94 protein-coding genes, 1 tRNA gene and 1 CRISPR repeat array (2 of these 96 running past the window's edge) are annotated in these 115,343 nt (G+C 39.4%); of the genes, 43 read left to right on the plus strand and 52 right to left on the minus strand.

The window, feature by feature from the left end; genetic code table 11:
• Positions 1-641 carry the 3' portion of a hypothetical protein gene (locus tag WG954_RS19995; protein ID WP_340438756.1) on the plus strand. The gene continues 460 nt to the left of window position 1, outside the view, so only the last 641 of its 1,101 coding nucleotides appear in the window; the start codon falls outside the window, past its left edge; the stop codon is at positions 639-641.
• Between the two features lies 1 nt (position 642).
• On the opposite strand, the gene proC is transcribed toward WG954_RS19995, so the two are convergent.
• Entirely contained in the window at positions 643-1,437 is a 795-nt protein-coding gene (gene proC, locus WG954_RS20000; protein WP_340438758.1) for a pyrroline-5-carboxylate reductase, read from the minus strand.
• A gap of 113 nt (positions 1,438-1,550) precedes the next feature.
• Positions 1,551-3,785: a phosphoribosylformylglycinamidine synthase subunit PurL gene (gene purL / locus WG954_RS20005; protein WP_340438759.1), complete on the minus strand. Its 2,235-nt coding sequence runs from the start codon at positions 3,783-3,785 to the stop codon at positions 1,551-1,553.
• Between the two features lie 85 nt (positions 3,786-3,870).
• Here purL and WG954_RS20010 point away from each other — a divergent pair, with 85 nt between their 5' ends.
• The 3 genes from WG954_RS20010 (at position 3,871) to WG954_RS20020 (ending at position 8,630) form a co-directional block, all read left to right on the plus strand.
• Positions 3,871-5,121 carry a hypothetical protein gene (locus WG954_RS20010; protein ID WP_340438761.1) on the plus strand — a complete coding sequence of 417 codons (1,251 nt, stop codon included), beginning with the start codon at positions 3,871-3,873 and terminating at the stop codon, positions 5,119-5,121.
• A gap of 147 nt (positions 5,122-5,268) precedes the next feature.
• Entirely contained in the window at positions 5,269-6,282 is a 1,014-nt protein-coding gene (locus WG954_RS20015) for a glutamine synthetase beta-grasp domain-containing protein (protein WP_340438762.1), read from the plus strand.
• A gap of 158 nt (positions 6,283-6,440) precedes the next feature.
• Positions 6,441-8,630, plus strand: a complete 2,190-nt coding sequence (locus tag WG954_RS20020; RefSeq protein ID WP_340438764.1) for a glutamine synthetase III family protein — start codon at positions 6,441-6,443, stop codon at positions 8,628-8,630.
• Positions 8,631-8,742: 112 nt separating this feature from the next.
• Here the strand turns inward: WG954_RS20020 and accC are convergent, their stop codons facing one another.
• The 3 genes from accC to efp all read right to left on the minus strand — a co-directional run bounded on the left by accC (position 8,743) and on the right by efp (position 11,427).
• Positions 8,743-10,080 (minus strand): acetyl-CoA carboxylase biotin carboxylase subunit, encoded by a 1,338-nt coding sequence (gene accC, locus WG954_RS20025; RefSeq protein WP_340438766.1) that lies wholly within the window; start codon positions 10,078-10,080, stop codon positions 8,743-8,745.
• A gap of 107 nt (positions 10,081-10,187) precedes the next feature.
• On the minus strand, positions 10,188-10,679 hold the full coding sequence (gene accB / locus WG954_RS20030) for an acetyl-CoA carboxylase biotin carboxyl carrier protein (RefSeq protein WP_340438767.1): 492 nt from the start codon (positions 10,677-10,679) through the stop codon (positions 10,188-10,190).
• A 181-nt stretch (positions 10,680-10,860) separates the two neighbouring features.
• Entirely contained in the window at positions 10,861-11,427 is a 567-nt protein-coding gene (gene efp, locus WG954_RS20035; RefSeq protein WP_182801548.1) for an elongation factor P, read from the minus strand.
• Positions 11,428-11,565: 138 nt separating this feature from the next.
• Here efp and WG954_RS20040 point away from each other — a divergent pair, with 138 nt between their 5' ends.
• A complete protein-coding gene (locus WG954_RS20040) occupies positions 11,566-12,063 on the plus strand; it encodes a TlpA family protein disulfide reductase (RefSeq protein WP_340438769.1) in 498 nt (165 codons plus the stop codon).
• Between the two features lie 69 nt (positions 12,064-12,132).
• Here WG954_RS20040 and WG954_RS20045 read toward each other — a convergent pair whose 3' ends face one another.
• From WG954_RS20045 to WG954_RS20055, 3 genes are all read right to left on the minus strand, one after another.
• Positions 12,133-14,148 (minus strand): M56 family metallopeptidase, encoded by a 2,016-nt coding sequence (locus WG954_RS20045; protein ID WP_340438771.1) that lies wholly within the window; start codon positions 14,146-14,148, stop codon positions 12,133-12,135.
• Between the two features lie 68 nt (positions 14,149-14,216).
• A complete protein-coding gene (locus WG954_RS20050; protein WP_340438773.1) occupies positions 14,217-14,576 on the minus strand; it encodes a BlaI/MecI/CopY family transcriptional regulator in 360 nt (119 codons plus the stop codon).
• Between the two features lie 188 nt (positions 14,577-14,764).
• Positions 14,765-15,280, minus strand: coding sequence for an SRPBCC family protein (locus WG954_RS20055; protein WP_340438775.1), 516 nt, complete (start codon positions 15,278-15,280; stop codon positions 14,765-14,767).
• A 116-nt stretch (positions 15,281-15,396) separates the two neighbouring features.
• On the opposite strand from WG954_RS20055, the gene mdh reads away from it, so the two are divergent.
• Complete coding sequence (gene mdh / locus WG954_RS20060; protein ID WP_340438777.1) at positions 15,397-16,326, plus strand: malate dehydrogenase; 930 nt, start codon at positions 15,397-15,399, stop codon at positions 16,324-16,326.
• Positions 16,327-16,571: 245 nt separating this feature from the next.
• Positions 16,572-17,147 (plus strand): hypothetical protein, encoded by a 576-nt coding sequence (locus WG954_RS20065; RefSeq protein WP_340438779.1) that lies wholly within the window; start codon positions 16,572-16,574, stop codon positions 17,145-17,147.
• Between the two features lie 10 nt (positions 17,148-17,157).
• Here the strand turns inward: WG954_RS20065 and WG954_RS20070 are convergent, their stop codons facing one another.
• The 6 genes from WG954_RS20070 to WG954_RS20095 form a co-directional block, all read right to left on the minus strand.
• Positions 17,158-17,787, minus strand: coding sequence for a response regulator (locus WG954_RS20070; RefSeq protein ID WP_340438780.1), 630 nt, complete (start codon positions 17,785-17,787; stop codon positions 17,158-17,160).
• A 45-nt stretch (positions 17,788-17,832) separates the two neighbouring features.
• Entirely contained in the window at positions 17,833-20,883 is a 3,051-nt protein-coding gene (locus tag WG954_RS20075; RefSeq protein WP_340438781.1) for a ligand-binding sensor domain-containing protein, read from the minus strand.
• A 50-nt stretch (positions 20,884-20,933) separates the two neighbouring features.
• A complete protein-coding gene (locus WG954_RS20080; RefSeq protein WP_340438783.1) occupies positions 20,934-21,929 on the minus strand; it encodes a glycosyltransferase family 9 protein in 996 nt (331 codons plus the stop codon).
• 76 nt (positions 21,930-22,005) lie between these two features.
• Complete coding sequence (locus WG954_RS20085) at positions 22,006-23,265, minus strand: MFS transporter (RefSeq protein WP_340438785.1); 1,260 nt, start codon at positions 23,263-23,265, stop codon at positions 22,006-22,008.
• Positions 23,266-23,277: 12 nt separating this feature from the next.
• The gene (locus tag WG954_RS20090) at positions 23,278-24,252 is read right to left on the minus strand and encodes a DedA family protein (RefSeq protein ID WP_340438786.1); all 975 of its coding nucleotides are present in this window, start codon (positions 24,250-24,252) and stop codon (positions 23,278-23,280) included.
• A gap of 44 nt (positions 24,253-24,296) precedes the next feature.
• Positions 24,297-25,586, minus strand: coding sequence for a dicarboxylate/amino acid:cation symporter (locus tag WG954_RS20095; RefSeq protein ID WP_340438789.1), 1,290 nt, complete (start codon positions 25,584-25,586; stop codon positions 24,297-24,299).
• A gap of 150 nt (positions 25,587-25,736) precedes the next feature.
• Between WG954_RS20095 and WG954_RS20100 the strand changes: the two genes are divergently transcribed.
• Together WG954_RS20100 and WG954_RS20105 are read left to right on the plus strand one after the other, a co-directional pair.
• A complete protein-coding gene (locus WG954_RS20100) occupies positions 25,737-27,356 on the plus strand; it encodes an amino acid permease (protein ID WP_340438790.1) in 1,620 nt (539 codons plus the stop codon).
• Positions 27,357-27,450: 94 nt separating this feature from the next.
• Entirely contained in the window at positions 27,451-28,173 is a 723-nt protein-coding gene (locus WG954_RS20105) for a YebC/PmpR family DNA-binding transcriptional regulator (RefSeq protein ID WP_340438791.1), read from the plus strand.
• Between the two features lie 34 nt (positions 28,174-28,207).
• Here WG954_RS20105 and WG954_RS20110 read toward each other — a convergent pair whose 3' ends face one another.
• The 6 genes from WG954_RS20110 to WG954_RS20135 all read right to left on the minus strand — a co-directional run bounded on the left by WG954_RS20110 (position 28,208) and on the right by WG954_RS20135 (position 36,379).
• Positions 28,208-28,714 carry a pyridoxamine 5'-phosphate oxidase family protein gene (locus WG954_RS20110; protein ID WP_340438793.1) on the minus strand — a complete coding sequence of 169 codons (507 nt, stop codon included), beginning with the start codon at positions 28,712-28,714 and terminating at the stop codon, positions 28,208-28,210.
• Positions 28,715-28,936: 222 nt separating this feature from the next.
• Positions 28,937-30,202 carry a hypothetical protein gene (locus WG954_RS20115; protein WP_340438794.1) on the minus strand — a complete coding sequence of 422 codons (1,266 nt, stop codon included), beginning with the start codon at positions 30,200-30,202 and terminating at the stop codon, positions 28,937-28,939.
• A gap of 34 nt (positions 30,203-30,236) precedes the next feature.
• A complete protein-coding gene (locus tag WG954_RS20120; RefSeq protein WP_340438796.1) occupies positions 30,237-32,105 on the minus strand; it encodes an RICIN domain-containing protein in 1,869 nt (622 codons plus the stop codon).
• Between the two features lie 13 nt (positions 32,106-32,118).
• Entirely contained in the window at positions 32,119-33,393 is a 1,275-nt protein-coding gene (locus tag WG954_RS20125) for an OmpA family protein (protein WP_340438797.1), read from the minus strand.
• Positions 33,394-33,465: 72 nt separating this feature from the next.
• Positions 33,466-34,110, minus strand: coding sequence for a response regulator (locus WG954_RS20130; protein WP_340438798.1), 645 nt, complete (start codon positions 34,108-34,110; stop codon positions 33,466-33,468).
• A 49-nt stretch (positions 34,111-34,159) separates the two neighbouring features.
• Entirely contained in the window at positions 34,160-36,379 is a 2,220-nt protein-coding gene (locus tag WG954_RS20135) for a tetratricopeptide repeat-containing sensor histidine kinase (protein ID WP_340438799.1), read from the minus strand.
• Between the two features lie 88 nt (positions 36,380-36,467).
• On the opposite strand from WG954_RS20135, the gene WG954_RS20140 reads away from it, so the two are divergent.
• Positions 36,468-36,875 carry a thiol-disulfide oxidoreductase DCC family protein gene (locus WG954_RS20140; RefSeq protein ID WP_340438801.1) on the plus strand — a complete coding sequence of 136 codons (408 nt, stop codon included), beginning with the start codon at positions 36,468-36,470 and terminating at the stop codon, positions 36,873-36,875.
• 132 nt (positions 36,876-37,007) lie between these two features.
• On the opposite strand, the gene WG954_RS20145 is transcribed toward WG954_RS20140, so the two are convergent.
• From WG954_RS20145 to WG954_RS20155, 3 genes are read right to left on the minus strand one after another with little or no spacing between them, the layout of a single operon-like run.
• A complete protein-coding gene (locus tag WG954_RS20145) occupies positions 37,008-40,127 on the minus strand; it encodes an HYR domain-containing protein (RefSeq protein ID WP_340438802.1) in 3,120 nt (1,039 codons plus the stop codon).
• 37 nt (positions 40,128-40,164) lie between these two features.
• Positions 40,165-43,482 carry a T9SS type A sorting domain-containing protein gene (locus WG954_RS20150; RefSeq protein WP_340438803.1) on the minus strand — a complete coding sequence of 1,106 codons (3,318 nt, stop codon included), beginning with the start codon at positions 43,480-43,482 and terminating at the stop codon, positions 40,165-40,167.
• Positions 43,483-43,515: 33 nt separating this feature from the next.
• Complete coding sequence (locus WG954_RS20155) at positions 43,516-43,944, minus strand: hypothetical protein (RefSeq protein ID WP_340438804.1); 429 nt, start codon at positions 43,942-43,944, stop codon at positions 43,516-43,518.
• A gap of 250 nt (positions 43,945-44,194) precedes the next feature.
• On the opposite strand from WG954_RS20155, the gene WG954_RS20160 reads away from it, so the two are divergent.
• Entirely contained in the window at positions 44,195-47,299 is a 3,105-nt protein-coding gene (locus WG954_RS20160; protein WP_340438805.1) for a sensor histidine kinase, read from the plus strand.
• On the plus strand, positions 47,290-48,054 hold the full coding sequence (locus WG954_RS20165) for a LytR/AlgR family response regulator transcription factor (protein WP_340438806.1): 765 nt from the start codon (positions 47,290-47,292) through the stop codon (positions 48,052-48,054). The genes WG954_RS20160 and WG954_RS20165 overlap by 10 nt, the downstream gene beginning before the upstream one ends.
• Here the strand turns inward: WG954_RS20165 and WG954_RS20170 are convergent.
• The 4 genes from WG954_RS20170 to WG954_RS20185 all read right to left on the minus strand — a co-directional run bounded on the left by WG954_RS20170 (position 48,051) and on the right by WG954_RS20185 (position 52,424).
• Positions 48,051-48,851 (minus strand): PhzF family protein, encoded by an 801-nt coding sequence (locus WG954_RS20170; RefSeq protein WP_340438807.1) that lies wholly within the window; start codon positions 48,849-48,851, stop codon positions 48,051-48,053. The two genes, WG954_RS20165 and WG954_RS20170, sit on opposite strands and share 4 nt — an antisense overlap.
• 81 nt (positions 48,852-48,932) lie before the next feature.
• Positions 48,933-49,535, minus strand: a complete 603-nt coding sequence (locus WG954_RS20175; protein ID WP_340438808.1) for a trimeric intracellular cation channel family protein — start codon at positions 49,533-49,535, stop codon at positions 48,933-48,935.
• A gap of 68 nt (positions 49,536-49,603) precedes the next feature.
• The gene (locus tag WG954_RS20180) at positions 49,604-49,969 is read right to left on the minus strand and encodes a four helix bundle protein (protein ID WP_340438810.1); all 366 of its coding nucleotides are present in this window, start codon (positions 49,967-49,969) and stop codon (positions 49,604-49,606) included.
• Positions 49,970-50,045: 76 nt separating this feature from the next.
• On the minus strand, positions 50,046-52,424 hold the full coding sequence (locus tag WG954_RS20185) for an alpha-ketoacid dehydrogenase subunit alpha/beta (protein ID WP_340438811.1): 2,379 nt from the start codon (positions 52,422-52,424) through the stop codon (positions 50,046-50,048).
• A gap of 319 nt (positions 52,425-52,743) precedes the next feature.
• Between WG954_RS20185 and WG954_RS20190 the strand changes: the two genes are divergently transcribed.
• From WG954_RS20190 to WG954_RS20200, 3 genes are all read left to right on the plus strand, one after another.
• Positions 52,744-53,220: a DUF1573 domain-containing protein gene (locus tag WG954_RS20190; RefSeq protein WP_340438812.1), complete on the plus strand. Its 477-nt coding sequence runs from the start codon at positions 52,744-52,746 to the stop codon at positions 53,218-53,220.
• Positions 53,221-53,238: 18 nt separating this feature from the next.
• Positions 53,239-53,619 carry a DUF1573 domain-containing protein gene (locus tag WG954_RS20195; protein ID WP_340438814.1) on the plus strand — a complete coding sequence of 127 codons (381 nt, stop codon included), beginning with the start codon at positions 53,239-53,241 and terminating at the stop codon, positions 53,617-53,619.
• A gap of 97 nt (positions 53,620-53,716) precedes the next feature.
• Positions 53,717-54,913 carry a pyridoxal phosphate-dependent aminotransferase gene (locus WG954_RS20200; protein ID WP_340438815.1) on the plus strand — a complete coding sequence of 399 codons (1,197 nt, stop codon included), beginning with the start codon at positions 53,717-53,719 and terminating at the stop codon, positions 54,911-54,913.
• A gap of 110 nt (positions 54,914-55,023) precedes the next feature.
• On the opposite strand, the gene WG954_RS20205 is transcribed toward WG954_RS20200, so the two are convergent.
• Positions 55,024-55,097: transfer RNA gene (locus WG954_RS20205), tRNA-Met, on the minus strand.
• 307 nt (positions 55,098-55,404) lie between these two features.
• Here WG954_RS20205 and WG954_RS20210 point away from each other — a divergent pair.
• A complete protein-coding gene (locus tag WG954_RS20210) occupies positions 55,405-55,698 on the plus strand; it encodes a hypothetical protein (protein ID WP_340438817.1) in 294 nt (97 codons plus the stop codon).
• A 101-nt stretch (positions 55,699-55,799) separates the two neighbouring features.
• Here the strand turns inward: WG954_RS20210 and WG954_RS20215 are convergent, their stop codons facing one another.
• From WG954_RS20215 to WG954_RS20225, 3 genes are all read right to left on the minus strand, one after another.
• Positions 55,800-56,126, minus strand: coding sequence for a hypothetical protein (locus tag WG954_RS20215; RefSeq protein WP_340438819.1), 327 nt, complete (start codon positions 56,124-56,126; stop codon positions 55,800-55,802).
• An 84-nt stretch (positions 56,127-56,210) separates the two neighbouring features.
• A complete protein-coding gene (locus tag WG954_RS20220; RefSeq protein WP_340438821.1) occupies positions 56,211-57,035 on the minus strand; it encodes a HEPN domain-containing protein in 825 nt (274 codons plus the stop codon).
• Between the two features lie 211 nt (positions 57,036-57,246).
• Positions 57,247-58,542 (minus strand): hypothetical protein, encoded by a 1,296-nt coding sequence (locus WG954_RS20225; protein ID WP_340438823.1) that lies wholly within the window; start codon positions 58,540-58,542, stop codon positions 57,247-57,249.
• 477 nt (positions 58,543-59,019) lie between these two features.
• Here WG954_RS20225 and WG954_RS20230 point away from each other — a divergent pair, with 477 nt between their 5' ends.
• The 4 genes from WG954_RS20230 to cas2 all read left to right on the plus strand — a co-directional run bounded on the left by WG954_RS20230 (position 59,020) and on the right by cas2 (position 64,912).
• Positions 59,020-59,397 carry a helix-turn-helix domain-containing protein gene (locus WG954_RS20230; protein ID WP_340438824.1) on the plus strand — a complete coding sequence of 126 codons (378 nt, stop codon included), beginning with the start codon at positions 59,020-59,022 and terminating at the stop codon, positions 59,395-59,397.
• A 291-nt stretch (positions 59,398-59,688) separates the two neighbouring features.
• The gene (gene cas9, locus WG954_RS20235; RefSeq protein WP_340438825.1) at positions 59,689-63,504 is read left to right on the plus strand and encodes a type II CRISPR RNA-guided endonuclease Cas9; all 3,816 of its coding nucleotides are present in this window, start codon (positions 59,689-59,691) and stop codon (positions 63,502-63,504) included.
• 65 nt (positions 63,505-63,569) lie between these two features.
• Entirely contained in the window at positions 63,570-64,463 is an 894-nt protein-coding gene (cas1, locus tag WG954_RS20240) for a type II CRISPR-associated endonuclease Cas1 (RefSeq protein ID WP_340438827.1), read from the plus strand.
• A 113-nt stretch (positions 64,464-64,576) separates the two neighbouring features.
• The gene (gene cas2 / locus WG954_RS20245; RefSeq protein ID WP_340438828.1) at positions 64,577-64,912 is read left to right on the plus strand and encodes a CRISPR-associated endonuclease Cas2; all 336 of its coding nucleotides are present in this window, start codon (positions 64,577-64,579) and stop codon (positions 64,910-64,912) included.
• Between the two features lie 94 nt (positions 64,913-65,006).
• Positions 65,007-67,280: a CRISPR direct-repeat array (repeat unit 47 nt; unit sequence GTTGTTAAAGAACTAAGCTACTTAATAATTTGAAAGCAAATCACAAC).
• A 404-nt stretch (positions 67,281-67,684) separates the two neighbouring features.
• On the opposite strand, the gene WG954_RS20250 is transcribed toward cas2, so the two are convergent.
• The 5 genes from WG954_RS20250 to WG954_RS20270 form a co-directional block, all read right to left on the minus strand.
• Entirely contained in the window at positions 67,685-68,737 is a 1,053-nt protein-coding gene (locus WG954_RS20250) for a glycoside hydrolase family 43 protein (protein ID WP_340438829.1), read from the minus strand.
• A 47-nt stretch (positions 68,738-68,784) separates the two neighbouring features.
• Positions 68,785-69,846 (minus strand): glycoside hydrolase family 43 protein, encoded by a 1,062-nt coding sequence (locus WG954_RS20255; RefSeq protein ID WP_340438830.1) that lies wholly within the window; start codon positions 69,844-69,846, stop codon positions 68,785-68,787.
• A 103-nt stretch (positions 69,847-69,949) separates the two neighbouring features.
• Complete coding sequence (locus tag WG954_RS20260) at positions 69,950-71,074, minus strand: glycoside hydrolase 5 family protein (protein WP_340438831.1); 1,125 nt, start codon at positions 71,072-71,074, stop codon at positions 69,950-69,952.
• Positions 71,075-71,165: 91 nt separating this feature from the next.
• Positions 71,166-72,722, minus strand: coding sequence for a RagB/SusD family nutrient uptake outer membrane protein (locus WG954_RS20265; protein WP_340438832.1), 1,557 nt, complete (start codon positions 72,720-72,722; stop codon positions 71,166-71,168).
• Between the two features lie 27 nt (positions 72,723-72,749).
• Positions 72,750-75,821 (minus strand): SusC/RagA family TonB-linked outer membrane protein, encoded by a 3,072-nt coding sequence (locus tag WG954_RS20270; protein ID WP_340438834.1) that lies wholly within the window; start codon positions 75,819-75,821, stop codon positions 72,750-72,752.
• Between the two features lie 356 nt (positions 75,822-76,177).
• Here WG954_RS20270 and WG954_RS20275 point away from each other — a divergent pair, with 356 nt between their 5' ends.
• Positions 76,178-79,342 (plus strand): sensor histidine kinase, encoded by a 3,165-nt coding sequence (locus tag WG954_RS20275; RefSeq protein WP_340438836.1) that lies wholly within the window; start codon positions 76,178-76,180, stop codon positions 79,340-79,342.
• Positions 79,343-79,398: 56 nt separating this feature from the next.
• Positions 79,399-80,166: a response regulator transcription factor gene (locus WG954_RS20280; RefSeq protein ID WP_340438838.1), complete on the plus strand. Its 768-nt coding sequence runs from the start codon at positions 79,399-79,401 to the stop codon at positions 80,164-80,166.
• Between the two features lie 45 nt (positions 80,167-80,211).
• On the opposite strand, the gene WG954_RS20285 is transcribed toward WG954_RS20280, so the two are convergent.
• A complete protein-coding gene (locus WG954_RS20285; protein WP_340438840.1) occupies positions 80,212-80,982 on the minus strand; it encodes an oxygenase MpaB family protein in 771 nt (256 codons plus the stop codon).
• A gap of 192 nt (positions 80,983-81,174) precedes the next feature.
• Between WG954_RS20285 and WG954_RS20290 the strand changes: the two genes are divergently transcribed.
• Together WG954_RS20290 and WG954_RS20295 are read left to right on the plus strand one after the other, a co-directional pair.
• Entirely contained in the window at positions 81,175-81,468 is a 294-nt protein-coding gene (locus WG954_RS20290; protein ID WP_340438841.1) for a hypothetical protein, read from the plus strand.
• A gap of 10 nt (positions 81,469-81,478) precedes the next feature.
• Positions 81,479-81,760, plus strand: coding sequence for a hypothetical protein (locus tag WG954_RS20295; RefSeq protein ID WP_340438842.1), 282 nt, complete (start codon positions 81,479-81,481; stop codon positions 81,758-81,760).
• 33 nt (positions 81,761-81,793) lie between these two features.
• Here WG954_RS20295 and WG954_RS20300 read toward each other — a convergent pair whose 3' ends face one another.
• Complete coding sequence (locus WG954_RS20300; protein ID WP_340438843.1) at positions 81,794-82,546, minus strand: sulfite exporter TauE/SafE family protein; 753 nt, start codon at positions 82,544-82,546, stop codon at positions 81,794-81,796.
• A gap of 164 nt (positions 82,547-82,710) precedes the next feature.
• On the opposite strand from WG954_RS20300, the gene WG954_RS20305 reads away from it, so the two are divergent.
• The gene (locus WG954_RS20305; RefSeq protein ID WP_340438845.1) at positions 82,711-84,183 is read left to right on the plus strand and encodes a PhoX family protein; all 1,473 of its coding nucleotides are present in this window, start codon (positions 82,711-82,713) and stop codon (positions 84,181-84,183) included.
• A gap of 75 nt (positions 84,184-84,258) precedes the next feature.
• Positions 84,259-86,067: a cytochrome-c peroxidase gene (locus WG954_RS20310; protein WP_340438846.1), complete on the plus strand. Its 1,809-nt coding sequence runs from the start codon at positions 84,259-84,261 to the stop codon at positions 86,065-86,067.
• A 25-nt stretch (positions 86,068-86,092) separates the two neighbouring features.
• Here the strand turns inward: WG954_RS20310 and WG954_RS20315 are convergent, their stop codons facing one another.
• Positions 86,093-86,263: a tripartite tricarboxylate transporter TctB family protein gene (locus WG954_RS20315; RefSeq protein ID WP_340438847.1), complete on the minus strand. Its 171-nt coding sequence runs from the start codon at positions 86,261-86,263 to the stop codon at positions 86,093-86,095.
• A 435-nt stretch (positions 86,264-86,698) separates the two neighbouring features.
• Between WG954_RS20315 and WG954_RS20320 the strand changes: the two genes are divergently transcribed.
• The 12 genes from WG954_RS20320 (at position 86,699) to WG954_RS20375 (ending at position 98,684) form a co-directional block, all read left to right on the plus strand.
• Positions 86,699-87,400 carry a hypothetical protein gene (locus tag WG954_RS20320; protein WP_340438849.1) on the plus strand — a complete coding sequence of 234 codons (702 nt, stop codon included), beginning with the start codon at positions 86,699-86,701 and terminating at the stop codon, positions 87,398-87,400.
• Between the two features lie 5 nt (positions 87,401-87,405).
• Complete coding sequence (locus WG954_RS20325; RefSeq protein ID WP_340438850.1) at positions 87,406-88,248, plus strand: MlaE family ABC transporter permease; 843 nt, start codon at positions 87,406-87,408, stop codon at positions 88,246-88,248.
• Complete coding sequence (locus WG954_RS20330; RefSeq protein ID WP_340438851.1) at positions 88,245-89,030, plus strand: ABC transporter ATP-binding protein; 786 nt, start codon at positions 88,245-88,247, stop codon at positions 89,028-89,030. The genes WG954_RS20325 and WG954_RS20330 overlap by 4 nt, the downstream gene beginning before the upstream one ends.
• Before the next feature lie 18 nt (positions 89,031-89,048).
• Complete coding sequence (locus WG954_RS20335; RefSeq protein WP_340438852.1) at positions 89,049-89,789, plus strand: MlaD family protein; 741 nt, start codon at positions 89,049-89,051, stop codon at positions 89,787-89,789.
• 226 nt (positions 89,790-90,015) lie between these two features.
• A complete protein-coding gene (locus WG954_RS20340) occupies positions 90,016-90,459 on the plus strand; it encodes a hypothetical protein (RefSeq protein ID WP_340438853.1) in 444 nt (147 codons plus the stop codon).
• A 166-nt stretch (positions 90,460-90,625) separates the two neighbouring features.
• Positions 90,626-92,083: an OmpA family protein gene (locus WG954_RS20345; RefSeq protein ID WP_340438855.1), complete on the plus strand. Its 1,458-nt coding sequence runs from the start codon at positions 90,626-90,628 to the stop codon at positions 92,081-92,083.
• Positions 92,084-92,387: 304 nt separating this feature from the next.
• Entirely contained in the window at positions 92,388-94,739 is a 2,352-nt protein-coding gene (locus tag WG954_RS20350; protein WP_340438856.1) for a glycosyltransferase, read from the plus strand.
• 85 nt (positions 94,740-94,824) lie between these two features.
• The gene (locus WG954_RS20355; protein ID WP_340438857.1) at positions 94,825-95,106 is read left to right on the plus strand and encodes a YtxH domain-containing protein; all 282 of its coding nucleotides are present in this window, start codon (positions 94,825-94,827) and stop codon (positions 95,104-95,106) included.
• Between the two features lie 58 nt (positions 95,107-95,164).
• Positions 95,165-95,533 (plus strand): hypothetical protein, encoded by a 369-nt coding sequence (locus WG954_RS20360; protein ID WP_340438858.1) that lies wholly within the window; start codon positions 95,165-95,167, stop codon positions 95,531-95,533.
• On the plus strand, positions 95,530-95,964 hold the full coding sequence (locus WG954_RS20365) for a hypothetical protein (RefSeq protein WP_340438859.1): 435 nt from the start codon (positions 95,530-95,532) through the stop codon (positions 95,962-95,964). The genes WG954_RS20360 and WG954_RS20365 overlap by 4 nt, the downstream gene beginning before the upstream one ends.
• Positions 95,948-97,027, plus strand: coding sequence for an AI-2E family transporter (locus tag WG954_RS20370; RefSeq protein ID WP_340438860.1), 1,080 nt, complete (start codon positions 95,948-95,950; stop codon positions 97,025-97,027). The genes WG954_RS20365 and WG954_RS20370 overlap by 17 nt, the downstream gene beginning before the upstream one ends.
• 199 nt (positions 97,028-97,226) lie before the next feature.
• Positions 97,227-98,684 (plus strand): T9SS type A sorting domain-containing protein, encoded by a 1,458-nt coding sequence (locus tag WG954_RS20375; protein ID WP_340438861.1) that lies wholly within the window; start codon positions 97,227-97,229, stop codon positions 98,682-98,684.
• Positions 98,685-98,794: 110 nt separating this feature from the next.
• Here WG954_RS20375 and WG954_RS20380 read toward each other — a convergent pair whose 3' ends face one another.
• From WG954_RS20380 to WG954_RS20400, 5 genes are all read right to left on the minus strand, one after another.
• Positions 98,795-99,355: a helix-turn-helix domain-containing protein gene (locus WG954_RS20380; protein WP_340438862.1), complete on the minus strand. Its 561-nt coding sequence runs from the start codon at positions 99,353-99,355 to the stop codon at positions 98,795-98,797.
• A gap of 287 nt (positions 99,356-99,642) precedes the next feature.
• On the minus strand, positions 99,643-101,475 hold the full coding sequence (locus WG954_RS20385) for a sensor histidine kinase (protein ID WP_340438863.1): 1,833 nt from the start codon (positions 101,473-101,475) through the stop codon (positions 99,643-99,645).
• Positions 101,476-101,537: 62 nt separating this feature from the next.
• A complete protein-coding gene (locus WG954_RS20390) occupies positions 101,538-101,903 on the minus strand; it encodes a cupin domain-containing protein (protein WP_340438864.1) in 366 nt (121 codons plus the stop codon).
• Positions 101,904-102,227: 324 nt separating this feature from the next.
• A complete protein-coding gene (locus WG954_RS20395) occupies positions 102,228-102,548 on the minus strand; it encodes a hypothetical protein (RefSeq protein WP_340438865.1) in 321 nt (106 codons plus the stop codon).
• A gap of 164 nt (positions 102,549-102,712) precedes the next feature.
• A complete protein-coding gene (locus WG954_RS20400; protein ID WP_340438866.1) occupies positions 102,713-103,273 on the minus strand; it encodes a helix-turn-helix domain-containing protein in 561 nt (186 codons plus the stop codon).
• Positions 103,274-103,519: 246 nt separating this feature from the next.
• Between WG954_RS20400 and WG954_RS20405 the strand changes: the two genes are divergently transcribed.
• The gene (locus WG954_RS20405; RefSeq protein WP_340438867.1) at positions 103,520-103,705 is read left to right on the plus strand and encodes a Thivi_2564 family membrane protein; all 186 of its coding nucleotides are present in this window, start codon (positions 103,520-103,522) and stop codon (positions 103,703-103,705) included.
• 303 nt (positions 103,706-104,008) lie between these two features.
• Here the strand turns inward: WG954_RS20405 and WG954_RS20410 are convergent, their stop codons facing one another.
• The 7 genes from WG954_RS20410 to WG954_RS20440 all read right to left on the minus strand — a co-directional run bounded on the left by WG954_RS20410 (position 104,009) and on the right by WG954_RS20440 (position 110,419).
• A complete protein-coding gene (locus tag WG954_RS20410) occupies positions 104,009-104,596 on the minus strand; it encodes a porin family protein (RefSeq protein ID WP_340438869.1) in 588 nt (195 codons plus the stop codon).
• A gap of 225 nt (positions 104,597-104,821) precedes the next feature.
• Positions 104,822-106,888, minus strand: coding sequence for an alpha-ketoacid dehydrogenase subunit alpha/beta (locus WG954_RS20415; protein WP_340438870.1), 2,067 nt, complete (start codon positions 106,886-106,888; stop codon positions 104,822-104,824).
• A gap of 87 nt (positions 106,889-106,975) precedes the next feature.
• Positions 106,976-107,587 (minus strand): fumarylacetoacetate hydrolase family protein, encoded by a 612-nt coding sequence (locus tag WG954_RS20420; protein ID WP_340438872.1) that lies wholly within the window; start codon positions 107,585-107,587, stop codon positions 106,976-106,978.
• 122 nt (positions 107,588-107,709) lie between these two features.
• Positions 107,710-108,285 carry an aminoacyl-tRNA hydrolase gene (gene pth / locus WG954_RS20425; RefSeq protein ID WP_340438873.1) on the minus strand — a complete coding sequence of 192 codons (576 nt, stop codon included), beginning with the start codon at positions 108,283-108,285 and terminating at the stop codon, positions 107,710-107,712.
• Between the two features lie 163 nt (positions 108,286-108,448).
• The gene (locus tag WG954_RS20430; RefSeq protein ID WP_340438874.1) at positions 108,449-109,027 is read right to left on the minus strand and encodes a 50S ribosomal protein L25; all 579 of its coding nucleotides are present in this window, start codon (positions 109,025-109,027) and stop codon (positions 108,449-108,451) included.
• A 35-nt stretch (positions 109,028-109,062) separates the two neighbouring features.
• Entirely contained in the window at positions 109,063-110,013 is a 951-nt protein-coding gene (locus WG954_RS20435; protein WP_340438875.1) for a ribose-phosphate pyrophosphokinase, read from the minus strand.
• Positions 110,014-110,209: 196 nt separating this feature from the next.
• Complete coding sequence (locus tag WG954_RS20440) at positions 110,210-110,419, minus strand: hypothetical protein (RefSeq protein ID WP_340438876.1); 210 nt, start codon at positions 110,417-110,419, stop codon at positions 110,210-110,212.
• 57 nt (positions 110,420-110,476) lie between these two features.
• Between WG954_RS20440 and radC the strand changes: the two genes are divergently transcribed.
• Positions 110,477-111,166 carry a RadC family protein gene (radC, locus tag WG954_RS20445; RefSeq protein WP_340438877.1) on the plus strand — a complete coding sequence of 230 codons (690 nt, stop codon included), beginning with the start codon at positions 110,477-110,479 and terminating at the stop codon, positions 111,164-111,166.
• Between the two features lie 63 nt (positions 111,167-111,229).
• Here radC and WG954_RS20450 read toward each other — a convergent pair whose 3' ends face one another.
• Positions 111,230-111,658, minus strand: a complete 429-nt coding sequence (locus WG954_RS20450; RefSeq protein WP_340438878.1) for a single-stranded DNA-binding protein — start codon at positions 111,656-111,658, stop codon at positions 111,230-111,232.
• 217 nt (positions 111,659-111,875) lie between these two features.
• On the opposite strand from WG954_RS20450, the gene mnmA reads away from it, so the two are divergent.
• From mnmA to WG954_RS20465, 3 genes are all read left to right on the plus strand, one after another.
• Positions 111,876-112,991, plus strand: a complete 1,116-nt coding sequence (gene mnmA, locus WG954_RS20455) for a tRNA 2-thiouridine(34) synthase MnmA (protein ID WP_340438879.1) — start codon at positions 111,876-111,878, stop codon at positions 112,989-112,991.
• 124 nt (positions 112,992-113,115) lie between these two features.
• Positions 113,116-113,928, plus strand: a complete 813-nt coding sequence (locus WG954_RS20460; protein WP_340438880.1) for a hypothetical protein — start codon at positions 113,116-113,118, stop codon at positions 113,926-113,928.
• Between the two features lie 19 nt (positions 113,929-113,947).
• Positions 113,948-115,343, plus strand: the 5' portion of a protein-coding gene (locus tag WG954_RS20465) for a S8 family serine peptidase (RefSeq protein WP_340438881.1). 596 nt of this gene lie beyond the right edge of the window; only the first 1,396 of its 1,992 coding nucleotides appear in the window; the start codon lies at positions 113,948-113,950; its stop codon lies beyond the right edge, outside the window.

Raw genomic sequence — 115,343 nt, forward strand, 5'->3', positions numbered from 1 at the left:
AACAAGGTGAGCAACTTACTCCATTGTTGAGATACGATACAACGATTCTTCATCACAATCCTAACCTGGCACTGATAGATGAGGAGTTACTTCAAACTACTTTGACTTCAGCTATTGATAAGCTTTCGAAAACTAACTACCGACAAAAAATGGAAACCGGAAGAACCTATTCTTGGTTACAGGTAGATAGTTTCTCCACAACAACAAGTCGTATTGAAATTTTGCATACAGCGTCTTTTAAAAAAGGCGTATATCTAACTTACGATGATTTCAAAAACAACAGGCCATCCATAGGGGATTTTGAAATAAAAAAAACTGAATTTGCTCACACGTTGTTTGTCAAAGATGAACAAGGAAATCAATACCCTACTCGCAAAATTTGGGGATTTTCAGACGGTGAAAATCTTTTCATTAAAAGCGCAGACATTTTTTTCAAGCTGGAAAACTTCAATAATAATTTTTACTGCTGGGCTTCGAAAAATGTAAGTATGGTTACAACAGTCTCATTCGGAGATCTCATTGCGTTAGGCTTCATATCCGCTGCCACAGGTGCTACTGGAGGTAAAGCGGGAAGAAAAACAAAGGCTGCTCTTTTCTTAAAGCTTTACCAACTTGATCTTGAAACCGGGCATTTATACTAAGCTATTTCCCAATACTCTCGTAACTCGTTTTTATACCTTTTATAAGTGATGAACTAAACCCGCTGTGTTCCATTTCATTAAGTCCGGCAATGGTACAGCCACGTGGCGTAGTTACTTTATCGATCTCTGCTTCTGGATGCGATCCTTTTTGTATCAATAATTCAGCAGCTCCATTTACAGTTTGTGCAGCAATAAGTGTCGCTGTTTTTGCATCGAATCCAATTTCAATACCGCCTTGTATGCTTGCACGGATATAACGCAACGCATATGCAATTCCACAGGCACCAAGTACTGTTGCGGCATCCATCAGTTTTTCATCGATGAGTGCAACACGACCAAGTTGAGAAAAAAGATCATGCACATAATCAAGTTGTTCCTGCACAGTATTTATTGAACTGATACAGGTCATGCTTTCCTGGATTGAAATAGCGGTATTCGGCATTGCACGAATAACAGGCATATTTGTTCCCACCCACTCCTGCATATCTTTTATGCCAACGCCGGTAATTACACTTACCAACACATGTCTTGTCGAGTTCAGTTCTTCCTTCATCTCCAGCAACACATCTTTTATCTGGAAAGGTTTTACTGCCAGTATAACGAGGTCGGCATAACGTGCAGCTTCTTTGTTATCGCTGGAAACCAACACGCCCTTACTTTCAATATCGTTCAGGGTTTTAATATTCCGCTTGGTAATAATAATATGGCTGGGCAAACAAAATCCACTTTTTATCAGTCCTTCTGCAATGGCAACACCTAGGTTTCCTCCACCAATAATGGCAATCTTTTTATTCATGACTCAATTTTTTTGCTAATAAAATGCCGCAGCGATTTTCACTGCGGCATGCTTTCGTTACAATACTAAAATTAAGATTAATTATTTCAACGTAACAATTTTCATTTAAATGATCACAATGCAGTTAACGCATGTTCGCTTTCATGACCAGCTAAAAGATTTTCAATTGCTGTGTCATACTTTTCTTTCCAGCTTAACACGGTTCCCCACTCCATTCCATCAACTTCAACACTTCCGTTGGTAACAACACCAAGCTCAGCGTAGGGATGATTATTCAATACTTTTTTGAAAGCTGCTACTTGCTCTTCTTTCACAGTTACCACTACACGGCTTTGTGATTCACCAAACCAGAATGCATCTTTACGGATATTACTGTCTGATGCAACCACATCAAACCCAAGATTATTATTGAATGACGATTCCAGTAAGGTTGTAAATAAGCCACCTTCACTTACATCATGTGCCGAGACAATTATTTTTTGTTTGATGAGCGATGCAATTGTTTGTTGTAACACGAACTCTTCTTCCAGATCAAAATGAGGTGCCGGGCTGAATTCAACTGAATGAAGTTTGTGCAAGTATTCACTTGAGCCAAGATCATCTGTTGATTTTCCTATAAGAAAGATCACGTCGCCTTCTGTTTTAAAATCAAGCGTCATCTTATCATTGATGTTCTCTAATAATCCCACCATACCAATTGTTGGTGTTGGATAAACTGCACCATCCGGGCTTTGATTATAGAAACTTACATTACCACCAGTAACAGGCGTATCAAACTTTTTACATGCTTCACCCATTCCTTTAATGGCATGCACAAATTGATAATACACTTGCGGATCGTAAGGATTACCAAAGTTGAGACAGTTAGTGATGCCCAATGGCAAACCACCACTGCAAACAATATTTCGTGCAGCTTCGCTTACTGCGATCATTGCACCTTTATAAGGATCTGCAAAAACATATTTACTGTTGCAATCAGTTGTTACAGCTAAACCTTTGGTTGTTCCTTTTACATGAACAACGGCGGCATCGGTTGGTGCATTAGTGCTTGAGTTGCCTGTACCCACCATACTATCGTACTGATGATAAACAGTACGCTTGCTGGCAATGTTTGGGATTTGAATGATCTGTTCAGCAACAGCTTTCAGATCATCCGGCACTTCGATACTTTTAGCATCAAAGGCTTTAATTTTTTCGAAATAAGCAGGTTCTGCATATTCTCTTGTGTATTGTGGTGCACCTCCGCCCAATACTAACTCATAAGCAGGTAGCTCTGCTTCCAGCTCACCATGCATATAAAATTTCAACAATCCATCGGTTGTTACTTCACCAATTTCAGAGCAAGGCAAGTCCCACTTTTCAAATACATCTAATACGGCCTGTTCTTTTCCTTTTTCTACCACCATCAACATACGCTCCTGGCTTTCGCTCAGCAACAGTTCCCATGTCTTCATATTTTGTTGACGAGTTGGAACTTTATCTAAATCAATGCGCATGCCTACTTCACCTTTTGCACTCATTTCAGCAGTTGAACAAATAATACCGGCTGCACCCATATCCTGCATACCAACAACTGCACCTGTTTGTATTACTTCCAAACAAGCTTCCAACAATTTCTTTTCCTGAAATGGATCACCAACCTGCACTGCTGGTAATTCTTCGGCACTTTCTGCTGTAATATCAGCACTTGCAAAACTTGCACCGCCAATACCATCTTTACCTGTTGCGCTACCTACAAAGAAAACCGGGTTGCCTTCGCCAAGTGCTGTTGCCGAAACAGTTTCACCAGCTTTTACAATACCCACACTCATGGCGTTCACGAGTGGGTTAGTATGATAACAATCTTCAAAATAAATTTCACCACCAACTGTTGGCACACCAAAACAGTTACCGTAATGACCGATACCGTGTACAATACCACCTAACAAGTGCTGGGTTTTTGCTTCTTTCAGATTACCGAAACGCAGTGAGTTAAGTGCGGCAATTGGTCTTGCGCCCATGGTAAATATATCACGGTGAATACCACCAACACCCGTTGCAGCACCTTGAAATGGTTCAATGGCTGACGGGTGATTGTGACTCTCGATTTTAAATACAACACCAAGGTTATCGCCAATATCCATCAGCCCGGCATTCTCTTCGCCAGCCTTAACTAACATACGTCCGCCTTCACGGGGTAATGTTTTCAACCATTTAATAGAGTTCTTATAACTGCAATGCTCACTCCACATACCACTGAAGGCGCAGAGTTCATTGAAGTTGGGCGTACGGCCGAGTTTCTTTTTAATTAATTCGAATTCTTCTTCGGTTAAACGAAGCTGCTGTGCGGTTTTTGCTGTTATTTCCATGATGTGTAAGAAAGCGCAAAAGTACAAATGCAGGGTCAACAGTTTGACTGTATGAAAAGAAATATTTTAATTTGCTCCCAATTACATGACATATTTACTGTTTGCTGTATACCTCGTTCTGTTCAGCTGGCTAATAACCAGGGTAAAATTTATTCAACATTCGGGGTTAACTAACTACTGGCTTATTGGATTATTTGTACTGAAAGTTGCTGCAGGCGTAGCTTATGGTTGGTATTATACCACTATACCTAATTACGAACTGTCAGCAGACACATGGAAATTCTTTTTTGATTCGAAAAGCGATACTGCCCTCCTCTTCCAAGACCCCGTTCGGTATTTCACAGGCATTTTTGATAATCCATACAACAGAGACTATCGTCACATTTTCTCCAGTGTAGACTCTTATTGGAATGATCTGAAGCATACATATATGGTAAAGATCGTTTCGCTGTTTAATGTATTCAGCGGATCGAGATATTATGTGAATGTTATCTTCTATTCATTCATCACTTTCTTTGGACCAATTGCATTTATACGTGTAATGAATGATGTGTTCCCCGATCGTAAACTACTCATCACCTGCGGCACATTTCTTTTCCCCTCCTTTTTATTCTGGTCATCCGGTATTCATAAAGATGGGCTCATCTTCACTTACATGTCATTAATCGTGTTTGTTGTTTATTTCGGGATAAAGAAAAACAAATTGGGCGTCAAAGAACTGTTGTTCGTTGGTTTATTGTTAATGCTGATATTTCCTGTTCGAAACCATGTTGTACTTGCCGCCCTACCCGGTTTATTTGCGTGGTGGTTGGCTGAGAAATTTTTCAAACGAAAATGGATCGCTTTTGTAGGCGTAACTGTAATTGGCACTGCAGCCTTTTTTTCAGCAAAGTATATTCATCCCAAACTTGATCTGCCAATATCCATTGTTCTACGCAATAAAGACTTCATTAGGCTAGGAGGAAATTCATTTTTACCCCAAAGAAAACTTGAACCAACTTTTACCGGCTTTGTGCAAAATGCACCACAAGCGTTAAACCATACATTGGTACGACCATACGTTACAGAATTTTTATCGCCGCTTTATCTTGCTAGTGCATTGGAAATATTATGTATCTGGATATTAGTGTCTGTCTGGTTTTTCCGGTTCACCGATAATCCTTACAAGCATTCTGTTGTTCAGTTTCTTTTTCTAGTATCGATGGTCTTGTTACTGCTAACCGGCTATATCGTTCCGCAGTTGGGCGCCATTGTTCGTTACCGTGCTATTTTCTTTCCGTTTATTCTTGTTCCTATTATCGCCACCATTGAATGGAGGCAAAACAAATTACAATAAAATACATGTGATGTTTTTCCACACTAACTAACGTTATAATTGGGGAAATAGCGTAAATTTTTTAGATTAAAAACAATTTCAATCGTAAATTAGCAGCGCAAATAGCAATATTTATTGTTTTTCTAAACTTATTCAAAGCGGTAACACATGTCATTGTCAAAACTTGAGTACATCTGGCTCGATGGTTACAAACCAACTCAAAGCCTTCGCAGCAAAACAAAAATTGAAAAAGACTTCAGTGGTAAATTGGAAGATTGTCCAATGTGGAGTTTCGATGGTTCTTCTACTGAACAAGCCTTGGGCGGTTCATCTGATTGCTTGTTAAAACCTGTATATATTATACCAGATCCTCAGCGCAAAAATGGCTTCCTCGTGATGTGCGAAGTATTGAATGCTGATGGTACTGCACACGTATCGAATGGTCGTGCATTAATTGAAGATGATGATAATGATTTCTGGTTTGGTTTTGAACAGGAATATTTCCTTTGGAATCCTGAAACAAACAAACCCCTTGGTTTTCCTTCTGGTGGCTACCCTGCTCCCCAAGGTCCTTACTATTGCTCAGTTGGTGCTAACAATGCATACGGTCGTGATATCATTGAAGAACATTTAGATGCTTGCTTAGAAGCAGGTTTGAATGTTGAAGGTATCAATGCTGAAGTAGCAGCAGGTCAGTGGGAATTTCAAATTTTCGCTAAAGGTGCAAAAGAAGCAGGTGATCAAATCTGGCTTGGCCGTTACCTTCTCGAAAGAATTGGTGAAAAATATGGTGTTTCTATCAACTGGCATTGTAAACCTCTTGGTGAATTGGATTGGAACGGTAGCGGTATGCACGCCAACTTCTCCAATACATTATTACGTACTGCAGGCAGCAAAGAAATCTTCGACAAAGTTTGTGAAGCGTTCCGTCCTGTAGTAAAAGAACATATTGATGTTTACGGTGCTGATAACCATTTACGTTTAACAGGTAAGCACGAAACTGCAAGCATTCATGATTTCAGTTATGGTGTTTCCGATCGTGGTGCTTCTATCCGTATTCCTGTTGTAGTTCCTAAGTGGGGCTGGAAAGGTTATCTCGAAGATCGCCGTCCAAACTCTGCTGCAGATCCTTACAAAGTAGCTGCTCGCATTATCAAAACAGTAAAATCTGTAAAAGCATAATTACTGAATGGAATTTTCAAAATCCCCCTTTGTAAAAAAGGGGGATTTTTTTTCTCCATTACTTCCCGTTAAAATACCTGAAATTCGCAACGCAAACTGATTGTATTATTTTCAACCGATTGTTGCCATTGTGCTGATCAAATTATTAAATACACTTTATGTCATTACGTTACCAGGCCATTAAAAATTTATCGACACAGGAGAACATTGAAGTCGGCTCTCCTGCAAAGATCACTGCCATTTTTTGTCAGAATGTTTTTACGATTAAAACAGCACGTGAGTATTTGAGCGATGAAGCATACAAAAGTCTTGTATCATCCATCAAAGGAAATAAAAAGATCGACCGCACCAATGCCAACCAGATCGCAGCTGGTATTCGCCAATGGGCTGAAAGCAAAGGAGTTACACATTACACGCATTGGTTTCAACCACTAACAGGATCAACAGCAGAAAAACATGATTCGTTCTTTACATTAAAAGGTGATGGTACTGCTATTGAGGAATTTGATGGAGGTGCACTTATTCAGCAAGAGCCTGATGCATCATCATTCCCAAGTGGTGGTATCCGTGCAACATTTGAAGCACGTGGTTATACAGCATGGGATCCCTCCTCGCCTGCATTCATTATGGAGATCGGCAATGGTAAAACATTATGCATCCCAACACTCTTTGTTTCCTACACAGGTGAGTTACTTGATTATAAAGGACCGGTATTAAAAGCGTTGGAAGCAGTAAACAAAGCAGCAGTTGACGTTTGCTACTATTTCGATAAAAACATAACCAAGGTTACCCCAACTCTGGGTTGGGAACAGGAATATTTTGTGGTGGATGAAGCATTGTACAATGCACGCCCTGATCTGTTGCTGAGTGGACGTACAGTATTTGGTCATCAATCAGCAAAAGGTCAGCAGCTGGAAGATCATTACTTTGGCTCTATACCAGAACGCATTTATGCATTCATGCGTGATTTCGAAAATGAATCATACAAACTTGGTATTCCTTTACGCACACGTCATAATGAAGTTGCACCTGCACAATTTGAGTGTGCACCAATATTTGAAGAAGTAGCAGTTGCAATTGATCATAATTCATTATTGATGGATGTGATGGATCGTGTTGCTCGCCGTCATAAACTTCGTGTGTTGTTACATGAAAAACCGTTTGCCGGTATTAACGGAAGTGGTAAGCACAACAACTGGAGCATGGCGACTGACACTGGTGTAAACTTATTGGCGCCTGGTAAAACACCAAAAACCAATTTGATGTTCCTCACCTTCTTTATAAATGTAGTTCGGGCTGTAGATCAGTATGCTGATATTTTACGTGCTTCTATTGCAGGTGCAGGTAACGATCATCGTTTAGGTGCAAACGAAGCACCCCCTGCTATCATTTCCGTTTTTGTAGGTAAATACTTAACGGAAGTATTAGATGCAGTTGAGAAACGTGTTACTACAAAATTTGATGAACAGGATGAAGCTATTCTTAAACTTGATCTGCATAAAAGTATTCCTGAGTTGATGCTGGATAATACAGATCGTAACCGTACATCTCCTTTTGCCTTTACCGGTAATAAGTTTGAGTTCCGTGCTGTTGGTTCAAGTGCCAACTGTTCAAATGCAATGACGGTGCTCAATGCAATTATGGCGCAAACATTAACTGAGTTCAAAGAAGAAGTTGATACGCTTATTGACAAAGGTGAGAAAAAAGAAATTGCCATCATGCATGTATTGCAACGCTATGTGAGTGAAAGCAAGAAAGTATTGTTTGAAGGTGATGGCTATAGCGAAGCATGGGCAAAAGAAGCTGAGAAGCGTGGACTACCAAATGTAAAAACAACGCCATACGCATTGGATGCGATGATAACCAAGAAAGCAAAAGAGTTGTTTGAAAATACCGGCGTTTACACACATGCAGAACTGGAAGCACGTCATGAAATTGAATTGGAAAAATACATTAAGCAAGTGCAGATCGAAGGACGTGTTATGGGTGAGCTTTGTACCAGCCATGTATTACCAGCTGCTGTGAAATACCAGAATGTATTGATCACAAACATCAAAGGTTTAAAGGATATTGGTATCAACAAAGAGTCTTATGCAAATCAATTGCAGATACTTGAAAAAATCTCGTTACATATCAACAAATGCAGCGACCTGGTTGAGCAAATGATCGAAGCACGTAAAAAAGCAAACGTAATTGAAGACACAAGAGCAAAAGCCATTGCTTATTGTGATGATGTGAAAGGCAAGTTCTTTGATGAGATACGTTACCACGTAGATAAACTTGAACTGCTGGTAGATGATGCCAGTTGGTACTTGCCGAAATACAGAGAGTTGTTGTTCCTGCGTTAAGCTACTTACTATGTCAATTATACAAAGGCCTGCAGATTGTTGCAGGTCTTTTTTTAATTCATAAACAAATTCAACCCAAAAGAAAAGTCCCACTTCTCAGCGGGACTTTTCTTCATTTCATTTTGAAACTTTCCAAAAACTTCGTTGTGAAATTTCCTTTCCGGAAATTTTCATCGAGCATTAATTGCTGATGGAATGGAATGGTTGTTTTTACCCCTTCAATCACATACTCGCTTAATGCACGGCTCATGGTATTGATGGCTTCCTCACGAGTACGGGCAACCGCAATAATTTTTGCGATCATTGAATCGTAGTAAGGAGGAATCACATAACCAGCATACACATGCGAGTCGATACGGATACCATGTCCACCGGGTTGGTGTAATGTGGTGATCTTACCAGGTGAAGGACGAAAATCGTTGTATGGATCTTCGGCATTAATGCGGCACTCAATAGCATGCATCTGCGGTTCATAATTTTCACCGCTGATCTTTTCGCCCTGTGCGATCAATATCTGTTCTTTGATAAGATCAAAGTTTGTTACTTCTTCTGTTACACAATGCTCTACCTGGATACGTGTGTTCATTTCCATGAAATAGAAATTGCGATGCTTATCAACCAGGAACTCGATTGTACCCACACTTTCGTAACCAATAGCTGCTGCCGCTTTACAAGCTGCATCACCCATTGCTTTACGTAACTCAGGCGTCATAAACGGTGAAGGTGATTCTTCCACCAGCTTCTGATGACGACGTTGAATAGAACAGTCACGTTCACTTAAATGACAAACAGTTCCGTAGCGATCACCGGCAACCTGTATTTCAATATGCCGTGGTTCTTCTACAAATTTTTCCATGTAGATACCATCGTTCTTAAACGAAGCGCCGGCTTCCTGTTTTGCTGTATCGTAGTTGCGTTCTAATTCTTCTTCATTCCAAACAACACGCATTCCTTTACCACCACCGCCTGCTGTTGCTTTTAAAATAACGGGATAACCAACCTGTTTTGCAATTTCTTTTGCTTGTGCAGCACTTTCTAATAAACCACCACCACCGGGAACAACAGGCACACCTGCTTTGATCATGGTTTCTTTTGCTGTGATCTTATCACCCATTGAACGGATCTGATCTGGAGTTGGACCAATGAACTTAATTCCATTCTGTCCGCATATCTCAGCAAACTTTGCATTCTCTGCTAAAAAACCATAACCCGGGTGAATAGCATCTGCATTGGTAATCTCTGCTGCAGCAATAATGTTTGGTACGTTGAGGTAAGATTCCGCACCTGCAGGTTTACCAATACAAACTGCTTCATCAGCAAATTTTACATGTAAGCTTTCACGATCGGCCGTTGAATAAACAGCAACCGTTTTAATGCCCATTTCACGACAAGTGCGAATGATACGCAATGCAATCTCACCACGATTGGCAATTAATATCTTTTTAAACATGGAGACAATTTGAAGATTTGAAAATTGAATAATTTAAAAATGAACGGCAACCTGAAAATTGAAGATGCATTTGCATTTTCAATTTTTCAAATTAACTCATTTTCAAATCAGCTCGGATCTACCAGGAACAAAGGCTGATCGTATTCCACAGGCGATTGATCTTCTACCAGTATCTTCACGATCTTGCCCTTCACTTCACTTTCAATTTCATTGAAAAGTTTCATGGCTTCAATAATACACACCACTTTACCCGGTGTCACTTCCGATCCTACTTCTACAAATAAAGGTTTATCGGGTGAGGGTTTGCGGTAGAATGTACCGATCATCGGGCTCTTAATGGTGATGTACTTGCTGGTATCGTCAGCTTTAGTTGCAGCTGGTGGAGCTGCGGAACCAGCAGCGGGTAATGCAGCAGGTGCAGGAGCCGGAGCAAATGCTTGCTGAGGGGCTTGTTGAAACTGACCTGAAATAAGTGTTTGCTGAATGATTTCTTCTTTTTGTTTTATTGTAACCTTAAAGTCTTTTTCTTCGATGGTGAGTTCACTGAGGTTGGATTTGTTGACCAGTTTAATCAATTCCTGAATTTGCTTAAAATCCATGATCGTGAGGTTTAAAATGTTAAATAATAACGGGCGGCTAAGATAAGGGAATTAGATTCGAAATTTCCCAGTTTCATTAAAATTTGAGGTAAAATGAGTGATTTTCGGGCAAAAATGGCCAAAAATCAAACAAAAACGGGCAGTTTTAAAACTGCCCGTTTCGAATATGGTAATTAAAATCTTACTCCTTCACTCTCTCCACATAATCACCTGTTTTGGTGTTAATCCGGATCAACTCGCCTTCGTTTACAAAAAGCGGAACCATTACAGTAGCACCTGTTTCAATGGTTGCAGCTTTTAATGTACGGGTGGCGGTGTCACCTTTCATACCAGGTTCGCTATAAGTTACAAGCATCACAATTTTATCGGGCAATTCCACCGTCATCGGCAATTCGGTTTCGGTATTGAGAAGTACTGAAACTTCAGCTCCATCTTTTAAGAACTGGGGCGCATCGATCAAGGCTTCCTGAACAACGATCTGCTCAAACGTTTCATTGTTCATGAAGTTATAGCCTGTGTCATCTTTATAAAGGAACTGGAAATCTTTACGTTCAACACGCACGGGATAAATGGTTTCACCACTGTTCCAGGTTATTTCTACAGAGCGTGCATTGTCTACGCCTTTCAGCTTTGCCCACACTTTGGCTGCAGCACGGGCAGTCTTGTTTTCGCCAAATTCCACAATCTTGTATAAGCTGCCGTCAACTTTAATAATCATACCACGGCTGATGTCGGAAGTAGTTGCCATAAAAACGCTTTGAATAGTAATTTAAGGCTGCAAATATAAGGCAACTGCCTTCAAATTACCGATAGGTTTTTCAGCACGGCGGCAACTCCTGAAACTGTCAAAGAATATGGTTAACAACCCTTGCAGTATCTTGCATACATGAAGAACTTCTTTTTACTGCTGATCGGCTTTTTTATGGTTGGTTGTATGTATGCAGCAAACGATACTATTCCGGCGCATCTGAAAAATCTGAAACTTCCCGATTTCAAATTGCTGTTGCCTGATAGTGCTACTAATTTTTACACGGAGCAGTTGAATTCTAAAAAGACAACCATTCTCATCAGTTTCAGCCCCGAGTGCGACCATTGTAAGCAACAAACAAAAGAGATCATAGAAAACATCAAAGAGTTTAAAGATGTGCAGATCGTAATGGCCACTACTCTGCCGTTTGAAATGATGAAGGCTTTTCATGCAGAATATAAGATCGGTTCATTTAAGAATATTATCATGGGTCGGGATGTGTTGTATTTTTTCCCGAAGTATTTCCTGAATCATTACCTGCCGCTGGTTGCCATCTATAATAAAAAAGGAGAATTACTGCATTATGCCGATGGAGGTTTGCTCACATCTGAACTCATCCGTTTGGTGAAAGAATAAAAAAGCGAATCACTTTTGAAAATGATTCGCCTCTTTGATAATAAGGTTGAATGATTGCGGGTTAACGTATCAGCATTTTTCTTTTTCTTTCTGACCAGGTAATGCCAAAAAGTTAAACGTTGTTGTTTTAGTTTTTGTTTTGATGATGATCACTCCATTCTTGCCTTTTGTTCCATAAAGCTTTTCTGCACTTTCTCCTTTTAATACATTGATGCTTTCAATATTTTCAGGATCCATCTTTCCAACTTCTTCATACTTTGTTTCTTTCCCATCAACAATGTAAAGAATGTCTTCAGCATTTGTACCATTTCCAAATCCAATACCAATGTTTGGTTTTTTAGTTGTGGTAGTTGTAGAACCAGTTGCATAACCAACAACCCGTTCTTCTTTTAGTGTAGCAGTAGGAGAAGTTAATTTTACTGTTCCTGTAACTGGTTTGCCCTCAACAGTTGTAGCTGTTTTTGTTCCATAACCCACAACTGTTACTTCTTTTAAAGGTGATGTAGGTGAGGTCGCACTTAGTTTACCCGGAACACTTACTGTAGCCGGACTCCCAGCTGTTGTTGCAACTGAAACTTTTACCGGAACATCTGGTGCCGGTGGTGGAGGGGGTGGAATTTTGCCATACTTCTTTTCGTAAACAGCTTCATTCTTGTCCCAATCGGTAAGTTTTAATGCTTCAACAATGTTCTTCTTTTTATCTTTTACAATAACAATACACTCGCCCATGTTGTCGGCAATCGTAACGTAATATCCTTTATCATTAATCGTTACAAATTCATGTGTTGGCGTTGTAGGAGCTACTACAATTTCAACAGGTACATCAGGCACTGTAGTTGTTACGTTATATTTTTTTTGTACTGCTTCACGTTGTTCTTTAATATCAAGATCGTACGTTTCAACTGTTCCATCTTTCAAACGGATCTGAATGGTCTTTTTCCCATTATCCTTTTTTACATCAACTGACTCAATATCGTTTGATTTAATTACAACCGGAGGTGCAGGTGGAGCTGGCGCAAGTTTATCAAGCTTACCATATTTCTTCTCAAAGGCAGCTTTTTCTTTTTCATCGTTCAGGTTATAGGTTTCAGTAGTACCATTCTTCAAAGTAATGGTGATCGTTTTCTGTCCATTGTTTTTATTTACGTTGACGTTTTCAATGTCGTTTGCAGGAACAGTATCGTTCAGCAAAACATTTTGTTGTGCATAATCGTTACGTTCGTCTTTTTGCCTTACTTCTCTGAAGGCAAGCAACAGCACTGCAACAAGCGGCAGCACAAATAAGAAACGGATGATCTGCACCCGAGCAGATTTGATTTGATTCATCATGATGATTCGGTTTTTAAGTGATGAGAAATTAAAATTCGGCGCAATACTGTAATTGGTGTTACCAACAACTTTCAACAACAGGTATTGGTATTGTTTTTTATCAACCCCATCCTGCAATACTTTTTCGTCGGCAATAAATTCAAGGTTCTGGCGAATAGATTTACGAATGAACCATGCTGCAGGATGAAACCACAACAGCATACATAATAATTCTGCCAGCAGAATATCAATACTGTGTTTCTGTTTGATGTGAACAAACTCGTGACGGATGATCTCCTGTAATTCAGTTTCGGTATGCAACTTGCGATTGATATAAATTCCATTGTTAAATGAGAAGGGAACGATTTGCGCATTCACATCAAACAATTTTACATCGCCTTCATTGAGTAATGTTGCATTTGTTTTAATACGATGCAAACTGAATAGCTGAATCAGTATCCTGATACCCATGATCAACATACCTGTTACAAGTATGGCTATTGAAACAGTCCATTGGTTCCATTCAAAACCCGGGCTGCTGAGTTGAAGATTATAGACAGGTACAAGTTGTACAAACTGTGCTTCATCCAATTCATGCCTGAAAAGGAAATCAGTAATATTCATGAAAGGTATAACGAAGCATAGCAGGCTATAACCAACAAGGTACCAGCGGTTCCAGTTATAAAATGTCAGGCGTCGTAATACCAATTGGTAAAACAGGTACACAACCGCAAGTGCGATGGATACTTTCAGCAGATATTCAATAAGAAAAGGCATCTTGATTTGAAAATTTGAAAATTTGAAAATTGAACATCAGCAACTAATCACTGATCATTCATTACTCATCACTTCTTCCCTTCAATCATCTCCACAATTTCTTTCAACTCTTTTGGCGATAGTTTTTTTTGCTCCACAAAAAAGTTCACCAGTTCTTTGTAAGAGTTTTCGAAGTACTCCTTTACAAATCCATTCATAAATTTCTTTTTATACTCTTCTTCTGTAATAGCCGGTTTATATAAATAGGCATTACCAACCAGCCTGCTGGTAAGGTATCCTTTCTTCTCAAGATTTTTAATAGTAGACGCAAGCGTAGTATAAGGAATATCAATATCCAGGTTATCGAGAAAGGATTTCACATTTCCTTCGCCATTGCGCCAAACCGCCTGCATGGCTTCCTCTTCCTGCTGTGTGAGTTTTTCGAGCATATCTACGAATTTTTCGTAAAGCTACGGTTTTTTCGTAGACCTCCAAATTTATTTTCAACTGTTTTGTTAACTGATTGACAAAACAAGGCCGGCCAAATAATTGACCGGCCTTGCTTAAATTCTCACCGTATCCAAACTTTCACAACAACTGATCAATATCAGTAATGGCAAGGTTGGAAACAGCCTTCTTATTTTTCACACATTTCTTTCAGGTTACGTAACCCGTCTTCAAATTGTGCATTGAGTTGTTTAGTGATTGACGGACCCATCAACCGTGCAACAGGAAAAGGAAATGCACCGCTGTTGCGCCATACAACTTTTGTTCCTCCATCTACTTCGGTAAAATCCCATGCATCAATTGCCTGCGATTTAAATGGTTTTAAAAATACCAGATCGAAATTGATGGCTTTGCTTGGTACGGTTGAACGAACAGTTAAACTACCCTCGCCCACTTTTTTCCCGTTCCAGTAATACTTATGTCCCACGTGCATGGGCTCACCGGTAATGGTTGTTTGCGCATCGGGGTCAGTTTTTGCCCAAGGATTCCAATCACGGTAATGATGAAGATCAGCAATTTTGTTATACACTTCTGCCGTTGGCCTGCTAATGACCGTTGATTTTTCAACAAGGTATTTACCGGGCAATACAGCTGCAACCAGTAAAACAAGAGCAATGATGCCCAGGATAACATAGACAATGATCATATTGGGTTGTTTTTGGTTTTATTAAAGATAGTAATTCCTGTTTTGACATTTCGCCGTTCCTCCAATACCTTTGCCGCATTAAAAATTTTTCATTCTTAATTTAAATTGATTGATCCATGAAAGTTACTGTTGTAGGTGCTGGTGCCGTGGGTGCAACCTGTGCTGATAATATTGCCCGTAAAGAATTGTGCTCTGAACTTGTGTTGCTTGATATCAAAGAAGGCGTTGCTGAAGGTAAGGCCCAGGATATGATGCAAACTGCTACCCTGCTTGGTTTTGATACCAAGATCGTGGGCAGCACGAACGATTACAGCAAAACCGCAAACAGTGACGTAGTAGTGATCACTTCAGGTTTACCACGTAAGCCCGGCATGACACGTGAAGAATTGATTGGTGTAAATGCAGGCATTGTAAAATCTGTTTGCGAAAACATTTTGAAATTTTCTCCCAATGCCATCATCATCATCATCAGTAACCCAATGGATACGATGACATACCTGGCATTAACTTCAACCGGTTTACCAAAGAACCGCATCATTGGTATGGGTGGCACGCTCGACAGCAGCCGCTTTAAATATCAACTGAGCCAACATTTGGGTTGCTCTCCTTCTGATTTGAATGCAGTAGTTGTTGGTGGACATGGCGACACAACCATGATACCTTTGATGCGCATGGCAACCTGGAACAGCGTGCCCGTAACAAAATTCTTAAGTGCAGAACAACAAGAGAAGATCATTAAAGACACAATGGTTGGTGGTGCTACACTTACAGCATTGATCGGTACATCTGCATGGTATGCACCGGGTGCTGCAGGAGCTGCATTGGTTGAAAGCATTCTGCGTGATGAAAAGAAACTCTTTACCTGCTGTGTTGCTTTGGAAGGTGAATATGGACAGAAAGATATTTGCTTAGGCGTTCCTGTTACAATTGGCCGTAACGGTTGGGAAAAAATTCTCGACTTTGAATTGAATGCTGATGAGCAAGCTCTCTTTAATAAAAGTGCAGATGCAGTAAGAAATATGAATGATGTTTTGAAAACATTATAATTAATAAAAATATCTTAACGTAAAGCCGTCCCGAAAGACTGTAAGTATTACAGAATTTCGGGACTTTTTTATATAATCTACAGAAAACACTGTATTTGCATATACCAATGCTTTTAACTTCACTTTTTAATAGGTATATTTATACGCACTAACCATCCTGTGAAAATCACTCCTTTTTCCAATCTCTCCTGTTATTAACCTACACGCTAACAATTTGCACTATTGGCGCAACTTAAATTTTGGTTATGAGAACTCCACATGCTTTTTGGTTAACTCTGATTTTGATTTTGCTGCATACAGCAACGGTTCTTGCACAACAACCGCCCCAATTACATAATCCAAAAATTGATCTTAACATAAGCCCGGGGCACAACCCCTCTATTAATCCGCAAACTAATCACGGTATTAATCCCAAGATGAACAGCAACATAAATCCAATTTTAAATAATGAGATTAATCCGGTAGAAAATAAAACGATCAACCCAAAAGTAAACCCATCCATTAACCCCTTAAAGAATCAACTGCTCAGCCCGTTAATGTATAAACATCTATACCCAACAAGCGGTTCGTGGAAAGGACTGTATATCTATAATGAAAAAGATAACTTGATCGGATACATTACAAGGCCATCACGAGATGTGTTAATTTGTTTTGATGTAAAAGGAGTATGGACATGTTACTACGTACTTACTCCGCAAGGAACCTATAACCATTTTGATATGGATGGTAATTGGACGGGAGACTATATCTGCTCCGATTCAAATGCAGGATTCAATGTGTTTAACAAAGAAGGCGAATGGACGGGAAAACATATTAAATAAGCAACTACAACTATACAAGACGTTCCTTAATTGCTTTGCTCACAGCTTCTGTAGCAGAGTGTACCTGAAGCTTCTCATAAATTTTTTTGATATAAGATCTGATCGTTTCAAATGCATAACCTGTTTCATCAGCAATCATTTTATAACTGTTGCCTTTGCATAAGAGCGAAAGGATCACTTTTTCCTTCTCGTTGAAATTATAAATATTCGCTGCAGGTGATTGTTGCATTGAGTTCACCACCATTTTGGCAATAGACGGACTCATGGGTGCACCACCATCTAACACTTCTTTGATGGAAGGAATTAATTTCTCCGAAACATTTTTCTTTAACAGGTAACCTGAAGCACCTGCACATATCGCATCAAAGACATGAGTACTGTCGTCAAAAACGGTAAGCATAATGATTTGTACTTCTTTGTTGAAGGAACGGATGACTTTTACTGCTTCAATACCTGTCCGGCCAGGCATATCAATATCCATTAAAATAACATCGGGAATACTTTCCTTCACCTGCTGTTCAGCCTGCATGCAATTATCATGAGCAGAAATCACTACAAACTCATCTGTAAGTTGAAGCAATTCCTCGAGCCCTTTGCGTAAACCGTTGTTGTCCTCAAATATGATGATTTTTTTTACCATCTGTTTCACAAGTTAATAAAGTAAGAATGATTCCTTAACCCCAATTCAGGTGATGGGTAAGAACAGTTCAATAGTTGTACCATCACCTCTTGCTGTTTTTATCTTTAGCTCTCCGCCCAGTTCTTTCGCACGAGATTGCATATTGTGCAATCCATTCCCCGAAATCTTTTTTATATCTGCAAACCCGTTACCATTGTCCTTTACTGACAAATGCAGTTTGTGATCGGGCTTTATTGACAATACAATCAACAGTCTTTTACAGTTGCTGTATTTCACTGCATTGTTCACTGCTTCTTTAAATATTAGAAAAATATTCTTACGGTAAGTAACATCAAGTTTACGGCTCATTATATTTTCATCGGCATCAAAAGCCAGTTCAATACCTCTTGCTTCACACAACTCAGCAGCATACTCTTTCATGCGAACCAGCATACTTTCAAGCGAATCGTTTGTGGGATTGATCGCCCAAACAATATCACTCATACTTTCCATTGTTTGTTGTGCCGAATCTTTAATGCGTGTGAGATACCCTTCTATACTTTTTTGATCATCCCCTTTATTAAGTGCCACCTTACTCAGCACATTAATTGTTGTGAGAGCAGAACCAATATCATCGTGCAGATCTCTTGAAATACGATGTCTTAATCGCTCAACCTCCAGTTTTTTATTTAACTGGTAACGATATATGCCATAAACAATAGCTGTAACTGCCAATAAACATAATAACCTGAACCACCATGTTTGCCAAAAGAACGGATCAACAGTGAATGAGAATACAGCTTCCTGCAACGACGTTGCACCCGCATGACTTTTCGCTCTTAGCCGGAAACGATAATTTTTCGGGGGAAGATTTTGATAACTTAACGAGTTAATGTTAACAGCCTCTTCCCATTCGTTATTATAACCTTCTAACATGTACTCATACTTGTTCAACGACGGCAAAGAAAACTGTAGTGCGGAAAAATTAAATACTATTTGCCTCACAGGTGAAGCGAATGACACTTGACTATTGTCCCTGAAAATGCTATCAGTATATAACTTGTCATTCACTTTTAGTGACGATAAGACCAAAGGAAATTTTGGTTGAGCTGGCTTAGCTCCATTTTTTAGAAATAGTAAGCCGCCGCCAACTCCCACCAGTAATTCTTTCCTTTGCTGATCATAAGCCGTATAATGAGGAATGATCTCATCCGACGAGAAGGAAGAAAAACTAAACATCTCCTCTCGTGAAAAAGGAGGCAGCACTTTCATGGAATAAGTATTGATAGCGCTGATATGTTTGCCCGACATCACCCACAACAATGAATCGCCATAACTAAGTGCATAAATATTATTACTCACCAAGCCATCTTTCATGCTGAGGCGTGTAAAGAATTCGTTTACCGGCTGGCCTTTATTTGAGTAGTACAATCCTCCAGAATGTGTTGCAACCCATATTCTGCCTGAAGCATCCTGTGCAAAATCATGCACAAGGTTAAGATCAGTATAATCAGGCGCATCACTTGTTTCGCTGTATAATGTAACCTTAGTTGTGAGCAGATCATATTTATAAATACCGTGGCTGAATGTACCTATCCAAACACAATGATTTATTGTATCAGAAAAAAGAGCAGTACTTGCAACAATACCTTTGAAGCGAATCGAGTCATTACCGGGTATGATGTACTTCTTCAGCGATGCATCATAATAATAAAGTTTGCCATGAAAACTTGAGAACCAGTAATTCCCTTTTTCATCCTGCACCATATCCCGGAAACTTATTCCTGCTCCTGCTGATGGTGTCGGAAAAATTTCAAACTTGTTTGTTTGTTCGTTTAGCGCATACACTGCATTTTTTGTGAGCAACCATATCTTTCCTGTACGGTCGGCGCAAACATTGTAACACCTGTCGAGTCGTTCCCCTTTATCGTCAACGGTAATTTTTTGAATAGCTCCTGTTTTACGGGTAATAATAAACACCGCAGTACTATCCGAGCTCGCAACAAAATAGCGGTCATTTTTTTTATCATGATACACCCCGCCCATTGGATTATTGCTTACCTGGTATGTAACATTAATCAACGGAAGAAAAGAAGACTGTTGATTCTTGCGATCGAATTTTACAATGCCGTTGTTTGATGCGATCCAACTGATGCCGGTTGAATCATGATAGATGGTTTGCACCGATCCTTCTGCAAGTGACGAAGATAATTGGGCAATATGTTTTTGCAAAAAAGCATTCGTTGTTTTCGTATCGATAAACAACATTCCATTTTCTGTACCAAGCCAGATGTAGTGATCAGCAGGTGTGGAAAAAAATCTCGAAGGATAAGGAAGCTCGCTTGGTTGCAATTGTTTGTATTCATTCAATCGTTCGTCATAACAGAAAAGTTTTTCCTGGGCAGCTGTTAAATATACTTTCCTGTTTTGCTGATCATAAACAAGATCTATAAAATCGCCATAATAACCTGTGCCAACCAATGTATACTTTCCGCTCTGTTTATTAAAACTGAATAACCCCAATGTTGTGCCAAGCCAAAATTCATTCTCATTCTTCGCAACAATTTTTATTACTGAAGCATAGCGGTTGTAATATTGCGGCAGCAAGGTATTCACTGCAACTCGCCAGGGATAGTGACGTAGCTTTTGTGTTTTGTTATTGTATACAGATAAGCCACGCCCATCAGGTGCCATCCAAACTTCATTGCTCTGATCAACATAACAACTCCACACATTTGGATTGAGAAGAAATGTTGATGAGTCTGTTCCTCTCGCATAAAACGTGAACCACTGTTTTGTAACAGGATCGTAACGGTTCAATCCATTTGCAGTGGCCACCCATATCTTTCCATTATTATCTTCAGCAAGATCATTGATCACTTCATTTGATAATTCATTTACACGTGGATAAAAAACAGTGAAGTTGTAACCATTGTAACGGTTAAGTCCGTTACGTGTGCCCACCCATAAATAACCTGTTTTATCCTTTAAAAAACAGGTAACCCTGTTATCGGACAAGCCATCTTTTTCAGTAAGTGTTTCGTAAAACGGCTGTTGCTGTGCACGTAAGGTAAGCACAGGAAAGAAACAGAGAGAAAGCAACAGGTATTTACCCATTTGCTAAAAATACAAATCTCTGCGGGAGTATGGTAGTAGTTGGCGTATGATCAACGTAATTCCTTAGCCCATGCCTGTGCTGTTGCTGCAATGGCTTCCACATCCTGCAACATCATGCATTTGAAATGTTTTTTGGGACATTTATCTCTGCCAATTTTTGAACAGGGGCGGCAACTAAGTTTTTCTACTTCAAACTTTGTAGTAAGTACAGGCGCATTACCATAATAAGGAGCAACACCCAACAACGGCATGGTGTTTCCCCAAACAGCAATAACAGGTTTCTTTAATGCAGCAGCAATATGCATCAATCCTGTATCATGCGAGATTACAAGCTTGGCTTTCCGCACAAGATCAGCACTTTCATTAATAGAAAATTTGCCGCTGGCATTGTAAATCTTGATCGGATCAATAGCAGCAATAGCATCCCCTGCTGTTTTATCATCAGGTCCGCCCAGTAGTACAATGGGATGATGTAAGGAAGCACAGAGCTTCTGCAATTTTTCAACCGGCAATCGTTTCGTAAAATGAGCCGCACCAATAACGATGGCTACATAACCAAGCGAATGTGAATGTGGCAGATCGCCTTGTTTTATTTCTTCATCCTTCGGAATAAAATAATCCATTCCCTTGCCATCGTTCTTTACGCCAAATGATTTGACAGTTTCAAAATTCCGATCAACAATATGCACGTCGGGCATCAGGTTGATCTTGAAATTTGTAAGCAGGAACTTTTGAATGTTCAGTTTATTGAAGGAGAATGCTTTTACTTTCAGTGTACGTTTAATTCGCAGTGTACGCAGGTTATGATGAAGGTCGATGATGTAATCATACTTTTCTTCCTTCAGTTCATGCATTAACAGATCCCAATCGTTGTTGAGATAATAGAATTTATCCACGTACGGATTGCCCGCAATTACTTTGTGAAAACTGAATTTGGTGAGGTAATGCACTTCTGCATCGGGCACCTGTTGTTTTAAACAACGTACAACGGGTGTTGTAAATACAATATCACCAATGGAGCTGAAACGGATGACCAGGAATTTCATATTGTAAAGTTCATAGTTAATGGATAATGGTTCATGGATGCCTTTAACTATTAACTATCAACCATGAACTATCAGCTTAAGGTAGCATTTCTTCGCCTTCAATATAATTAAGATCCTTGTGAAATGTCTCCTGTGTAAAATAAGCTGCCACTAAAGTGATCGCCATCACAATTACACCAGTAGTGATTCCACTTTTTGTTAAACCCCATCCCCAGTTTTTCTGAAACAGATTGAGGAACATCAGATTGATCAGTGGCAGTGCACCACGCACCATATTCGGAATAGTTGTAGCAGCTGTTGCACGCAGATTTGTACCAAACTGCTCTGCACCCATTGTTACAAAAATTGCCCAGAAGCCTGTGCTGAAACCAAGCCATGCACAAATGGAATACATTGCTACGTCACTGTTATTGAGTGGAGAAAAGAATAACACTAAACCAATAATGGTGAAGCCATAAAATAGGTACAATGCTTTCTTCCTGCTTTTGAAATACTGACTTACAAGACCAATTAATATATCGCCTGTTGCAATTGCAGCATAGGCAAACATAATTGCACGACCACTATCTATTTTTGAGGCGCCATAAAATTCGTTGGCAAAACGGTTACTGAGATTTACAAGCACACCGATCACATACCATGTTGGCAAGCCAATTAAAATGGCAAGCATGTATTTTCTGAACCGGGAAGCATTATTAAAGAACATCAACACATTACCACGGCTTACATTGGTTTGCTTTAGTTCCTTGAACATACCACTTTCGGCAACACTTACACGAAGCAACAACAAACCGATACCTAAGCCTCCGCCTATTTTATAGCATAACCGCCAATCTTGTGTGTATTGAAATGTGAAGTAGGCAAACACGGCTCCAAACAAACCAATGCCTGCAACTAACGATGTGCCGACACCACGTTTATTCTTTGGAAGTAATTCGCTAACCAATGTTATCCCTGCACCAAGTTCGCCAGCTAAACCAAGACCTGCAACAAAACGGGCATATGCATATTGATCTACTGTTTGCACAAAACCAGTTACAAAATTTGCAATGGAGTATAAAAGAATAGAACCGAAGAGTACACTCAGCCGTCCTTTCTTATCACCTAAGGTGCCCCATAAAATTCCACCAATGAGTAAACCAACCATTTGCCAGTTGATGATCCTGGTACTGGCAGCGATCATAGCAGCAGTATCAGTTTTATCAATGCCAATACCAACAATACTTGGTTCACGCACAATTGTGAACAACAACAGATCATAAATATCAACGAAGTAACCCAAGGCTGCTACAACTACAGCAAGGGAAAAAATTGAATGCTCTTTTTGGTTGGTCATAAGCAAGAAATATCAATCGTTTTTTGGCTTCGGCTTCTCCGCTTTTTTACCGAAGAAAAACTTCCAGAATACAGGAGCCGTTGTTACAGCAATGATGATGATCACGATCAACTCAAGTTTATCTTTCAGTTCAATGCCAAATTGATTTTTCACCCATATCTGCAAAAAGTGTCCGGCAAAGATCATACTCACCACCCATGCTACACATCCTATTACGTTATAAAAAACAAACTTCTTGCGATCCATACCTACAATACCTGCTACAATGGGTGCAAAGGTGCGGATGAACGGAAGAAACCTTGCAAACACAATAGCACCACCGCCATGCTTGTCATAAAAATCATGCGCTTCATGCAGGTAACGTTGTTTAAAGAGAAAATTATCTTTCCAGTTATACATGGCAGGACCAACCTTGCGACCTGTCCAGTAACCAACAAGATTTCCTAATATACCAGCTGTGGAAATAAGAGCGCAGAGTACCAATAGCTCAAACCATTCGTTCTGCACACCTCCAAGCCCAACAACTTTTAAAAATTCACGTGCAAGATTGCTGCTGTAAATACCTGCAACGAATAATAAACTGTCGCCCGGTAAAAAGAACCCGAACAACAAACCTGTTTCAGCAAAAATGATGAAAAGCAATAACCACAACCCACCATATTTAATATAGAACATTGGGTTAAGAATATCTTTCCAGGTGAAATTTTTGTACAATTCAATTGTCATCCCCTCTTTCAAATCAGCAACCGCAAATTTCTTTGCTTCATATTCCTTACCAGCAAACGTAACAGAGTCCGTTGCATTAATGGTAAGCGTAATGGTCCCGTCTTTTGTGGTTGCATATTCTACACCATCAACCGTAAATTTATCGGCTGGTGCTTCATATTGATTGAACACACGCACATTCACTTGATTCTGTGCAGAGAGCTTTGTAGTTGCAAGTGTTGCAATAAATAACATCAATACCTTGATCAAACTTTTGTTCATTTTCGATTTATCCTTTTTATAGTTGTCCTGTTCGTTTATTAAGATCAGGCAGTGTGTGAATGATCGTGATGGCCGTGATCATGATGATGCCCATGTCCATCGTGTAACTCCCCTTCCCATTTGCTTACAACAGATGTAGCCAATGCATTACCAACAACATTGGTTGCACTGCGGAACATATCGCAGAAGTGATCGATGGGAAGAATAAGTGCTACGCCTTCGGGCGGAATATTAAACATGGCGCATGTTGCCAACACCACCACCAACGATGCACGTGGGACACCGGCAATGCCTTTACTGGTAAGCATTAACACAAGTAACATCACAAGCTGTGTACCGAGGTCGAGATGTATACCATACGCCTGTGCTATAGCCAAACTTGCAAACGTCATATACATCATACTGCCATCGAGGTTAAATGAATAACCAAGCGGCAATACAAATGCAACAATTTTATCCTTGCAACCAAAACGCTCCAGTTCTTCTGTGAGTTTTGGAAATACTGCTTCACTGCTGGTTGTACTAAACGCAATAAGTAATGGCCCGCCAATACGTCGCAATAACGTTTTCATGCGGTGTGGACCAAGAATTAAAAATCCAACTCCTATTAAAATAAGCCACAGAATTGCAATCCCTAACAAGAAGTATAAAAAGTAAATAAGATAAAACTGGAAAATGCCCAATCCTTTTGCAGCTACAACAGCTGCCAATGCACCGAATACACCTATAGGCGCAAAATTCATGACATAATTCACCATCTTTAAAATGATGTGTGATGCAACATCAAGCGCTTTTATCAATGGTTTTGTATAATCACCAATAGCTGCAGCTGCCACACCAAAGAAAATTGAGAAAACAACGATCTGTAAAATCTCATTTGATGCCATCGCTTCAAACAAACTCCTGGGAATAATATGCTCAACAAAATTCTGTATTGAAAAGGTTGATGTTTTTGTCATCAGGTCTTTTACACCTTCAGTATCGGCCTGGCTGAGATCGATATATGCACCCGGCTTAAATACATTCACCAATAACATCCCCAATAATAAAGAAGCGAGTGATGCAGTAATAAACCAAAGCAAGGCTTTGCCACCTACTCTGCCAACCGCTTTCAGATCTCCGAGTTTAGCAATACCTACCACCAATGTAGCAAACACAAGTGGTGCAATGATCATTTGCACAAGACGGATAAAAATACTGCTGAGCAGTTTGATGTTCTTTGAAAAACTTTGTATTGTTTCGGTCGAAGCACTTACATGAACAATATATCCAACCAGGATACCCAAGGCCATTGCCACAAGGATATATATAGTTAAACGATTTCCCTTACCCATGCTTTATAATTATGTGCCGCAATATACGGCTTTCGGGTTGCACAGAAGCGCCGCTAAACCGTTAATAAATCTTTTGATGGTTATTTACAATAAATCTCTATTTTTCCAGCTTATTACTGTTAGTACATTAAAATCTATAACCAATCAAGTATGAGTTTATTTGCAAAGAAACCATTAGATCAAATGCTTGCCCAAGCCGAAGGAAAAGGCTTGAAACGTACCCTGGGAGCAGGTAATTTGGTGGCGCTGGGTATTGGTGCCATCATTGGAGCAGGGCTGTTTGTTCGTACAGCTGCAGCTGCAGGACAGGCTGCCGGTCCGGCCGTTACACTTTCATTTGTTGTGGCAGCAATAGGTTGTGCGTTTGCCGGTTTATGTTATGCTGAATTTGCTGCAATGATTCCCATTGCAGGTAGTGCATATGCATACAGTTACACTACCATGGGCGAATTAATTGCCTGGATTATTGGTTGGGCATTGATCATGGAATATGCTCTTGGTGCTGCAACTGTATCCATAGCCTGGAGTGAATACCTGAATAATTTATTGGGAGGATCGATACCGTATGAATGGTGCCACTCCCCTTTTGAAGCTTTACATAAAGTGACAGGCGATGCGGTCAATCAAATTGTTGCTGTTATGCCGGATGCGGCGAAATCAGTTAAAGATGGTGTGCTTGTTTTGAGTGAGCGGCAATTTGAAGCTCTACCAGCCAACCTTGCTCAAACAGTAGAAGTAACGAAAGGTATTATGAATGCCCCTGCATTGATCATCCTTTTATTACTCACGCTTTTATTAATAAAAGGATCGCAGGAATCGGCTTTTGTAAATATGATCATTGTATTTGTAAAGGTGGCGATCGTTTTATTATTCATTGGATTTGGCTGGCAGTTCATTAAGCCTGAAAATCATACCCCTTATATGATCCCTGAAGGAACGTTAGGTCACGAAGGCTTCTTCAAATGGGGATGGGGCGGTGTATTAGGTGGTGCTGCTATTGTGTTCTTTGCATTTATTGGTTTTGATGCTGTAAGTACTGCCGCACAAGAAGCTAAAAATCCGAAAAGAGACATGCCGATTGGTATCCTTGGATCGCTGGTTGTGTGTACCATCTTATACATTTTATTTGGACACGTACTTACCGGTGTTGCTAATTACACCGAGTTTAATACAGCCGGTAAAGAAGCATCGGTTGCCTATGCTATTCAAACCTATATGAAAGGATATGAGTGGCTTGGAACCAGTGTTACAGTTGCAATTCTTGCAGGTTTCTCTTCTGTTATCCTGGTAATGTTGATGGGCCAAAGCCGTATCTTCTATACTATGAGTAATGATGGATTGATACCAAAAGCATTTGGCGAATTGCATCCAAAATACAGAACACCATATAAGGCTAACTGGATCTTATTCATTTTTGTAGGCCTATTTGCTGCCTTCGTTCCGGGTAGTGTAGCCGGTGACTTAACAAGCTTCGGAACTCTGTTTGCATTTGTGCTTGTAAGTATTGGTGTTTGGATATTAAGGGTAAAATCACCGAACATTGAACGTCCGTTTAAAGCTCCTCTTGTACCAGTTGTTTCTACATTAGGCGCTCTTATCTGTACAGGTATGATCGTAGCGCTTGATGCACAAACACTGAAAGTGGCATTTGGCTGGATGGCTGTTGGTTTAGTTGTGTACTTTTTGTACAGCCGCCACCACAGTAAACTCAAAAACTTTAGTGAGATACTACCACACGCTTCTGATTTTGAGCGTAACAAAAAAGATTAATCAATTTTTTATTTTGTAAAAACGCCCCGCTAATAAGCGGGGCGTTTTTTGTTTACATGCATTACACTAAATTTGCGCCCTAATCAATAAACAAATGGGACGGATTTTTGAAGTTAGAAAGAGTACCATGTTTGCCCGTTGGGACCGCATGGCCAAACAGTTTACCCGTATTGGTAAAGAAATTGTGATTGCCGTGAAAGCAGGTGGCCCCGACCCCGGAACAAATGCTGCCCTCCGTCGTTGCTTTCAAAATGCCCGTAGTGTGGGTATGCCGAAGGACCGTGTGGAAGCTGCTATTAAAAGAGCGCAAGGCAAAGAACTCATTAACTACGATGAAATTTTGTATGAAGGTTATGCACCGCATGGTGTAGCCATTCTTGTTGAAACAGCAACCGACAACCATGTGCGTACAGTAGCGAATGTAAAAAGTCATTTCAATAAAGGCGGTGGCACATTGGGTAACAGCGGATCAGTATCGTTCCAGTTTAAGAAGATGGGTGTGTTTAAATTAAAACCTGAAGGTTTGAATGCAGAAGATATGGAACTGGAGCTGATCGATTTTGGTTTGGAAGAATTGGGGGAAGGCACCGGTGAAAATGGTGAAGATGTATTGGTAGTTCGTTGTGCATTTGCCGATTTTGGTAACATGCAAAAAGCATTGGAAGATAAAGGCATTACACCATTAAGTGCAGAACTTGAATGGATCCCGACTACTACTGTTCCTGTTACTGATGAACAGGCTGAAGATATCAGTAAATTAATTGAACGCCTTGAGCAGGATGATGATGTGCAGAAGGTGTTTCATAATATGGGATAAACTAAAAGGCTCCGGAATTCCGGAGCCTTTTAGTTTAAGATTTTATTTTGCCTTCTATACTTCCGTCCATTTCTTTACCGGTAACAGCACCTACTACCATTTTGAATAAGGAAACTATTTTACCATCTTTTGTATCCCAATAATAACCATCTTCCGGAATCACTTTAAGAATTGTAAGGTTAGGATCATCAGGATCTTTAAACCAAATTTTGGCAGGAGCTGACCATAATTCTTTCGCCATTGCAGCATCCTGTATTATTTCGGCGGTACCGTAAAGACTGAGGTATTCCATGCTGCCTTTATTAGAGTAAAATAGCTGTACCCTGCTGTCTTTGTCAATGTCATGATTCTTGTCGCTATCCTTATGACTAAAAAACCAGATGGTTCCATCATCATCCACTTTTTGTCTCGACATTGGTCTCGCCTTTAATGGCAAACTGGTAAGATCTGTTGTTAATAATCCAATATCTGCATCATCTACCATTTGCTTAATTTTTTTACTTGCTTCAACCTGTTGAAGATCTTTTATCTCACTTCCCATAAAATAAATTTTGTTGAGTAATCTTAATATCTCAAAGGTTCAAACGCTATGCCGAAAAACGTTCAAATAATTAAGAAAAATCTGGGAAAACATTACACATTATTACATTAGTGAAGTTCATTCCGAAGATGAATAGTGCAAGTATTGACCAAAATGGTGAAAAGATTTGATGAATGTTTATTTCTTGCGGGATTATTGATGAAACTACTTTCATTAATATTATTAATCACAACCCACAACTGCCCGCATCATTGCTTTTGCTTTTTCGCTGTATTGCCTACCTGGTTCGTTCCGGTATTGTGTATTGATCCGTTGAAATGTTTGCTGTGTGCTTCTTTGCGTAACAAGTTGCCTGTTTAAACAGCTAATTTTTTCCTGTTGCTTTTGCCTGCTGCTTGCCGGGGTTTGCTCACCCATCTCATTTAATCTTTGCTCTGCCCTACATAGCTTCAGTTCGGTTTCATAGATCAACGTTTGTATTGCATCATCATAATTCATAAGATCCGCCTGCGCCTTTTGCGTACGAATGTTTTGCATGCTGTTGCCAATTCTTGCTTCCTGCATGTTTTCTTCTTGCCTGTTCAATGATTGCTTCTGGTAATTGAGCAAAACTGTTTTCTTACTCTGGCAAGCCGGAGATTGTTCGGGCTTTCCTTCTTCTCTTGTAATTTTCTCCCGCTGACGTTGAATGCTTTGCCGCATTTTCTGCACCTGCTCATCTTCAAATACTTTAAAACGGGAAGGATCAAAACATACATTTACTTCCTCAAGCGAAAGTATTTTTGAATCGATACCTGCACTTGTCATTTGCATAATGATGAACAAGCCTTTATCGGAATACTGGTAGCCAACCGCCATACTACCCAGAAACTTTTTAGGCTGCATCAACACTTCATCCGGTAATTGTTTGCCAAAGAGATACCACTCCGTTGGTTTTCCATCAACCTTATACAATTGTGCTTTTATTTTACCATCGCAATAATCTCTTCGTTCTGCTTTTTTGCGCAAAGGTGCATTGCCGCCTGTACTTACAAACTCATATTGGTACGTTGCACTGTTTGATGTTTGTACCCAATGTTCAATTGTATTTTTCTTTTTGTTGTTGCGATAATTGTAAACATTTCCTTTTAGTCCGATGACACTGAAAACAAAGTTTGGATCATCCTGTTTAATATCGCAAGCTGCATCGGTCCCAGGCTTAAGCGGTGTGTATCCTATAATACCTGTTCTTGTATCAAGATAAACACAGGTAACCCCGGTGCCTCTTCCTGTTACTGATTTTACTTTCATCAGTTTGTCAAAACAAATTTTTTGACCTGTTGGCGAAATTGTTTCAGGCATAGAACGTCCCTCCAATACATCAGCCCGTACAACCGAACGCAAATAAGCAGCATGCGGACCACTGCCGAATGCTGTATCACGACGTGGAGGTTGTGCATAAACACTTACGAAACACAAAAGCAAAAAGGCAGAAAAGGTCAGTTTCATTTTCATCGGCTTATTCATTACAAGATATAGTTTGTTAACGTGTCCATACCACATGTCTGATCGTTCTTTGATCTCCTTGAAAACGATAAACGTATTGTGAACCTGAAGGAGGATCAGCCCATGCATACCAAACACCGCCATGCCCACTTGAAACAGTAAACCTGTCTAAATTCCAATCATCACTTGAAAGATCGCTTCCAAAACTTACTGTGATCATAAAATTTCTGATGTCTTGCTTTCTTACAGCTCTGTTCAATTCCAAATGAACAGTTTGAGAAGTATGATCGGCCCAACGTGCACCATTGTTTACATTGCTAAACACCTGCGAACTTCCATCGGTATACGCAATGGTGATACTTACATTATCATTACCGCCACGCAAATCATCACCACCTGTTTCAAATGTTGCATACAAATGTCTCACAGATCCTTCTGCTTCTCCTTCAGGAAAATTGGGAATATCTCTTGGTGGTGCATGACCTCCATCGTACCTGTTATTTACAAAATAAGTACGCCATGCATAACCTGTTTCCACTTCAAAAAAACATTGCCCCAATCTGTCGGGTACCAACGTGCGAAGAACATTGCCACTATTGGGATTGTAAACAAAAAACTTTACATCTTCTGCATGACCATTAATATCGGATCCATAACGACCAAGTGCATATCCAATTCCAAGCACCACATGTCTTCCTCCATCAACATTATCTTTTCCACGAACACCACCTGCAAATAATCCTAATGGTTTAAAATTTCCTGCATCAATTGCATCTCTGAATTCTTTCAGTCTTCCGCTTCCTGTATTTTCAATTCCCCAGCGAAATAATTCACCACCTCTTGTGTTGTATGAAACCTCAAGATCTGTCCAGCTGCTGTTTACATCCCAGATAGCATGATTCTGCCGTTGATAAATATAAGATTGCAACGGAGTTCTGTTAGCAGGCATATAAGTTTGCAATGGAATGGGGATATTGTGTCTGAAATAATCCATCGCCGTATAAACCATTCCTCCACATAATCCACCCCAGCGTATAATATCTTCTCCCCTGAATCCATTGGTGAAACGAAATGCGTGTGTTTCGGGAACAAATCTTGTAACACGTCTTCCATCATTCGTCCATTTAAGTAAATGCCATTTTTGTTCGACAGTATTATTTGTCCTGTTGAAAGCAACAACAGCATTTTCTTTATTACGTCTTTCATGAAGATGGAGATAGACGTTGGTTTTATTTTGAATATTATAAAAACCATCCGGTGTATCAAACAACTTCCACAGTTGCTTATCAGTTCCATCAGCAGGCTCCATCACCGGCACAAGATTGTGGGTAAGAAACAACCCGCTTTCTGATTGTATTTTATAATAACCATCACCAGCAGGAATAAATTTCCACCATTGCTGATTGGGTTTATCAAGATAAGAGTTCAAAAAAACAGGTGAATGGCTTGCAGGAAATTCATCACGAATGGTGAGATAACGATAATCCCGTGCCGAACGAATAAGAAATGCACCATTCTGGATGAATATTTCATCGGCAGTTGCGAGCCTTCCGTTGAATGTAGCTGTTGGTTGCTGGGCTACGTAAACAGGTTCATCTTTTTTAGGTGTTTTTGTAAACAGCTCTGATGGATTGGGTTTCACCGGTTTCTTGCTGTCAAAATATTTTCCATCCACATCAAAACCAATCGTCCATTTATCACTGCTGAAAAAAGCACCATACATCATTTTGATCTGTGGTGTATCACTTGCTTTCTTCACTTTAAACGTGAGATGATTGCCCTCTTGCTTTACCATTCCACTTTGCTTCAACGTCTGCAGCATACGGTCTGCTTCAGTAGGTGTTTTTTGCGCATTTGCTGCAACAGTCAGGCAAACAAATAACAGCAAATAACAGATCTGCTTCATAATTGTAATTTGTTTACTGTTTAATAAATTCAACACGCCTGTTCTTTGCTTTTCCTTCAGCTGTTGTATTTGCCGCAACAGGTACAGATGCTCCTTTACCTTCTGTTGAAATACGATCTTCATCAATACCAAAATTATTGATGAGATAACTGCTTACAGCCTCTGCCCTGCGTTTAGATAAAGAAAGATTATCAGCAGGTTTACCATCACCATCTGTATGACCAACGATCTTTATTTTCAACGTTGGATTACTTTTCAATGCTTCACCTATCTGGTTGATAATAACAAATGATTCTTTTTTGATGATGTCTTTATTAACATCAAACAGAATTTCATTGGTTGATGCTTTTCCTTTTTCCAACAGATCTTTTACCAATAAACTTCTTGCATCAACATCGCCTGATGCAATACGAAGGTTGCTCACAAACATTCCAATTTCAGAAGCAGGTATTACGGTTCCATTACAGAGATAAAATGTATTCCGCAGATCAGTTGTTAGTGCAGTTGGCAGATCAATGATCTTTGTTTTATCGAGATACACACGCACTCTTGCTTTGTTTACGGCAATGCTTACATGCAGAATTTTATTTGTGTATGACAGAATGGGAAAATCATTCTTTGTTCCGGTAGGATCTTTAAAGCCGTACTCGATCAGCTTCTCATTCGCATCACTGTAATGCCAGATGGTGGTGTAAAATTTATCACGGTAAAACAGATCTTCTTTCAGAATATTCTTTACCGGTGTAAACCCAAATTGAATGAATGGTGTGTTACGTTCGCCCTGTTTCATTAAAAAAAGATCAAACTCAATGGTACAGTTCTCAGGTAGTGGTTTGTTCAAAACAGGATGCACTACTGAACCATGTGCTATTTCTAACCACTTACCATCTTTCCCATCAATTGTTGATATACGGCCACTGCCGTTTGTATTCCATTTTGCAGGAAAATCACCTTCAGCATCTTTTTCAAAACGATCTTCAAATAATACTCTGCCACCAGGAATAAAATCGGAGAATGATTTGCTTCCTGCAGGACTTGTTGTATCACCTTTTGCTGATGAACTTTTTTTATCGGTGGTTTTCTCATCCTTTTTTGTGGTGCCTTTTTTAATTCCTTCTTCGGTTTTATCAAGACCCTTGTCAATAGCTTCATCCACTTTCCTGTTTACACGGTCATTTACTTTTCGTTTAACACGGTCGCCAAGTGTTTGGCTTGTTGCAGAAGTTGAAGCAAATAAGAGCAGAAACAAGAATGATAAAATAGGTACTGCAGTTGATCCGTTTTTCATTGTTTACAATTTGCAGTAAAGTTGAAAAACAAGTTGTTACCTGTCAATTACCTTTTTGTGTAAGGAGGTTTACTAGTCGATTTTTACGATCTTATGTTGCAGTGCTTTTGCTACAGCTTCGGTGCCGCAGCTTACATGAAGTTTACTGTAGATGTTACGGAGATGTTTCTTTACAGTATCGACAACGATATTGCTTTTTGCAGCGATCATTTTATATGAATTTCCCTGCACCAGCATTTCAAGTATTTCTTTTTCACGATCGCTTAAATTGAATGGGTCGCCTGTTGGAAGATTTTGTTTGCGGAAATGCTGAAAAACTTTTTGCGCAACAAACGGACTCATGGGCGCACCACCCTGCATTACTTCCAACAGCGATTGTATGAGTTGAACAGGAGAAGTATTCTTTAATAAATAGCCATCAGCTCCGGCACAAATGGAATCAAAAATGCGGTTGTCATCATCAAACACCGTATGCATCACAACTTTCACATGAGGGAATTTTTGTTTGATCTGTCGCACTCCTTCAATACCGCTCATGCCCGGCATATCAATATCCATCACCACCAGGTCGGCACCACTATCCGCCACATGCTCAACTGCCTGCATACAATCTGCAAACGAGCCAACCACCGTAAAGTTTACCTCGTCATTTAATAAAATTTCGAGCGACTGTCGCAGGCGGGCATTATCCTCAAATATCAACAAACTATTTGCCATAGTGCAAATTATAAATCAACACGCAAAACAACAACTACTCATTCGGGTACTACCCAATTGGCATATTCAAAGTAACTGACGTCCCTTTGCCGGGATGAGATTCTATTGAAAGCGAAGCTTTTAACAATGCGGCTCTTTGCTGCATATTCCTTAACCCGTTTCCTTCTTTTACTTCATTCATATCAAAACCGGTGCCATCGTCTTTCACCAATACACTCATATTATTAGGTTTGATCTCTACTTCCACTTTCGCATTGGATGCTTTTGAATATTTAACGAGGTTGTTCACCGCTTCTTTAAAGATCAAGTACAGATCACGACGTTGATCCATTTCCAGTTTCACTTCTGATGAATCATCAGGAAAATTCATTTCATAGCTGATGTTCTTCCCATCCATCATATCAGCCGCATAACGTTTCATCCGCACAAAAAGATTATTCAGTTCATCATACCGTGGATTAATGTTCCAGACAATATCGCTAAGGCTTTCGCTTACGTGTTGTATGTCATCTGCTGCTTTGCTTAAATATTCTTTTGCTTTATCCGGATCAGCAGCATTTCTTCTTGCCAGTTCAGTTAAGATGTTGATATTACTGAGCGACGCACCAATATCATCATGCAGGTTTCTTGAAATAGAATTACGCATATCCTGCAAATGCACCTGCTCTTCAAGTTTTTTCTTTATCTGAAACCGATTAAACAATACAACCGCAAGGATTAGTAATAATAATGCTCCAGCAATTAAACCATTACGTAATTGTTTTTGTGCGTGTATCTGTTTTACCTGCAGTTGCTTTTCCTGTTGTGCAAGTTTCAATTGTTGTTGATTGTTTTTTGCTACCAGCAATTGCTTTTCTAACTCTTTATCTTTTTCTTTCAACCGAAGGTCCTGCAGTTCCTGTTGTTGCATGAGCAAACTGATCTCATTCTCCTTTTGTTTTGCCAGAGATAGATTGCCGATGATCTCGGCCTTTTGTTTCTCAATTTCTAACTGACGAATACGTTGCTCGGTTTTCAACCGTTCAATTTCCAGATCCTTTTTTTCTGTTTCATACTTTGTTTCAATGTCAGCTATTTTACTGTTTGTTTCTATCGATACAAGACTATCACGGTAAAGAATATGTTTTTTATAATCGTCCAGTGCTTTTGCATAATCTTTATGATTGTTGAAAAAGGCTGAGCGGAAATAATAGCCATCACGTATGTTAGCACGTGAGTTTACACGTTGTGCAAGGTTAATTGCTTTATTATAAAATGACACAGCACCGGCACTGTCGTTAACCTCTTTTGAACTGGAAAGAATGGCGGCGGAAATATATCTTCGTGACAACATAATATTATCACCAGTCTGTTCAAGAATTGCAATGGCTTTTTTTTCATACTCCAATGCTTCATTATTTTTTCGCTGCCTGTTCATTAATAATACCATGCTGGTGTAAGCATGTGCCAATTTGTTTTTCGAACCGCTTAACCCTGCATACTTTAAACCCAACTCACCATAATGTTGTGCCTGCTGAAAAGAATCAGCAAAGAGATATATCTGTGAAAGATTATTATAGCTTGTTGCCAGCTCTTCGTAATTACCGATTTTTTCACGAATCATTACCGCCCTTTTAGAAGTTCGTATTGCATCCTGTTTTTTCCCCAGTTCATAATATAAACCTGCAATATTATTCAGTGTTAATGCAATGCCATCATCATCATCCAGTCTCTCATACAATGTAAGGGCCTTTGTTTGCCAAAGCATTTGCTTTTCAAAATCACCCATTTCCATATACGCCTGCCCCATGCTGTTGTACACCGAAGCTGTATTGGATGATTGTTCATTTTCATAGCCCGATTTCAATGATTTTTCATACAGCACAACGGCCTCTTCATGTTTTGAAAAATAACTTGCATGCAAACCCATTTGGTGATAAACGGCAGCCAGCAGTGGGCCATCGTTTAATTGCAGTGCAATCTTTAACGACAAGGAATCATAATGAAGCACTTCACGGTTCTCTGATTTTTTAAAAAGCAGTTCTGCATTTTTTAAGACTGCATACGCTTCTCCTCTTTCAAATTTTAATTTCCGGCTTTGCGCTACTGCAGTTGCATTTATTTTCAAAGCAGAATCAATACGGCCAACGGATGCAAGCTCATCGGCCTGTGCAATTACTGCGTAAATAGAAAGTGTATCGTTTGCTTTATTCTTTTGGGCATAAAGTCCCCCGACATGCAAGCATAAAAAAGAAAACAGCAGGTAAAGGTGCAGATTGCGACGGTGCATAAATTGCCTGTTAGAAGCTGTAAGTTAAAACATTGGCATCGCAGTTCATAGTACCGCTTTGGGTACTTTGTTTTCGTAAATTTGCAATATGCAAGAGGCAATCAACAGGCTGGTTTTATTTGATGGTGTTTGTAACTTCTGTAATTTCTGGATAAAGTTTGCCTTGAAAAGAGACAAGCAAGAGAAATTGACCTTTGGTTCGCTGCAAGGAGAAACTGCTCAGCAACTGTTGCCAAAATTCGGTATTGATCCCACAATTATTACGTCTGTCATTTTTATTGAAGATGGCATTGCTTACCGTGAATCGACTGCCGCATTGAAAGTGTGCAGACATTTAGATGGCGGCTGGAAATTATTATATGCGCTCATCATCATTCCCGCATTCATCAGGGATGGTATTTATAAATGGATCGGCAAGAACCGTTATAAATGGTTTGGCAAACAGGAAAGCTGCATGCTGCCGACGCCTGAACAGCGTAAAAGGTTTGTTGATTAAGAAGAAGCCGTATCGAAATTTACGACACGGCCTCTTCTTTTTGATGACGTTCATAGAAGCAACTCTCAAAGAACCTTTGCTACTTTTGAGACAGGTTTTAAAACTCTTTGATGGTTTTACAATGCATAAGTTTTATTTTATTCCAATGATCTTACCTGTTTTTATTGCACCATTAATGCTCACCTTGTAAAATATTGTTCCATTGAATTTTAATCCAGTGTTGGGCACAGTGATTTGTTCATAAGCTTTTACCTGCTGCTCAAGCATATAAATTTTTGCCCCGGTCGTGGTAAAATATTCAATGGTCATTTTTCCTGCCATTGGCGATTGAACTCTTAAGCTGAATGTTCCCTGGTGAGGGTTGGGAAACGCTCCCACTTCAAATCGATCAGTTAACTGATTACTTTCAATTCGAACAATAGGCACTTCATTGCCTGGAGTTGCAGACTGTTTTATACCAGCTCCAATCACAATTACACTATTGGCACCTACAGCCTGTGTTGGCAACGCTGCATCGCTGGCACCTGGCTGATTATCATAAATGATCTTGCCATTGTTCTTGTTATAGATCTTCATTCTTATCTTATCAACGCCTGTTCCATCCAGTTGTCCATCAACAACAGTCATTGTAAATGCAACACCACTTTGGCCACCAATTATTTTACCGGTGCCTTTGAACTGCGCCATTGAATTGTTGATAGCGAGGTATTCAAAATTCAACGCATTGAATTCAAATGAGCCTACTTTAAATTCAAACTGTGTTTCACCTTTTGGATAAGTTGAATTTTTGAAATAGTTCATGGTAAATCCATAACTAGCCTTTCCTGTTGCAGATGGATCTGTTTGCAAAGCACCTGCCGGTGAATTGAAATAACCGCCGCCATAAGTATGACCACCATTTGGATCATAAATCACAACGATGGCTTCAAGATCACCAGCTGTGTTTGTAGATGTAGTTAATCCTGTTTGATCTGTAATATTCATTTGCAGTTTGTACACGCCAGGCGCTGTGAATTTATAACTACCGGTAATTTTTCCATTCTTATTACCCGAAGGTTCTAATACCATTGCCTTTGCACTAATTGCATCATCGATCAGCCATTTCGCCGTATGTTTATTTCCTGGCTTATCCCAGAATTCTCCTTCAAAGTTTACTGTAGAACCAACAATGAATGGTTGACCGCTGTGAGGTTTCTTGATGTCGTGCGGCACTTTTACTTCAATGATCTTTGATGCAATATTTCCTGATGGATCAGTTGCCGTAATTGTTACTGTATATGTTCGTCCGCTTCCGGCAGCTGATCTTTCAGCTCTTAATTTTAAGTTGGAAACATATTGACCGGCTGCGCCCGCAACATTATCCAACACAATATAATCGGGATCAGTATCACCATCGCCCACACCATTGATTGGTTCACTACTTGTAACAGTTACCGTGGTTGTAACAGCACAATTATCTGTAGCTGTATAATTGATCATTACATCACGCATTGTATGATTTGGCGGAGACAGAACATAAGTACTTGCAGTTTCACCAGTGATAACAGGTGGTTGATTATCTACAACTGTTATCGTTTGTGTGCAGGTACTCGAATTACCATCTGAATCCGTTGCAGTCCATACAATACTGGTAACGCCAATGGGAAATACATTTTCCGGAGGGAATGGACTATGCCCAATAGTTATTGTTCCGGCACAATTATCGGTTGCCGTAGCGCTGCCAATCGCTGTACTTGTGAGTACTGCTGAACATTGACCGGATGATGTATTAACGGAAACATTAGATGGACATACGATTGAAGGGGCTTGCTTGTCAGCAACCGTAATTGTAAAGCTGCAAGGTTGCCCGCTTCCTTCGGCCAATGAATACGTAACAGTTGTAACTCCTTTGCTGAAATTTTTATCGCTCACACTCCCAGTGCCTTGCTCTATTATGTTCCCATTGAATTCTATTTTATAATTAACTGTTGTTGGAACATCTGATGGAGTTAATATCGGGTCAATATTATTTACCGTTGCATAGCATTGATTCAGATTTGTATTTTGTTGTTGATTGCCCGGACAACTTAATCGAACAGCGCTTCCATCATATGCTGCCAATACTCCATAAGGGAGACCAAATTGAGAATTTGGTGGTACAATCAAAAGTCTGCCGACTGCATAAATTTTTTTGTTGTGTATGGCTATGCTATAAATTGTAGAAAAGAAATTCAAATCAGTAATAACCGATCCTCCATTTCCAAAACTATTATCATACGAGCCATCCGTATTATATCTGCAAAGAGCAAACCGATCTGGAGCATCCCAGGAAGAACCAGCAACTATAATTCTCCCATCTGGCTGAATGGACAAGGTTTCACCCTCAACCGGCGGGAAAGCTAATACTGTTATAAAAGTATTGTCAATGGTTCCGTCAGTATTAATTCTGTAAGGATTACCATTGGGCAGAATGACAATCTTTCCATTTGCATCAAATGCAAATGCCTTGTGACCAGTATTCATTTGAAAATCAATTCTACCGTCATCTGAAAAACCTGTATTGATACTTCCATTATCATTATAACTGATAAGAAAACCTAAACTTGAAGGCGTACCAGGTATCTGGGAGTTTACTATTACAAATATTTTCCCATCATTCCTTACTCCAATTTCTATTCCTTGCCTGATATAGTCATTATCAAACGGTTCTATAAACACATTACTACCGCCATTGAACGAGCCGTCGGACGTGCCATCGCTATTGAAACGGGCAACTACGAATGTGGTTGTTGAATAACCTGAGAAAGATGCTGATCCTGTAACAACCAGCCTGTTTTGTGCATCTATGGTTATTGCATTTAAAGAAACACTGATAGGCAAAACATCAATTACAGTAACACCTGCAACTCCAAAATCCTGATCAGGACTTCCATCTGAATTATATTGATAGATCGAACCATTATTACCGGCAACCACAATTTTTCCTGTAGCCGTTATAGCAACATCATTGGGAAAATATGAAACATCAAGCCTTCCATTTACACCAAAACCATTGTCCGGTATTCCATTGGTTGTAAATCGAAGAATCCCTTTTTGGTATCCGTCCAAAACAACAATTTTTCCATCTCCAGGTTGCACAGCTACTTTTGAAAAATAGGATGCCGCTGGTTGGGTTGAAATACCAAAAACTGCAAAATTTTTATCAAGGCTTCCGGGCTGAGCAAATGCAAGCATACCTGAAAGCAAACAACTAATGATTAAGATATTTCTCATAAAAACAGTTTATACAGATGAATAATGGTTTGAATTATCAATTAATTTTCACAAGCTTCAGTTCTTTGTGATCTTTTCCTTGTGATATCCGTACGAAATAGATGCCTTGCCTATATGAATTGCCAATATCAATTACTGATCCTGCGTTCAGATTATTTTTTGTTTCAATCAACTTTCCTGTTGCATCATATACCTGCAACATGATCTGTTCATTCCTGTTACTGCTGTTAATGATCAGCTTAAATTGATTGACGCTGGGGTTAGGGAATACACTCACATCAAATCCTGCATTAGCTATTTGAGTTTCAACTGCAACACCAGAGCTTAATCTGCCCGGCTGAACATTTGAATTATTCTGGATAAAAATGATACTGTTTGCTCCAACAGCTTGTGTTGGCGATGCAGCATCACTTGCGCCCGGTTGATTATCGTAATACACATAACCCGTATTTCTGTTATATACTTTCATTCTTATTTTGTCAACCCCGGTTCCATCCAATGCTCCATCTGTCGCAGTCATGATAAATCCAATTCCACTTTGCCCGCCAATAATTTTTCCGGTGCCTTTGAACTGTGCTTTGGCATTTGAAATAGCGAGGTAATCAAAATTCAATGCATTGAATTCAAAGTCACCAACCTTAAAGTCAAACTGTGTTTCGCCTTTCGGGAATGAACCATTTTTATAATTCACTGTAAAGCCATATGTAGCGGCCCCTTCTGCAGATGGATTTTTCACCAATGCTCCGGGAGGAGAAGCAAAAGAACCTCCACCATAGGTATATCCTCCATTTGGATCATACACAACTATTATGGCATCAAGATTTTCATTGGTATTACTATAACTGGTTACTCCATTTTGATCAGTAACATTCATCCGTAATTTGTAAACACCTGCAGCTGTAAATCTATAAGAACCAGCTACTGTTCCGTTATTCATGCCTGATGGTTCAGTTACATTACCGCTAACCGTTTTATCATCAATCAACCATTTTGCTGTATGTGTTTTGCCAGGCACATCCCAGAATTCTCCTGTTAGATTAACTGTTGTACCAATTTTTACCGAAGCACCACTTGCAGGTGTAATGATATTATGTGAAACAATAACATCAGTAGTAGCTGTGCTGGCATTACCTGCAGCGTCTGTACATGTAACAGTGATGGTGTAGATTCGTTTAATACCTTTTTTAGGAATTTCTGCCCTGAGATTAACGGTGTTATTACCTGTGATCTCCCAATCAGGACCAATATTATCACCGGCAAACTCACCAGCTTTTATAGCAACTGCTGTAATTCTGCAAGAACTGCCCGGACAATTATCTGTTGAAGTAGTGCTTACTGTTACACTTTTCATTTTACGATCAGATGGCCATATGGCTTGCGGTGTTGGTACTACAGCAGTTATAGTTGGCGGAATATTATCAACCACAATAACTGTAGCTGTACAAGTAGAAGTATTATTATTATTATCAGTTACAGTTAATGTAACAGTGTTGTTCCCTTTATTGCTGCAATTGAAAGCTGTTTTATCAAGAGCATAGCTTTTGATTCCGCATGCATCAGCAGATCCGTCATCAATCTGTGAAGGAGTGATACTGGCATTTCCGGTTGCATCCAGGTAAATAGTTATGTTCTTACATTTTGCAACAGGTGGCACATTATCTACAACAGTAACAGTTGTTGTGCAGGTAGAAGAATTTCCATGAATATCCGTTACAGTTAATGTTACTGTATTGGTTGATGGATCACTACAACTGAAACTTGTTTTACTTAATGTCATGGATTGTATGCCGCAACCATCAGTAGAACCATTGTCAACCTGGGCTGCGGTGAGTGTGCCATTTCCTGATGCATCAAGCTGCACCGTAATATTTTTGCATTTTGCAACAGGAGGATCCTGATCTGAAACAGTTATATCAAAAGAACAGGTTTGAGTGGTGATATCTGTATAAGTATAAGTAACTTTTGTTGTTCCCTTTTGAAATTGTTTGCCAGCCACACCGCCTGCACCTTGTACAACAGCGCCATTATATTCAAGCTTATGTTGAACATTTGCATACAAGGTACTGGAAGACATAATTGCATTGATACCATTTACTGTTGCATAACACTTTCCTGCATCTACATTGTATGGATTCTGTGGTGAAGGACATGTCATACGAACATCGCTGCCATCATGAGCAATGATCGTTCCGTAGGCAAAAGTGTTAACGATATATCCTGATATATATAATCTCCTGTTGCGGTAGATGGCATCAAGTGGATAGCCATCCAGGTTCAGATCGGTAGTTACATAGCCATTTGTGCCGAATGATTGATCTGAAGTACCGTCAGTTTTAAACCGGCCCACTTTAAAAACTGTATTGCCCCCAATTGCAATAATTTTATTGTCGGGCTGCATAATTAATTTCGTGGGTGAAAAATCGGCTGAAAAACTTAGGTCTGGACTGCCGTCGGCATTGAGACGTTTGATGACAGTGTTATCCAAATAAATGATCTCAGAATTTCCATCAGTGTGTAAAGACCGAACAACAGCATTCGTTTTTATATAAGGAAAACTCGTTTCCATAGATCCATTTTCCCTGAACTTGGAAATGAAAGAACCCTGTTCTTCATTATAAAAGCCATCTTCCCATAAAATAATGTTGTTATTAGCATCGGTTGCAACTTTCTCTCCTGAATAATTATAGCTTGAATTTTCAACCAATACTCTAAATCCAACATTGTTAAAAGTCTCATCAAAGCTTCCATCACTCAACAGCCTGGCAATATATGTACGGTTTCTGTCTGAAGCTGTATTACCTCTTACAAAACCTGTAACAACGATTCTGTTATTTTTGTCAACAGTAATGTCGTTCAGTCTTACAGCAAAATAACCAAAGACCGATAGCTCTGCAAGTATCCCACCACCTGTTCCATCTGCATTAAATATCCAAACTCTATTTAGAGCAACAGGACTGTTACCAAGAACCTGTGCGCTTTCAGTAGCAACAATTTTTCCATCAGTCATTACGGCAAAGGATGTGAAGTATTGATGAACTTCATCGCTCGAGAAGAATCTCCGTTTGCCATTTGTTCCATAAGTAAGATCAGGAGTACCATTGGCATTATATCTACGGAATATACTGAACGTATAGGACTCAGTAGCTCCGTTTTCATAATTACGTACTGCCAACTCATGATCTGTGACAAGGAACTGTCCATTTGCTAAAGACAGTATGTTTTCAAACCTTGACCTGCTTTCAGTAGAAACTGAAATCCCAAAGCTTCCAAATGATTGATCTAAAGCGCCTGGCTGTGCACTTACTGTTAAACAATAAAAAGTAATAGCTGAAGTGAGTAAATGTTTTATTCTCATAATGTAACTTTTGGTCTATATAAAAAATACTCTTTATCGTTTTATTTCGTCTAACATCCACCAGTCGCCTTGTCTTATAAAGCTCCATTTTGCAAGGAACAGCTTGCTGTGATCCATCGTCTCAATTCCGTTGATGGTTTCTTTTACATGATATTTGATCACTGCGCAAAACATATCTGGTTTGTTATTTTTCCCCGGCTGCACATCCACAATGGCTAACTCTTTTACTATAGGAGTTATGATCCTTGATCCGGCTGTTTCCCCTCTTTCTATCTCAGCTTTGATCTTTTCAAAACAGGAAAGCGAGCATTGCCTTTTCAAAGACTCCATATCCCCCCCTGCTTTTGATTTAAACAGCAGGTAAAAAATGATTCGTGCATGTTCAGCCATACTTCCATGATCCCATATCTTATCTTTTTGCACAAGATGGCTAAGTCTTGCACCGGCAATTGATATCTTCAAACTTGTCCAGGATATTTTCATTTGCTTCTGAAAATAGAAATGATATTATAGAAAATGACCGGCAGAGGATTTTCGGCAGCTTTGTTTTCATTTTCGGAAAATTAGCGGAAGAAAGATTTATTCTATTTTATACTGTGAATGGCAGACCTGTGGCTTTGAACGGTTGTTCTCCGGCTATAAAAGGCTGATGAAATCAAAAAGGATAAATGGCAGTATACATTTTTTAAAACAAGGAACTAACTTTAAGGATATGATGCGAAGGCTGATCATTTCATTTCTTTCTGTCATTGTTGTACTCAGCAGTTTTTGCCAATCTTATGACGAAAATGATTTTACCCGTTATACCAAACTCGACGGGCTATCTCATAATAGTGTTACGGGTATTGTGCAGGATTCATCTGGCTATATCTGGATAAGTACAAAAAAGGGACTTAACCGTTTCGATGGTCGGTCTTTCAGTAATTTTTTCAAAATATCTGAGAACCTTCCGTTGCCTGAAAATGATATTCTTTATTTAACAAGACAGCAAAATGAAATAATAGGATCAACAGCTGTAGGCGCATTTTCTTACAATACCATCACACGAAAGATTAGGTCCTTTACTGTTCCAGCCGATTCAAATATCTTCTTCTGGTCGAACCAGGTTTGGCATACATTGAAAGACAAGGCTGGCAATTATGTACTTTCAACAAAAACCGGGCTATATGTTTTTAACGAAGCTGGTAAACTCGTGTCCCGTTACGATCATTTTACTCCGCAGGATGCAGGCCTCAAAGAATTGTGGTTTGGCAACTGGCTTGCGCCACTAAGCGATGGCAGAATATTCCAGGAAAATAACCTGGCTGGATCATTTTATAATTACAAAACAAAAACAATAGAGGCCCATTCTTTTAACAATCATTCCAATCTCCGAAGATTGCTTAATTCTAAAATTGATGAAGAACGGATTTCTTTTTATGGCGGTAATGATCAATTGATAACTCCAGCGCCTGAAAAGGATGCGCTGGAATTCTATAATCTTGTTAATGGGCAGTATGCATCATACTCCATTCCAAAGCATGTTATTCCTGATCTTGATTGGTACAGCAGATTATTTTTTATTAACGACAGTGTAGCAGCTCTTACAAGTAAAGTTGGTGGATTTTATCTGCTTCAATTTTCAACAGCAAACAACTATTGGTATTGCAATAGTGAGAAACTTTTTCCCGGCAAATATTGTACATCTGTTTTTTCTGATAGAAGCAACCGCTTATGGGTAGGCACCAATGATGGGTTATATAAACAAAATATCAGGAACTCATTTTTCACTAATGAAGATTTGTCTCAGCAACTTCCTTCTATCGTAAACACCGGCATACAAAGCATTTTTATTTCACAACATAAAATATATGCAGGTTTAAGAAATGAAGGTGGATTATTGATCTTAAATGATCAAAGCAAAAAGATTGAACAGGTTATTGATCTTTCAAAGTATGGCCCCGGAAGCAACAGTTTGAATTTTATTTTTCATTTTAGTAACGACACATTATGGTTGGGAACTGCAAAAGGCATTCTTTGGTTCAATAAAAAAAATAATTCGCACGGGCAGCTGGATGTACCTGGTCAGCCTGCCTGGTTCTATAACACTAAAACAAGAAGCTTTCTTAAAGATTCGGAAGGGGATATTTGGCTATCGTTTGGGATATTGAACAGTCTGGTATTATTCAAGCGTTCAGAACGCCGCTTTTATGATTACTCCAAGAGCCCATTGTTGAAGATCACATTTTGTTTTAGCATGGAAGAAGATAAAAACAGGAATGTTTGGATTGCAGGTGATGGTCTTTGTCGCTGGAACCGCAAAAAAAAATCAATTGACACGCTGATACCCTATCCAACGGTAATAAAAACAGTAACAAACTACATGCGGTTGCTTGACTGTGACAATGAAAATAATTTATGGCTTGCATCATATGATAATGAGATCATTCAATACAATTGTAATGAGAACAAAATGTATCTGAGGGTTGCTGAAAACAGTATGATCGATGGCCATTCAGTAACCAGCTCCGACATTATTAATGACCATATCTGGCTGGGAATGGCCAACGGTATCTCTGCATTTAATATAAAAGATCATTCAATAAAGCAATTCAATTATTCCGACGGCTTGCCTTCTGCGGTTGTAACATCGCCGAGAAATGGAAGTTTCTATGATGCAGATCGAAATCGCTTCTATTTCGGTGCAGGTCAATATTTAATTTCATTTGTTCCTGATGCACGGGTTTCGGAAAAAGCAATTCCTTTTTTTTCTGTAGAGGTAATGGGAGAAAATCAAACTCAAAGCAACAAAACTGTACTACCGTATTCAAAGAATAATGTTGAGCTTACCTTAAATGCAATCAATTTTACCGATCCCGAAGAAAATCGTTTTGCTTATCGGTTTCTAAGTGAGAAGAATGAGATCTGGAATGAATTAAATACAAAAAATGTTGTTGTACTAGGTAAGTTACCACCTGGCTCTCATCGGATAGAAGTGAAAATGTACTCAGTTAACAACCGCTGGCCTGCGCAAACCCAAACCATTCACTTGCAGATAAAACCACCATTCTGGAGATCACCTTACTTTCTGCTTCCTGCGTTGGCAGCTTTGTTATGGCTGGTTGTTTTCATGTATCGTAAGCGGGTGAAACAAATTAACCGGCAGGCAAATATTGACAAACAACTTACTCAAACTGAAATGAAGGCGCTGCATGCACAAATGAATCCTCATTTTATTTTTAATTGTTTGAACAGTATCCGTGAAATGATATTGAATAATGAAAACGAGCAGGCTTCTCTTTACCTTAGCAAGTTTGCAAGGCTTATACGTATTACATTAAATCATTCATCAAAACAATTCGTGAGCTTAAAGGATACGGTAGATTATTTAGAAAGATATATTGAAATGGAAAGCATCAGAAATAACCAGTTTACTTATAAAATAGATGTAGCAAAAGACCTGAATACCGATGACATCATGGTTCCTCCTATGCTTATTCAGCCTTTTATTGAAAATGCCATCTGGCACGGTTCTGCACAAAAAAAGAATATCACCATAGCAATAAGGTTTAAGCAAGAGGGAAATCATTTGATCTGTATTGTTGAAGATGATGGTATTGGAATTGAAGAATCATTAAAAAGAAAAAGAGACATTACACATGAGCCCTCAATAGGAATTGATAATATTAAGCAACGTATTGAACTTCTCAATGAAAAATACAACCTGCAGTGTACTCTGGAGATTGTGGACAAACTAACTTTATCACAGGCAAACGAAACGGGAACACTTGTTACACTTCATTTGCCTATTAAAACAAATGACAATCTATGGACTTAAAAGCAGTTTTAATAGATGACGAGCCACGTGGCATCAGTTCACTGCAAAAATTACTGCAGATCAATTGTCCTGATGTAACGGTAAGTGGCAGTTTTACTGATGCCAACGAAGCTATTGAACATATCAAAAATCTGAATCCCGATCTTATTTTTCTTGATATTGCCATGCCTGTGAAAAGCGGCTTTGAATTACTAAAGGAATTAAAAGGCGCAAACTTTGAAGTAATTTTTGTTACAGCACATAACCATTTTATGGTTGAAGCTTTTCATTTCAGTGCTATTGACTATTTACTAAAACCAGTTGAAGATAATTTATTGATTGATGCTGTTGAAAGAGCAAAACGGAGAATTGCAGAAAAAACAGGAAACAAAAACATTGAGACATTTCTACATAATCTCACGCAAAAACAATCGCCTCAAAAAATGAGGCTCTGCATACCCTCACTAAAAGGTTTCCAGGTAATTGAGCTTGATGACATTTTGTATGCAGAATCATCAGGCAACTATACCAATCTTTATTTTTTAAACAGCAAAATGGTCTGCACATCAAAACCCATGCATGAATATGAGAAACTGTTGGAGGATGCAGGGTTTGTACGTGTACATAAATCAGTGCTTGTAAACCTGAAGCACATTAAAGAATATGTACGTGGCGAAGGCGGATCAGTTATTCTCTCCAATGGACATGAATTGGAAGTTGCCAGGAGAAAAAAGGATCTGCTGATTGAGAAAATGAAAGAGTATTATAAATTTTAATCCGCTATTTCAAATTCTCCTTTCATATAAAACACACATTCGCCACCCATCATTACACGTTCTGCGCTTTTCTGTTCGCAAATAATATCACCACCACGCTTGCTCAATTGTTTTGCAACCATTTTTTTCTTATCCAGTTTTTCACTCCAGAAAGGAATCAATTGTGAATGTGCGGAACCAGTTACAGGATCTTCATCAATACCTGCAGATGGTGCAAAGAATCGTGAAACAAAATCAACCTTATCTCCTTTAGCAGTAAGAATTACCATTTCGCCGGTCTTCTTCAAAGCAGTAAAATCAGGTTTGGCGTTGATCACTTCTTCTTCTGTTGCCACTTCGATCAGCAGATCACGGTATCTATAAGCACCCAGTATTTCTTTAACGCCCAGAATTTCAGCAATGCCTTCGGGGTAATCATTAATACGTTCAGGCTTCCAGGAAGGAAAATCCATTTCGTAGTTCTTACCATTTTTCTCTACAGTTAGCAACCCGCTCTTTGAACTGAATGTTACAGATGGTTTTGTATAACCAAGCTTTGTGTATAATATAAAGGCGCTTGCCAGTGTAGCGTGACCGCATAAATTAATTTCAAGCTCCGGAGTAAACCAACGGATGTCATAATCTGCTCCGTCTTTTTGTGACGGCACAAAGAATACTGTTTCAGCAAGATTATTTTCCATCGCCAACTTCTGCATCAATTCATCATCGATCCATTTTTGTAATGGAACAACAGCAGCAGGGTTTCCTTTGAACAACGTTGACGTGAATGCGTCAACCTGGTATAAATCCAATTTCATATATTTTTTTTGTGGTATGCAAATTAGCAAAGTATCCCTGACATAAATATGTGATTTTAGAGCAACGGTGTGAAAGGATTCTTAATAAAATCGTGGCAAAGCCAACCTATACCGAACAACAATTATCCGGAATACAACAATGAACACAATTGAAATGACCGTTGCAAACGGACTGAACATATCAACCTTCAACAACAGGAGATAAATTATTCCACCTAAAATAGAAACCGAAGCATAGATCTCTTTCCGAAATACAAGCGGTACATTGTTGAGTAACACATCCCTTATTACACCACCAAACGATCCCGTAATAGTGCCTAACGCAACACAAATGCCCGGACTAAATTGCAATTGCAATCCTTTCTCCACACCAATGAGTGTAAAAAGGCCCAGACCAAATGCATCAAATAAAAATAAGGTGCTTGTAAAACGTTTGAGATAGTTTCCAAAAAACATAGTACCAATAGCTGCAACAATAATTAAAATTGTTGTTGTTCCATTCTGTAACCAGCCCACAGGTGTGTCACCAATCAACACATCACGTAATGTTCCACCACCAATTGCTGTTACAAATGAAAGAATTATGACACCAAACGGATCAAGTTTTTTCTCCATTGCAGAGAAAGCACCTGAAACAGCGAATGCAAACGTACCGAGTATGTCGATGATGGAAAGGAAGGGCATGTGGTGAATAGTTAATTAAAAATAGGCAATTGACAACAGGCAATAAGCAAGAAAAACAAGAGGCCTTCTTAATATTTGTCGGGATTGTTAAGCATGTGATTCAAGAGTTTTCCAACTTGATTACTCAAATCACACAAATTATCATACTTATCTTGAGAAATATATTGACAGGCCAATGCAAATTCAAGCCAGCCCTCCGTTTCTGAATTTTCCATATCTGAATCCGACACCTTGGCAACGAAATGCGCAGGATATATTTTCTTTCGATAGGCTTCTCGTAAACAAATACAAACGCTGCGTGATGAGCGTCTGATCTGATCGGTAAGAGAATATGTTTCCTCTTTTGGAAATGATTTGGTCAGATGAAAAATCTGCATAGCAAGGGAAAAAGCAAGCTTATACACTTTGGTATCCTTCACAGTTTTAGCAGCCATGTCATTGATATTTGGTTACAAACTACTTCAACATTGATCATTGCCAATTGACGATTGCCTTTTGCCTATTCCCAACTTACTCCCTCATCATTTCCTGCAATACCGTCATGATCTCTTCTACATTGGGTTTACTGAAGTAATCACCGTCGCTACCGTAGCCCGGACGATGTGCCTTACCGGTGATGGTACGTGGAGCTACATCAAGATATTTATAACCGCCTTGTTCTTCCATTACTTTATTGAACATATAAGCTGCTGCACCTCCGGGTACATCTTCATCAATGAAAGCGATGCGATTTGTTTTCTTTAATGATTCAAGAATAACATGACTTACATCAAAAGGCAGGAGTGTTTGCACATCAATAATTTCACAACTGATACCAAAACGTTCCAGCTGTTGTGCTGCATCATCAATAATGCGGAGAATGGAACCGTATGATACAATTGTAATATCTGTTCCTTGTCTCACCACTTCCGGTACACCCATCGGCACAGTGAATGACGAAAGATTAGAAGGCATTTTTTCTTTTAATCGATAACCATTCAAACATTCGATCACTAAACCCGGTTCATTACTTTGCAACAATGTATTGTACATACCCGCCGCCTGCACCATGTTGCGTGGCACACATACATACATTCCACGAAGGCTGTTAATGATCATACCCATTGGTGAACCGCTGTGCCAGATGCCTTCCAAACGATGACCTCTTGAACGAACGATCAACGGTGCACTTTGCCTGCCTGCCGTGCGGTATTGTAAGGTTGCCACATCATCAGTGAGTGGTTGCAAGCCATATACTAAATAATCGAGGTATTGAATTTCTGCAATTGGACGAAGACCACGCATTGCCAGACCGATGCCTTGTCCCATGATGGTCAACTCACGAATGCCTGTATCAAAAATGCGGTTCTCGCCATGTTTTGTTTGTAAGCCGGCAAAGCCCTGGTTCACATCACCAATAAAACCAAGATCCTCACCAAACGCAACTGCCTTTGGATTGATGGAAAATAATTGATCGAAATAGCGGTTTAGAATTTCATACCCATTCAATAAGGAAGCATCAGCCGCATATTCTGCTTTTACCTCAGCAACTTTCATGGCACTCGCTGCACCTTCATGATACAAATGCGAACTGAAGAGTATTTCGTTTTCCTTCTGCAACTTTTTATAAAGTTCATTTGCAACAGAAGGAACTCCTGCCATAGAAATTCCTTTATACAAGGCACTCATCACATCACGACGGTTAGGCTCACGAAGTTTTTTCAATTCACTGATCACCATTTCAACTTCTTCTTTGTTGGAAGATAATGCAGCTGCCTGTTGCAATGCAGCAACCACTTCGGTAACCTGTTCTTTGATAGGCAATTCAAATTCCTTCCACGCTTCATTCTTTTCGTTGCGAGCAAATTCCTTTGTCTCACGCTCAATGGCGCTTAGTTGATCTTCATCCGCCAAATTATTTTCAATGATCCACTCTTTGAATTTCTTAATACAATCCCACTCACGCTCCCATTGTAAACGATCAGTTGTTTTGTAACGTTCATGACTACCCGAAGTTGAATGACCTTGTGGTTGTGTTACTTCTTCCACATGAAACAATGCAGGTGTATGTGTTGCACGTATCTTTTCTATACCTGCTTCAAACACTTCGCACATGCCGGCATAATCCCATGCCTTCACTTTATAAATTTCAATACCTGTGGTACCATCTTTTTTCTGAAACCCTTTCAAGGCTTCCGAAATAGAACCTTTGGTTGTCTGGTATTTTTTAGGAACAGAAATGCCATAACCATCATCCCAGATAAACACTGCTAAAGGAATCTGTTGCACCGCAGCTGCATTGATGGTTTCCCAGAAATGTCCCTCGCTTGTTGATGCATCGCCAATAGTAGCAAAGCAAACCTCATTGCCTTTATTTGAAAGTTGTGTGAACTGTTTCAACACATCTGAATGACGGAATAATTTTGATGCTAAGGCCAAACCAACCGAACGTGGCATTTGTGCTGCTGTCGGCGCCATGCCTGAAGTAAGATTTTTTCTGTTCACCAGGTCAACCACATGACCATTTGCATCTACAAATTCAGATGCAAAGTGAGAATTCATCTGGCGACCTGCACTGTGTGGATCATGAGCAGTATCCGGATCAGCATAAAGCTGAGCGAAGAATTCTTTTAACGTTGCCACACCTGTAGCAAACGCAAAGGTTTGGTCACGGTAATAACCACTGTAAAAATCGCCCGGCTGGAAAAACTTGGCCATTGCAAGCTGCGGCACTTCCTTACCATCGCCAAAAATGCCAAACTTGGCCTTGCCTGTAAGCACTTCTTTACGGCCAAGAAGGCTGGCTTCACGACTGAGGCAGGCGATGCGGTAATCCTGTAACACTTCCCGCTGAAAATGCTCAAAAGAGAGCTGCTGGAGTTGCAAGGTTTCGTTAGTGGTTGATTCCATGCGGCAAAAATAAATGATTTGCTCCCACGTTAACACTTGTAAGCCGATTTGGTGAAAACAACCCGTTTACTGTGAAAAACCGTGAGGAAGGTAAAATTCGGCCTCAATCTATGAAAATTCCGGGCCAATTGCCACTAATAAAATTTTGTGAAAGGCAACCATACGGGGTTATGAACTGTCTGTACTAATACTTACTTTTACAACTCTAATAAAAGCATTTATGAAATGAACCCTAAAAATTATCGTGTTAATTATCCAGGACGATGATAATTTTTAAGGCGAATAACATCTGACCAATAAAAAATATAAAAATAAACTGATGAAAAAACATGTTATTACCATTTGTGCCGGTTTACTTTTGGGCTTTGCAGGCATAGCTCAAAACCACGATGGGCACAACCACAGCACTGCTACCCCCCCCGCCACTCCTGCTCCAAAACCAGAAACCATTAAACTTTCTGAAACAACATTTGATTTTGGAAAGATCCCACAAGGGAAACCTGTAACACACTTGTTTACAGTTGAAAATATAGGTAAAGATTCATTGAAGATCGATAACGTACAAGCATCCTGCGGTTGTACCACTCCTGAGTGGAGTAAGGCAGCTGTTGCAGCTGGTGGCAAAACAACCATTAAGGTTGGTTACAATGCTGCTGCTGAAGGTGTGTTCGATAAAACGATCACTATATATTATAATAACGGAGAAGTAAAAGTGATGAACATTAAAGGAACAGTTTGGAAAACCCCTGACCAATCGGCTCCAACAAACCAGGCATTAAATATCTTTAAACAATAAAAATAAAATCAGTATACGATGAAACAGTTCATGATCGCCTTTGTAGCACTATTTGTTTTCACTGCCTTGAATGCACAATCAAAAAAACCAGCTGACCTCGTTAAGTTTACAAGTGAAACTGTTGACCTTGGTAAAGCCAAATTAAACAGTCCGGTTACAGCAACATTTACATTCACCAATAACAGTAAAGAAGATGTGGTGATCGAAACTGTAACTCCAGGTTGCGGTTGCACTAAATCTGATTACACAAAAGAACCCATTAAACCGGGTAAAAGTGGTACTATCACTGCTACGTATAATGCGGCAACGCCAGGCAAATTCTCAAAGCAAGTAAGAGTAAAATTGCTGGGGGTTGATCAGGAGCAGGTTCTTACCATTTTAGGTAATGTTGAACAATAAATAAACCATCTCCATTTATAACGAGCCTCCGGATTTTTCGGAGGCTTTTTTGTTTTCAATACTAATAATTGTAAGTACCAACCCTATCTTTGCCCGCATGTTAGAAATCAGTAAACGTGGCGAACAAATGCCGCCCTCGCCTATCAGGAAATTAGTTCCTTTTGCAGAAGCTGCAAAGAAGAAAGGCATCAAAGTGTTCCATTTAAATATTGGCCAGCCCGATATTGAAACGCCCCCTGCTATTCTTGATGCTGTGCGTAATACCGATATTAAAGTGCTTGAATACAGCCACAGCGCCGGTAACGAAAGCTATCGCCGCAAACTGGTACAGTATTATAAAAAAGTGGGTATTGATGTGAATTACGACCAGATCATGATCACCACAGGCGGTAGCGAAGCCATTATGTTTGGCTTTCTTACCTGTTTAAATCCCGGTGATGAAGTGATCGTACCTGAACCGTTTTATGCAAACTACAATGGATTTGCATGTGCAGCGGGAGTAAATGTTGTACCTATTACTTCAACAATAGAAACAGGTTTTGCATTACCTCCTATAGAAGATTTTGAAAAAGTAATTACAGCAAAAACAAAGGGCATCATCATCTGCAGTCCGAATAATCCAACCGGCTATTTATACAGCAAAGAAGAAATGTATAAGCTGAAAGACCTTTGTTTGAAATATAACCTCTACCTCTTCAGTGATGAAGCTTACCGTGAATTTTGTTATGATGGTGAATATGTAAGTGCCTTACATGTTGAAGGACTTGAACAGCACGTAGTGTTGATGGATACCATCAGTAAACGATACAGTGCTTGCGGAGCAAGACTTGGCGCATTGGTTACAAAGAATAAAGCGGTGTATGATGCTGCTATGAAATTTGCTCAGGCAAGGTTGAGCCCGCCCGGTTTGGCACAGATTATGGGTGAAGCTGCGATCGATCTGCCCGAAACTTATTTTGAAGCGCCAAAAGCTGAATACCTCTCCCGCAGAAATCTATTGGTGAAACGACTGAATGCGATGCCTGGTGTGGTTTGCCCCAACCCCGGCGGTGCGTTCTATGCTATGGCTAAATTGCCCATTGACGATAGTGATAAATTCTGTCAGTGGTTGCTTGAATCATTTTCTTACAATGGCCAAACTTTGATGCTGGCACCTGCAACAGGGTTTTATGGCACACCCGGACTTGGAAAACAGGAAGTGAGGCTGGCCTATGTGCTCAATCTTACGGCATTGGACCAAGCGATGGATTGCTTGGAAGAAGCCTTGAAAGTTTATCCCGGAAGAACGAATTAGAAATCACGTGAGTGATGAATGGTGAGTGGTGAGTAGTCACAAACGCATACAACACCCTTCTATAAAGTTTATAACGAAAAAGTCCTCCAGTTGGAGGACTTTTCTATTAGTACCGGAGAGCAGACTTGAACTGCCGACCTTCGGGTTATGAATCCGATGCTCTAACCAGCTGAGCTACCCCGGCTAATGGGCGGCAAAGATAAAGGTTTCCTGTTTTTGAGCCAACCAATTTCAAAAGCATTTTTTGATTTAGCCTTGTGTTCTTAAAAAGGCTGTATAGATCTGAGAGAGCAGATAACTTTTGAGCGCTTTTAATACGGGGTAAGGTACCTTATGTGTGGAAGTATCCTGCGAGTACCTATAAGCTAATTTTTAAATTGCGGGGATTGGGCCGCTATTCAAAAAGTGGCAAAAATGCTCAAAAGTGGCAAAAAGCGGTAAAAACGGCCATTCGGTTTTTGTGCTTTAAGCAGGTTTTCTATTTTGTGTACATGGCAAAACAAATTGGAGTATTCCGGATAACAGGAACTATTGACCGTATTTGCTTTTACTGCATGGACGGTGTGTATTATGCAAGGGAGAAGAGTTCACTATCCGCTGAACGGGTGAAACATGATCCTGCGTTTGCAGAGACGATGCGGCATGCTAATCAGATGGGGAATGCGTCGAAGATTGCTTCTGCCATTTACCGGCAGATTGTGCCGCAACATGAACGAAGCAGAGACAAATTCAGAGAGGTTGTGAGTATGGTGAAGCGGGAGTTGGCCGCAGATGAACACAAATGAACGCAGATTATTAAAAGTTATGAATTACAAGAATAAATACGAATGAATTATATGCTATTCCTGCAATGATTTTTTTACGTTTAGATGGGAATGCAGAAGCTCTATTTTTTTGCAGTGTTTTTCTTCTTCCCGTTGTGAGGTTTGTTTTTTATGTGTTTTTGCTGCAGGTATAGCTGGTTCACTGCATCAATAAAAAGTAAACTGTGTTCATAAAAGAAAATGCGGTTGTGCCTGTCAATGCCTTTATCCACTTCCTCCATCTGATCACTTGAGAGTATACCAACAGTAAGTAACCATAGTTCATTCTTAATACCCTCGGCAGAATAGAAGCGAATGAAATCGTTGACAATTTTCCAGAGTTGTTTTTTTGTTGGATTTTCAGTGAGCAGTTGTTTGTAATCCCGATGGATTTCAGGAAGTGTACTCATGTAATAATTTTTTTGTAACAATGTTGATTATAACCGGCGGGAAGAACAGGCGGCGGAAAAGTTTCTTTCAGGTTTGACTAAATACTACTCTAATAATTCTACGATACCCTTCACTTTAGGCAGCAGGTAAAGCAAGTCGGCTTCTGTTGCTTTGTAGTCGGCTTTATAGCGTGCATCGATGTATGCTTTTTGCAACAGGCTGAAGAAATATTTTTGTTGTTCGGTTGTACGTGGGAGCCTATCTCTTATTTGATACGATACCAGTTCTGCCAAGCGTAAGAGCCGGTCGATGCTATGTGTATTGGCGTGGTATCCTGTATTTACTTTCACCAATGTAATGAGGGTTTGCTCCGCACATTGGTGCAACATAAATGCAGCCATGCTGTATTGCTTACGTGCTACAAACAATTCTGCACCTACCAAAAATTCCTTCGCCCTGTTTTTACCAGCTATCTGGTTCTTTTCGATTTCTACTTCATCAACAGGTTTAACGACGATTGGAACTGATGCTTCTGTGATGACGCCATTGTTGTGCCACCTAACGGCTTTTTGCCATACCTGCATAGCGAACGTATGGCCTTGCTTTAACCACTCGTGAAAACTATTGGTTGACAACACCCACACCGAACCTGTACCCAAATGGCGGCAGTTGGCTTCAATTTTATCCTGCCAATCCTGTAAAGTTTTGTTTCCGAGATTGCTTATGAGAATGAGTAAAAAGAGGTCGCCAATGTGTTGTGAGGTAGGTGTGCTGTATTGAAAAATGCTTTCGCTTCTCCGACGGTGCCGGGATGCTCCGAGCAGAAAGATCATGTCGGGATTTGCTGATTGCAGAATCGCATTTACCCAATAGGTTTGTTGCAGTTCAATGGATTCTTTGCAGTGATGGTAGATGGTGAAGGCTGACATGGATGCTTTGTTTATTGAAGGTTAAGGGAATGTTGTGCCAGCACAACTATTCGTTCTTTTGTCTTGACACAAAAGAACCAAAAAGTCAAGCCGAAACATATTACCCCCATGTTTCGGCAACCGCCCTGATTAAACGTCATTGCTACTGTAGTTAAATGCAATTGTACGTACACTATCACTTCATGTGTACTAGGTTGACTAATAATTGGCATTACTTTTTTCTTCTTGTTATTTGTGTTTGATTTGATTTTTGCTGTTTGGGTTTTGGATGTTTGTTTTTTGCAATGACTAAAAGGCCTTGTTTGGTGAGTGGCGTGATTACTTCTTTTTGAAAGGATTTGGATTGCTGTTTGAATACTGAAATAAAGGGACCTGCGTCGTGCATTTGGGAAACGAGTTGTGCCATGGCAAGTGTGGGCAATAGATAAAAACAATCTGTATCCGGACAATTGACAAAGAAGGGAAGAATACCCGCTTCTGAACGGAGTTGTTTATTTTGATGTGGGATGTGCATGGACAAGCGCTGATGATCGGGATATTTTTTGACCTCAAACTTTGGATGTACTATTTCCGGTGAAACGGTGATAGGAATGGTTTCACGGAGGCGTGGTTTATCTTTGAGATATTTAAGCCAGTATAAATGCGAGTAATAAACCTGCGACTGAGAGCATAACAGTGGCCAGGATTGCTTCCACAGTTGAAACAGTTTATGATAATGCTCCCAATGCCATACATGGCCATGCCACTCTATTTCTTTTTCCAGTTTCTCCACTTCTTTCAACATCTCTAAACAAAGCCTGTTGAGCAATTTCTGGTTATCGGAAAAGTAATGTTCATTTTTTGCATCAACAGTTTCAGCAAACGAACGAAAACTCTTTGCTTTATGACCAGCCTTTACCGGTTCAGCCAAACAGGGCATCAGAATGGGTGGTGTACGCCTGCTTGAAAAACTCAGAATGAGGTAGCAGACCAACTGATCTTTACCGGAATGAAGCTGTGGTTGTTGCAAAAGATCTTCTGTGACTGCAGGGCTGCTGTTAAGCCCGTATATTTTTTTGTGTGGTGGAAGTGTTACTATTTCCGGCCCAAGTTTATAATCATTAAATGCAAATGCTTTTTTGTTTGCCAGTGCAGTAGCTGCCCAACCACCGGGAGTGAATTGCTTAAAATAGGTATTGCTTTTAAAAATGGCAACATCTCTGAGTGCCCGGTAACTGTGGAGGCATAAGGTTTCGACAGGCTGGTTACAGGAGCAGCTTACGGCAAGCTTATCCGGCTCTACTTCTATTCGTAACAGATACTGCTGATCCTGGAAACTGTTGATAAGGGTTAGTTGTTTGCCCCGAAATGATTTAAACTGCAAATGCGGACTGTACCATGTTGTTTTGCGGAGCAGTTTTGCATCAAGCTGGGCTTCGAGTTCTCCCATTTCGATGCTGTAATCGTTACAGGATAAATGAATGGTAAAGGGTTGCAATGCATTGCGAGTGTTTGGTTGCTGTTGCATATCCAGATGTTTTTTATTGTGTTGCAAGAAGGGCGGGGAATAAACAGGTTTTTCAAAAGAACATGGTGGCTGTCTGGCTTCGAGTAATGGGAGTATTGTGATGACAAAAGAAGGAACTGCAGAAGTGGTAACCTACCAGCGGGGGTTGTGTTTTACAAATGGTGATTTGTATTTTACCTATTGGAAGAGCAGAGCTTTTTGTTGCGTGTTGGCAGGATTGTTAGGTGAGAATCAAAGCTTGCTTTACAAGCGATTTTTCTTGTCACTTTTGCTTGTCCAAAAGTAACCAAAAGACAGCCGAAACATATTACCCCCATGTTTCGGCAGCAGCCCTGATTTAGCTAAGTACTACTGTAATGAAGAACATTTGTACATGCACGAACATCCTATATTCATCACCCTCATTAAATGCTTCCAGCTAACTGTTTCTGTTACCTGTTCTTATAAAAAGAAAAAATAATTAATTACTTTAGCAGAATGACAGAAAAAACAATACACGAAGGAAGAAATGTAAAACGCATCCGTGAGATATTGGGTATTAAGCAGGATGCATTAGCAATGGAATTAGGATTGAGCCAACAGGCGGTGAGTGCATTGGAGCAGAAGGAAGCGTTGGATAAAGAGATGATTGAAAAAATTGCTAAGGTTTTGAAAATACCTGCTGAAGCAATTAAAAGTTTTTCGGATGAGACTGCGATAAATATAATATCAAACACGTTCAATGATAATGCGATTAACATGAACTATCAATGCACTTTTAATCCATTAGAGAAAATGGTTGAGCTTTATGACGCATTGTTAAAAAGTGAGAGAGAAAAAATTGCATTGCTTGAAAAGATGTTAGATAAGAAATAAGAATCAATGGAAATTCCGAAAAGCCTTTGCATTTGTTTGCAAGGGCTTTTTTAATTTCAAAATTTTTGTATCTTGACTTTCCTGACTTACTAACTGCTGACGCTATGAGGAATATGATATTGTCTGCGTTTTTGGATTGCTACGCTTGTTGATTTTTTCAGGAAAATTATTGGGAATAAAAAAAGCGACTTGCGCCGCTTTGAATGTTTTCACAACGGAATAATCCTTATTGTGATTTGCTTCACAGTAAAAATAATGATAAAACTGAACGAACCAAACTAAATATTAATTATGAAAATTATTTACGGATTAGATTTAGGGGTTGCTTCTATTGGATGGGCTGCTATTCGCATTAATGATGATAATAACTACAAAATTTTGGGGATGGGAAGCAGGATAATACCTTATTCCGATAAAGAAGGTGACGAATTTGGCAAGGGCGTTGGAGAAAGCGTAAACCAGCAGCGTACAAAAGACCGAACCGCAAGGAAGGGTCTCGACCGTTACCAATTGCGCAGAACTTTATTAAATCAAGAACTCAAGAACAACAATCTGCTTCCCGACAGGTCCTTATTTGATTTGTCAGCGTTGCAGCTATTTGGATTACGAAGCAAAGCTAGTACTGAAAAAATAAGTTTGCCTGAATTAGGCAGGTTGCTTTTACACCTTAATCAAAGAAGGGGTTATAAACACGGTTCAGAAGATGAGGATGCAGATAAAAAACAAAGAGACTGGGTCGAAACCATCAACAGCAGATATTATCAAATAAAAGGGAAACAAACTATTGGTCAGTTCTTCTTCCAAGAGTTGAAAGATCATCAGCAGAATAACAAGTACTATCGTATAAAAGAGCAAATATTTCCAAGAGATGCTTACATTGAAGAATTCAATACAATATGGAATAGGCAGCAAAAGGAATATCCAACTCAGTTATCTGAAGTACTGAAATTGAAATTAAGAGATCATATTATTTATTATCAACGTCCGCTAAAATCTCAGAAAGGGTTGGTTTCAGTATGCGAATTTGAAGGCTTTCTGACTAAACACAATGATGGCAAAACCGAAAAAGAAATTTTTGTTGGCCCAAAAGTTACACCTAGAAGTTCCCCTTTGTTTCAAATTTCAAAAATTTGGGAGAGCATCAATGCTATCACAATAAAAAGAATAACAGCAGACGGCAAAAAGCATCCAACAGTTGATATATCGCCTTTCAAAGAAAAAATATTCGAGCACTTAAATACAAACAGTATTCTGTCTGAAGCAGAATTGTTTCAGATATTAGGAATCAGCAAAAAAGATGGTTATTATTCGGACAAGAATGTAAGAAAGAAAGGCATCCAAGGCAACCTCACATTGGCAGCCATCTTAAAGGCACTGGATGGTTATGATAAGAAAAACCAAATAATTAGATTTGAATTAAAAATCGAATCCGGGAATCATCTTAATAAAAGTACCGGAGAAATCATTTCCATAGAGCAGGTTTCAGCAACATGCGAAAAGGAACCCTTGTTCCAACTTTGGCATACTTGTTATTCCCTCAAAGAAAAAGAAGAAAAGATAAGGGCTTTGAAAAAGCGATTCTATCTTCCCGATGAGTATGCTAGGGCTTTAGCCGGGATAGATTTCTCAGCAGGAAGTTTCAGTAATAAATCAGCAAAAGCCATTCGGAAAATTTTACCAGGTCTGATGAAAGGGCATGCATATTCTACCGCCATGGAAATAGTTGGGTATAACCATTCTTTTTCTGAAACAGCACAGGAGAGAGCAAATAAAGTGTTGCAGGACAAACTTTTTTTGCTACCAAAGAATGCTTTACGGCAGCCAATCGTGGAAAAAATTCTCAACCAGATGATTAACGTTGTTAACTCGATGATGGAAGAATATCCAAGACCAGATGAAGTAAGAGTTGAGCTGGCCAGGGAATTAAAGCAAAGCAAGGAGGAAAGAAATGACTATTTTAATGCCATTAATCAACGAACAAAACAAAGTGAAAAGATTGCTGAGCGATTGCAAAATGAATATCAAATAAAAGCCACTAGGAAAAATATTGAAAAATGGCGGCTTTGGCACGAAGTAAACGGGAGATGTCTTTACTGCAACACACCAATTACAGTAGAGCAATTTTTAAAAGGAATAGAAAGTGACGTAGAACATGTCATTCCTAAGGCTGTGTTCTTCGATGACTCTTTTGCCAATAAAACCATAGCACATATCCGTTGTAACAGTGCGAAAAGAGATATGACTGCTTTTGATTTTATGAATACAAAAGGAGGTGAAACTCTTAACAACTACCTCCAAACGATTAACGACCTATATAAAAATGATCGAGCGGATAAAGCCAAAACTGACGAAGGCTCTCATTGTCTTACAGGAAAAATCAGCAAAAGTAAATTCGACCGTTTACAATGGCGAAAAGAAGACATTCCACAGGATTTTGTAAACCGTCAGTTGCAGGAATCAAGATACATAGCCCGTAAAGCCAAACAAATATTAAATAAGGTTTGTGTAGAAGTAAATAGCACCAGCGGCAACATCACTGAAACTTTGCGTAGGCTTTGGGGCTGGGGTGAAATTTTACAAAATCTTGCCCTTCCTCGATTCAGGAAACAGGGTCTTACGGAAGAAATAACGATTGGTTTTAATGGGAATAGCATAACCAAAGAAATCATTCCTGGCTGGAGTAAAAGAGATGACCACCGCCATCATGCTATTGATGCATTGGCTGTAGCTTGTACACAGCAAGGATTTATACAAAGGTTGAACACATTAAATGCAGAGCATACCCGAAACGAAATGTATGCGGTAGTGAGTGGCAACAACTACTCCGAGAAATTAACCCTATTAGAAAAATATCTTGTGTCAAAAAGACCATTTACAACCGCACAGGTTCAGGGTATTGTAGAAGAAATTTTAATATCCTATAAAGCGGGGAAAAAAGTAGCTACCCTTGCTAAGCGGAAAATAAAAAAGAATGGAAAGAAAGAAGTGGTGCAGGAAGGTATTATTGTGCCACGTGGTGCCTTAAGCGAGCAAAGCGTTTATGGCAAAATAAAAACGCTTGCCAAAGACTTTAAAAAGAATGAGACTATAAAATATCCGGCAAAATATCTTTTTGAAAATCCACAACTGATCTTCAAAGCCAAAATAAAAATTCTTGTGGAAGAAAGGTTAAGTCAGCACGATGGTGATGTGAAAAAAGCTTTGGCTTCGCTAAAAAAACAACCCATATTTTTAGATAGTGAAAATAAAGTCGAACTAAAATTTGGAACATGTTTTTCAGAAGAAGCTGTTATTAAATATCCCATTACTGCCATTACTGCTAAAGATGTGGATTATATTATAGACGAAAAAGTAAAAGAGTTGGTAAGGGAAAGATTATTACAACATAATAACAAAGAGAAAGAAGCATTCAAGGAAGTTTTATGGTTTGATGAAGAAATGCAAATCCCAATTTTATCCGTTCGCTGTTTTACAGGGTTAAAAGCAGTTGAGCCCGTTAAAAGAGATGAAATGGGAAAAGAAATTGGTTTTGTACTTACAAAGAACAATCATCACATTGCTTTGTATAAAAATGAAGAAGGCGAACTGATTGAACTACCGGTTACATTTTGGCATGCCGTTGAACGAAAATCACTTTTTATTCACCATTTCACAAGAGAAGAAAGGGATCAGGCACAGGAGAATACTATCATTAAAAAACCAGATTTGGTTTGGGATAAAATTGAATCATTGTCAGATAATAAATTTTCAGAATCTTTCTTGCAAAAATTGCCTTTACCCAAATGGCAATTCGTATCTTCTATTCAACGCAATGAAATGTTTGTGATTGGCCTGAAAGAAGAAGAATTGAATGATGCTATTAAAGCAAATGATTATAAACTTATCAATCAAAATTTATTCAGAGTTAACGCCATTGCAAATAAAAATTATCAATTCAGGCTTCACACTGAAACTAAAGTGGATGATAAATACAATGGGGTGAAAAATGAAATGCTTTCCAAAACTATGGGCAAGCTCATTATTATTCAAAGTATTGATGCGTGGAAACAAAGAAACCCCATTAAAGTAAGAGTAAATAATTTAGGGAAGATTGTGAAAGTAGGGTAACGCTTTAAGATATTTGAATAATAAAACGAAATGTCATCCGTTATATCATAGCAAACCCAAATCCTATGATCAAGCGGACCCTTTATTTCGGTAGCCCCGCCTACCTGAAAACCACCAATGAGCAACTGATTATTGAGTTGCCTGATACAGGTGAAATTAAACAGGCACCCATCGAGGATATCGGCATCCTGATCCTCGACCACCAGCAAATTACCATTACACAGGCATTGATGGCCAAGCTTTTGGCTAATAATACAGCTTTGGTTACCTGCGACCAGACCCACCACCCTACCGGCCTGTTACTGAATTTAGACGGCAACAGTTTGCAGAGCCAAAAGCACCAGGCCCAGCTTGAAGCAACCGTGCCCTTAAAGAAACAATTGTGGCAGCAGACTGTGACAGCCAAAATAGCTAACCAAGCTGCCCTATTGCAACTGGAACGAGAGGAAGCTGGGTATTTACGCCAGCTTTCCAAAGATGTGAAGAGCGGAGACTCAGATAACAGCGAAGCCATTGCAGCTGCTTATTACTGGAAACGGGTGTTTCCTGCTTTCCTTGAGTTTCGGCGGGAACGATACGGCCCCGCTCCCAATCAATTACTCAATTATGGATATTCGATTCTAAGAGCATTAGTGGCGAGAAGTTTAGTGGCAAGCGGCATGCTGCCCACCTTTGGTATTCACCATCGTAATCAATACAACAGTTACTGCTTAGCCGATGATATGATGGAACCGTACCGGCCTTATGTTGACAAGGTAGTTTGTGACATCATCCGCATGAACGGGAAGTTTTTGGACATGACACCGAAGATGAAACAGGCTTTGCTTGCAATACCGGCAATGGATGTGGTGATTGACGGACAGAAGAGTCCGCTGATGAATGCGGTGCAGCGCACGACGGCGAGTCTGGCGAAGTGTTTTGAGGGGAAGACGAGGAAGTTGTTATACCCGGAGCTTTAGTTTTTTGTGACCCACCCCCTACCCCTCCAGGGAGGGGACTCCTTCTAAGGAGCAGTTGTAAATTTTTACAATCATTTCGTTTCAATAAGACCAATTGATTCAAATAATAACCAATGTATGAACGCTTTAATGCTTACCGCATCATGTGGGTTCTAGTATTTTTTGACCTGCCTACTGAAACCAAGAAGGAACGGAAAATTTATGCCCGTTTCCGAAAGGATATACTGGCCGACGGGTTCAGTATGTTTCAGTTCAGCATTTACCTGCGGCATTGCCCCAGTAAAGAAAATGCGGACGTACATATAAAACGGGTGAAAAAACTATTGCCTGAGAAGGGGCATGTAGGCATTATGTGTATTACGGACAAACAGTTTGGTATGATGGAAATTTTCAGGGGGCATGAACTGGTGGAGAGCCCTGATACGGTGCAACAACTGGAACTTTTTTAAATGAAACAGGATGAAAAAAACGGGGCGAAACTCCATTTTTTTCATCCTGAAAAGTGGCTTAAATCCTTACCCATAAAGGCTTTCAGCAAAAACGGTTGTTAAAGAACTAAGCTACTTAATAATTTGAAAGCAAATCACAACGAACTGACCAAAGCAGCAAGCAAGGATAAAGTTGTTAAAGAACTAAGCTACTTAATAATTTGAAAGCAAATCACAACGCAACGGGTAAAAGGCTGTAACGTCAACCGGTTGTTAAAGAACTAAGCTACTTAATAATTTGAAAGCAAATCACAACTACCCGTTCATTCACAAATAAAAATAAATAGTTGTTAAAGAACTAAGCTACTTAATAATTTGAAAGCAAATCACAACATTGGTACGAAATTGAAGCAATGGCCAAAGGTTGTTAAAGAACTAAGCTACTTAATAATTTGAAAGCAAATCACAACCGTTAGATACTGATGGCGCTTACAGGCTAGTTGTTAAAGAACTAAGCTACTTAATAATTTGAAAGCAAATCACAACACACAGCAGGCGGCGGAAGCACAGCGGTGAGTTGTTAAAGAACTAAGCTACTTAATAATTTGAAAGCAAATCACAACTTTACCACTTACTACCTATAAACCATTTGCGTTGTTAAAGAACTAAGCTACTTAATAATTTGAAAGCAAATCACAACAGCAGCGTATTAACATATTTAGAAGATATAGTTGTTAAAGAACTAAGCTACTTAATAATTTGAAAGCAAATCACAACAAAGAGCCAACAACACTTTTTTCAAAATGTGTTGTTAAAGAACTAAGCTACTTAATAATTTGAAAGCAAATCACAACTACATCAACAATACGCTAGAATGGGTGGGGTTGTTAAAGAACTAAGCTACTTAATAATTTGAAAGCAAATCACAACAGCATTCCTTCCCTGTTTGATCTTTTGGAGTTGTTAAAGAACTAAGCTACTTAATAATTTGAAAGCAAATCACAACTCTGCACTGGAATGGTTTGATGAATGCGATGTTGTTAAAGAACTAAGCTACTTAATAATTTGAAAGCAAATCACAACATGTGCCCGATATGGGGCTGAGCGATTTTTGTTGTTAAAGAACTAAGCTACTTAATAATTTGAAAGCAAATCACAACAGCAATGGAAAAACAGTTAAAGGATCTGATGTTGTTAAAGAACTAAGCTACTTAATAATTTGAAAGCAAATCACAACAAAGTATCTTGAAAGTGTTAATGCAGTAGCGTTGTTAAAGAACTAAGCTACTTAATAATTTGAAAGCAAATCACAACTGATGGAGAGTGCATTACTCACTCTAAAGCGTTGTTAAAGAACTAAGCTACTTAATAATTTGAAAGCAAATCACAACTGGAAATTACACAGGTATCATATCACAAGGGTTGTTAAAGAACTAAGCTACTTAATAATTTGAAAGCAAATCACAACAAGATCCAGCATGTAGATGGCATGCGTGGCGTTGTTAAAGAACTAAGCTACTTAATAATTTGAAAGCAAATCACAACTGCATGCAGGTACAGAGGTTATTGGTGATCGTTGTTAAAGAACTAAGCTACTTAATAATTTGAAAGCAAATCACAACTTTAATTGCGTTAAGGTTACAGGCTCGCTGGTTGTTAAAGAACTAAGCTACTTAATAATTTGAAAGCAAATCACAACGCTGCATGCCTTTACCTACAGAAATGCGGCGTTGTTAAAGAACTAAGCTACTTAATAATTTGAAAGCAAATCACAACCGACTTCTTATTTCCCGAAACGGATGAACAGTTGTTAAAGAACTAAGCTACTTAATAATTTGAAAGCAAATCACAACTGCATAGGTTGTATCTCCTTCATCTACCGGTTGTTAAAGAACTAAGCTACTTAATAATTTGAAAGCAAATCACAACATTTCGCTGTTGGCAGCAGTAGAGTCGGGGTTGTTAAAGAACTAAGCTACTTAATAATTTGAAAGCAAATCACAACAGTATAGGGCATTGCTGAAACAACAGCAAGGTTGTTAAAGAACTAAGCTACTTAATAATTTGAAAGCAAATCACAACGTTTACATCACTCAAATGAAAATAGCGCCAGTTGTTAAAGAACTAAGCTACTTAATAATTTGAAAGCAAATCACAACAAGCGTTGCCAATCAATGTGTCGTTTGCTTGTTGTTAAAGAACTAAGCTACTTAATAATTTGAAAGCAAATAACAACAGCACTGGCGGTTTATTAAATTATCATGATGTTGTTAAAGAACTAAGCTACTTAATAATTTGAAAGCAAATCACAACCGCATGAGGTTAAGCGGTTCAAGCAAAACGTTGTTAAAGAACTAAGCTACTTAATAATTTGAAAGCAAATCACAACTGAAGCGCCTTGCAATCCTATTTGCATGGAGTTGTTAAAGAACTAAGCTACTTAATAATTTACTTCATTATTTGTTATCGTGAGTTTTTTGATTCAGTGTCCTTCGCTTCGCTACGGTTGAAAGCAAATCACAACATTAGCGAACGACGGACCAACAGAAGTGATATTGTTAAGGAAGTAAGCTACCTAATAATTTAATCCGCATTCGTCTTTAATTTATGACCTTAGTGCCCTTCGCTCCGCTATGGTTGGAAACAAATCATAACATGCATGCTGATGCAAACAGACATCTTATCATTGTTAAAGAAGTAAATGAGTTAAGCCCTGCTTATACATTTGCTGACTGATATGTTTCCGCAAAGCTGCCAACAATGTTTGACAGCATAATATCCACTTCTTTTTCGTTAGTTCTTCTCAGAAGGTATTGCCAGCCTTGTATTTATTGAAACGGGTGTTCCGAAATCAGGTGTTCCGTCTTTGTTCCACGAAAATTTTTGTGTACGGGGACTGCGATAATTGCCACAACCCTGACCGGGTTGATTATTGGCATGATACAAAATCCAGTCTTCAGTACCATCCGGTGATTTGAAAAATGAATTATGCCCGGGTGCATACACTCTGTTTTGAGGGCTTTGCTGAAATACCGGCTGTTCATTTTTTTTCCAGGAAGAAGCATTCATAATATCACTGTTTGCAGAAGCTGTTAACATACCCAGTGCATAAAAATCAGTCCAGCAACCACTCGCCGAATAGATGAGATATAATTTGCCTTTGTTTTTAAGTATTTGAGGTCCTTCATTCACATTTACATGTGGCACATCATTGGGATCATTTAAGTCGCCATGTGTTTCCCATGCAAGCTCCGGACTTGAAAGTTTTGTACGAGCCCCTTCAACCGTCCATGGATTACTCATAGCAGCAATATAAATATTCTGTTGCCCATTGGTATCTCCATCCCATCCCGACCACAACAAAAACAATTTACCGTTATGATCATATACTGTTCCATCGATCGACCATTTATCATCGGGCGTGGTGAGCTTTCCTTTCATTTTCCACTGACCATTCAATGGATCGGGTGAAGAATTTTCCAGCACCCACAAGCGATGGTCAACATTGCGGCCACTGTCTGCAGCAAAATAGATGTACCATTTATCCCTGAGATAATGAATTTCAGGAGCCCATATTTCTTTTGAATACAAACCGGTGTCGGGTGGCATAAACACCACTTTTTTTTCGGCTGTTGCCAAGTCAGCGATACTTTTTGTTTTCCAAATTGTGATATTGGTGCCGGTTGTGTTTGTATAGTAATAGTAACCATCTTTATAAATACACCAGGGATCAGCTCCTGCAGGTAATAACGGATTTGTAAATGTTATCTCTTGCGCTATTTTTTTTTCGGCGCAGGAGATAATCATCAAAAATGAAAGTGTAATCAACCAGAATTCTTTTTTCATAATGCCGTTATTGCCCTTTACTACAATTGATAAATTATATGCTTCGTTTATTCACCTGCCGGACTGTTGACAGAAAGTCCAATGGTAACGGGTACACCAAATTGAGGTACGCCTTCTGCATTCCATGTAAAAGACTGCATGCGAATATTTCTTTTGTCAGAACAACCATCGCCACTGTTAGAGTTGGCATGATAAAGAATCCAGTTTTCTTTTCCGTCAGGAGAAGTAAAAAATGAATTATGCCCGGGACCAAAAGCTCTGTTGGCCACACTTTTTGAAAAAACAGGTTGCTGTTGTTTAATCCAGTCGGCAGCAGTGAGCGGATTGCCGCCGTCTTTTAATGTGAGCATACCTAAGGAATAATCATCCGTCCAGCAACCACTGGCAGAGTAGACAATAAACAGTTTTCCATTTTTATTTTTCAACATTTGCGGGCCTTCGTTTACAGGGCCGCCGTTTACTTCCCAATTCAGTTCTGGTTTTGTGAGCATCACGGTTGGCGTTTCAAGTGTCCATGGGTTTGCCATTTTTGCGATATAAATATTCTGATTCTGCAATGAAAGATTCGGACGGCCACTCCACATGAAATAACGGTTTCCATTATGCTCCAGTATGGAACCATCAATTGCCCAGAAATCCGCATCGCCGGAAAAAATCCGTCCTTTATCAATCCAGTTACCGGTAGTTGGATCTGTGTTACTGTTTTCTAACACCCATGTACGTTGTGTAGCATCGGGCCCCGATCCTGCTGTGTAATAGATATACCATTTCCCATCCAGATAATGTAATTCAGGTGCCCATACATTGGCAGCATTGGATGCCCCCGGTGCCGGTGAAAAAACAGTTGTGACTGAAGCACTGTTCAGCTTCGTCATGAATTTTGTTTTCCAGATAGCGATGCGGTTGCCCAGGGTATGCGTGTAGTAATAAAAACTATCTTTTTGTGTAACCCACGGGTCGGCCCCGGTAATGAGCGGATTGGTAAATGTTTTTGCAGCCGGAATTTGCGGTGTGGGTGTACCGGTATTCTTCTTTCCACAATTGGAAAGAAAGAAAAACATTGTGATACTGACAATATAAACCCAATTATTTTTTTGTGCGAACAACATTGTGATGTTTCATTTGGCAACTCCCTTCCCCTCTCCAAAAGGAGAAGGGTTATGAGTTGATAATTATAACTAAAACTACTGCTGTATGACTAAACCATGCTGACTATTTTTTTGTAAGCTCTTTGATTAAATCTATTTCAGCCTGACGGTATGGAGTACCATTACTTCTGAACACATCATGAAACCACAAATCGGGTTCTGCATAATATTTTTTATCCCAGCTATCCCAAGGATAAATGGTTTGCGATTTACCATCTACCAACCCCCAATTAAAAGCAGCTACTTTATATTTTTTTGCAACAGGTAATGATGTTTCAAAAAAACTGCCGTTTCCACGTGACATGTATTCAGTGCAAAGGATCGGTCGTTCATACTTCCCCAGCCAATTGATGCAACGTTCAAAATCTTCTGCTTTACCATAATTATGAAATGAGATAATATCAGATTCTTCGATCATCAATTTTTCGATGGGTCGTAAACTGTCATGTACCGACCAGTTACCAGCCCAAATACCAGCCGTGATTGGCTGAGCAGGATTTGCCATACGGGTCCATACAAATACTTTCTTTAAGAGTGTATGCACCAGTTCTACTTTATTGTATGGTTCAAAGCGCCCGTAACTGCTGTTGTTGGTATTATCAGGCTCGTTCCATACATCCCACCCCATCACACGTTTATCCTTATTAAATGTTGTAACAATATCTGTTACATATTTTTGGAGACGGGGATGTTGCCTTGTATCTTTCAGCGCATCAGCACCCGGGCTCTGCACCCAACCTGAATTGTGAAGAAATGGTGCAGGTTCATGCTGTTTACCAGCGTGAGGAAACGGATCCCAACACGAATCAAACAAAACAAACAGCGGCTTTATTTTATACCTGTTGGCAATCCGCAAAAACAATTCGATTCGTTTTTTAAATCCCTGCGGATCCTGCTTGTAAGCAAGATCATGTAAGAATACACGCATCGTGTTCATGCCGATGGCCGCGGCCCATTTTAATTCTTTTGCAATGGTGGCGGTATCAAATGTTTCTGCCTGCCACATCTCCAACTGATTAATGGCATTGCTTGGTAAAAAATTTGCTCCCACAAACCAGGGCTGTTTACTATACCAGGTGTTTGCCTGTTTTTTCGTCCAAATATTTCGTTGCGTGTTTTTATTCTGCGCATTGGAATAAAAAACAAACATGATCAACAGTAAACACAAACTGTTTTTTACATATTTCATTACTCTTATTTATTCATTTTAAAAAAGCATCTGTCTACTCAAAAAGAAAATACTGGTGACAGCTAATTTCGGCCAGCAGTATTTTCTGAAATCACCAATTCGGGTTTTGAATCAGGTTGGGATTAATATCAATTTCTATTTGCGGGATTGGCATAAACTTGTTTCTGCCAATCACAAAATTATTAAACTCGGGGTCTCTTGCTTTCAGCTCAGCCAGTTTTGCAGCGTCATCAAAATATCCCCAGCGTGCCAAATCGTTCCAGCGAACAGATTCTCCTGTTAACTCCATTACACGTTCATGTTCTAACTGCTTTTGAAATTGCACCTGATTTAAACCGGGCATAGCTACAGAAAGTTTACGCATACCGGCACGCTCACGTACCCTGTCTACAAACGCATAAGCATCGTTGGTACGGTTTACTGCATTTAACGCTTCTGCATACATTAATAACACGTCAGCAAAACGGATAACACGAAAATTAATGGGGCTGTTAAAAATTTCAAACTGATTAATACGGAAGTAATCATCGAGGTATTTACGATACCAAACACGATTGCGGATATCGTTATTGTAATTTTTTGATGTGAAAGTTGATCCATATACCAATGTAAAATCCGGTCCACGTTCATCAGTTGAATCGTAAAGAGCAGTTGCTGCAAGTCTTGGATCACGACCACCTGCTGCAGTTGTTTCTTTCAAAAACTCGTGTACCACCCACCTGTTCATGTTGGCATCATTAAAGCCATGACCGGGAGGTGCAAAGAACGGAGCACGACTTGTTCCAACGTTTGAAGTTGGTCCGTCTTCTCCACTATTCTCAGGACGCATTTTGAACTGGATTTCAAAAACAGACTCTTTGTTATTTTCAGTTGTGTGTTTGAAGTTATCGCCATAAACGGGAACAAGATCGTACAGTGATTGACCGGCACCTGTAACAAGCCATGCAAATGCATCAATCGCCGGTTGATATTTTTTTTGCTGTAACAATGCTTTCCCTAACAATGCATAGGCTGCACCTTTTGTAGCACGCCCGATTTCGTTACCCGTATAAGATGGCGGTAAGGATGCAGCTGCTTCTGTAAGATCTTTTTCAATTTGTGCCCACACCTGTGCCTGCGGAACCTGCGAAGGTTTATCACTTGGCAGAGAAGGTTGCAAAATCAGCGGAATATTTCCCCAAATGGTAACAAGATTAAAATAGTATAATGCCCTGATAAATTTTGCTTCTCCTAAAATGCGGTCTTTCAATGCCTGATCCATTGTAATGCCCGGTACACGTGCCAACACCTGGTTGGCCCGGTAAACGCCTCTCCAATGGTGCCACCATGTATCATAATTTACTTCAAAACTGTATTGCGTAATATTTAAACCGCCTACACTTCTTAATTCATTCCACGGACTTGTTGAGTATCCGTCATCAGAACGAATGTCCATATAAAATGGTGTCCATCTTGAATGTGGTGCACCATTGCGGTAAAAATTACCATACACGGCATTAATGCCTAACAATGCATCGTTGGATGTTTGCCAAAAATTGGATTCATCAGAAACATTCGGATTCGGAATGTCGAGTTGCGTTGACTTTTTACAGGAATAAAAGGTTGTTAACAACAATCCTGCAAACAAGTAGTGAATATATTTTTTCATTTCAATTGTGTTGTGATGATTCAAAAATTAAAAGCCAAAATTGATGCCTGCAGAAAGAATACGTAACGCAGGATACTGGCCATTATCTAATCCACGTTCGAAAATATTTACACCTGTAATATCAGGATCGAGACCTGTGTACTTTGTAAGTGTAAGCAGGTTTTGTCCGCTGATATACACTCTTGCAGAAGTAAAACCTATGCGGCCGAGTGCATCCTTTGGAATCGTATAACCTAATTCAATATTCCGCAAGCGCAGATAGGAACCATCTTCTAACCAACGGTCTGTTTGCGGCAACACGTTAAACTGTATGCCTTGATCGGGCGCACCAATGGCAGCACGTGGCATGTTGGTATTAGTATTTTGCGGAGACCATGGACTCGCATCTTTCCGGAAGTTTGTATTCTGATCCATCCGATCGATCTGGTAACGGGGACGGTTATACAATTTGTTACCAACTACTGCATACAACTGAATGTTTAATGTGAAATTTTTATACGATGCGTTGAACAATGCACCTGTTTCAAATTTAGCCCAGGGGCTGCCCGCATAAATTCTGTCTTTATCTGTATTCAGTACACCGTCGCCATCAGCATCAACATAACGGATATCACCGGGTTTTGCCCACGGCTGAATGCGATCGCCGTTTTTATTTACATAAGCATCAATTTCTGCCTGGCTTTGAAAAAGACCATTTGTCTTTAACACATACCACTCTCCAATTGAACGGCCAAGTTGTGTCCGGGCATCGCCGAGTTGTGTATATTTCGTTGTTGTATCACCAAAACTTGTGACTGTATTTTTTATGGTGGTGAAATTGAGTGTTACATCCCATTTAAAATTCTTTGTTGCATCTCCTCTGTATGTAGCGGAAAATTCAAAGCCGGTATTTTTTAAGGAAGCTGCATTTACAGGAGGATTACCTCCTGCATTACCTGTAGTAAGGCTGATGGGAAGATCAATCAGCACATCATTTGTTTTCGCAATAAAATATTCTGCTGTTATTAAAATGCGGTTATTGAGCAAAGCGGCATCCAACCCAAAGTTTGTTGTTTTCTTGGTTTCCCAACGAAGATTTGCATTGGCAAGCTGTGTATTAATTGCGCCTAACTGCTCCACTTCGTTTGGTCCGAATACTGCAACCGGGAAAGGATTGATACGTCCGTAATACTGCCATGGACGTAAAAATTCGCTGTTACCCAATGAACCATATGATGCACGTAATTTTAAATCACTGATCCAGTCGCTTTTAAAAAACGACTCTCTGCTGATACGCCATGCAACAGAAGCAGATGGAAAATTACCCCAACGATTGGATGGCCCGAATAAGGAACTGCCATCTCTGCGAAACGTAATACTTGCAAGGTAACGATCTGTATATCCGTAATTCACACGACCCAGAAAACCAACATTGTTCCATTTGTCAGTTAAACTGGTGGTATTAGGATTTTGTCCTTGTATAAGATTTGTGAAAATGTAGTTTCCATTTGCATCAGGAACAAATCCTGATTTTTGCCCGGTTAAAATTTCATTGGTGAATGTTTGATTACTGAAACCGGCAACTGCACTTACTTTATGATTGCCGAAGTTGTGATCAAAATTCAAGGTGTGTTCGTATAAGAAGGAACGGAAGTTGCCCCTGCTTTCATCGGCCGTAGCAATGGGTGATGGTGTTCCCTGCCGTATGGTACCCGGCCTGCGAAAACCCTTAAAACGATCGAAACTTGTTTCTCCACCTAAATTGAATTTATAAGTGAGCCAATCAGTAATTTGAAAGTCAGTAAAAATATTTCCACGAATCTTTAAGCTGTAACTGTTGTTTTGTTGCAAACTCTGCAAAGCAGGTACGTTGGCAGCCAATGTATTCACATAAGAATTATTCAACCCAATGCCCCATCCTTCAGGATTGGTGGCAGATCCGTAACGTGCGATATCTTTTAACGGCACAACAGGGATCATAGTGATCATATCAACAAATGGATTGGTAAAAATATCGGATGCAATGGGATCATTCTGTGTGTAAGAAATCAACATATTCTCTCCAAAACTGAAACGGCCACGTTTACCAGTTGTATTGATCCGTAAACCTGCACGTTCAAATACGTTATCAATAACAGGACCAGTGTTTTTAAAATAGTTACCAGAAATGTAATAGTTGGCAGTTTTACTACCTGCAGAAACTGCAAGGTTATATTCCTGGATATTACCGGTACGCATAAATTCATTCTGCCAATCGGTATTAACAGCCGGATTGAAATCGTTGGTTAAAATAGTCGGCACCGGTACATTTCCATTTGCAAATAATTGCTGTGCCATTGCACGGTACTGGTTATTATCCATCATATCCCAACGTTTATAAATTTGCTGCACGCCCGTTTTAATGCTGCCGTTAATTTGCATGGGGCCTTCTTTACCTCGTTTGGTAGTGATGATGATAACACCATTTGCAGCACGACTTCCATAAATGGCTGCTGCAGATGCATCCTTCAATATTTGAATGGATTCTATATCATTTGGATTAAAGTCGGGTGTTGCATCACTGTACATTCCATCAATAATATACAAGGGATTATTGTTTGCAAATGTTCCGGCACCACGTATATCAATTTTTGCTCCTGCACCAGGTGCTCCGCTGTTACGTACAGTAACTCCGGTTGCCAGACCCTGAATTGATTCAGCAACGGTTGATGCAACATTTCGATTCGCCTGCGATGGATTAATGACAGCAACGGCACCTGTTAAATCTTTTTTACGTACCGATTGGTAACCAATCACCACAATATCGTTCATGGTGGTTTCTGCTACTTCCAACGTCGCAACAATTTCTGCACCGGATGCAATCACTTCTTTTGTTTTATAGCCAACAAACGAAATGATGAGTGTACTTCCTGCAGGAGCATTCATGCTGAACCTTCCGTTTATTCCTGTAGTTGCCGTTGTTTTTGTGCCTTTCACTACAATAGTGGCTCCCGGCAGAGGTTCGCCTGCGGCTGTACTAACGCTGCCTGTAATTACCTGTTGGGCAAAACCCTGTAAGCAAAGCAACAGTGCTGCTACAATGTTTAAACCGAACTTACAAAGCCTTCTTTTCTGTTTCATGTTATGCAGTTTTGGTTATTTGATGTATTAAAAAATGGTGAGAATGAAAAAGCGAAACGCTTCGCCTGCTGATTGTTTTAAGTAACGCTGCAGCGGAAACAGATGCGGGTGCATCGCAAAAATGAAATGTTGGTATAAAGCGTTTAAAATTCAAAGCAATCGATTTAGCAGGCAATTCGTTCGGTAAATTTTGAACTATTATTTTTCGCAACCAACCTGATTTGTATCAAAAAAATATCATTCTGTCTCATTTTATCGATTCAACTACTTTTCATGTTTCCAGTTGTTCTGTCCTTTCATTACCTTTTCAACACAGTATATTTGTTTACTGAAATTGCCAGATCCATCATTGGTACATGAAAAAAAACATTGCTTTAATTGTCTTGTTGCAGATGCTTGTTGTTTATTCAGCAACATGCCAGCCTTATTATTTTCGCAATTACCAGGTAGAAAACGGTCTTTCCAATAATACTGTTTTCAGTTGTGTACAGGATCAGCAGGGATTTGTATGGATGGGCAGTAAAGATGGATTAAACCGGTTTGATGGATATATATTTAAAGTGTTCAGAAATATACCGGGTGACTCAATGAGTATTGGGGACAATTTTATCCGAAGCCTGTATATCGATGCAAAAAACAACTTATATGCTGGTACACGTATTGGTTTGTATAAGTATAATGCTTTGCTAGAAAATTTTACACTGGTATACAAAACCACACAGGAAATAAGAGACATTGAAAAAGATCATGAAGGAAATCTCTGGATCATTTCAGGACAAACGCTGATCAGGTTTCATGAAACATCAAAGGCAGCACAGGTGTACAAGCCTGATGGCTATTTTGCTGCTACTTCAGTTTGTCTTGATTCGGCACGCACAATCTGGGTGTCAACCTCGACCGGTATGCTTCAGCAGTACAATCACAAAAAAAACAGATTTACCGGTTTTAATTTGTTTACACCATCACAATCCTCTTCATCAAAATGGATTGAGAAAATACAGGCCACTGCGTTTAACAGCATACTGATCGGCACATCCAATTACGGTGTTAAACAATTTCATCTTTCTGATTACTCTACTAAAGACCTGATAACATATAACCCCGATAAAACAGAAATATTTGCCAGAGATTTTGTACAACATACGGCCTCTGAAATATGGATGGCTACCGAATCGGGCATTTTTATTTACAATACAAACACCGGAAAGTACAGTAATCTTAAGAAACAATACAACAACCCCTATTCCATTTCAGATAATGCAGTTTACAGTTTAACTACTGATGAGGAAGGCGGTATTTGGGCGGGCACTTATTTTGGCGGCATTAATTATTACCCAAAACAATACACACTGTTTGAAAAATACTTTCCTGATTACAGCAGCACATCGATCAGCGGAAATGCAGTAAGAGAAATTTGTGAAGATAAATTTGGAAATTTATGGATTGGTACAGAAGATGCTGGTTTGAATAAACTAAATAAGGCCACTGGTTTGTTTACACAATACAAACCAACCGGAAACAGAACAGGTATTTCTTATCCTAATATTCATGGATTACTTGCAAGAGATGAGCAGCTTTGGGTTGGAACATTTGAACATGGTTTAAATATTATGAACATTCGCACGGGAAACGTGATTAAACAATATCCCGAAACGAATAGCCCCGGCGTACTCAAAAGCAATTTTATCGTTACGTTATTGCAAACAAAGAAAGGCAATACTTTTGCCGGTACCCGACAAGGTATTTACCTGTTTGACGAGAAAATGAATTCTTTCCGCAACAGCACGGCCGTGCCGGAAAACAGTTTTGTGCACTCCTTGCTGGAGGATAAAGCATCCGTACTCTGGATCGGAACAATGGGAAACGGTCTTTTTTTTTATGATCAGCAAACAGATAAAACCGGCAATTTTATTCACCATGCAGATAAGAAAAAAAGCATCCCCAACAATTCTGTAACAACAATGTTTGAAGACAGTGACGGTACGTTATGGATCGGCACTGAAGGTGCCGGTTTATGCAAATTTAATCGGGCTGACAGCAGCTTTGATCCATACCCTTCAAAGGAAGGTTTACCAGCCAACACTGTTTATAAAATTCTGGAAGACGGACGGAAGAATTTATGGATCACAACTTCCAAAGGATTAGTATGCTTTAACCTTTTATCAAACAAACAAACAGTTTATACCACGGCTAACGGATTACTGAGCGATCAGTTTAATTATAACTCCGGTTATAAAGATGCATCAGGTCGTATGTACTTCGGATGTGTAAAAGGGTTAATCAGTTTTAACCCCGATGCATTCATTGCAAATACATTTTTACCTCCTTTGTTCATCACTGCTATTAATGTAAACAACAAAGAGTTACCGGTTGGTGGTGAATCAGCATTACATCAATCCATTCTGCAAACAAACCGGATTACACTATCGCATCAGCAGTCATCGTTCAGTATTGACTTTGCTGCACTTAGTTTCACAGCACCTGAAATGTCGGAATACCAATACCTGATGGAGGGGCTTGATCAAAACTGGACCTACCTGAAAACAAACCGAAAAGTTTATTTCACCAACCTGGCAGCGGGCACGTATGTATTTCGTGTAAAGGCCAGTAACAGCAGTGGCATCTGGAACGAACAGGAAACCCGGTTGATCATCAACATAACTCCACCATGGTGGGCGAGTACCGCAGCATATATCAGTTATACCCTTCTTATCGTTTTACTGGCAGTTTATATTTTCAGAAATTATCATGAACGTATTGCTGAAAAGAACAGACGTAAAATTGAATCCCTTGAACATGAAAAGGAAAAAGAAATCTATCAATCAAAAATTGATTTTTTTACAAATATTGCGCATGAAATAAGAACGCCACTTACATTGATCAAAGCCCCACTGGAGAAGGTGGTTGAGAAAGCAGGCGACAGTCATGAATTTGGAACCCATTTAAAAATTATGGAAACCAATACTGAACGTTTAATTGAATTAACGAACCAGTTACTGGATTTCAGAAGGATTGAAACCAATCACTATCAATTAAATTTTGTTCGTGTTTCAATTAACGAATTACTCCTTGAACGTTTTACCAGTTTTAAGCCAATTGCTGAACAGAAAAAAATAAAACTAAGCCTGCAAATGCCGGATTCACCGGTGTATGCAGTTGTTGATACCGATTCGATCCATAAAATTCTCAATAATTTATTTTACAATGCGCTTAGCTATGGAAAACGAAAAGCCACGGTTAAGTTGTCACAAACTGAAGAAAACAATCGAAGTTATTTCAGCATCGAATTCAGCAATGATGGCCATTTGGTTCCTGATGATATGCGGGAAAAAATCTTTGAACCGTTTTACCGGCTCAAAGAAACAAGTTTAAAACCTGGCAGCGGTATTGGTTTGGCTTTATCCCGCTCGCTTGCCGAATTACAGAACGGCGGGCTATTTTTTCAGGAACACGAGAAAGGCGAAAACAGCTTTGTTTTGCGTCTTCCCATAAACGGAAACGAGATAAACCCGGGCTCATGAAACTTCATGTGTATGCAAAGAATAACGAACCGAAATAAATAAGTTTATATTGAATCATGACAAAGACAACTATTTTACTGGTAGATGATAATGATGACATTCTTGAATTTCTTCGTGCTGATCTCGGAGAAAGCTACCATATTCTTCAGGCGCACAATGGACAGGAGGCACTTGATATTCTGTCAACAGAAAGCGTGCAATTAGTTGTGAGTGATGTGATGATGCCTGTAATGGATGGTTTTGAACTATGCCGGCAAATCAAATCCAACTTTGAGAGCAGCCATATTGCCGTGATTTTATTGACCGCTAAAAACACTTTACAATCAAAAATTGAAGGACTTGAGCTGGGAGCTGATGCCTATATTGATAAACCTTTTTCACCCAAACACCTACAGGTACAAATTTCGAACCTGCTGGTGAATAAAAATAAGATTAAAGAATACTTTTCAAAATCGCCGCTGGTGCATATGCATTCGCTTGCTTACACAAAAGCTGATGAACAATTTTTGGAAGAATTAAATAACGCCATTACGCTTCACATGAACGACAGCAAGCTGGACGTGGAGCATTTAGCCGGCTATATGAATATGAGTCGCCCCACACTCTATCGGAAAATCAAGGCCGTTTCTGATTTAACACCGAATGAATTAATTAATCTTGCCCGATTGAAACGTGCTGCAAAATTATTTGCCGAAGGAAACACCCGGATAAATGAAATAGCCGAGCTGGTTGGTTACACATCGCCTTTGCATTTTACACGAAATTTTCAAAAGCAATTTGGCATGTTGCCTTCCGATTATCTGAGAGCGAAACAGGGAGACTAAACCCTATCAAATTGAAATGACGTATCATTCCTGTTAGCTACCCCGTCATCTTTCATTCCTGTTTACATCCAGCTCATTTATTTGTTCCTTATACTCATAGGGCAGTAACATATTTTTAAGCATCCAGTCCATATTCATCAACCTGCTGATCTTATACAACGGTACTACAGGTGAAAGCAGAGAAAATTCCCGGAACTGCAACAACTCCTTTACTCTATTCGGCACCATTAACTTTTGTGCTTCTATCAACACTTTAAACCGCATAGAACCAAGGTGCATTTTATATTGCTTAAAAAGATCAGCTGTGTATTCACTCTTCTTTAGATCGGCTATTATATGGGCTTTACGAACTGGTTGCCATTCAATATAAGTTGGTGGCAGTTCTTTCAAACCCATTCTTGTACCCACACGGAAGAATACATTGTATACTTCTTCTTTTTCTTCATCACTTAATTTTTCTTCGAGAAGTTCAAACGATGCAATGGAATAATGGATCAACATAAACAGCACATCACGATACGCCCAGTCGGGTATTTTATAACCACGGCTTTGCTCTACTGCTGCATGAATATGGTGCATCGTATCGATTGCCTTATTTGCATCGTCCATTGATGAAAAAACGATCTTTCTTGCATAGGAAACCGTTGAGAAAAGCCTACCCAATGGATCGGAAGGTAATTTGCCGGTGTAGTACAGCCAGTCTACAGCTTTATTTAGCGCAAACTCAGCCGAAGCACCTGCGAAAATGAACAGCACCGTATCGCTCTTGCCCCAGATCTTGCGCACAACTGAGTTATTATCAACAAACATTTTCATACACTTTGATTTCTATTTAGTTAACTATCAATGCTTACTGCTCACTCTTTTCAGTCAATAATATACTGTTCAATTAAACAGCATTCCCCCTACTCTGCAAACAAAAAATAATTCTTCAAGATCATTTGTTCAGTTCACAAATATACATTTACTTTGTATTTCAAAGTGCTTTTTAAAATTAAACTTTTCTGTATGACCTACAAACTAAATATTGGAAATATCATCAGCTGGATCTTTGGCGTAATTGTTTTTGCAATCGGGATTGTGAATACATTTTGGGGAAACGATACTGCTTTCGGAATTTTTATTCTACTTATCTCCCTCGTTTATTTTTTACCCGTTAATGAACTTCTCAAGAAGCTTACTGGTTACACTATTCCGAAAATGGGACTAATAAAAACAGGTCTTGCATTTTTTGTTATCTGGGCATCTTTAGGCGTGGGCGAATTGTTCGATAAGATTGAAATGATGATGAAATCTCTTTAATTAAACCATTATGATGCAAATAAAACTTTCAACACAGTACATTACAAGTTGGATATTAGGTCTGCTCGTTTTTACAATAGGACTACTAAATCTTATACTGATACATCCTGTTCCGGGAATTGTAGGCTTGGTTTTGTCGTTGCTTTTTGTCCCTCCGGTAAATGATTTTTTGAAGAACAAATTGGGTTTCACCATTCCATTTGCAGTAAAAATTGTTCTGGCTCTTTTTATTTTCTGGTTCACCCTTGGCATTAGTGATCTTGGGGATGTGATTGATGGATGGCTCCGGTAAAAAATATTACAGCCGACTTGGTAAATACCTGCTTTACCTCTTCAACAACATTAATACGGAACCTGCCAACGTTAGCAGCAGCACCATCTTGCGATAATGCATATCCCTTATTCTCTCTGTTAAGCGGATACCAAGGAAAAAACCAAGCACCAATGCGGGCAGTAATACAAGATCGGTTTGCAGTGTTTGTACATTTATGTTCTTCCAATAAAACACCTGGAATGGAAGTTTAAATAAATTCATCACTAAAAATATCCATGCAGCTGTACCAATAAAATCATTCTTTGGTAAACGCATAGCAAGAAAGTAGAGATTAGCAAACGCACCAGCAAGATTGCCGATCATGGTGGTAAAGCCTGCAGCTAATCCTGTTCCGGTAGCAAATAATGGATGCTGTGGTACCGCTGTTGATTTGCGAAATTCCATCCTTAACACAATGGCAATGGTAATAACGATGATAACCGCCATTACTTTTCGAAATACGATCTCATCCATATCCTTTCCTAAAAACACACCCAGCAAAATACCAATGATCATCCATGGAATCAACTTCCAAAAATGTTTCCATTGTGCATGTCGGTTGTAATACGACACCGCCCCAATATCTGCAAAGCATAAAAGGGGCAAAACGATACCGGTTGATGATTTCCCTCCAAAAACAAGGGCCATGATTGTAACTGCTAACATATCAACACCTTTCAACCCGCCTTTAGCTAACCCAATAGCAAAAGCAGCCAATAGAATAAATGCCCAGTATGAAAGTGAATACAATGAGAGTATATCCATGAACTGTAAAGAAAAAGAAAAAACATCTATTGATGGCTTTTTAGTTGCACTAAAGCAAGATAAAAATGACAGTTCACATAACAATTTGCTAACGTCTTCTTCATGTAGCAATAACAATTTGGAAACACTGCACCTTCATATTTGCGGCAACAAAACTTACCATTATGCTTCGTTCATTATCACTGGCATCTGTTGCTGTTGCGGGCCTGTTGCTTACAGCCTGCGACAAAAGCGAGAACAAAAAATTTTACAACAACGACATTGAATTCGCCAACAAATCAGTAAACCCAGCACTTGCATTTACAATGCCGGGGTTTAACAATGTGGGCATTTATACACTTATCAGCAGTGACGATGTGTTACCGAACTCTCCCGGATTTATTTATGGAGCACAGCCCGATGGTGCAGGATTATTAAAAGATCCTAACAGTGATGGTTATGTGCTCATCACTAATCATGAGATCATCAGATCTGTATCAAGAGTTTTTCTCGACAAAACATTAAAGCCTACAAAAGGTGAATACATTGTTGATGCAATTGGTGGTGTATGGCGTTTATGCTCTGCAACAATGGCCACACCGCAGGAACATGGTTTTGGGCCTTTGTTTTTAACTGCAGGTGAAAGCGGACAGGAAAGTATGGTACATGGTATACATCCAGGAAGTCTTGTTGGTGACAAAGCACGTACTGATCGTGTATTACCTGCACTTGGCAAAGCAAGTATGGAAAATGCGGTACCACTTACCAAGATTGCCTATCCCGGCAAAACAGTGATCATGATTGGTGAAGATCAAAGTTATAGCAGCAGCCATCTTAGTGCAGGTCAGTTAGCAATGTACATGAGTAACACCGTAGGTGATTTAAATAATGGCAGCTTCTTCGCATTGAAACGTAAAGATGGAAACCAGGTTGAGCTTGATATGACTGTTGGCAATTCATATGACGTAGAATTTGTTGAAATACCAAATGCAAAAAACATCAGCGGTGCACAAATTAATACACAGGCAAATGCTTTAGGTGCCATCCGTTTTTCAAGGGTTGAAGATGTTGATTATGGCAAAGGCAATCCATCAAATAACCGTGATATCTATTTTGTAGCAACAGGGCAATCTCCTGATGGTGAAACAAATCAACCGGGTTATACCATGTGGGGACGTTTGTACAAATTAACTATGCAAGCCGGCGATCCTACAAAAGGTAAACTGGAAGTATTGGTTGATGGCGATCTCACTCCGGGCACAGGCATTATTAATCCAGATAACGTATGCGCTACAGAAAACTATGTTTACATTCAGGAAGATGGTGATTCTTATTACCCCGGCGCTAAACATGATTCCTATGTTTGGCAGTACGATATCAAAACCAAGCAAAACAAAGCGTTCCTGAACATGAAGCATAACAGAACAGATGCAGCATGGAACAGCAAATACAATACTGTCAACAATAATCGCTTTGGTAGCTGGGAATGGGGTGCAATGTGGGATATCTCTGATATCATTGGTGTACCTGGAACATTCCTTGCAAACATTCATCCGCACACATGGCAGGAAAATAAATTTTTTAACCCGGATGGAAGTGGATTGAACTTAAACCGTGAAGGCGGACAAACAATTATTCTCCGCAACGTACCAAGATAATTACACCAGGGGAAACATCGGGAACTTCTGTTTATTCAGGAGTTCCCTTTCTTATTTTGACTAAGGTTTCAAAAAATGAAAACGAATTCATTAGGATTTACACTTTTTATTGCAGGCTTCTTTACAACGTTCCAATTCTGTAACAAATCTGCTCCTATTATAAATGTTGTAAAAGATGATGTTGTAAAAGAAATTGAACTACTGCAACTGTTCATTAAGGACAGTTTGCAACCAGTTGCTGCAAACAGCAACAATAGTTCATTGCTACAGGCTCAATTTTCCAAAGCAAGAAATACTTACAAACAAGTTGAATGGGCCGTAGAATATTTTATGCCTACAACTGCAAGATTTGTAAACGGGCCAGCATTAGATGAATTGGAAATTGAAGAGAATACTGCTTTCGAGCCGGAAGGCTTCCAGGTGATAGAAGAATTGATCTGTCCTTCCTTCCATACAAGTAACCGTGCCGAACTTGTACGCCAATGCAAAATTTTGCAAAGTACTTGTGAACGTATGAAAAAGCATTTCAGCGCCATCAACTTTACAGAAGCACAGGTGATGGATGCATTACGTTTAGAAATTCATCGAATTACAGCTTTAGGTATTACAGGTTTTGATAACCCGATTGCTTTGAATGGAATTGAAGAAGCAGTTTGGAGTCTAAAATCTGTCGATCATTATTTCAAACTCTTTCAAAGAATAGTCGTACATAATAATGAAAAAGTAACTACTACCCTAAGAATACAACTAAACGATGCAATTGATTTTTGCCAACAACAAAATAATTTCGAAACATTTAACCGTGCCGTGTTCATCACGAAACATCTAAATCCTATCAGCATTTCATTATATAACTTTCAGATAGAAGCAAAAATCCCTTTCATTAATGATGGGCGACATTTCCGAAGTAACGCACCTACCCTGTTTGCAACCAACGGTTTTGATGTAAATACATTTATTCCTTCCCCAGAATATAAAAGCAACAGCGATAAAGTAAAATTAGGAGAGCGATTGTTTTATGATCCTGTTCTTTCGATCAATAATAAACGTAATTGTGGAAGCTGCCATTCGCCTGAAAAAGGTTTTACGGATGGGCTTGTTACAAGCGTATCGCTCAATGGAGGTTTTATTAAACGAAATGCCGCATCACTCAACTATGCTTCTTTACAACATGGTCAGTTTTGGGATATGCGCAGGCCCGATCTTGAATCGCAAACGGCTGATGTAATTTCGAATAAAGATGAAATGCATGGTTCACTAAAAGATGCAGCTTTAAAATTGCAGCAGCAACTAACGTATAAGGAATTATTTACAAAAGCATTCAAGTCAACTGATTCAATTAAAGCATGGCAAATACAGAATGCATTGGCCAGCTATATCCGTTCACTGGCAGTTTTCAATTCACGTTTCGACCTCTATATGAATGGAGATGCAAGTCAGTTGAATAAAGATGAGATCAGTGGTATGAATCTTTTTTTAGGTAAAGCAAAATGCGGCACCTGTCATTTTCTCCCATTGTTTAATGGAACCGTTCCACCTTCATTCACAAAAACAGAAAGCGAAGTACTGGGTACACCATCACAGGCATCGGGTAAAATAATCGATTCAGACAAAGGACGTTTTAATCAGCATCAAATGCCGCAACTATTCCGTTCATTTAAAACCGCAACGGTTCGTAACATTTCACTTACTGCACCTTACATGCACAATGGCGTTTATAGTACGTTAGAAGAAGTTGTTGAATTTTATAATAAAGGAGGTGGCGCAGGAATGGGACTCGAGGTTAACAATCAAACTCTGCCCGCAGACCCATTAAATTTAAGCAGGCAGGAAAAAACACAACTAATCGCTTTCATGCAATCGCTTACAGATATGAAGAAGTAAAATATTTCCTTCAGCAGAGAAGTGATCACTTTATTTCTTCATCTATCCTCACATCACCCTCTTCCTCTTTCGACTTGTGAAAATCTTCATTCACCTGGTGCTCAAATTCTTCTTCATCTTTCATATTCCTGCGAATCAGGAAAACAACTAATGCGATCAATAAAAGTCCTACTCCTATAATAATGGGCCAATTCATAAAAATGGTTTATTTAAAGTTGAGAACTTTTTTGCAGGTTTTTATGAATTTTGTATTAAGTTTTGGCCAACCCTGAAATTAAACTTATTACCCCTAAACAGCCAGGTTCGTATGCCCGGCTCCGTAAATGTGTGAATGATATAAGCTTTAATTGCAAGCTTATAACGGTACCAAATCAGAATTTAGCCATCTTTACTACTCCGTATGGCTTGGCATAATTTGTGTCAACAATCATTTACGGGTTCTCCTGATCATCGTCCTTTGAAAAAGCCACACCTATCCTCTTCCTACAAAAACAAAACTGTCCTCTTGCAAATGTTTGCATGGGATGGCGAACAAACGCTCTTGCCATAACATCGTAAACAAAATTGTTCAATTTGCATTAACCTGCAAAGGGAGAAGTCAGCTTTTCCCACCACTAACATTCTTAGACACATGAAACGCATTTCAAGAGACAAAATCTCTACTCTTTTACAGGTACTACTGGTTATTTTTCTTTTTGGCTACACTGCAGTTAAAGGAAATCCCGAATCAAAAGAAAACACGATTGCTCATTCTGCCTCAACTTTTAACGGAGATGTGGAATTAAATGCCCAAATGATCGATTTGTGGGAACAACATGTTGCCTGGAACAGGAACGTGATGTTGTGCATTGTGGACGAATTACCGGGAACAACAGAAGCAATTGAAAGATTACAGCAAAACAAAATTGAAATAGGCAATGCCATTAAACCGTATTATGGAGATGTGGCCGGTGATAAATTAGCAGAACTATTGCAAGAACATGTAGCGATTTCTGTTGAAGTAATGAAATTTGCCAAAGAGGGAATGACAACTGAACTTCAGGAAGCAAATGATCGCTGGTATGTAAATGCTGATGCTATTGCTTCATTTCTTGCCAACATTAACAGCTACTGGTCAACAGACAAAATACAGTTGATCATTAAAGATCAGTTACGATTTACAACAACACAGGCTATTTGCCGGATTAATAAAGACTATCCCGCCGATATTATTGCGTACGACAAAGCTCACGCAGAAGTTCTGCTGATGGCCGAAATTTTTGCCAACGGTATTGCCAAACAATTTCCTGAAAAAATGAATCCTGTTGCTGATGTATTGATGATCAATCAATAAATAATATGGCTATACTAAAAGCTGCAGGTAAACTAAAAACGATCGCCAGCAGACAAACAGTTCTTGTAAGTGAAAAAGCGATTGCAAATACGAAAAATGCTGGTAACTTCTTAACCGACATTGCAGATGTCTTTCTTTTTGTAGGACGCATTGTAAGGGAAACTTTTACAGGTGGTTTTGAATTTAGAGAATTTCTCCGCCAGTGTTACCAGATCGGTTACAAATCATTACCATTGATATCTATTACAGGAGCCATTATGGGTCTTGTGTTAACTATACAATCAAGACCAGTGCTGGTAGATTTTGGTGCAGTTACATTGTTACCCAGTATGGTTAGTCTTTCACTTATCAGGGAAATGGGCCCTGTAATTACCGCTCTTATTTGTGCAGGAAAAATCAGTTCGGGCATGGGCGCCGAACTTGGTTCAATGAAAGTAACAGAGCAAATAGATGCAATGGAAGTATCGTCAATAAATCCGGTTAAATATTTGTTAGTTACAAGAGTTTTGGCGGCAACTATCATGATTCCCTTGCTAACCATTTATGCCGATGCATGTGGAATTGCCGGTAGTTGGGCAGGTGCCAACATTAAAGGCGATGTATCACTCGTGTTGTTTTTTTCGCAGGCGTTTGCACCGGTTGAAATGATTGATGTGTTGCCGGCTGTGATCAAAACTTTTTTCTTTGGTGCGGTTATTGGATTAGTTGGTTGTTATAAAGGATATAATGCAGGCACTGGTACACAGAGTGTAGGAGTTGCTGCAACATCGGCTGTTGTAATGGCTTCGTTGCTTGTATTTATTGTAGATATGATTGCTGTACAAATTACTGATCTTATTACCTCATGAAAAATGTAGCAGAACAGGAAACAACAGAAACACTGCTCACATCAAGAGTCGAAAATCCTGTTATTGATATCAGGCAGCTGAAAAAATCTTTCGGTAGCCAGGAGATTTTGAAAGACGTAACGCTTCAACTTGGTTCCGGTGAAAACCTGGTAGTATTGGGAAAATCAGGTTCTGGCAAATCTGTATTAATAAAGTGTTTGGTAGGATTATTAAAGCCTGACAGTGGCATCATTACAATACTTGAACAGGATGTAACAAGTTTGCAACGAAAGGAGTTAAATCAACTACGGCAAAAGATCGGCTTTCTTTTTCAGAGCGGTGCGTTGTATGATTCGATGACGGTAAAACAGAACATTGAATTCCCGTTAAGAAGAATAAAAAAAGGATTAACTGAAAATGAGATTGCAGCTAAAGTGCATGAAGTATTGGAAAATGTAGACTTAGTAGATGCATTGAACAAAATGCCATCAGCACTTTCCGGGGGTATGCGCAAACGTATCAGCCTTGCAAGAACGATTGTGGTAGATCCATTGATCATGTTATATGATGAGCCCACCACCGGACTTGACCCGATCACATCAGATGAGATCAGCACTCTTATCAACGATGTTCAGAAAAAATACAAAACATCATCTATCATCATCACACATGATATCAAGTGTGCTTTGCTTACTGCTAACCGGATGATCATGTTGAAAGATGGGGCTGTGTATAAAGAAGGAAAACCGGAAGAGTTTAAGCAATCAACCGATGAATTCATTCAATCATTTTCTTTTCAATAAAAAGAAATACAATTTATTATGGACACAACATCTCAATCATATAAAATAAAACTCGGCCTATTTATACTCGGCAGTCTTCTGTTGTTTGCAGTTGTACTGTTTGTGATAGGAAAGAAGAACAATATGTTCACGCCTGTGTTTACTTTATCAGCCGCATTTAATAATGTAAGTGGGTTGCAGGTTGGTAATAATATCCGCTTTTCGGGTATTACAATTGGCACGGTTGATGATATTACAATCGTTAACGACTCCATTGTGAAGGTGAAGATGGTGCTTAAGAACAGTGTAAAAAAATTTATTAAAGCAGATAGTAAAGCCATCATTGCCTCCGATGGAATTATTGGCGATAAGTTAGTGATCATTTCACAAGGAAGTGGTGAATCGCCAATTGTAAAGGAAGGTCAGCTGCTTGAATCAGAAGAACCAATAGAAACAGCAGACGTTATTGCGAGTTTACAAGTATCAGCTGCCAATGCAGAAATTATTACCGAACAACTTGCAGAGGTAATGATCAAAGTAAACAATGGCAATGGTACATTGGGACGATTGATACAGGATCCTACTATTGCCAATAACCTGAGCCAGACGATGCAGAATATGAAAACAAGCAGCCAGGGGTTAAGTGAAAATATGGAAGCTGCGAAAGAAAGCTTTCTGTTGAAAGGTTATTTCAACAGGAAGAAAAAAGCAGCAGCGAAAAAAGCTGCTGATAAAAAAGCTGCCGAGGAAAAAGCCGCTGAACAAAAAAAGAAAGGATAAGTAAGTACGAGGATATGAATGTGTGAATCTTACAATACTATCAAGTAATGGTATAAAATAAACAGGCAAAATAAAATCATTTTTGCAGTCGCCCGGCGCAACAAAAAAAAGTTAGTATTAAACATAAATTTTTATTGCCATCTGGCAGCTATTTATAAAAAATATCTTTAACCACCTTATAAGAGAACTAAAAAGTTAATCAGTTTATTCATCAAAAAAAATCAACATGAAAAAGTTCGTTTATTTATTTTCAGCTATTGCATTGGTGGGCAGTGTTACCCTGCTCAGTTGCAATAACAGCACAGAAGATGGCACTACAGATAATGACAACAAAGACACAGTTGTTATCGAGGAAAAGAAAGAAACAACCGTGCGAGTAGCTACTACAGAAGAATGGGCAGCCTTTAAAGCCGATGCAGAAGAAAAAATTGAAGCAAATGAAAAACGTATTGCTGAATTACGAGTGAAATTGAAAAAGCCGGGAAAAGTATTAGACAAGATTTATGAAGAACGTATTGAAGCACTCCAGGAACGCAATAGAAATTTGCGATTAAAAATTACAAACTACGAAACAAATAAAACTGATTGGGATAAATTTAAAGAAGAGTTTAATCATGATATGGATGAACTTGGAAAAGCAATCGGTGATATTTTTACAGACAATAAATAATTTAGATCGGGTCAACAGAGGTGGATAAGCGGGATACATGTCCCGCTTTTTTTATGCGCAATAACAAATCACTTGTTTATGTGTGAATGTTATAACGTATACGTCTTGTTATGTAACGCTTCACAAAAAGTACAAGTTTAACTTTGTATAACAATAATCATACAACATGAAAAAAATAACTTTGCTGTGTTCGCTACTCGTTCTTGCAAACATAGTATTTACGCAAACCATTGATAAAAAATGGAACATCGGCATACATGGCGGTGCAAGTCAATATAGAGGTGATCTTGGAAGTGACTTTTATAAAACTGACATGGCCTTCTATGGCTTCGGAGGGTTATCATTATCTCGCTACCTTGGTTCACATCTCGACATCAATCTTACAGCTACCAAAGGAAAGATTGGTTTCAATCGCCCATCAGGTCGATTTCTAAGTGATGTTAGTACTGCAACAGTCAACTTACGGTTTCATTTACTTAATGCAAACGTTCCTGTTCGTCCATACGTATTTGGAGGATTCGGTGCAATTGTGTTTGATAGAGGTCTGGAGATCACACAGCAGAATCTGGATTTTGCAACACCTTCAACTGGTGCAGGTATCAACTTTCGTTTAGGGCCAACTGTAAATTTAAACATACAGGAAACGTTTTTATTTTCTAACAGAGATAGAAGAGATGGTGTTAATGCCGGGGATAACAACGACAAATATTTGTTTCACTCTGCTGGCTTAACGTTCAACTTCGGCAAGAAAAAAGATGCTGATAATGATGGCATAGCCGACAGGTTAGATAAATGTGCCAACACACCTGCTATGGTTGCTGTTGATAAAGATGGCTGCCCGGTTGATACTGATGCCGATGGCGTAGCCAACTATCTTGATAACTGTCCTGACATTGCAGGTACTGTTGCATTAAACGGTTGTCCTGATAAAGATGCAGATGGTATTACTGATGCAGATGATCGTTGTCCGGAAGTAGCAGGAACTGCAGCTTTAAAAGGCTGTCCTGATACCGATGGAGATGGTATTGTTGACATAGACGATAAATGTCCTGATACAAAAACAGGTTATAAAGTAAACGAAACAGGTTGCGCAATTGATAACGATAAAGACGGAATTGTAAATGAAGAAGATCGTTGCCCTGATGCTGCAGGACCAGCAAGTTTAAAAGGTTGTCCTGACACAGATGGAGATGGTGTAGCTGATATTGACGATCGTTGTCCGGCAGCAAAAGGTACAATTGCCAATAAAGGTTGTCCTGAAATTGCCCCTGAAGTAATTCAGAAAATTACAAGCATTGCCAGCAAGATATTTTTTGAAACAAACAGCGACGTGTTAAAAGTTGCTTCCACTACAGAGCTTGATGAACTGGCAACTATTCTTCGCACTTACGAAAACTCTATTCTTACTATTGAAGGTCATACTGATAGTAAAGGAACTGATGAATATAATATGACGCTTTCGCAAAAAAGAGCAAATGCAGTAAGAGCGTATCTCATTGAAAAGGGTATTGCAGAAAGTCGTTTAAAAGCTATAGGCTTTGGAGAAACAACGCCAATTGCAGATAATAACACTGCTGCTGGCCGTGCAAAAAACCGAAGAGTTGAATTGAAGACATCTTATTAATATTTTATGGCGTAGCTTTTGGTTTATAGGTTTAATTTATGGGGCTGTTTTCACAGCCCCATAATTTTTTGCAGGTGTGAATCATATAACTATATACTGCAAGCTTATAACTAACACTGTTACTTGTTAATCAACTTTACAAGAGGAGGAAATTGCTTATCCCAATCAAGATACAATCGCATACAACTATGCTTATAGTCAGCACGGATTCCACCAGGATACTCTCCAAGCATTTATTATTAACTGCATTTAAAGAAGCTTTCGATACTGTGCATTATTTAACCCAAAGAAAGTTAAAACAACAATGAACAATCTCATACATACTCCCTCTCCCACCTCGGTTGATCAATTAACATCATTGGGAAATGATTTGCAAATAATGAGTGGAACTAAGCAATTACCCGAAATTCTGTTTATCACTTCCTATCCGCCCCGTGAGTGCGGCATTGCTACCTATTCACAAGATCTTGTAAAAGCACTGGAGAATAAATTTGAAGACTCGTTTAAATTCAGCATTTGTGCGCTTGAATCAAATACTGAAACACCTGTTTACACAGAACCTATAAAATATGTGTTGAATACCGAGGACGCTGAAGCCTTTTTAAGATTAGGTGAAAGTATTGAAGCTGACAAGGCAGTAAAAATGATATTGATCCAGCATGAGTTTGGCTTTTTTCAACAACACGAAGCGGCATTCCTCCGCTTTCTGCAGTCGCTGAGTAAACCATTTGCAATCGTGTTTCATACAGTACTACCGCTGCCGGGCAAAGAACTATTGCAGCAAGTGCAACAAATCGCTGCGCTAGCAGCCTCGGTAATTGTTATGACCAAGTCATCAAAAAAGATTCTGTTAGGTGATTATCATCTTCCGCTGAAAAAAATAACGGTGATACCACATGGCACACACCTTGTATTACATGAACATAAAGCAACACTTAAACAGAAATATAATTTAACAGGCCGTACCATTCTTTCAACCTTTGGCTTACTCAGCTCAGGCAAAAATATTGAAACTACTTTACGTGCATTACCATCCATTGTGCAACAACACCCTGCCGTATTATTTTTAATCATTGGAAAAACACATCCATCCATTGCAAAAAAAGAGGGTGAATCTTACAGAGAAATGCTGCAATCAATGGTGCAGGAATTGAAACTTAATGATCATGTAAAGTTTATTAATTCATTCCTTCCTTTACCCCTTTTACTTGAATACCTTCAACTAACCGACATTTATCTTTTTACATCAAAGGATCGTAACCAGGCAGTGAGCGGAACGTTTTCTTATGCCATTAGTTGTGGTTGCCCTGTTATCTCCACTCCTATCCCACATGCAAGAGAAGTGCTGAAACACGATGCGGGCATCATTATAGATTTTGAACAGCCTGATCAGCTAGCTAAAGAAGTAAATAGTTTATTAAATAATGAAACATTGAGAAATGCCATCGGATCAAACGGACTACACCGTATGGCGTTTACTGCATGGGAAAATGCAGCCATTGCTCATGCAACGTTGTTTAAAAAACTTGTTGATGATCATGTGCCGCTGCGTTACGTTGTGCCACCTGTTCATCTTGGTCATTTAAAAAAGATGACAACTGAATTTGGGATCATCCAGTTTTCAAAGATCAACCACCCGGATCTTGAATCAGGCTATACAGTAGATGATAATGCCCGGGCGTTAATTTCCATGTGCCAGCATTTTGATTTAACCAGAGACAAAGCCGATATCAATTACATCAATATCTATTTACGCTTTATTGGTTATTGTCAGCAGGCTGATGGAAGTTTCCTTAACTATGTAAATACAGAAAAAAAATTCACTGCTCAGAATTACGAAACTAATCTTGATGATGCCAACGGAAGATCTATTTGGGCGTTGGGCTATTTAATATCATTACGTCCGTTGTTACCGGTACAACTTACCAGTATGGCAAATCATATTTTTCAAAAAGCAATGCCGTACCTGCGCACTTTACATTCGAGCCGTGCTATGGGCTTTATCGTTAAAGGATTGTATTACCGTCAACTTAAAATAAAGCTCACGGAAAACATTCTGTTGATTACCGAAATGGGCAACAGGTTGCTGCAAATGTACCGGCATGAACAGGAAGAAGAATGGTGCTGGTATGAAAGCTACCTAACCTATGCCAATAGTGTGTTACCTGAAGCAATGCTTTGTGCATGGATTGCAACCGGCGATGACATATATAAAGAAACAGCAGTTACATCATTTGACTTTCTGCTAAGTAAATTATTTGGCAAAGAAAAGATCAGAGTAATTTCTAATCAAACATGGATGCATAAAGGAAAAGAAATACTACTTCAAAAGAATGGCGGCGAACAACCTATTGATGTGGCTTATACCATTCTTGCACTAACTAAATTCTACGAAGTATTCAAGAAACAGGCTTACCGGGATAAAATTGATATTGCCTTTAACTGGTTTCTTGGAGCAAATCATTTACAACAGGTTATTTATAATCCTTGTACTGGTGGTTGCTACGATGGTGTTGAAGAGCATTCTGTGAATCTGAACCAGGGAGCAGAGTCAACTGTGAGTTACCTGATGGCCCGCTTAACAATCGAAAAATTGCACCGAAACAAGTTGCGGACGCAATTGCAGAAAAAACATCTTACACATTACAATCTGTGAATGATACAACAAAATGGACCAATGATGTAAGACATCTTCCTCTAAAGGAGACGACCTTTAATCATATTAATAAAACAACAAGTATATGAGTACAGGAAAAATTGTATCAGCCGTTTTGGCTGGTGTAGCAGTAGGTGCAGTGTTAGGAATTTTATTCGCACCAGATAAAGGATCTGCCACCAGAAATGCCATTGCCAAAGGAAGTAAAGATTTAGTAGATGGTTTGGGAGACAAGGCCAACGAATTTATGGGCAGTATTACGGAAAAATTTGAATCGGCTAAAGACGAAGCTCAACGCTTGGCTGAAAAAGGAAAACATAAAGCAGAACAACTGCATGCTACTATTCAGCCCAGACAAAACTCATAAATACAAACGCATAAACAGGGAAGCGCTAATGATTGTGATGAACGGCATTACCTGAAACATGAAATTACATACAATGGAACAAACAGATGGCATCGTAAAAGTTTTGCTTACGCAAGTGGAGGAATATGGTAAAACAAGTTTTGAACTCACCAAACTCAAAGCTGTACAGAAGCTTATTCCTGTAGCAACTGCTTTTACCGGCAACCTGTTTGTGTTGTTAGCGCTTTACCTGTTTATATTTATGCTTAACATTGGTATTGCCATGTGGCTGGGTGAGCTACTCGGCAAACCATACCTGGGCTTTATATATGTATCTGCCTTTTATTTACTGACAGGAATTATTCTTCATTTTACAGCCACCAAATTTTTACGTAACCCGGTGGGTCGTTTTATTATTAAGCAAACACTCAACCCGGATAAATCGTGAGCATTATTATAACAGAAGCAGATCTTATAGATGCTATAGAGAAGGCGGAACAAAAGCGAAAAAAAGACGCTGCGATTGTGGTGGAAGAATTTAACGAGGCACTACTTAGTCTGAAACCGGTAAATGTGTTGAAGAATATCTTTACCGAGATTACTTCATCAGGCGAGTTGAAAGATAATCTTGTGAATACCTCAGCAGGCATGGCAGCAGGCTATGCTGCTAAAATGCTTGTTGCAGGAAAATCGCCGGGCTTAGTACGGAAAATTGCAGGTAATGCCGTATTGTTTGGCATCAGCAATGTAGTATCAAGAAACCCCGAAACAATCAAACTCATCGGCAACACCATACTGTTGTTTGGCAAGCAGCTATTGAAGAAAAAACAACAGCCGGACCTTGTTGACCGGCAACCGGATCATGAATCAGTTTCTTAAACTGCCGTTTTATGTAAAAGCTTTTTTTGTACTGGCGGGAGTATACATACTTGTAAGTATACTTTCCATTGCAGCCAACCTCATTGTTCCCATTTTATTTGCCGGCATCATTGCAGTTCTCCTTAGTCCGGCAGTTCAATTCCTGGTTAAGCGACGCATTAACCGTGCAGTTGCAATTACCATCATACTGTTTATTGTTTTACTTCTGTTTGCTTCACTCATGTTATTGCTGTCTACACAGGCAACACATTTAAAAGATGCCTTTCCCCAACTGCTCAATAAGTTCAACGAATTTTCAACCAGCGCCATTACCTGGGTTTCAACCGCATTCAATATTAAAGTAGAAAAAATTACCAACTGGATTGCCCAATCAAAGGACGAACTACTTAACGGCAGCAATGCATTGATTGGTTTTACGCTGACCAATATGGGTAATGGGTTAACAATGATCTTCTTAATACCGGTGTATATTTTTATGATCCTGTTTTACCAGCCTCATTTATTACAGTTTATACGTAAGGCTACCGGTAACGCCAATCATGAACAAACAACCGAGCTTTTAAGCGAAACAAAAACCATTATTCAGCATTACCTCGTTGGCCTTTTCTTTGAATTTCTTATTGTTGCCGCTTTAAACATTATCGGCTTGTTTGCTTTGGGTATTAATTATGCATTACTTCTGGGAATTACAGGAGCTTTACTCAACATCATCCCGTATATCGGGGGCTTAATTGCATTGATCTTGTTCATGATCATTGCATTGGTGACAAAAGAGCCGATGTACGTAATTTATGTGGCTGTTCTGTATAGCTTCATTCAGTTTGTTGATAACAACTTCATCGTTCCAAGAATAATCGGCGCCAAAGTAAAATTGAATGCATTGGTGTCGTTAATGGGTGTTATTGCAGGCGCTGCATTATGGGGTATCTCGGGTATGTTCCTTTCCATTCCCTTAATTGCGATACTGAAACTTGTATTTGACCGTATCGAATCATTAAAGCCTTACGGGTTTCTATTGGGCGAAAGTAACAGCGCAAAAATAATTCAACTCAAAAAAAAGTGACCTTATTTAGTACTCAACAGGAACCTGTGAATATTATAAATATTATTCATAAAGCTGTAACAAATAAGGTGCTTCAAATTGTAACCTTTGTATTGTAAATTCAATACTCCAAACTATACTTCAATTGTTCGATTGTGTTAGATGAAGACCTCCATTTCCTTTGAGAAATAATCTATTCTTCATCTTAATCATTTAACACATGAAAACTTTTTTACTCTCTTTTGCCTTGGCATTTACGTTTGTCATTGGCAGTAAAAGCACCTCCGCACAATGTACAGTTTCAGACATCTTTGTGCAAAACATTTCAGTTGTTGGCGGAACAGCCACCAGTTGCACTGTTAAGTTTGATGTTACGTTTAACATCGCAGACAATAACGGCAACAAATTTATTTTCATTCATGCGTGGCTACAAGAGGACTATCCCAATTATTTCAAATGTGAGAACGGGCAAAGTACGCTCGGCGGATCCGTTGCAGCACCAAAATTTTCCGACCTTGCGAAAGCATTTATTAACATTGGCCTCGATAATACAGGAGAATCACCTGTTGTGCTAACATCGTATCCACCAGATGGTTCAGTAAGCCTTACAACAATAGACAGGGCCAGTAAAGTTGTATTAGCTGACGGATCAGCAAACATAACATTGTACGGTGTTGTTGCCACTTCACCTGTAGCTTGCACCACACCTGTAGTAATTGTTGCAGATCTCTGGTCGAGCCAGGCAGCTTCTGCACAAAGAGCACATTGTGTTAACTGCGGCATTCGTTCTTCTGCGGGATTTTTATCAGCTTTTGGTTTTGTAAATTGCTTTGCTAATTCTTACACTGGTTCTCTTACAAATAATACTTCAACTGCCATTAGCGGATATTACCGGGTTTATGCAGACGTTAATGGTGATGGTTACTTTACCGTTGGTACAGATACCTTGATACAAAGCAGCACAAACTTTACCCTTGCAGGTTCAGGAAGCATTGCTTTAACCGGTGCCGTGCCGGTAGAAAATAGTTCGCAAAGTTTATTTGTGCTTGTAACACAAACAACGGGAGCTGCTACCAATGCTTCAAGATTGTTTTTATTCCCCGCAACAGTTTGTGGACCTCTGCCGGTAACTTTTCTTTCGTTTGATGTTAACCGCATCAACAGAACGGATGTATTGGTTAAATGGGAAACTGCAACAGAAGAAAATAACAGAGGTTTCGTGTTGCAACGCAAAACAGGCAACGGTGCATGGCAACAAGTTGCATTTATTCCTTCGAAAGCTATTGGAGGCAACAGCAGTTCAACAACGAGCTATTCATTTACAGATATGAATAACAGCAAAGGGCTTACGCAGTACCGTATTCAACAAATAGATTTTGATGGAAAAACCAATATAAGCGGCACAAGGGTTGTTCGTGGTGAAGGGCAGGACGACAAAATGATCATTTACCCTAACCCTAGTACAAATGGCCGTGTGATGATTGTATTCAGTGAAAACAAATTGGTGCGTGATATCATACTGGTTGATATGTACGGGAAGCTTGTAAAACAATGGAGAGGAGTTGAAGACAATAGCCTTGAAATTGACAAGCTCACAAGTGGTATGTATTTGCTTAAAGTTATCAGCAGGGAAAGTGGAGAACAAACAAGCACCAAAATTGTCGTTTCAAATTATTAAGAACAGGTATTAACAATTACTGTTTCTTAATTAAAAAGGGCTCTTTCATCAAGAGCCCTTTTTTATATGCATTGAAAGCATGTTGAATGTAGAAAACCATAGTTCAACAATTAAATTTCTTCGAGCATGTTTCTGCGTACGCCTTTAAGCTGTTTAAAGTACGAAGGTGTGAAACCGGTAACTTTTCTGAACTGGGATGAAAGATGAGCAACACTGCTGTAATGCATGAGGTAAGCAATCTCAGTAAGGTTTAGTTCATTATAAAGAAGTAATTCCTTCACCCGTTCAATTTTGTGTGAGATGATGAATTTTTCGATTGTTGTGCCCTGAACTTCAGAAAAGAGATTAGCCATGTAAGTGTAGTCGTGGTTTAGCTTTTCACTTAAATAAACCGAGAAGTTAACAACCACCGGCTTATCCTCATAGTGAACCATTTCAACAATTAAATTTTTAATGCGTTGAATAAGCACATGTTTTTTATCATCTATCAAATCGAGTCCATAATTCATAAGTCTTTTCTTCAATTCATCGTGCAACTCACTTGTTAGCGGGGTGTTTATTTCCACTTCACCTAATTCCACCGATGTGTATTCAATTCCAAGTTTGGATAACTCCTCCTTCACAATCATTTTGCAACGGATGCAAACCATGTTTTTTATGTACAGCTTCATATGTATTTTCTTAGTTAATAATTACTGTTACAAATACATATAGCGGGCCATTTGCGCAGACGCCGATTTAGCCTAAAAAAAAAACGGCCCAGTTTTTGACAAAGGGCAGTTTTTGTGGATTTTGTTGACGGAATGCTACATAAGTGTGAATTTTATAAAATTTTCATGCAAAGTCGTAATCCTGTCAGGCTGTAAATTTTGAAATTCTTCTTATACTCTATAAACAAACAACGAAGAGCTCCTGATCAGAAGTTCTTCGTTGTTGCCATTAGTTCTACGTAATATATTTAGTCTTTATAAATATAATTTGCCGGGAATGTTACATGAAGTGCGTAACCTTTACCTGGCGAAGAAATGACATCTGCTGTACCCTGATAAAGAGCTGCCCTGCTCCTGATATTTATAATTCCTACTCCTAACGATTTAACATTTGCAACAGCGCCAACGCCATCATCTGTGATCAGGAGGTCTAGTAAGTTATCTTTCATCACCAGATCAATTGTAGCGTGCTTGGCTTTGGCGTGTTTAAGAATATTACTCAACTGCTCCTGTACGATTCTGAAAATCGTTAATTGCAATTTTTTACCAAGTGTTTCTGAAAGTGATGGATCGTAATGAAAAGAAAAATCAACCGGGTGTACGTCTGAAAGATCGTTTACCAAATTTTGAATGTTATCAATCAAGCCAATTTCGTGCATACCAGGCACAACAAGCATTTTGGAAATGCGGCGTACTTCGTCAATTACGTTTGTAATTAATCCACAGGATCTATCAAGATAGATATCCCGTTTTGAGGCTGATTTTTTGGCCATCTGAATGTATAATTTGGCTACAGCTAACAATTGATTGAGATTATCGTGCAGCTCTCTTCCAATTTCAGCACGTTCGGTTTCCTGGGCAGAAATAACGGCGCTTGTAATTTCCCGATGCCTGATGATTCTCTCGTCTTTTAATTTATCTTCCAGTTCCATCATCTCCGTAACATCGGCCTGGATAGAAAAAAACTGTTCAGCATTTCCCTGTCCATTTAACAACGCCTGTCCTTCAATATGTACCCAGTATTTATGTCCTGTTTTGGTATAATTGATGAGCTTACAATCGAAAGGCTGCTTGCTCTTTATTTTTTCGTTCATATAAGCAACGGCTGCAGGATCGGTTGCTTCTCCTTGCAGAAAATGGCCGGGTATTTTGCCCATCACTTCTTCTGCCTCATAACCGGTAATGCTGGTAAACGCATCATTTACCCAGGTAATGTGTTGATCAGCATCGGTAATAATTACTGCATTAATTGTTTGCTTTGCTATAAGCGATAATTTCTGTTCGCTTGCAAGTAATTGTTGTTCCGAATTTTTCCGTGCTGTAATATCCTGCGTTGCACCAATCATGCTGATTGCTACTTGCTGATCATTATAAAAAATATGTCCGCAGTCGTGAACAAAAGCATAGCTACCATCTATTTTTCGCAGGCGATAATCATCCTCCCATTTCTCCTCTGTTCCGGTATGAAGTATGTTTTGTAAGCGAGTTAAGAGTCGTTCTTTATCATCAGGATGTATACGACTCTCCCAATAGCTTTGCGGAATAAGAGCATTGATAACGGGGTAACCAAACACACGTTTATGTCCGCCATCGATCCAGAACAATTGTTTTGCCTGCAGATCCCACTCCCATAAACAATCATTGGTTACTTCTGTTACGAAAAGGTAGAGATCACGTAAAATTTTTACTTTCTTATCGGGATTAGCAGGCTGGTTGCTGCATGTAAAAGAAACTGATAAAATGTTTCCTGTTACATAAATAACTCCCTGGAACCAAGCTCCCATTTCAGCCCAGTATTCATCAAATTGGAAAGGTTCTTCTAATTGAAATGCTTTATCATAATTCGCATAAAATTCAACGGGCAATAAGCCTGCAAATTTTTTCCAGAAATTTTGCCCAATGATTTCAGTGGCTTCTACCCGCAGGAGTTGAGCTGCAGCATTGTTCCATTCAATGACATTCCATTTTTGATCAACCGCAAAAAAACCATTGGCACTTATTTCCTTAATGGTAGGCATCTCAACACGGCTACTTCCATTCATATGTGTAGTTGGGTTGTTTAGGAGGGAGCTATTGATCATGTTGTTATATAGATGATAATGAGATCAGCATCAACTTGAAAAACAAGGGGCAATTTCAACAATTACTCATACCCGCTTTTAATGATCGTGAGAATCATTTTAAACCTTCCATTGGGCCTGATGAAATTTGACATATGTGCAGGTATAATGATACCTTCTCCTGATTGCAACAAATTAGAAACACCATTGATTACGATATCAGCTTTACCTTCAATGATCTGTGCAAACGTATCGAAAGGTGAAGTTTTTTCGGTTAACCCCTCCCCACTATCGAACGACATTACACTGATGTTACCTGACGATTTTCTTAGGATTGTCTTAATCACCACTGAATTAGGAATGTATTCAATGATCTCAACAATAATATGCGCCAACGATTTTTCAAGTTCTCCCGTATCTATCTGTCCGTTATGCTCATTCTTATCCATGTGTTTCTTTTGATTGGTTATACGTTAATGCGGCTTAATTAAACAAATAGTAAATGCAAAGTTCCTTCTACAAATCTGTACGGTCGTTATAAACAGAAGAACTATCCTTACATGATTCATACCCGCAATAAAAGAAAAATATGTACCGGATAAGAGAGAAGTCCCTGCTGGAGGGCAACAGGGACTTGACCATAACTTCCAATGGAAGTTGAGTATGGATTATCTGTATATTAAGGAAGATTAAAACTAGTTGATAAGCCGCCGCTATTCTTATAAACTCCTGTAACGCCATTATATAATTCACACATTCATCAGCTATCAGCTTTACAGCTTGGCTCCAGGTAGTATTTTGTACACCTTGGGATGTACATGCATTTCTTTCTCGTACTCAGTAATTGTATGCAGCACTTTCAGCTTTTCATTGATCAAAACTCTTAACGATTTATCGAAACCTTTTCGCTCCGCCTCCTGCAAGGCAAGTTCGTATTGGGTAATGGCAGATTCAAAACGACCGGTATTTTCTTCCTTTAAAGCAGCTTTGTATAACGAAACAGCATTTCCTTTCTTTTTGCCGGTAAGATGTTTTACAAGGAAGATCACAATTGCCGCCGGTATAATTAATAGAAAAATATAGTAGCTACTCATATGAGATGTTTACATTTTTAACTGAAAAAGCAGACAACAATCATCGTGTGAATCATCAGGTAACTGAAGATTATTGCCTACCCAGAAACCAGAAGATTTTGTTACAAAGTTTAGGTATATAAGCGGATGGGGTTTTACAAATGGCTGTGAATTTGTTACATCATTCACACGTCTTCCAGCATATTTCTTCGCTTATCTTTCATTTGTTTAAAGTAAGAGGGGGTAAGTCCGGTGACTTTTTTAAACTGTGCCGATAGGTGAGCTACACTGCTGTAATGCATGAGGTAAGCAATTTCCGTGAGGCTTAGTTCATCATATACCAGCAGTTCCTTTACCCGTTCTATCTTATGAGAGATGATGAATTTTTCGATTGTTGTTCCCTGCACCTCAGAGAAAAGGTTAGCCATGTAAGTGTAATCATGATTTAGTTTTTCACTTAAATGAACGGAAAAATTAACCGAAAGAGGCTCATCGGTGTAGTGAACCATTTCCACAATAACGTTTTTAATACGCTGGATGAGTACACTTTTTTTATCGTCCATCAACTCAAGTCCAAACTTCAGGAGCTCTATTTTCAATTGATCGTGCAGCTCGGTTGTAAACGGGCTGATGATATCAACTTCCCCTAATTCAACAATTGCATGCTCAATTCCAAGTTTGGCTAATTCATCCTTTACAACCATTTTACAACGGATGCAAACCATATTTTTAACGTAGATCTTCATATGCCCATGCTTAATTAGTTATCACCACTTCGCCTGTAATCTCACCGGGCTGGTTACAAAGGATATATAGCTATTCTTTTAAAGGTAGACCTAATTTGTTTCTGATACGCAGAATGGTTTAACTGATTTCGGTCATGTTTGGTAATACACTGCAAATGTGTGAATGATATAAATTTATATTACTATCATGTAATGATACAGAACCGGAAATGCTGCAACTTTAAACTATTACAAAAACACTATATTATGTCGTTGGTTACCATTGTTATTGTTCTGATCGTTGTGGGAGTTCTCTTGTGGCTGATAAACGCCTATATCCCTATGGATCGCAAGATTAAAAACATTCTGAATATTGTAGTAGTAATTGGCGTGGTCATCTGGTTGTTGAAAGCGTTTGGTGTGCTTGGATCTGTAGGCAACGTCAATGTTTAATCAACAGAAGCACTTTGCTTCTGTTTCATATTTACTTACTCCAAATATTTTGAATGTAAGGAATGAAAAATACTTTTAAGTTTTCACTTTTACTGTTAGTCTTTTTAATCACTACCCTGCTTATAGCCGGGTTTCTTTTTTTATACAGCGATAAAGCACCCGTACATAAAAACGAATCCGGTTCAGAATACCACCTAAGAACGAAATAGTATACTTTTTATAAAGCTTAATGAAGTATCAAGAGAGGATTTAAAAAAACACCGTTAAGATTAACGGTGTTTTTTATTTTGCCCTCATCAACCTTTAGTGATGTTTAAACTGGTAGAATACACCAATCTGGAAACCTCTATTGTTTGATTTTACAGCAGTAATATCTTCATCATTAATGTTTGTGAGTCCCAAATTGTACCTGGCATCAACTCCAAAACCAGAAGGCACATGAATGTAACCCAGCCCGAGACCTAAAGCAAAATCAATGGGTTTAAGATTAGGTTTAATATCTGTTTTGGTAGTCCCGTTATCGGACTTTGCCGTTAAAAGAAATCCAAGTTGTGGGCCAGCTTCAACCCTGAAGCCATTATCAAACATATATTGCAACAAAACCGGAACGTTCAGGTAATTGAGATTGAGCTTTGTTTCTGTACCACCTGTCTCGTATTTAGCTCCCTGTGACGAGAAAAGCAATTCAGGCTGCACCGCAAAATTATCAGTAACATGTATATGCCCAAGCAGGCCCGCATGCAATCCCGCTTTCATATCATATTTTACATCATTACTATTCTTAATGTTGTAGAGATTTAATCCTGCCTTAATACCAATATTTACATGTTGCGCCTGTACTGTTGTAGCAAATACAATTGCAACTAATACCGCCTTTAACTGAAGTTTCATATACTGTTTTTATTATTTAAAAATTATAAAGCCAGTTAATGCAAATTGCCATTGCTGTTCACCATTAAACCCGAGGCAACACAATTTTGCTGGAAACTGATTGTAGACGAAGATGAGATTATCCTATATAACAATCATTACATAGTTATTCCTTACCCTTATATAATTCACAGTTTGCTGACTGAACTAACCTCTCCTGTTTATGGTAACAGGAATATTTTACGGTCAGGATCGGAACAATTTCCAAAGTCTGTCTTTTACTTTTTCAGCATTCGGTAACATAGCAGCTTCAAGTACCATGTTCATAGGCACTGCAGGAAGATTAAGAGCGCCTAATACTTCTACAGGCGTATCAAGCCATTGAAAACAATTGTAGGTAATCCGATATGCTAATGCTTCGGCAAAAGAATTATTCTGCTGTTCTTCTGTAAGCACTAAACACTTCCCATGCTTTTTTACAGTAGAGAAAATTAATTCTTCATCGAGTGGATATAATGTACGCAGATCAATAATTTCTACCGCACCATCAAACTGTTTGGCAGCTGCCATTGCCCAATACACACCCATGCCATAAGTGATTATGCAGCAACTTTCTCCTTCATCAATCAACTCGTCATCGGCTTCTGCAACTATTCTCCCTTTTCCCAATGGAATAATATAGTCGCTGGATGGTTCAACAGTTTTTGCTTCCTCCGTGCCGGGCACTTTGCTCCAGTACAAACCTTTGTGTTCTAACATCACCACCGGATTAGGATCGAGAAATGCTGCTTTTATTAATCCCTTCATATCAGCAGCAGTTGATGGATACACAACTTTAATTCCTTTAATGCTGAGTAAAGTTGACTCCACACTGCCACTATGATAAGGACCTCCACCACCATATGCACCAATCGGCACACGTATCAAGGTTTGCACAGGAAATTTTCCGCAGCTTAGGTACGATGATTTGGAAATCTCTGTTACCAATTGATTTAAGCCGGGATAAATATAATCTGCAAACTGTACTTCAACAATCGGCTTTGCTCCCACTGCACTCATGCCTACAGTTGAACCAATAATATATGCTTCCTGTATAGCTGTGTTAAACACACGATGATCACCAAACTGTTCTGCAAGAGTAGCTGCTTCACGAAACACACCGCCTAATCTTCTGCCTACATCCTGTCCGTATAACAATGCTTCCGGATATTCTTCCATCACTTCACGAATTGCAAACAAAGCTGCATCCACCATCATGATCTTTTCTTTACCAATCGGTGAACGTTCACCTTTTTCTTCTGTTACAGCAGTTGGTACAAATACATGATCAGTTACAGTTGATGGATCAGGTTCGGCCGCAGCCACCGCTTTTTCAAAATCAGCAGTAACTGTTTGCTTTGCTTCTTCAAATAATTGTTGCAGCTCACTTTCATTTATTCCAAACTCCAAACAAAGTTGTTTCAATTTCGGAAACGGATCATCTTTATAATGTTGATCAAGATCTTCTTTGCTTCTGTAAAATTCTTTACGCACACCACTTGTATGATGATTCAGCAATGGCACATACGCCTGCACCAGGTAAGGTTGCTGATGAGTACGCACATGATCAACTACATGTTGCATGGTTTCATATGCTTCGTTGAAATCGCTGCCATCGCAACGTATACGATGCATACCCGGAAACCCGCCAGCATATTCATACGCATCCATTGCTCTTGCTTCTTCCGCACTCACACTGATGCCCCAGTTATTATCCTGCACTAAATAAATGACCGGTAATTTTTTCAGCACTGCAAATTGAAATGCTTCACTCACTTCTCCTTCTGTAATACTTGCATCGCCTAAGGAGCAAACAACAACAGGCAATTGTCCGTCACTTGTTTTTATGAATTGATCTGATTTGATCTGTTGAAGATATTTCAGCCCCTGTGCCACGCCGGTAGTAGGAATTACCTGCATGCCTGTTGCACTGCTCTGATGGATGATGTTTGGCTTATCTGTTCCCCTGTAATTGGGATGGGAGTAATATTCCCTTCCGCCTGTAAACGGGTCATTTGCTTTAGCAAGTAATTGCAGCATTAATTCATACGGCTCAAAACCAAGACCAAGCAACATACTTTCATCTCGATAGTATGGACTCACCCAATCGGCAGGAGTTAAATGAAAAGCAGTTGCCAGTTGAATAGCCTCATGCCCACGTGAAGTTGAGTGAACGTATTTACAAATGGAACGATTGCTCTCATAGGTTTCTGCCATTTGTTGCGCATAACTCATGAGTTTATAAGCCTTCCGCAAAGTTTCAAGATTCATCATGCCAAGCAATTGAGCTGCAAAATAAAGGAACTGTAACAAAAAAGCCATTCCGTATAAGGAATGGCTCAATTATAATTCAAGAGCTGGTTATTTAATTTCTACTTCAAGCAGGCTGTCATCTTCAATAAATCCTTCCAATATATCACCTACCACACATTCACCAACACCAACCGGTGTTCCGGTGAAGATCAAATCACCAATATTGAGTGAAAAGAATTGCGATACGTATGCAACGATCTGGTCGAACGTAAAGATCATCTGGCTGCTGTTTGCCTGCTGCACCATTTCTTTGTTTTTGTATAAACAGAAATTGATGTTACCGAGGTTCATACCAGGCTTGATGTCGATAAACTTACCAACAGCTGCAGAATTATCCCATGCTTTGGAAATTTCCCAAGGCAATCCTTTTTCTTTCAGTTGTTGTTGCAGATCACGGGCTGTAAAATCAATGCCGATGGTGTAAGCATTATAGTATTTGGAAGCATGACGTTCCTGAATGTATTTCCCGTTTTTTGAAACACGTAGCACCAGCTCGGCCTCGTAGTGAAGTTCGTTGGTGAATTCGGGGTAATAGAAAGGCATGTGCGGTTGAAGGAATGCACTTTTCGGCTTGAGAAAGATCACAGGCTCATCCGGCACATCATTGCCCAGTTCTTTGGCATGTTCAACGTAGTTACGCCCTACGCAAAAGATTTTCATCGGTTCGATGGTTTTGGTTCAGAATCAGGTGAATGAAAGGTCTTTAAAAGGACAGGGGATTTTAATGATACAGGACAGTATCAACAGAAATGTTAGCGAAGATAGTATTTGAAACTTGAAAATTAAAGTGTTATCTCAATTTTGTTTGCATGGTTCATGGTGCGTTCAATCCCGGTGAGTACAAAGCTTTCAATTACTTCTAAGGTTGCTTCGATCTTCTTTTTTACAATGGGCATTTCAGCATCACTCCATTTACCCAAAACAAAATCAACCTGCTTCCCTTTCGGATAATCGTTTCCAATACCAAACCTCAGCCGAGGGTAGGCTGTTGTTTGTAATGTTTCCTGGATACTCTTGAGGCCATTATGGCCTGCATCGCTCCCACCTGGTCTTAACCTTATCTTATTTAATGGCAGCGCCAGTTCATCAACAATCACCAGCACATGCTCAACAGCAATTTTTTCTTTATCCATCCAATACTTAACGGCCTTGCCGCTTAAATTCATATAAGTAGATGGCTCAATGCATACCAAGTTTTTTCCTTTCAGTTTTATTTCAGCAACTGCTGCCAGCCGATCTACTTTAAATGTTGCATTATGTTTTGAAGCCAATGCCTCCACCACATCAAAACCTATGTTATGACGGGTGTGCGCATACTCGGCACCGATATTTCCTAAACCAACGATCAAAAATTTCATGTATTCACTTTAATTGATTTTGGCCACATAGCATGTCCATAATCGTTTTCGGTTTGTATGTTTAGTTTATGGCATTTCGTGTTCGCAAATATCAATAAAGTTCACTTTACTAAAACAAAAATCCCCCTCGTAAAAGGGGGATTCTATAGTTAACAACTTGCTCTTATTTTTTAGGAGCAGCTGCTTCTTCCTGTTTCAACTGACGTGTTAACACGATAGATGCAATAGGAATACGTGGAGAGTTCAATACTTCCATGTTATCTGCTTTTACATCTTCAACACGGATGTTACCATTCAATTCAAGCGGAGTAAGATCCACTTCAATAGCTTCCTTCAAATACTTCGGATAAGCTTTGATCTTAAGTGATTTGATTTTGGTAATTAATTTACCGCCATCTTTCACACCTTTCGCAGCACCAGTAAATTTCAAAGGAATAGTAGCAATAACTTTTTTGTCGTCTACCAATTCTAGCAAATCAACGTGTGCTAATTTGTCGCTCACTTTGTCAAACTGCAGATCTTTCAGAATAGTTCTGTAGCTCTTGCCATCAATGTTTATTTCAGCAACCTGGAAATCGGGAGTGTAAACCAAAGTTTTAAATGCTTTGGCAGGAGCGTAGAAATTAATTTCTTCAGAGCCTCCATAAATTACACCAGGCACCATTTCCTGAGAGCGAAGTTGACGGGCGGCTTTCTTCCCGTTTTCGGTCCTCAAGTGACCCTCGATAGTAATTGTCTTCATTGTTTATCTAATTTAAAAAATTACGTTTTTGTGGTTTACTTATCCCTGCGTTGTGCATGCATAAATAAACTGGTGATACTCTTGTTTTCAAAAGCGTTGCGAAGTGCCACGCCAAATAATTCGGCCACACTCAACACCTTGATCTTTTTACTCTCTTTTTGGAGTGGGATCGTATCACAAACCACCAACTCTTCTAATACACTGTTCTCAATGTTTTCGTAAGCTTTGCCACTCAACACCGGATGTGTAATAAGTGCTCTTACACTTCTTGCACCTTTTTCTTTTAAAAGAGCTGCTGCTTTTGCCAGCGTTCCTCCCGTGTCACAGATATCATCGATCAATACCACGTCTCTGTCTGTAACATCACCAATTACCACCATGCTTGCTATCTCATTTGCACGCTTGCGATGTTTGTCGCAAATCACCATTTCGGCTTCAAAATAGCTGGCCACTTCCCTTATCCTGTTGGCACTTCCTACGTCGGGGGCCGCAAAGGTAAGGTTTTCGAGCTTCAAACTCTCAATATAAGGGATAAAAATAGACGATGATTCCAGGTGATCAACAGGTATATCAAAATACCCCTGGATCTGTGCTGCGTGAAGATCCATGGTTATGACCCTGTCGGCGCCGGCCGCTTCTAACATGTTGGCAACAAGCTTGGAGCCGATGGCTACACGAGGTTTGTCTTTTCTGTCTTGGCGGGCATAGCCGTAATAAGGAATAACCGGAATTACTTTATAGGCCGATGCTCGTTTAGCCGCATCGATCATGAGCAATAATTCCAAAATGTTCTCAGCGGGTGAAAATGTGCTCTGCACCAGAAAAACAATATCGCCTCGTATGCTTTCCTGGAACATTGGCTGAAGTTCGCCGTCGCTGAATTTTTGTGTAAGACTTTGACCTAAAGGAATGCCGAATTTGGCTGCAATTTTCTCGGCCAGGTACTTCGATGCTGTGCCGGAAAATATCTTGGCAGAAGGGTTCATTGAACTATAGTTTGTAAAGGGGTGAAATGTGCGGCGAAGATAAGTGCTTCAATGCAACTTTGAGGGAAACAGTTGATATGGCTTTATCCACATAAAAAAGTCCCGCTTGTGACGGGACTCGTGGGCGGTTGTCCAACTTTTGAAAAATTTTAAAAGCTCCGCCCGGTTTCTTTTGCTACAGTTTATAACAATAGCGTTAATTAATTTGTGCCAATGTAATCAGCTTCTGTTCCTTATCAGTTGCAGGTTTCGTTTCTGCCTGTTGCTGCAGATTGTTACCAGATTTTACTACCTGCACCCCCATCGACATAACGAAGATGGCAGAAAATAAAAGGTTACCCACAATGATAAAAAGGATAAGAGATGACCGCAATTGGGTTCCAGATGATTTAGGGTCGAGGTGCATACAATAATGGTTTATTCGGATGATTGGATAAGTGAATTTAAGATGTTAAATTGGAACATGCAAGACACCAAAACTACCATTAAGCAATGGGCAACCGACGACAGACCCCGGGAAAAGCTCTTAATGAAGGGCGCAGATGCTCTTAGTAACTCAGAATTAATTGCCATTTTAATTGGCTCCGGCACTTCAAAAAAATCAGCAGTAGATGTGGCTAAAGAACTGCTAACCAGATCAAAAGATGACATTAATGAATTGGCTAAATTAAGCCTGAAAGATTTGATGAAGACCAACGGCATTGGAGAGGCCAGAGCTGTAACAATAGCTGCGGCATTGGAGCTTGGACGGAGGCGACAGGCCGTAGAATCACTGAAAAAAAGCGTAAAAACAAGTGGCGATATTGCACAGTTTTTCCAGGCACAATTGAAGGATAAATTGCACGAAGTGTTTGCAGTGGCCTACCTCAACCGGGCAAATAAGATCAATCATATGGAAGTGATCAGTGAAGGTGGTATAACCGGTACTGTTGCTGACCCACGCATCATTTTAAAGAAGGCGCTGGAATATAATGCAGTGAATATTGTTCTTTGCCATAACCATCCGAGTGGAAGTTTAAAACCAAGCCGGGCCGATGAAATGTTGACTAAGAAAATTAAAGATGCTGCGGTGATACTGGACATGAATGTGATCGATCACATCATTGTGAGTGAAGATGGATATTTCAGTTTTGCAGATGAAGGCATATTGTAATATCATTATAAAAAGAAAGCCTGTCTTCGCAAGACAGGCTTCTGTATAAATGAACCTCTGAGATTAAAACGGAAGATCGTCTGAATCGCCACCAATTGGAGCTTCATTCATTGGTGCTGAAGGTGCACTGTATCCACCGCCCTGTGGTTGATAGCCACCACCAGAACCTTCACTTACACGGCTTCCCAATAATTGAATGCTGAGCACACGCAATGATAATGATGCGCCGCTTTTTCCATCCTGTGTTTGATATGTGCGCACTTCAGGTGCACCTTCAACATATACCTGTGTTCCTTTCTTCAAATAAGGGGCAATACCTGTACGATCGCTCCAGTAAGCACAATCAACCCAAATGGTTTTTTCACGCTGAGCGCCGGTACTGTCTTTGTATTTTTCTGTGTGAGCAACGGTGAAGTTCATCACATTCTTTCCATTCACTGTGTTTGATACACAATCCTTTCCCAGATTTCCGATTACCTGTAACTTGATCATAATGTAATTTTTAGTACTGAATAAATTATTGTAGAGCGGGCAAAGTAGGAATTTTTTTAGGATAAGTGAAAACATGTGTTGAGATTTTCCCAACACATCAGCACACACAGATCTTACCCATAACACAGCTCAACTTTCAGTATCCTTTAAAACCGGGCTTTTCCCGTAATTTTGCATCTTGCTTTTTTTTAAAGCAGTAACAGAAATTAATTTGATCATGAGCCGTAAAGGAAAAGTTTTAGTAGCAATGAGTGGCGGTATTGACAGTACCGTTACGGCTCTCATGTTACATCATGAGGGTTATGAAGTGGTGGGTATTACCATGAAAACATGGGATTATGCCAGTAGCGGAACAGGTACCAAAGGAAAGAAGGAAACCGGCTGTTGCAACCTCGATAGTTTTAATGATGCACGGGCAGCTGCAGTGCAGCATGGCTTCCCACATTATATTTTAGATATACGTGAAGAGTTTGGTGATTTTGTGATCGAGAATTTTGTGGATGAATACCTGAATGGCCGCACACCCAACCCCTGTGTGTTGTGCAATACACATATCAAGTGGCGGGCACTCCTGAAAAGAGCTGACGCCATGAACTGTGATTTTATTGCAACCGGGCATTATGCAAAAGTGCATCAACATGATAATGGCCGTTACTTCATCAGCAAAGGTGTGGATGAAACAAAAGATCAGAGTTATGTATTATGGGGGTTACAACAGGATCTGCTGCAACGCACTCTGCTTCCGTTAGGTGGTTATCGTAAAACAGAGATCAGGCAAATGGCCCTGGACTATGGCTATCCTGAACTGGCGAAAAAAGCAGAGAGCTACGAGATATGTTTTGTGCCCGATAATGATTACCGTGGCTTTTTAAAACGCCGTGTAGATGGACTGGAAGAAAGAGTGAATGGCGGAAATTTTGTTGATAAAAGCGGTAAGGTACTGGGGCAGCACAAAGGATATCCGTTCTATACCATTGGTCAACGCAAAGGATTGGATATTACATTTGGGAAGCCCGTGTTTGTAACCGAGATCCTTCCGGAAACCAACACCGTTGTTTTAGGTGATGAGGAAGATCTCAACAAACAGGAAATGCAGGTGGGCAAGATCAATTTGCTGAAATATGATACCATTACTCCCGGCATGGAAGCCATTACCAAGATCCGATATAAGGATAAAGGCACGCTATCAAACCTTTACCCAAATGCTGATGGCACTGTTAACGTTCAGTTTTATGAGGAGGCTAAAGGCATTGCACCCGGCCAAAGTGCTGTGTTTTATGAAGGCGATGAGGTAATTGGTGGAGGCATTATTATGCGGAAACCCATCATTTAAAACAATGATTTCAAAACATATACGTTATAAGGTACGCTTTGCGTGCCTTTTTTATGCAGCATTGATCCGTGATTTTGACTCTTAAGAGCATGCGAAACCCGAAATCATTAACTAACTTTAATTTATGAAATTCAAAGGAATTCCTGCCGTCCTCTTACGTAAAACAGCCTTGCTTTCCTGCTGCCTTTTTTTCCTGTTGAGTAGCTGTAAACGCACCGAAACACTTGAATCGCTTACACTTGATGAACTTGTTCCACTGCAAGTTGGCAAATACATTACTTATCGATTGGACTCTTTGGTTTTTACCAATACAGGTAAAACAACGGAAATACACCGCTATCGTGTTAAGCATGCCATCGAGCGTAAAGGTGTAGATAATCAAAACCGGCCCACCTGGATAGTTACAACCTATATCACAGATTCGTTGGGAACCGGGCCATGGGTAGCCAATGGCACTTATACTATAACACCGGTCGATAAAAAATTAGAGGTAACCGAAAATAACTTACGTGTAATTAAACTCAACTTGCCCTCAATTGAAGGTTTTACCTGGAAAGGAAATTCATATTTGCCGAACCGCCCTTACAACCCTGAGTTCCCTATCAGCATTGATGCAAATATGAGTTTATGGGAATTTCAATTTGAAACAGTAAACGGAAACGAAACAATTGGCGGCAATCAATTGACTGATGTAACGACTGTTTTTCACATTGATGAATCCGAAAATGTACCCATCGTTACAGATACCTCTTTTGCTTCACGTGAATTATCTGTTGAGAAGTATGCAAAAAATGTAGGCCTTGTATTTCGTGAATTTCAACTTTGGGAAAATCAACCACGCCCAAGAACAACCGGCACTCCACCAAATGTGATCACCACGTATGATCCCGTGCGTATTGGCTTTGGTGTAAAGATGTGGATGATCGATAAGAACTAAATTTCAGTCTTAAAAATTCATGAAAAGCACATGTTATTTGTTGGTCGTTTTTTTCATACTGTTTACAGCAGTTGAAAGTAACGGTCAGCGAACCAAGCATGTTATTTTTCTTACTGATAAAAACGAAACAACTTTCTCCCTCTCCCAGCCTTCTGCTTATTTATCTGCAAGAGCTATAGCAAGAAGAACAAAATATAGTATTGCTGTTGACAGCACAGATCTGCCTGTTGTTGAAAAATATGTTGACAGTATTCGTTTAGCAGGGAGCGTTACGATCCTTGGCCGGTTACGTTGGATGAATGCGGTGATCATTCAAACAAGTGATGCAGCCGCATTAAATAAGATCAATACATTCCCTTTTGTGAAGAAGAGAGATAGTATTGCTTACCGAAAAGTGAACGCAAGACTTATCAGCAACAAATCATACAACATCATTCCCTACTCTTTCACAAATCTACGAGTGCAACAACCGTTTGCTGATTCATTGAATTATGGAAATACAGCTTCACAAATAAAAATCCATTACGGAGAGTTTCTGCATAACATCGGCGCACGAGGACATAACATGCAGATCGCATTTTTAGATGGAGGATATTTCGGTTATCTCAGCAATCCATTCTTCGATAGTGTACGCATTCAAAACCGCATACTCGCCACTCGAGATTTTGTATTGAATGAAGCCAGTGTGAATGAAGATGATGCACATGGCATGGCCTGTTTTTCCATTGTCGCAGGGAATATACCGGGAAGTTATGTTGGCTCCGCTCCTAATGCATCGTTCTATTTACTACGTACAGAAGATGTAGGTAGTGAACAATTGATTGAAGAATACAACTGGGGATCAGGTGCTGAGTATGCTGACAGCGCCGGTGTTGATGTCATTTCTTCTTCAGTTGGTTACAGCACCTTTGATGACCCTGCTTATAATCATACCTATGCTGATATGAATGGTAATACAACTATTGTAAGCCGGTACGCAGATCTTGCTGCAAAAAAAGGAATGCTGGTTGTGAACAGTGCGGGCAATGAAGGTAACAAGCCATGGAAATATATTGTGGCACCTGCTGATGCCGATAGTGTATTAAGTGTTGGTGCCGTAAACAGTACAGGAATAATTGGTGGTTTCTCAAGTTTTGGACCAACCAGTGACGGACAAATAAAACCTGATGTTGTTTCTGTGGGGCAGGGAACATTTCTTTCAACTTCAGGCGGAACAGTCGGTACCAGTAGTGGCACATCTTTTTCAGGACCAAACATGGCAGGGCTTGCAACTTGTTTGTGGCAACTGTTTCCTGAATTCAACAGTTATAAGATCATTGAAACTTTAAGAAAAAGCGCTGACCGGTATACAGCACCGCATGAACAATATGGCTACGGTTTACCTGATATGAAAAAAGCAACAGGAATAATTTTAG

This window comes from Lacibacter sp. H375, from assembly GCF_037892425.1.
Lineage (GTDB): Bacteria > Bacteroidota > Bacteroidia > Chitinophagales > Chitinophagaceae > Lacibacter.

Excerpts from the sequence above, each read along its gene's own strand:
- proC (WP_340438758.1), bottom strand. The coding sequence starts at position 1,437 with ATGAATAAAAAGATTGCCATTATTGGTGGAGGAAACCTAGGTGTTGCC.
- purL (WP_340438759.1), bottom strand. The coding sequence starts at position 3,785 with ATGGAAATAACAGCAAAAACCGCACAGCAGCTTCGTTTAACCGAAGAA.
- WG954_RS20010 (WP_340438761.1), top strand. The coding sequence starts at position 3,871 with ATGACATATTTACTGTTTGCTGTATACCTCGTTCTGTTCAGCTGGCTA.
- WG954_RS20015 (WP_340438762.1), top strand. The coding sequence starts at position 5,269 with ATGTCATTGTCAAAACTTGAGTACATCTGGCTCGATGGTTACAAACCA.
- WG954_RS20020 (WP_340438764.1), top strand. The coding sequence starts at position 6,441 with ATGTCATTACGTTACCAGGCCATTAAAAATTTATCGACACAGGAGAAC.
- accC (WP_340438766.1), bottom strand. The coding sequence starts at position 10,080 with ATGTTTAAAAAGATATTAATTGCCAATCGTGGTGAGATTGCATTGCGT.
- accB (WP_340438767.1), bottom strand. The coding sequence starts at position 10,679 with ATGGATTTTAAGCAAATTCAGGAATTGATTAAACTGGTCAACAAATCC.
- efp (WP_182801548.1), bottom strand. The coding sequence starts at position 11,427 with ATGGCAACTACTTCCGACATCAGCCGTGGTATGATTATTAAAGTTGAC.
- WG954_RS20040 (WP_340438769.1), top strand. The coding sequence starts at position 11,566 with ATGAAGAACTTCTTTTTACTGCTGATCGGCTTTTTTATGGTTGGTTGT.
- WG954_RS20045 (WP_340438771.1), bottom strand. The coding sequence starts at position 14,148 with ATGCCTTTTCTTATTGAATATCTGCTGAAAGTATCCATCGCACTTGCG.
- WG954_RS20050 (WP_340438773.1), bottom strand. The coding sequence starts at position 14,576 with ATGCTCGAAAAACTCACACAGCAGGAAGAGGAAGCCATGCAGGCGGTT.
- WG954_RS20055 (WP_340438775.1), bottom strand. The coding sequence starts at position 15,280 with ATGATCATTGTCTATGTTATCCTGGGCATCATTGCTCTTGTTTTACTG.
- mdh (WP_340438777.1), top strand. The coding sequence starts at position 15,397 with ATGAAAGTTACTGTTGTAGGTGCTGGTGCCGTGGGTGCAACCTGTGCT.
- WG954_RS20065 (WP_340438779.1), top strand. The coding sequence starts at position 16,572 with ATGAGAACTCCACATGCTTTTTGGTTAACTCTGATTTTGATTTTGCTG.
- WG954_RS20070 (WP_340438780.1), bottom strand. The coding sequence starts at position 17,787 with ATGGTAAAAAAAATCATCATATTTGAGGACAACAACGGTTTACGCAAA.
- WG954_RS20075 (WP_340438781.1), bottom strand. The coding sequence starts at position 20,883 with ATGGGTAAATACCTGTTGCTTTCTCTCTGTTTCTTTCCTGTGCTTACC.
- WG954_RS20080 (WP_340438783.1), bottom strand. The coding sequence starts at position 21,929 with ATGAAATTCCTGGTCATCCGTTTCAGCTCCATTGGTGATATTGTATTT.
- WG954_RS20085 (WP_340438785.1), bottom strand. The coding sequence starts at position 23,265 with ATGACCAACCAAAAAGAGCATTCAATTTTTTCCCTTGCTGTAGTTGTA.
- WG954_RS20090 (WP_340438786.1), bottom strand. The coding sequence starts at position 24,252 with ATGAACAAAAGTTTGATCAAGGTATTGATGTTATTTATTGCAACACTT.
- WG954_RS20095 (WP_340438789.1), bottom strand. The coding sequence starts at position 25,586 with ATGGGTAAGGGAAATCGTTTAACTATATATATCCTTGTGGCAATGGCC.
- WG954_RS20100 (WP_340438790.1), top strand. The coding sequence starts at position 25,737 with ATGAGTTTATTTGCAAAGAAACCATTAGATCAAATGCTTGCCCAAGCC.
- WG954_RS20105 (WP_340438791.1), top strand. The coding sequence starts at position 27,451 with ATGGGACGGATTTTTGAAGTTAGAAAGAGTACCATGTTTGCCCGTTGG.
- WG954_RS20110 (WP_340438793.1), bottom strand. The coding sequence starts at position 28,714 with ATGGGAAGTGAGATAAAAGATCTTCAACAGGTTGAAGCAAGTAAAAAA.
- WG954_RS20115 (WP_340438794.1), bottom strand. The coding sequence starts at position 30,202 with ATGAAACTGACCTTTTCTGCCTTTTTGCTTTTGTGTTTCGTAAGTGTT.
- WG954_RS20120 (WP_340438796.1), bottom strand. The coding sequence starts at position 32,105 with ATGAAGCAGATCTGTTATTTGCTGTTATTTGTTTGCCTGACTGTTGCA.
- WG954_RS20125 (WP_340438797.1), bottom strand. The coding sequence starts at position 33,393 with ATGAAAAACGGATCAACTGCAGTACCTATTTTATCATTCTTGTTTCTG.
- WG954_RS20130 (WP_340438798.1), bottom strand. The coding sequence starts at position 34,110 with ATGGCAAATAGTTTGTTGATATTTGAGGATAATGCCCGCCTGCGACAG.
- WG954_RS20135 (WP_340438799.1), bottom strand. The coding sequence starts at position 36,379 with ATGCACCGTCGCAATCTGCACCTTTACCTGCTGTTTTCTTTTTTATGC.
- WG954_RS20140 (WP_340438801.1), top strand. The coding sequence starts at position 36,468 with ATGCAAGAGGCAATCAACAGGCTGGTTTTATTTGATGGTGTTTGTAAC.
- WG954_RS20145 (WP_340438802.1), bottom strand. The coding sequence starts at position 40,127 with ATGAGAAATATCTTAATCATTAGTTGTTTGCTTTCAGGTATGCTTGCA.
- WG954_RS20150 (WP_340438803.1), bottom strand. The coding sequence starts at position 43,482 with ATGAGAATAAAACATTTACTCACTTCAGCTATTACTTTTTATTGTTTA.
- WG954_RS20160 (WP_340438805.1), top strand. The coding sequence starts at position 44,195 with ATGATGCGAAGGCTGATCATTTCATTTCTTTCTGTCATTGTTGTACTC.
- WG954_RS20165 (WP_340438806.1), top strand. The coding sequence starts at position 47,290 with ATGGACTTAAAAGCAGTTTTAATAGATGACGAGCCACGTGGCATCAGT.
- WG954_RS20170 (WP_340438807.1), bottom strand. The coding sequence starts at position 48,851 with ATGAAATTGGATTTATACCAGGTTGACGCATTCACGTCAACGTTGTTC.
- WG954_RS20175 (WP_340438808.1), bottom strand. The coding sequence starts at position 49,535 with ATGCCCTTCCTTTCCATCATCGACATACTCGGTACGTTTGCATTCGCT.
- WG954_RS20180 (WP_340438810.1), bottom strand. The coding sequence starts at position 49,969 with ATGGCTGCTAAAACTGTGAAGGATACCAAAGTGTATAAGCTTGCTTTT.
- WG954_RS20185 (WP_340438811.1), bottom strand. The coding sequence starts at position 52,424 with ATGGAATCAACCACTAACGAAACCTTGCAACTCCAGCAGCTCTCTTTT.
- WG954_RS20190 (WP_340438812.1), top strand. The coding sequence starts at position 52,744 with ATGAAAAAACATGTTATTACCATTTGTGCCGGTTTACTTTTGGGCTTT.
- WG954_RS20195 (WP_340438814.1), top strand. The coding sequence starts at position 53,239 with ATGAAACAGTTCATGATCGCCTTTGTAGCACTATTTGTTTTCACTGCC.
- WG954_RS20200 (WP_340438815.1), top strand. The coding sequence starts at position 53,717 with ATGTTAGAAATCAGTAAACGTGGCGAACAAATGCCGCCCTCGCCTATC.
- WG954_RS20210 (WP_340438817.1), top strand. The coding sequence starts at position 55,405 with ATGGCAAAACAAATTGGAGTATTCCGGATAACAGGAACTATTGACCGT.
- WG954_RS20215 (WP_340438819.1), bottom strand. The coding sequence starts at position 56,126 with ATGAGTACACTTCCTGAAATCCATCGGGATTACAAACAACTGCTCACT.
- WG954_RS20220 (WP_340438821.1), bottom strand. The coding sequence starts at position 57,035 with ATGTCAGCCTTCACCATCTACCATCACTGCAAAGAATCCATTGAACTG.
- WG954_RS20225 (WP_340438823.1), bottom strand. The coding sequence starts at position 58,542 with ATGCAACAGCAACCAAACACTCGCAATGCATTGCAACCCTTTACCATT.
- WG954_RS20230 (WP_340438824.1), top strand. The coding sequence starts at position 59,020 with ATGACAGAAAAAACAATACACGAAGGAAGAAATGTAAAACGCATCCGT.
- cas9 (WP_340438825.1), top strand. The coding sequence starts at position 59,689 with ATGAAAATTATTTACGGATTAGATTTAGGGGTTGCTTCTATTGGATGG.
- cas1 (WP_340438827.1), top strand. The coding sequence starts at position 63,570 with ATGATCAAGCGGACCCTTTATTTCGGTAGCCCCGCCTACCTGAAAACC.
- cas2 (WP_340438828.1), top strand. The coding sequence starts at position 64,577 with ATGTATGAACGCTTTAATGCTTACCGCATCATGTGGGTTCTAGTATTT.
- WG954_RS20250 (WP_340438829.1), bottom strand. The coding sequence starts at position 68,737 with ATGAAAAAAGAATTCTGGTTGATTACACTTTCATTTTTGATGATTATC.
- WG954_RS20255 (WP_340438830.1), bottom strand. The coding sequence starts at position 69,846 with ATGTTGTTCGCACAAAAAAATAATTGGGTTTATATTGTCAGTATCACA.
- WG954_RS20260 (WP_340438831.1), bottom strand. The coding sequence starts at position 71,074 with ATGAAATATGTAAAAAACAGTTTGTGTTTACTGTTGATCATGTTTGTT.
- WG954_RS20265 (WP_340438832.1), bottom strand. The coding sequence starts at position 72,722 with ATGAAAAAATATATTCACTACTTGTTTGCAGGATTGTTGTTAACAACC.
- WG954_RS20270 (WP_340438834.1), bottom strand. The coding sequence starts at position 75,821 with ATGAAACAGAAAAGAAGGCTTTGTAAGTTCGGTTTAAACATTGTAGCA.
- WG954_RS20275 (WP_340438836.1), top strand. The coding sequence starts at position 76,178 with ATGAAAAAAAACATTGCTTTAATTGTCTTGTTGCAGATGCTTGTTGTT.
- WG954_RS20280 (WP_340438838.1), top strand. The coding sequence starts at position 79,399 with ATGACAAAGACAACTATTTTACTGGTAGATGATAATGATGACATTCTT.
- WG954_RS20285 (WP_340438840.1), bottom strand. The coding sequence starts at position 80,982 with ATGAAAATGTTTGTTGATAATAACTCAGTTGTGCGCAAGATCTGGGGC.
- WG954_RS20290 (WP_340438841.1), top strand. The coding sequence starts at position 81,175 with ATGACCTACAAACTAAATATTGGAAATATCATCAGCTGGATCTTTGGC.
- WG954_RS20295 (WP_340438842.1), top strand. The coding sequence starts at position 81,479 with ATGATGCAAATAAAACTTTCAACACAGTACATTACAAGTTGGATATTA.
- WG954_RS20300 (WP_340438843.1), bottom strand. The coding sequence starts at position 82,546 with ATGGATATACTCTCATTGTATTCACTTTCATACTGGGCATTTATTCTA.
- WG954_RS20305 (WP_340438845.1), top strand. The coding sequence starts at position 82,711 with ATGCTTCGTTCATTATCACTGGCATCTGTTGCTGTTGCGGGCCTGTTG.
- WG954_RS20310 (WP_340438846.1), top strand. The coding sequence starts at position 84,259 with ATGAAAACGAATTCATTAGGATTTACACTTTTTATTGCAGGCTTCTTT.
- WG954_RS20315 (WP_340438847.1), bottom strand. The coding sequence starts at position 86,263 with ATGAATTGGCCCATTATTATAGGAGTAGGACTTTTATTGATCGCATTA.
- WG954_RS20320 (WP_340438849.1), top strand. The coding sequence starts at position 86,699 with ATGAAACGCATTTCAAGAGACAAAATCTCTACTCTTTTACAGGTACTA.
- WG954_RS20325 (WP_340438850.1), top strand. The coding sequence starts at position 87,406 with ATGGCTATACTAAAAGCTGCAGGTAAACTAAAAACGATCGCCAGCAGA.
- WG954_RS20330 (WP_340438851.1), top strand. The coding sequence starts at position 88,245 with ATGAAAAATGTAGCAGAACAGGAAACAACAGAAACACTGCTCACATCA.
- WG954_RS20335 (WP_340438852.1), top strand. The coding sequence starts at position 89,049 with ATGGACACAACATCTCAATCATATAAAATAAAACTCGGCCTATTTATA.
- WG954_RS20340 (WP_340438853.1), top strand. The coding sequence starts at position 90,016 with ATGAAAAAGTTCGTTTATTTATTTTCAGCTATTGCATTGGTGGGCAGT.
- WG954_RS20345 (WP_340438855.1), top strand. The coding sequence starts at position 90,626 with ATGAAAAAAATAACTTTGCTGTGTTCGCTACTCGTTCTTGCAAACATA.
- WG954_RS20350 (WP_340438856.1), top strand. The coding sequence starts at position 92,388 with ATGAACAATCTCATACATACTCCCTCTCCCACCTCGGTTGATCAATTA.
- WG954_RS20355 (WP_340438857.1), top strand. The coding sequence starts at position 94,825 with ATGAGTACAGGAAAAATTGTATCAGCCGTTTTGGCTGGTGTAGCAGTA.
- WG954_RS20360 (WP_340438858.1), top strand. The coding sequence starts at position 95,165 with ATGAAATTACATACAATGGAACAAACAGATGGCATCGTAAAAGTTTTG.
- WG954_RS20370 (WP_340438860.1), top strand. The coding sequence starts at position 95,948 with ATGAATCAGTTTCTTAAACTGCCGTTTTATGTAAAAGCTTTTTTTGTA.
- WG954_RS20375 (WP_340438861.1), top strand. The coding sequence starts at position 97,227 with ATGAAAACTTTTTTACTCTCTTTTGCCTTGGCATTTACGTTTGTCATT.
- WG954_RS20380 (WP_340438862.1), bottom strand. The coding sequence starts at position 99,355 with ATGAAGCTGTACATAAAAAACATGGTTTGCATCCGTTGCAAAATGATT.
- WG954_RS20385 (WP_340438863.1), bottom strand. The coding sequence starts at position 101,475 with ATGATCAATAGCTCCCTCCTAAACAACCCAACTACACATATGAATGGA.
- WG954_RS20390 (WP_340438864.1), bottom strand. The coding sequence starts at position 101,903 with ATGGATAAGAATGAGCATAACGGACAGATAGATACGGGAGAACTTGAA.
- WG954_RS20395 (WP_340438865.1), bottom strand. The coding sequence starts at position 102,548 with ATGAGTAGCTACTATATTTTTCTATTAATTATACCGGCGGCAATTGTG.
- WG954_RS20400 (WP_340438866.1), bottom strand. The coding sequence starts at position 103,273 with ATGAAGATCTACGTTAAAAATATGGTTTGCATCCGTTGTAAAATGGTT.
- WG954_RS20405 (WP_340438867.1), top strand. The coding sequence starts at position 103,520 with ATGTCGTTGGTTACCATTGTTATTGTTCTGATCGTTGTGGGAGTTCTC.
- WG954_RS20410 (WP_340438869.1), bottom strand. The coding sequence starts at position 104,596 with ATGAAACTTCAGTTAAAGGCGGTATTAGTTGCAATTGTATTTGCTACA.
- WG954_RS20415 (WP_340438870.1), bottom strand. The coding sequence starts at position 106,888 with ATGATGAATCTTGAAACTTTGCGGAAGGCTTATAAACTCATGAGTTAT.
- WG954_RS20420 (WP_340438872.1), bottom strand. The coding sequence starts at position 107,587 with ATGAAAATCTTTTGCGTAGGGCGTAACTACGTTGAACATGCCAAAGAA.
- pth (WP_340438873.1), bottom strand. The coding sequence starts at position 108,285 with ATGAAATTTTTGATCGTTGGTTTAGGAAATATCGGTGCCGAGTATGCG.
- WG954_RS20430 (WP_340438874.1), bottom strand. The coding sequence starts at position 109,027 with ATGAAGACAATTACTATCGAGGGTCACTTGAGGACCGAAAACGGGAAG.
- WG954_RS20435 (WP_340438875.1), bottom strand. The coding sequence starts at position 110,013 with ATGAACCCTTCTGCCAAGATATTTTCCGGCACAGCATCGAAGTACCTG.
- WG954_RS20440 (WP_340438876.1), bottom strand. The coding sequence starts at position 110,419 with ATGCACCTCGACCCTAAATCATCTGGAACCCAATTGCGGTCATCTCTT.
- radC (WP_340438877.1), top strand. The coding sequence starts at position 110,477 with ATGCAAGACACCAAAACTACCATTAAGCAATGGGCAACCGACGACAGA.
- WG954_RS20450 (WP_340438878.1), bottom strand. The coding sequence starts at position 111,658 with ATGATCAAGTTACAGGTAATCGGAAATCTGGGAAAGGATTGTGTATCA.
- mnmA (WP_340438879.1), top strand. The coding sequence starts at position 111,876 with ATGAGCCGTAAAGGAAAAGTTTTAGTAGCAATGAGTGGCGGTATTGAC.
- WG954_RS20460 (WP_340438880.1), top strand. The coding sequence starts at position 113,116 with ATGAAATTCAAAGGAATTCCTGCCGTCCTCTTACGTAAAACAGCCTTG.